The organism is Roseovarius sp. THAF27, from assembly GCF_009363655.1.
GTDB lineage: Bacteria > Pseudomonadota > Alphaproteobacteria > Rhodobacterales > Rhodobacteraceae > Roseovarius.
Genome location: NZ_CP045393.1, coordinates 2,362,469 through 2,469,911, shown reverse-complemented (window position 1 = coordinate 2,469,911; position 107,443 = coordinate 2,362,469). Strand labels below are relative to the sequence as shown.

The 107,443-nt window shown below is 65.1% G+C and carries 122 protein-coding genes and 1 riboswitch (2 of these 123 cut by a window edge); of the genes, 63 read left to right on the top strand and 59 right to left on the bottom strand.

The genetic code is table 11. The features are described 5' to 3' along the window. Together FIU89_RS12345 and msrB are read left to right on the top strand one after the other, a co-directional pair. Positions 1–184, top strand: the final stretch of a protein-coding gene (locus FIU89_RS12345) for a fasciclin domain-containing protein (RefSeq protein WP_152492874.1). The gene continues 371 nt to the left of window position 1, outside the view; the window shows 184 of its 555 coding nt (coding positions 372–555); its start codon lies off the left edge, out of view; the stop codon is at positions 182–184. A 72-nt stretch (positions 185–256) separates the two neighbouring features. Next, the gene (gene msrB / locus FIU89_RS12340; RefSeq protein ID WP_152492873.1) at positions 257–727 is read left to right on the top strand and encodes a peptide-methionine (R)-S-oxide reductase MsrB; all 471 of its coding nucleotides are present in this window, start codon (positions 257–259) and stop codon (positions 725–727) included. 79 nt (positions 728–806) lie between these two features. Here the strand turns inward: msrB and FIU89_RS12335 are convergent, their stop codons facing one another. The 5 genes from FIU89_RS12335 to moaA form a co-directional block, all read right to left on the bottom strand. Further along, positions 807–1,430 (bottom strand): DnaJ domain-containing protein, encoded by a 624-nt coding sequence (locus FIU89_RS12335; protein WP_152492872.1) that lies wholly within the window; start codon positions 1,428–1,430, stop codon positions 807–809. 106 nt (positions 1,431–1,536) lie between these two features. Further along, positions 1,537–1,950 (bottom strand): DUF4177 domain-containing protein, encoded by a 414-nt coding sequence (locus FIU89_RS12330; protein WP_254701664.1) that lies wholly within the window; start codon positions 1,948–1,950, stop codon positions 1,537–1,539. A 79-nt stretch (positions 1,951–2,029) separates the two neighbouring features. After that, positions 2,030–3,070, bottom strand: a complete 1,041-nt coding sequence (locus tag FIU89_RS12325) for a glycosyltransferase family 4 protein (RefSeq protein WP_152492871.1) — start codon at positions 3,068–3,070, stop codon at positions 2,030–2,032. A gap of 34 nt (positions 3,071–3,104) precedes the next feature. After that, positions 3,105–4,391 (bottom strand): 3-deoxy-D-manno-octulosonic acid transferase, encoded by a 1,287-nt coding sequence (locus tag FIU89_RS12320; RefSeq protein ID WP_152492870.1) that lies wholly within the window; start codon positions 4,389–4,391, stop codon positions 3,105–3,107. Further along, positions 4,391–5,398, bottom strand: coding sequence for a GTP 3',8-cyclase MoaA (gene moaA, locus FIU89_RS12315; protein ID WP_152492869.1), 1,008 nt, complete (start codon positions 5,396–5,398; stop codon positions 4,391–4,393). The genes FIU89_RS12320 and moaA overlap by 1 nt, the downstream gene beginning before the upstream one ends. Positions 5,399–5,484: 86 nt before the next feature. Here moaA and FIU89_RS12310 point away from each other — a divergent pair, with 86 nt between their 5' ends. Next, positions 5,485–5,982, top strand: a complete 498-nt coding sequence (locus FIU89_RS12310; protein WP_254701663.1) for a hypothetical protein — start codon at positions 5,485–5,487, stop codon at positions 5,980–5,982. 2 nt (positions 5,983–5,984) lie between these two features. Here FIU89_RS12310 and FIU89_RS12305 read toward each other — a convergent pair whose 3' ends face one another. The 3 genes from FIU89_RS12305 to glmU are packed head-to-tail and all read right to left on the bottom strand — an operon-like array spanning position 5,985 to position 9,834. Then, complete coding sequence (locus FIU89_RS12305) at positions 5,985–6,659, bottom strand: DNA alkylation repair protein (RefSeq protein ID WP_152492868.1); 675 nt, start codon at positions 6,657–6,659, stop codon at positions 5,985–5,987. Then, positions 6,656–8,479, bottom strand: a complete 1,824-nt coding sequence (glmS, locus tag FIU89_RS12300; protein WP_152492867.1) for a glutamine--fructose-6-phosphate transaminase (isomerizing) — start codon at positions 8,477–8,479, stop codon at positions 6,656–6,658. The genes FIU89_RS12305 and glmS overlap by 4 nt, the downstream gene beginning before the upstream one ends. Next, positions 8,479–9,834: a bifunctional UDP-N-acetylglucosamine diphosphorylase/glucosamine-1-phosphate N-acetyltransferase GlmU gene (gene glmU, locus FIU89_RS12295; RefSeq protein ID WP_152492866.1), complete on the bottom strand. Its 1,356-nt coding sequence runs from the start codon at positions 9,832–9,834 to the stop codon at positions 8,479–8,481. The genes glmS and glmU overlap by 1 nt, the downstream gene beginning before the upstream one ends. A 147-nt stretch (positions 9,835–9,981) precedes the next feature. Here glmU and FIU89_RS12290 point away from each other — a divergent pair, with 147 nt between their 5' ends. Beyond that, a complete protein-coding gene (locus tag FIU89_RS12290) occupies positions 9,982–10,659 on the top strand; it encodes an HAD-IA family hydrolase (RefSeq protein WP_152492865.1) in 678 nt (225 codons plus the stop codon). Positions 10,660–10,744: 85 nt separating this feature from the next. Next, on the top strand, positions 10,745–11,944 hold the full coding sequence (locus tag FIU89_RS12285; protein ID WP_152492864.1) for a DegT/DnrJ/EryC1/StrS aminotransferase family protein: 1,200 nt from the start codon (positions 10,745–10,747) through the stop codon (positions 11,942–11,944). Between the two features lie 169 nt (positions 11,945–12,113). On the opposite strand, the gene FIU89_RS12280 is transcribed toward FIU89_RS12285, so the two are convergent. Next, a complete protein-coding gene (locus FIU89_RS12280; protein ID WP_152492863.1) occupies positions 12,114–12,581 on the bottom strand; it encodes a CreA family protein in 468 nt (155 codons plus the stop codon). Then, on the bottom strand, positions 12,581–13,051 hold the full coding sequence (locus FIU89_RS12275; protein WP_152492862.1) for a pyridoxamine 5'-phosphate oxidase family protein: 471 nt from the start codon (positions 13,049–13,051) through the stop codon (positions 12,581–12,583). The genes FIU89_RS12280 and FIU89_RS12275 overlap by 1 nt, the downstream gene beginning before the upstream one ends. Before the next feature lie 147 nt (positions 13,052–13,198). On the opposite strand from FIU89_RS12275, the gene FIU89_RS12270 reads away from it, so the two are divergent. The 5 genes from FIU89_RS12270 to FIU89_RS12250 are packed head-to-tail and all read left to right on the top strand — an operon-like array spanning position 13,199 to position 17,338. Next, complete coding sequence (locus FIU89_RS12270; protein WP_152492861.1) at positions 13,199–14,362, top strand: isovaleryl-CoA dehydrogenase; 1,164 nt, start codon at positions 13,199–13,201, stop codon at positions 14,360–14,362. A 3-nt stretch (positions 14,363–14,365) separates the two neighbouring features. Then, positions 14,366–14,674: a hypothetical protein gene (locus tag FIU89_RS12265; RefSeq protein ID WP_152492860.1), complete on the top strand. Its 309-nt coding sequence runs from the start codon at positions 14,366–14,368 to the stop codon at positions 14,672–14,674. A 1-nt stretch (position 14,675) separates the two neighbouring features. Beyond that, positions 14,676–16,244 (top strand): AMP-binding protein, encoded by a 1,569-nt coding sequence (locus FIU89_RS12260; RefSeq protein WP_152492859.1) that lies wholly within the window; start codon positions 14,676–14,678, stop codon positions 16,242–16,244. After that, positions 16,241–16,729 carry a lysozyme inhibitor LprI family protein gene (locus FIU89_RS12255; RefSeq protein ID WP_152492858.1) on the top strand — a complete coding sequence of 163 codons (489 nt, stop codon included), beginning with the start codon at positions 16,241–16,243 and terminating at the stop codon, positions 16,727–16,729. The genes FIU89_RS12260 and FIU89_RS12255 overlap by 4 nt, the downstream gene beginning before the upstream one ends. 3 nt (positions 16,730–16,732) lie before the next feature. Next, positions 16,733–17,338, top strand: coding sequence for a hypothetical protein (locus FIU89_RS12250; RefSeq protein WP_152492857.1), 606 nt, complete (start codon positions 16,733–16,735; stop codon positions 17,336–17,338). An 80-nt stretch (positions 17,339–17,418) separates the two neighbouring features. Here the strand turns inward: FIU89_RS12250 and FIU89_RS12245 are convergent, their stop codons facing one another. Continuing rightward, the gene (locus tag FIU89_RS12245; protein WP_152492856.1) at positions 17,419–18,030 is read right to left on the bottom strand and encodes an OmpW family protein; all 612 of its coding nucleotides are present in this window, start codon (positions 18,028–18,030) and stop codon (positions 17,419–17,421) included. A gap of 158 nt (positions 18,031–18,188) precedes the next feature. Between FIU89_RS12245 and FIU89_RS12240 the strand changes: the two genes are divergently transcribed. The 31 genes from FIU89_RS12240 to nuoN all read left to right on the top strand — a co-directional run bounded on the left by FIU89_RS12240 (position 18,189) and on the right by nuoN (position 47,533). Continuing rightward, positions 18,189–19,808: a carboxyl transferase domain-containing protein gene (locus tag FIU89_RS12240; protein ID WP_152492855.1), complete on the top strand. Its 1,620-nt coding sequence runs from the start codon at positions 18,189–18,191 to the stop codon at positions 19,806–19,808. Between the two features lie 66 nt (positions 19,809–19,874). Continuing rightward, complete coding sequence (locus FIU89_RS12235) at positions 19,875–20,297, top strand: ASCH domain-containing protein (protein WP_152492854.1); 423 nt, start codon at positions 19,875–19,877, stop codon at positions 20,295–20,297. Beyond that, a complete protein-coding gene (locus FIU89_RS12230) occupies positions 20,290–22,239 on the top strand; it encodes a biotin carboxylase N-terminal domain-containing protein (RefSeq protein ID WP_152492853.1) in 1,950 nt (649 codons plus the stop codon). Before FIU89_RS12235 ends, FIU89_RS12230 begins: the two co-directional genes overlap by 8 nt. Next, positions 22,236–22,874, top strand: coding sequence for a glutathione S-transferase family protein (locus FIU89_RS12225; RefSeq protein WP_152492852.1), 639 nt, complete (start codon positions 22,236–22,238; stop codon positions 22,872–22,874). Before FIU89_RS12230 ends, FIU89_RS12225 begins: the two co-directional genes overlap by 4 nt. Before the next feature lie 11 nt (positions 22,875–22,885). After that, complete coding sequence (locus tag FIU89_RS12220) at positions 22,886–23,569, top strand: glutathione S-transferase family protein (protein WP_152492851.1); 684 nt, start codon at positions 22,886–22,888, stop codon at positions 23,567–23,569. After that, positions 23,562–24,416, top strand: coding sequence for a hydroxymethylglutaryl-CoA lyase (locus FIU89_RS12215; protein ID WP_152492850.1), 855 nt, complete (start codon positions 23,562–23,564; stop codon positions 24,414–24,416). Before FIU89_RS12220 ends, FIU89_RS12215 begins: the two co-directional genes overlap by 8 nt. Before the next feature lie 63 nt (positions 24,417–24,479). Then, entirely contained in the window at positions 24,480–25,268 is a 789-nt protein-coding gene (locus FIU89_RS12210; RefSeq protein WP_152492849.1) for a crotonase/enoyl-CoA hydratase family protein, read from the top strand. 71 nt (positions 25,269–25,339) lie between these two features. After that, positions 25,340–26,602: a hypothetical protein gene (locus FIU89_RS12205; protein WP_152492848.1), complete on the top strand. Its 1,263-nt coding sequence runs from the start codon at positions 25,340–25,342 to the stop codon at positions 26,600–26,602. Between the two features lie 1,548 nt (positions 26,603–28,150). Continuing rightward, positions 28,151–28,516, top strand: coding sequence for an NADH-quinone oxidoreductase subunit A (locus FIU89_RS12200; RefSeq protein ID WP_152492847.1), 366 nt, complete (start codon positions 28,151–28,153; stop codon positions 28,514–28,516). After that, the gene (locus FIU89_RS12195; protein ID WP_254701662.1) at positions 28,507–29,142 is read left to right on the top strand and encodes an NADH-quinone oxidoreductase subunit B family protein; all 636 of its coding nucleotides are present in this window, start codon (positions 28,507–28,509) and stop codon (positions 29,140–29,142) included. Before FIU89_RS12200 ends, FIU89_RS12195 begins: the two co-directional genes overlap by 10 nt. A 21-nt stretch (positions 29,143–29,163) precedes the next feature. Next, complete coding sequence (locus FIU89_RS12190; RefSeq protein ID WP_152492846.1) at positions 29,164–29,775, top strand: NADH-quinone oxidoreductase subunit C; 612 nt, start codon at positions 29,164–29,166, stop codon at positions 29,773–29,775. Positions 29,776–29,803: 28 nt separating this feature from the next. After that, positions 29,804–29,971, top strand: a complete 168-nt coding sequence (locus FIU89_RS22300; protein ID WP_172978100.1) for a hypothetical protein — start codon at positions 29,804–29,806, stop codon at positions 29,969–29,971. An 11-nt stretch (positions 29,972–29,982) separates the two neighbouring features. Continuing rightward, positions 29,983–31,221 (top strand): NADH-quinone oxidoreductase subunit D, encoded by a 1,239-nt coding sequence (locus FIU89_RS12185; RefSeq protein WP_152492845.1) that lies wholly within the window; start codon positions 29,983–29,985, stop codon positions 31,219–31,221. Positions 31,222–31,295: 74 nt separating this feature from the next. Further along, positions 31,296–31,586, top strand: coding sequence for a hypothetical protein (locus tag FIU89_RS12180; protein ID WP_254701661.1), 291 nt, complete (start codon positions 31,296–31,298; stop codon positions 31,584–31,586). Then, complete coding sequence (locus FIU89_RS12175) at positions 31,586–32,821, top strand: NADH-quinone oxidoreductase subunit E (protein ID WP_152492844.1); 1,236 nt, start codon at positions 31,586–31,588, stop codon at positions 32,819–32,821. Before FIU89_RS12180 ends, FIU89_RS12175 begins: the two co-directional genes overlap by 1 nt. A 29-nt stretch (positions 32,822–32,850) precedes the next feature. Next, positions 32,851–33,816: a hypothetical protein gene (locus tag FIU89_RS22610; protein WP_254701660.1), complete on the top strand. Its 966-nt coding sequence runs from the start codon at positions 32,851–32,853 to the stop codon at positions 33,814–33,816. Positions 33,817–33,829: 13 nt separating this feature from the next. Then, positions 33,830–34,042: a DUF5337 domain-containing protein gene (locus FIU89_RS12165; protein ID WP_057789890.1), complete on the top strand. Its 213-nt coding sequence runs from the start codon at positions 33,830–33,832 to the stop codon at positions 34,040–34,042. 10 nt (positions 34,043–34,052) lie between these two features. Beyond that, positions 34,053–35,348: an NADH-quinone oxidoreductase subunit NuoF gene (gene nuoF / locus FIU89_RS12160; protein ID WP_152492843.1), complete on the top strand. Its 1,296-nt coding sequence runs from the start codon at positions 34,053–34,055 to the stop codon at positions 35,346–35,348. A 7-nt stretch (positions 35,349–35,355) separates the two neighbouring features. Then, a complete protein-coding gene (locus tag FIU89_RS12155; RefSeq protein ID WP_152492842.1) occupies positions 35,356–35,853 on the top strand; it encodes a DUF3291 domain-containing protein in 498 nt (165 codons plus the stop codon). Between the two features lie 31 nt (positions 35,854–35,884). Then, positions 35,885–36,244, top strand: coding sequence for a hypothetical protein (locus FIU89_RS12150; protein ID WP_172978099.1), 360 nt, complete (start codon positions 35,885–35,887; stop codon positions 36,242–36,244). A 121-nt stretch (positions 36,245–36,365) separates the two neighbouring features. Next, positions 36,366–36,779, top strand: a complete 414-nt coding sequence (locus FIU89_RS12145; protein ID WP_152492840.1) for a DUF5333 domain-containing protein — start codon at positions 36,366–36,368, stop codon at positions 36,777–36,779. 6 nt (positions 36,780–36,785) lie between these two features. Continuing rightward, positions 36,786–38,795: an NADH-quinone oxidoreductase subunit NuoG gene (gene nuoG, locus FIU89_RS12140; protein ID WP_152492839.1), complete on the top strand. Its 2,010-nt coding sequence runs from the start codon at positions 36,786–36,788 to the stop codon at positions 38,793–38,795. A gap of 35 nt (positions 38,796–38,830) precedes the next feature. Further along, positions 38,831–39,199, top strand: a complete 369-nt coding sequence (locus FIU89_RS12135) for a hypothetical protein (RefSeq protein WP_172978195.1) — start codon at positions 38,831–38,833, stop codon at positions 39,197–39,199. Between the two features lie 7 nt (positions 39,200–39,206). Then, a complete protein-coding gene (gene nuoH, locus FIU89_RS12130; RefSeq protein WP_152492837.1) occupies positions 39,207–40,244 on the top strand; it encodes an NADH-quinone oxidoreductase subunit NuoH in 1,038 nt (345 codons plus the stop codon). Between the two features lie 5 nt (positions 40,245–40,249). Next, positions 40,250–40,744 (top strand): NADH-quinone oxidoreductase subunit NuoI, encoded by a 495-nt coding sequence (nuoI, locus tag FIU89_RS12125; RefSeq protein ID WP_103761514.1) that lies wholly within the window; start codon positions 40,250–40,252, stop codon positions 40,742–40,744. Beyond that, complete coding sequence (locus FIU89_RS12120; RefSeq protein WP_152492836.1) at positions 40,741–41,154, top strand: carboxymuconolactone decarboxylase family protein; 414 nt, start codon at positions 40,741–40,743, stop codon at positions 41,152–41,154. Before nuoI ends, FIU89_RS12120 begins: the two co-directional genes overlap by 4 nt. Further along, the gene (locus tag FIU89_RS12115) at positions 41,151–41,759 is read left to right on the top strand and encodes an NADH-quinone oxidoreductase subunit J (RefSeq protein WP_152492835.1); all 609 of its coding nucleotides are present in this window, start codon (positions 41,151–41,153) and stop codon (positions 41,757–41,759) included. Before FIU89_RS12120 ends, FIU89_RS12115 begins: the two co-directional genes overlap by 4 nt. Positions 41,760–41,893: 134 nt before the next feature. Next, positions 41,894–42,199, top strand: a complete 306-nt coding sequence (gene nuoK / locus FIU89_RS12110) for an NADH-quinone oxidoreductase subunit NuoK (RefSeq protein WP_057789867.1) — start codon at positions 41,894–41,896, stop codon at positions 42,197–42,199. Between the two features lie 216 nt (positions 42,200–42,415). Then, positions 42,416–44,548 (top strand): NADH-quinone oxidoreductase subunit L, encoded by a 2,133-nt coding sequence (nuoL, locus tag FIU89_RS12100; protein ID WP_152492833.1) that lies wholly within the window; start codon positions 42,416–42,418, stop codon positions 44,546–44,548. After that, complete coding sequence (locus FIU89_RS12095; RefSeq protein WP_152492832.1) at positions 44,548–46,095, top strand: NADH-quinone oxidoreductase subunit M; 1,548 nt, start codon at positions 44,548–44,550, stop codon at positions 46,093–46,095. The genes nuoL and FIU89_RS12095 overlap by 1 nt, the downstream gene beginning before the upstream one ends. A 4-nt stretch (positions 46,096–46,099) precedes the next feature. Continuing rightward, a complete protein-coding gene (gene nuoN / locus FIU89_RS12090; RefSeq protein WP_152492831.1) occupies positions 46,100–47,533 on the top strand; it encodes an NADH-quinone oxidoreductase subunit NuoN in 1,434 nt (477 codons plus the stop codon). 165 nt (positions 47,534–47,698) lie between these two features. On the opposite strand, the gene FIU89_RS12085 is transcribed toward nuoN, so the two are convergent. The 5 genes from FIU89_RS12085 to phnD are packed head-to-tail and all read right to left on the bottom strand — an operon-like array spanning position 47,699 to position 52,009. Further along, positions 47,699–48,601 (bottom strand): TIGR01459 family HAD-type hydrolase, encoded by a 903-nt coding sequence (locus FIU89_RS12085; protein ID WP_152492830.1) that lies wholly within the window; start codon positions 48,599–48,601, stop codon positions 47,699–47,701. Then, positions 48,598–49,407, bottom strand: coding sequence for a phosphonate ABC transporter, permease protein PhnE (gene phnE, locus FIU89_RS12080; RefSeq protein ID WP_152492829.1), 810 nt, complete (start codon positions 49,405–49,407; stop codon positions 48,598–48,600). Before phnE (FIU89_RS12080) ends, FIU89_RS12085 begins: the two co-directional genes overlap by 4 nt. Then, positions 49,404–50,198: a phosphonate ABC transporter, permease protein PhnE gene (gene phnE, locus FIU89_RS12075; RefSeq protein WP_152492828.1), complete on the bottom strand. Its 795-nt coding sequence runs from the start codon at positions 50,196–50,198 to the stop codon at positions 49,404–49,406. Before phnE (FIU89_RS12075) ends, phnE (FIU89_RS12080) begins: the two co-directional genes overlap by 4 nt. Next, a complete protein-coding gene (gene phnC / locus FIU89_RS12070) occupies positions 50,195–50,971 on the bottom strand; it encodes a phosphonate ABC transporter ATP-binding protein (protein ID WP_152492827.1) in 777 nt (258 codons plus the stop codon). The genes phnE (FIU89_RS12075) and phnC overlap by 4 nt, the downstream gene beginning before the upstream one ends. A gap of 60 nt (positions 50,972–51,031) precedes the next feature. After that, a complete protein-coding gene (gene phnD, locus FIU89_RS12065) occupies positions 51,032–52,009 on the bottom strand; it encodes a phosphate/phosphite/phosphonate ABC transporter substrate-binding protein (RefSeq protein ID WP_172978098.1) in 978 nt (325 codons plus the stop codon). Positions 52,010–52,290: 281 nt separating this feature from the next. Here phnD and FIU89_RS12060 point away from each other — a divergent pair, with 281 nt between their 5' ends. Next, positions 52,291–53,037 (top strand): phosphatase PAP2 family protein, encoded by a 747-nt coding sequence (locus tag FIU89_RS12060; protein ID WP_254701659.1) that lies wholly within the window; start codon positions 52,291–52,293, stop codon positions 53,035–53,037. Positions 53,038–53,048: 11 nt separating this feature from the next. Here FIU89_RS12060 and FIU89_RS12055 read toward each other — a convergent pair whose 3' ends face one another. From FIU89_RS12055 to FIU89_RS12015, 9 genes are read right to left on the bottom strand one after another with little or no spacing between them, the layout of a single operon-like run. Beyond that, positions 53,049–53,717 carry an NnrU family protein gene (locus tag FIU89_RS12055; RefSeq protein WP_152492824.1) on the bottom strand — a complete coding sequence of 223 codons (669 nt, stop codon included), beginning with the start codon at positions 53,715–53,717 and terminating at the stop codon, positions 53,049–53,051. A gap of 1 nt (position 53,718) precedes the next feature. Next, the gene (locus FIU89_RS12050) at positions 53,719–54,906 is read right to left on the bottom strand and encodes an NnrS family protein (RefSeq protein WP_152492823.1); all 1,188 of its coding nucleotides are present in this window, start codon (positions 54,904–54,906) and stop codon (positions 53,719–53,721) included. Continuing rightward, a complete protein-coding gene (locus FIU89_RS12045; RefSeq protein ID WP_152492822.1) occupies positions 54,906–55,160 on the bottom strand; it encodes a DUF6522 family protein in 255 nt (84 codons plus the stop codon). Before FIU89_RS12045 ends, FIU89_RS12050 begins: the two co-directional genes overlap by 1 nt. Further along, positions 55,157–55,396 (bottom strand): NnrT protein, encoded by a 240-nt coding sequence (locus tag FIU89_RS12040; RefSeq protein WP_152492821.1) that lies wholly within the window; start codon positions 55,394–55,396, stop codon positions 55,157–55,159. The genes FIU89_RS12045 and FIU89_RS12040 overlap by 4 nt, the downstream gene beginning before the upstream one ends. Beyond that, positions 55,393–55,569 carry a protein NnrT gene (locus FIU89_RS12035; protein WP_152492820.1) on the bottom strand — a complete coding sequence of 59 codons (177 nt, stop codon included), beginning with the start codon at positions 55,567–55,569 and terminating at the stop codon, positions 55,393–55,395. The genes FIU89_RS12040 and FIU89_RS12035 overlap by 4 nt, the downstream gene beginning before the upstream one ends. Position 55,570: 1 nt before the next feature. Then, a complete protein-coding gene (locus FIU89_RS12030; protein WP_152492819.1) occupies positions 55,571–57,454 on the bottom strand; it encodes a nitric oxide reductase activation protein NorD in 1,884 nt (627 codons plus the stop codon). A 5-nt stretch (positions 57,455–57,459) separates the two neighbouring features. Then, positions 57,460–58,254 carry a CbbQ/NirQ/NorQ/GpvN family protein gene (locus FIU89_RS12025; protein WP_152492818.1) on the bottom strand — a complete coding sequence of 265 codons (795 nt, stop codon included), beginning with the start codon at positions 58,252–58,254 and terminating at the stop codon, positions 57,460–57,462. 3 nt (positions 58,255–58,257) lie between these two features. Continuing rightward, positions 58,258–59,607 carry a cbb3-type cytochrome c oxidase subunit I gene (locus FIU89_RS12020; RefSeq protein WP_152492817.1) on the bottom strand — a complete coding sequence of 450 codons (1,350 nt, stop codon included), beginning with the start codon at positions 59,605–59,607 and terminating at the stop codon, positions 58,258–58,260. Between the two features lie 12 nt (positions 59,608–59,619). Beyond that, a complete protein-coding gene (locus tag FIU89_RS12015; protein WP_152492816.1) occupies positions 59,620–60,072 on the bottom strand; it encodes a cytochrome c in 453 nt (150 codons plus the stop codon). 121 nt (positions 60,073–60,193) lie between these two features. Here FIU89_RS12015 and FIU89_RS12010 point away from each other — a divergent pair, with 121 nt between their 5' ends. Then, on the top strand, positions 60,194–60,406 hold the full coding sequence (locus tag FIU89_RS12010; RefSeq protein ID WP_152492815.1) for a DUF1858 domain-containing protein: 213 nt from the start codon (positions 60,194–60,196) through the stop codon (positions 60,404–60,406). A gap of 6 nt (positions 60,407–60,412) precedes the next feature. On the opposite strand, the gene FIU89_RS12005 is transcribed toward FIU89_RS12010, so the two are convergent. Continuing rightward, positions 60,413–61,129 carry a Crp/Fnr family transcriptional regulator gene (locus tag FIU89_RS12005; protein WP_254701658.1) on the bottom strand — a complete coding sequence of 239 codons (717 nt, stop codon included), beginning with the start codon at positions 61,127–61,129 and terminating at the stop codon, positions 60,413–60,415. Between the two features lie 147 nt (positions 61,130–61,276). Here FIU89_RS12005 and FIU89_RS12000 point away from each other — a divergent pair, with 147 nt between their 5' ends. The 4 genes from FIU89_RS12000 to FIU89_RS22830 are packed head-to-tail and all read left to right on the top strand — an operon-like array spanning position 61,277 to position 63,914. Beyond that, positions 61,277–61,708 (top strand): pseudoazurin, encoded by a 432-nt coding sequence (locus FIU89_RS12000; protein WP_152492814.1) that lies wholly within the window; start codon positions 61,277–61,279, stop codon positions 61,706–61,708. Positions 61,709–61,760: 52 nt separating this feature from the next. Then, on the top strand, positions 61,761–62,978 hold the full coding sequence (gene nirK, locus FIU89_RS11995) for a copper-containing nitrite reductase (RefSeq protein WP_152492813.1): 1,218 nt from the start codon (positions 61,761–61,763) through the stop codon (positions 62,976–62,978). Positions 62,979–62,995: 17 nt separating this feature from the next. Beyond that, the gene (locus FIU89_RS11990; protein ID WP_152492812.1) at positions 62,996–63,769 is read left to right on the top strand and encodes an SUMF1/EgtB/PvdO family nonheme iron enzyme; all 774 of its coding nucleotides are present in this window, start codon (positions 62,996–62,998) and stop codon (positions 63,767–63,769) included. Between the two features lie 19 nt (positions 63,770–63,788). Then, complete coding sequence (locus tag FIU89_RS22830; RefSeq protein ID WP_302848992.1) at positions 63,789–63,914, top strand: hypothetical protein; 126 nt, start codon at positions 63,789–63,791, stop codon at positions 63,912–63,914. Positions 63,915–64,043: 129 nt separating this feature from the next. Here the strand turns inward: FIU89_RS22830 and FIU89_RS11985 are convergent, their stop codons facing one another. Continuing rightward, positions 64,044–65,498 carry an aldehyde dehydrogenase family protein gene (locus FIU89_RS11985; protein ID WP_152492811.1) on the bottom strand — a complete coding sequence of 485 codons (1,455 nt, stop codon included), beginning with the start codon at positions 65,496–65,498 and terminating at the stop codon, positions 64,044–64,046. A 173-nt stretch (positions 65,499–65,671) separates the two neighbouring features. Here FIU89_RS11985 and FIU89_RS11980 point away from each other — a divergent pair, with 173 nt between their 5' ends. Beyond that, positions 65,672–66,742 (top strand): substrate-binding domain-containing protein, encoded by a 1,071-nt coding sequence (locus FIU89_RS11980; RefSeq protein ID WP_152492810.1) that lies wholly within the window; start codon positions 65,672–65,674, stop codon positions 66,740–66,742. Between the two features lie 246 nt (positions 66,743–66,988). Here the strand turns inward: FIU89_RS11980 and FIU89_RS11975 are convergent, their stop codons facing one another. Beyond that, positions 66,989–67,882 (bottom strand): LysR substrate-binding domain-containing protein, encoded by an 894-nt coding sequence (locus FIU89_RS11975; RefSeq protein WP_152492809.1) that lies wholly within the window; start codon positions 67,880–67,882, stop codon positions 66,989–66,991. Between the two features lie 69 nt (positions 67,883–67,951). Here FIU89_RS11975 and FIU89_RS11970 point away from each other — a divergent pair, with 69 nt between their 5' ends. The 3 genes from FIU89_RS11970 to FIU89_RS11960 are packed head-to-tail and all read left to right on the top strand — an operon-like array spanning position 67,952 to position 70,000. Further along, complete coding sequence (locus tag FIU89_RS11970; RefSeq protein WP_152492808.1) at positions 67,952–68,902, top strand: DMT family transporter; 951 nt, start codon at positions 67,952–67,954, stop codon at positions 68,900–68,902. Positions 68,903–68,904: 2 nt separating this feature from the next. Then, positions 68,905–69,525 (top strand): LysE family translocator, encoded by a 621-nt coding sequence (locus tag FIU89_RS11965; RefSeq protein ID WP_152492807.1) that lies wholly within the window; start codon positions 68,905–68,907, stop codon positions 69,523–69,525. A 52-nt stretch (positions 69,526–69,577) separates the two neighbouring features. Continuing rightward, complete coding sequence (locus FIU89_RS11960) at positions 69,578–70,000, top strand: ester cyclase (protein WP_152492806.1); 423 nt, start codon at positions 69,578–69,580, stop codon at positions 69,998–70,000. A 121-nt stretch (positions 70,001–70,121) separates the two neighbouring features. On the opposite strand, the gene FIU89_RS11955 is transcribed toward FIU89_RS11960, so the two are convergent. Then, a complete protein-coding gene (locus tag FIU89_RS11955; protein WP_254701657.1) occupies positions 70,122–70,679 on the bottom strand; it encodes an FMN-binding negative transcriptional regulator in 558 nt (185 codons plus the stop codon). A gap of 146 nt (positions 70,680–70,825) precedes the next feature. Beyond that, positions 70,826–71,719 carry an NAD(P)-dependent oxidoreductase gene (locus tag FIU89_RS11950; protein ID WP_152492805.1) on the bottom strand — a complete coding sequence of 298 codons (894 nt, stop codon included), beginning with the start codon at positions 71,717–71,719 and terminating at the stop codon, positions 70,826–70,828. A 183-nt stretch (positions 71,720–71,902) separates the two neighbouring features. Here FIU89_RS11950 and FIU89_RS22475 point away from each other — a divergent pair, with 183 nt between their 5' ends. Then, on the top strand, positions 71,903–72,079 hold the full coding sequence (locus FIU89_RS22475; protein WP_216647019.1) for a hypothetical protein: 177 nt from the start codon (positions 71,903–71,905) through the stop codon (positions 72,077–72,079). Here the strand turns inward: FIU89_RS22475 and thiD are convergent. The 3 genes from thiD to FIU89_RS11930 all read right to left on the bottom strand — a co-directional run bounded on the left by thiD (position 72,076) and on the right by FIU89_RS11930 (position 74,397). Next, a complete protein-coding gene (gene thiD / locus FIU89_RS11940; protein ID WP_152492804.1) occupies positions 72,076–72,882 on the bottom strand; it encodes a bifunctional hydroxymethylpyrimidine kinase/phosphomethylpyrimidine kinase in 807 nt (268 codons plus the stop codon). The two genes, FIU89_RS22475 and thiD, sit on opposite strands and share 4 nt — an antisense overlap. After that, positions 72,879–73,328 carry an NUDIX hydrolase gene (locus tag FIU89_RS11935; protein ID WP_152492803.1) on the bottom strand — a complete coding sequence of 150 codons (450 nt, stop codon included), beginning with the start codon at positions 73,326–73,328 and terminating at the stop codon, positions 72,879–72,881. The genes thiD and FIU89_RS11935 overlap by 4 nt, the downstream gene beginning before the upstream one ends. A 34-nt stretch (positions 73,329–73,362) precedes the next feature. Continuing rightward, positions 73,363–73,497, bottom strand: a riboswitch (TPP riboswitch). After that, a complete protein-coding gene (locus FIU89_RS11930) occupies positions 73,486–74,397 on the bottom strand; it encodes a LysR substrate-binding domain-containing protein (RefSeq protein ID WP_152492802.1) in 912 nt (303 codons plus the stop codon). It overlaps the preceding riboswitch by 12 nt. Positions 74,398–74,556: 159 nt before the next feature. Between FIU89_RS11930 and FIU89_RS11925 the strand changes: the two genes are divergently transcribed. After that, the gene (locus FIU89_RS11925; protein ID WP_152492801.1) at positions 74,557–75,171 is read left to right on the top strand and encodes a LysE family translocator; all 615 of its coding nucleotides are present in this window, start codon (positions 74,557–74,559) and stop codon (positions 75,169–75,171) included. 210 nt (positions 75,172–75,381) lie between these two features. On the opposite strand, the gene FIU89_RS22935 is transcribed toward FIU89_RS11925, so the two are convergent. Next, the gene (locus FIU89_RS22935) at positions 75,382–75,531 is read right to left on the bottom strand and encodes an Arm DNA-binding domain-containing protein (protein ID WP_368373306.1); all 150 of its coding nucleotides are present in this window, start codon (positions 75,529–75,531) and stop codon (positions 75,382–75,384) included. Between the two features lie 212 nt (positions 75,532–75,743). Between FIU89_RS22935 and FIU89_RS11915 the strand changes: the two genes are divergently transcribed. Genes FIU89_RS11915 through FIU89_RS11905 form a run of 3 tightly spaced genes read left to right on the top strand, consistent with a single transcriptional unit; the run spans position 75,744 to position 78,961 of the window. Next, the gene (locus FIU89_RS11915) at positions 75,744–76,496 is read left to right on the top strand and encodes a biotin--[acetyl-CoA-carboxylase] ligase (RefSeq protein WP_152492800.1); all 753 of its coding nucleotides are present in this window, start codon (positions 75,744–75,746) and stop codon (positions 76,494–76,496) included. 20 nt (positions 76,497–76,516) lie between these two features. Continuing rightward, entirely contained in the window at positions 76,517–77,287 is a 771-nt protein-coding gene (locus FIU89_RS11910) for a type III pantothenate kinase (protein ID WP_152492799.1), read from the top strand. Between the two features lie 6 nt (positions 77,288–77,293). Then, a complete protein-coding gene (locus FIU89_RS11905) occupies positions 77,294–78,961 on the top strand; it encodes a ribonuclease J (RefSeq protein ID WP_152492798.1) in 1,668 nt (555 codons plus the stop codon). Between the two features lie 143 nt (positions 78,962–79,104). Here FIU89_RS11905 and FIU89_RS11900 read toward each other — a convergent pair whose 3' ends face one another. The 5 genes from FIU89_RS11900 to FIU89_RS11880 form a co-directional block, all read right to left on the bottom strand. After that, on the bottom strand, positions 79,105–80,562 hold the full coding sequence (locus tag FIU89_RS11900; protein WP_152492797.1) for a DEAD/DEAH box helicase: 1,458 nt from the start codon (positions 80,560–80,562) through the stop codon (positions 79,105–79,107). Between the two features lie 181 nt (positions 80,563–80,743). Next, positions 80,744–81,715: a glycosyltransferase family 2 protein gene (locus FIU89_RS11895; protein WP_152492796.1), complete on the bottom strand. Its 972-nt coding sequence runs from the start codon at positions 81,713–81,715 to the stop codon at positions 80,744–80,746. A 78-nt stretch (positions 81,716–81,793) separates the two neighbouring features. Beyond that, positions 81,794–82,411: a hypothetical protein gene (locus FIU89_RS11890; protein WP_152492795.1), complete on the bottom strand. Its 618-nt coding sequence runs from the start codon at positions 82,409–82,411 to the stop codon at positions 81,794–81,796. Continuing rightward, positions 82,408–83,160 carry a hypothetical protein gene (locus FIU89_RS11885; protein ID WP_152492794.1) on the bottom strand — a complete coding sequence of 251 codons (753 nt, stop codon included), beginning with the start codon at positions 83,158–83,160 and terminating at the stop codon, positions 82,408–82,410. The genes FIU89_RS11890 and FIU89_RS11885 overlap by 4 nt, the downstream gene beginning before the upstream one ends. A 27-nt stretch (positions 83,161–83,187) precedes the next feature. After that, positions 83,188–84,795, bottom strand: a complete 1,608-nt coding sequence (locus FIU89_RS11880; protein WP_152492793.1) for a peptide chain release factor 3 — start codon at positions 84,793–84,795, stop codon at positions 83,188–83,190. 222 nt (positions 84,796–85,017) lie between these two features. On the opposite strand from FIU89_RS11880, the gene FIU89_RS11875 reads away from it, so the two are divergent. Further along, positions 85,018–85,392 (top strand): nuclear transport factor 2 family protein, encoded by a 375-nt coding sequence (locus tag FIU89_RS11875; protein ID WP_152492792.1) that lies wholly within the window; start codon positions 85,018–85,020, stop codon positions 85,390–85,392. 6 nt (positions 85,393–85,398) lie between these two features. Here FIU89_RS11875 and FIU89_RS11870 read toward each other — a convergent pair whose 3' ends face one another. Beyond that, positions 85,399–86,415: a Hint domain-containing protein gene (locus FIU89_RS11870; protein ID WP_152492791.1), complete on the bottom strand. Its 1,017-nt coding sequence runs from the start codon at positions 86,413–86,415 to the stop codon at positions 85,399–85,401. A gap of 172 nt (positions 86,416–86,587) precedes the next feature. On the opposite strand from FIU89_RS11870, the gene FIU89_RS11865 reads away from it, so the two are divergent. The 5 genes from FIU89_RS11865 (at position 86,588) to FIU89_RS11845 (ending at position 90,225) form a co-directional block, all read left to right on the top strand. Then, positions 86,588–87,367: an SDR family oxidoreductase gene (locus FIU89_RS11865; protein ID WP_152492790.1), complete on the top strand. Its 780-nt coding sequence runs from the start codon at positions 86,588–86,590 to the stop codon at positions 87,365–87,367. Positions 87,368–87,546: 179 nt separating this feature from the next. Then, positions 87,547–87,777, top strand: coding sequence for a twin-arginine translocase TatA/TatE family subunit (locus FIU89_RS11860; RefSeq protein WP_152492789.1), 231 nt, complete (start codon positions 87,547–87,549; stop codon positions 87,775–87,777). A gap of 8 nt (positions 87,778–87,785) precedes the next feature. Continuing rightward, positions 87,786–88,373, top strand: coding sequence for a Sec-independent protein translocase protein TatB (gene tatB, locus FIU89_RS11855; protein ID WP_152492788.1), 588 nt, complete (start codon positions 87,786–87,788; stop codon positions 88,371–88,373). Beyond that, positions 88,370–89,389, top strand: a complete 1,020-nt coding sequence (locus FIU89_RS11850; RefSeq protein ID WP_152492787.1) for a twin-arginine translocase subunit TatC — start codon at positions 88,370–88,372, stop codon at positions 89,387–89,389. Before tatB ends, FIU89_RS11850 begins: the two co-directional genes overlap by 4 nt. Continuing rightward, positions 89,386–90,225 carry an ATP-binding protein gene (locus tag FIU89_RS11845; RefSeq protein WP_152492786.1) on the top strand — a complete coding sequence of 280 codons (840 nt, stop codon included), beginning with the start codon at positions 89,386–89,388 and terminating at the stop codon, positions 90,223–90,225. The genes FIU89_RS11850 and FIU89_RS11845 overlap by 4 nt, the downstream gene beginning before the upstream one ends. Positions 90,226–90,527: 302 nt before the next feature. Here the strand turns inward: FIU89_RS11845 and FIU89_RS11840 are convergent, their stop codons facing one another. From FIU89_RS11840 to FIU89_RS11825, 5 genes are all read right to left on the bottom strand, one after another. Further along, entirely contained in the window at positions 90,528–91,670 is a 1,143-nt protein-coding gene (locus FIU89_RS11840; RefSeq protein ID WP_254701656.1) for a peptidoglycan DD-metalloendopeptidase family protein, read from the bottom strand. A 111-nt stretch (positions 91,671–91,781) separates the two neighbouring features. Continuing rightward, positions 91,782–92,435 carry a protein-L-isoaspartate(D-aspartate) O-methyltransferase gene (locus tag FIU89_RS11835; protein ID WP_057790311.1) on the bottom strand — a complete coding sequence of 218 codons (654 nt, stop codon included), beginning with the start codon at positions 92,433–92,435 and terminating at the stop codon, positions 91,782–91,784. A 5-nt stretch (positions 92,436–92,440) separates the two neighbouring features. After that, the gene (surE, locus tag FIU89_RS11830) at positions 92,441–93,223 is read right to left on the bottom strand and encodes a 5'/3'-nucleotidase SurE (RefSeq protein WP_152492784.1); all 783 of its coding nucleotides are present in this window, start codon (positions 93,221–93,223) and stop codon (positions 92,441–92,443) included. A 348-nt stretch (positions 93,224–93,571) separates the two neighbouring features. Then, the gene (locus tag FIU89_RS22825; protein WP_302848991.1) at positions 93,572–93,697 is read right to left on the bottom strand and encodes a hypothetical protein; all 126 of its coding nucleotides are present in this window, start codon (positions 93,695–93,697) and stop codon (positions 93,572–93,574) included. Between the two features lie 250 nt (positions 93,698–93,947). Then, the gene (locus FIU89_RS11825) at positions 93,948–94,601 is read right to left on the bottom strand and encodes an SDR family oxidoreductase (RefSeq protein WP_152492783.1); all 654 of its coding nucleotides are present in this window, start codon (positions 94,599–94,601) and stop codon (positions 93,948–93,950) included. Positions 94,602–94,710: 109 nt separating this feature from the next. On the opposite strand from FIU89_RS11825, the gene FIU89_RS11820 reads away from it, so the two are divergent. Continuing rightward, on the top strand, positions 94,711–95,280 hold the full coding sequence (locus FIU89_RS11820) for a biotin transporter BioY (RefSeq protein WP_152492782.1): 570 nt from the start codon (positions 94,711–94,713) through the stop codon (positions 95,278–95,280). A gap of 136 nt (positions 95,281–95,416) precedes the next feature. On the opposite strand, the gene FIU89_RS11815 is transcribed toward FIU89_RS11820, so the two are convergent. The 14 genes from FIU89_RS11815 to pyrC all read right to left on the bottom strand — a co-directional run. Then, the gene (locus FIU89_RS11815) at positions 95,417–95,839 is read right to left on the bottom strand and encodes a DUF1284 domain-containing protein (protein WP_152492781.1); all 423 of its coding nucleotides are present in this window, start codon (positions 95,837–95,839) and stop codon (positions 95,417–95,419) included. Between the two features lie 39 nt (positions 95,840–95,878). Continuing rightward, on the bottom strand, positions 95,879–96,142 hold the full coding sequence (locus FIU89_RS11810) for a hypothetical protein (RefSeq protein ID WP_152492780.1): 264 nt from the start codon (positions 96,140–96,142) through the stop codon (positions 95,879–95,881). 171 nt (positions 96,143–96,313) lie between these two features. Next, positions 96,314–97,792 carry an amidophosphoribosyltransferase gene (gene purF, locus FIU89_RS11805; RefSeq protein ID WP_152494501.1) on the bottom strand — a complete coding sequence of 493 codons (1,479 nt, stop codon included), beginning with the start codon at positions 97,790–97,792 and terminating at the stop codon, positions 96,314–96,316. A 155-nt stretch (positions 97,793–97,947) separates the two neighbouring features. Continuing rightward, positions 97,948–98,394 carry a DMT family transporter gene (locus FIU89_RS11800; protein WP_254701655.1) on the bottom strand — a complete coding sequence of 149 codons (447 nt, stop codon included), beginning with the start codon at positions 98,392–98,394 and terminating at the stop codon, positions 97,948–97,950. Between the two features lie 10 nt (positions 98,395–98,404). Beyond that, positions 98,405–99,004 carry a CvpA family protein gene (locus FIU89_RS11795; protein ID WP_152492779.1) on the bottom strand — a complete coding sequence of 200 codons (600 nt, stop codon included), beginning with the start codon at positions 99,002–99,004 and terminating at the stop codon, positions 98,405–98,407. Positions 99,005–99,037: 33 nt separating this feature from the next. Then, entirely contained in the window at positions 99,038–100,402 is a 1,365-nt protein-coding gene (radA, locus tag FIU89_RS11790) for a DNA repair protein RadA (protein ID WP_152492778.1), read from the bottom strand. 66 nt (positions 100,403–100,468) lie between these two features. Beyond that, entirely contained in the window at positions 100,469–101,233 is a 765-nt protein-coding gene (locus FIU89_RS11785; protein WP_152492777.1) for a DNA repair protein, read from the bottom strand. Positions 101,234–101,371: 138 nt separating this feature from the next. Further along, a complete protein-coding gene (locus FIU89_RS11780; RefSeq protein WP_152492776.1) occupies positions 101,372–101,812 on the bottom strand; it encodes a paraquat-inducible protein A in 441 nt (146 codons plus the stop codon). 148 nt (positions 101,813–101,960) lie between these two features. Continuing rightward, positions 101,961–102,707, bottom strand: a complete 747-nt coding sequence (locus FIU89_RS11775; RefSeq protein WP_152492775.1) for an ABC transporter ATP-binding protein — start codon at positions 102,705–102,707, stop codon at positions 101,961–101,963. After that, complete coding sequence (locus FIU89_RS11770) at positions 102,704–103,489, bottom strand: ABC transporter permease (protein ID WP_152492774.1); 786 nt, start codon at positions 103,487–103,489, stop codon at positions 102,704–102,706. Before FIU89_RS11770 ends, FIU89_RS11775 begins: the two co-directional genes overlap by 4 nt. Beyond that, positions 103,486–104,526 carry an alanine racemase gene (gene alr / locus FIU89_RS11765; RefSeq protein ID WP_152492773.1) on the bottom strand — a complete coding sequence of 347 codons (1,041 nt, stop codon included), beginning with the start codon at positions 104,524–104,526 and terminating at the stop codon, positions 103,486–103,488. The genes FIU89_RS11770 and alr overlap by 4 nt, the downstream gene beginning before the upstream one ends. Positions 104,527–104,587: 61 nt before the next feature. Beyond that, on the bottom strand, positions 104,588–106,090 hold the full coding sequence (locus FIU89_RS11760; protein ID WP_152492772.1) for a replicative DNA helicase: 1,503 nt from the start codon (positions 106,088–106,090) through the stop codon (positions 104,588–104,590). A gap of 292 nt (positions 106,091–106,382) precedes the next feature. Further along, a complete protein-coding gene (locus tag FIU89_RS11755; RefSeq protein WP_152492771.1) occupies positions 106,383–107,057 on the bottom strand; it encodes an orotate phosphoribosyltransferase in 675 nt (224 codons plus the stop codon). Between the two features lie 64 nt (positions 107,058–107,121). Then, a protein-coding gene (gene pyrC, locus FIU89_RS11750; RefSeq protein ID WP_152492770.1) for a dihydroorotase crosses the window boundary here: on the bottom strand, positions 107,122–107,443 show its end. Its footprint extends 716 nt past the window's final position; only the last 322 of its 1,038 coding nucleotides appear in the window; the start codon falls outside the window, past its right edge; its stop codon occupies positions 107,122–107,124.

Sequence of the window (107,443 nt, the reverse complement as noted above, 5' to 3'; positions counted from 1 at the left end):
TGACGGCGGCGCGCACATGGTGCCGACCGTGGGCGGCTGTATGCTGAAAGCCACCTACCAGGGTAACAAGATCATGCTGGAAGACGAGCGCGGCCGCGTGGCCAACGTGACCATCGCCGATGTCGAGCAGTCGAACGGCGTGATCCACGTGATCGACACCGTGATGCTGCCGGCCAAGCAGTAACATCCCCGATAGCTGCGGAACGGGGGGCAAGCGCCCCCCGTTTCACCCCGAGACGAAATGCAGGAGGTCAACATGCAGAGACGCGATTTCATTCTCTCCGCCTTGTCGGGTGGCACCATCCTGACCGCGATGCCGGGTCTTGCCGCGTCGGGATCGTTCGAGGTGACGCGCACAGAGGCGGAATGGCGCGAGATGCTCACGGACCTGGAATACGAGGTCATGCGCGAAGAGGCGACCGAACGGGCCTTTACCAGCCCCCTGCACAAGCTTTACGAGCCGGGCATCTACCACTGCCGCGGCTGCGACCTGCCGCTTTATTCGTCCGAGACCAAGTACGACAGCAAGACCGGCTGGCCCAGTTTCTGGAAGGCGATGGACAATGCCATCGGCACCAAGCCGGATCATTCGCTGTTCGCGACGCGGACCGAGTGCCATTGCCGCCGCTGTGGCAGCCATCTGGGGCACATCTTCGATGACGGGCCACAGCCCACGGGCAAACGCCATTGCCTGAACGGCGTCAGCCTGACATTCCGCGCCGCCTGAATTCCGGGTCCGATCGCGCACCGGGTGGTTTCAGGGCCCGGAACGGTACGAGTGACCCGGTGCGCTCTTTCTTTCAGACCTACTTGAAGTTGCGGCTCTGCTTGATCTGGTCCCAGGCCCAGACAACCTGTTGCAGCTGTTCTTCCTGGCTGCGGTCACCACCGTTGATATCGGGGTGCAGCACCTTGATCAGGGCCTTGTAGGCCTTGCGGATCTCGGCCTTGGAGGCGTGTTCGTTCGCCTCGAGGATCTCGATCGCGCGGCGTTCGGTGGGCGGCAGCTTGCGCTGGCCGCCGCGGTTCTTGCCGGGGTTCTGCGTGGCGTTGCCGCCCAGCACCTGGTGCGGGTCCTCGATGCCCAGCCGCGCCCAGGCGCGGGCCTCGGGGTCGTTGAACGCCTTGGTCTTACGCTCCCACACCTTGTCCGAGGACATCTGGGCGTTCATCTCGGCCTCGGTGGTGCCGTCGAAGAAGTTCCACTTGGTGTTGTACTCGCGCACGTGCTCCTGGCAGAACCAATAGTAATCGTCGAGCACATCCGGCGCCTTGGGCGCGCGGTAGACGCCCGGCTTGTCGCACCCCTCCTTGTCGCAGATGCGGGTCGAGGTTTCGGATGCCCCGGACATGCCCCGCCGACCGCGCGGGTTCTTCTTTTTCGCCGACGAAACGGACATGTCGAAACCAAACGGATCGGATTTAGCCATTGGCATTCCCTTTGCGACTCGAGGCCAAGAGTTTATGTGATTACGCGGCAAATTGAAGAGGAAAGATCGGGAAAAAACCGCGCGGTCCCGAACTTCTTTTCACGCGTCAGTCCCGGGGCGGCAGATCGGGGCGCGGCGTGTCGTCGCCGTCCGCGTCATCCGCGTCGTCATCCGGGGTATCGTCCTGATTATCCTCGATTTCGTCAGTCTCGGCGGCGGTTTCCAGCTCTTCCGCCTCGTGGTCGTCCCACGGCAGCGGCGGCGGGCTGTCGACGCCCTCCAGTTCCAACGGACGGCGGAAGACCAGCATGGAGCGATAGACCGTCTGCGACGATGTCAGGCCCTGGCGTTCCTCGCTGGGCAGGATGTCGGCGCGCAGGTATTCCCAGCCCTCGAGCGCCAGTTCGTTGATCGCGGTTTCCAGCCCGTGGGCGAACCGGCCTTCGGCGCCCTTGATGCCCGGGCCCTTGCGGCCCTTGGCGGGGGCGGGGATGACCTTGTACTCGTATTTCTGGATCACGGGGTGCACCTCTCAAAATTGGCAGGACATCGTAACGTCCTGAGGCTCGGGTGCAACATCAAACCGAAGCGGCAAGCGGTCACGCGCCGGACCACAGTTCCTCGTAGACGCGGGCGATTGCTTCGGCTTCTCGTGTGACGCTGAAATGGGCGCAGGCGATATCGCGGGCGGCGCGGGACATGGTGGCGTGGCGGTCGGGGTCCGACAGGATGGACGCGAGCGCATCGGCGGCCTGATCCGGGTCGTCGGGGACGATAAGGCCGGTTTCGTCCTGGCTGGAGAAGCTGCGGTAGTAGCCGGTGTCGGTGGCGACGAAAGGCACGCCCGAGGCCATGCCCTCGAGCGGGGTCATGCCGTAGCCTTCGTATCGGGGCAGTTGCACCACGGCAGAGAGGGACCGTGTGAGGGCGGGCAGGGCGTCTGGTGTGACCTCGCCCGGGAAGAGGATGCGGTCGGTGAGGCCGGCGGCGGAGATCTGCGCCTTGAGATTGTCGAGGAAAGGCTGGTCGGACTTAGCGGCGCGGCCGATGACGAGGGCGGTCAGGCCGGGGTGGTCGGGCAGAAGGCGCAGCATGGCGGCGACGAAACGGTCGGTGCCTTTCTCGGGGCGGATGCGGCCGATGGTGGCGACGCCCTGGGTGCCGGGATAGCCGGTGGCGGCCCAGGCCGCGGCCCGGTCGGGGGCGGGCGTGAAACGGTCGGTGTCGACGCCGTGGGGGGCGACGGCGCGGACATGCGGGACGAAACCCGCGGCGGCCTCGGTCGTGGCGATGACGGCATCCATGCGCGAGATCAGCCAGCGCGGAAAGGCCGAGTGCCGACGGATCGCGGCAGAGGTGAAGACAATGCGGATGGGGCGGCGCAGGACGTCGCGGACCCAGAGGGCGGTGCGCATTTCGGGGTTGCGGCGGACGTGCCAGATGGTGAAGGGGCGGCCCGGTGGTGGCGTCCTGGACAGGGTGGCGGCCTGCGCTTTGGTAATGGGTGCGGGGCAGCCGGGCAGGGGGTGGCCTGCAAGCGCGAGGTCGTATTGGTCGACCTGGCAGCGCACCACGCTGGCGGCGGTGGACGACACGCCGGTGAAGTTGCGGTTGAAATTGGTGACGATGAGGTCCGGCACGCGGGTCGGCTTTCCTTGGGGCTCGGGGACGGTGCTAGCGCAGGCCGAGCGCGTTGGAAAGAGTGGCGGCGAAGTCTTCGAGGACACCGGCCTGGCTGGCAGCGAAGGCGCGGGTGCGGTCGCGCAGGGCGTCGAGCGCGGCGGGATCGTCGAGATACGTGGTGAGCTTGGCGCTCAGGTCATCCGCATCGGCCACCTCGATGCAGGCGTTCTCGGCCTGCATCTGGGCGTAGGCCTCGGCGAAGTTGGCATAGCGGGGCCCGTGCAGCACGGCGGAGCCGGCATGGGCGGGCTCGAACGGGTTGTGGCCTCCGACGTCGGAAAAACTGCCGCAGACGCAGGTGAGCGGGCTGAGCGCGTACCAGAGGCCCATCTCGCCCAGCGTGTCGGCAAGGTAGACGCGGGTCTGCCCGGTGATGGTCATGCCGGTGGAGCGGCGCGCGCCCTCGAAGCGGTGCTCGGCGATCAGGCGTTCGATATCGTGAGCGCGTTCGGGGTGGCGCGGCACGAGGATCAGGAGCGCGTCGGCATCGCCCCCGGTCATGGCGCGGTGGGCGTTTAGCACCACCTCGTCCTCGCCCGGATGGGTGGAGGCGGCGAGCCAGACCGGGCGGCCGGCGATGAGGGCCTGCATCCGGTGCAACTCGTCCCGGTCGAAGGGGAGCGGGCCGGCGACGGACTTGAGGTTGAGGCCCGGTTCGGCCTGCGCAAGGCCGAGGTCGCGGAGGTGGTGCGCGGTGCGGTCGTCCTGACAATGGATCAGGCGGAAATGGTCCATCAGGTGCCGCGCGGTGCGGGGGAAGCGTTTCCAGTTGCGGGCCGATCTGTCGGAGATGCGGGCGTTGACCAGTGCCAGCGGGACGCCCGCGGCATGGGTCAGGCGCAGCATCTGGGGCCACAGCTCACTTTCCACGAAGACCGCCGCAGAGGGGCGCCAATGGTCGAGAAAGCGGGTGACCACGCGGCTCGAATCCAGCGGTGCGAACTGGTGCGTGGTGCGCGGCGGCAGGCGCTTGCCGACGATCTGGGCCGAGGTGGCGGTGCCGGAGGTTATGAGGAACGAGAGGTGGGGATGCGTCTGGCCCAGATGCTCGATCAGGCGCAGGACCGAGAGGCTTTCGCCCACCGAGGCGGCGTGAAACCACAAGAGCTCGCCATGCGGGCGCGGCGCGGTGGCGTGGCCCTGCCGCTCGGGCAGGCGGTTTGCGGGAATACCCTGGCGCGAGAGGTTTTCCGAGACGCGTTTATACGCCAGCCGCTCAAGCAGATTTGCCGCCACGCCGTAGAGGCGCACGGGCAGGGGCGCGGCAGTGTGGGGCATCAGCCGCCGGTGTGGCTCATGTGGCGGGACATGCGCCCGTCCACGGTCTGACGGGAATAGTCGAAATCGTGACCCTTGGGCTTGCGGGTGATGGCCTCGCGGATGGCGGCCTCCAGCGGGGCGTCATCATTCGGCGAATTGCGCAGGGGTGCGCGCAGGTCGGCCATGTCTTCCTGGCCAAGGCACATGTAAAGCTCGCCGGTGCAGGTCAGGCGCACGCGGTTGCAGCTTTCGCAGAAATTATGGGTCAGCGGCGTGATGAAGCCGATCTTCTGTCCGGTTTCTTCCAGCCGCACGTACCTAGCGGGGCCGCCCGTGCGTTCGGAAAGTTCGGTCAGGGTGTATTGCCCTGCCAGCGTCCGGCGCAGGTCGGAGAGTTTCCAGTACTGGTCCAGCCGGTCCTCGTTGCCGATATCGCCCATCGGCATGACCTCGATGAAGGTGAGGTCCATGTCGCGGGATTTGCACCATGCGACGATGTCGAAAAGCTCGTCCTCGTTGAAGCCCTTGAGGGCGACGACGTTGATCTTGATGCGCAGGCCGGCGGCTTGCGCGGCGTCGATCCCCTTGAGCACCTGCGGCAGGCGGCCCCAGCGGGTGATGTCGGCGAATTTCTTCTCGTCGAGCGTGTCGAGCGACACGTTCACCCGGCGTACGCCCGCGGCATAGAGGTCTTCGCTGAACCGGGCGAGCTGCGAGCCGTTGGTGGTGAGCGTAAGTTCCTTGAGGTCGCCGCTGTCGAGATGCCGCTTCATGCCGTGGAAGAAATGCATGATGTTGCGCCGTACCAGCGGTTCGCCGCCGGTGATCCGCAGCTTTTCCACGCCCAGGCGCACGAAGGTCGAGCACATGCGGTCCAGCTCTTCCAGCGTCAGAAGTTCTTTCTTGGGCAGGAAGGTCATGTTCTCCGACATGCAGTAGACGCAGCGGAAATCGCAGCGGTCGGTGACGGAGACGCGCAGGTAGGAGATCGCGCGCTGGAACGGGTCTATCAAAGGTGCGGTCATGGGGCAGAACGTATGCAAACCGCCGATGAACGGCAAGGGGCATCTTGGGAATTGATGCTCGGGCGCGGGGGTCATAAGGTGAGCGTATGAAACGTTTTGTAAGCCTTTTTGTCTTCGCCGCCGGCCTGTCGGGCTGTGATATGTTGCCCACCATGCAGCGTCAGGCACCGCCGTCCGAGCCTGCGCCCGAGAGCGCCGAGGCCGAGGCGGAGGCGCAGACCGCGGGCATAGCACCGCCGGCCAATGCGCGGACGGTCGACGAGTTCGACACCACCACCGAGGAAGAGCGGACCGCGGCGGTCGAAGCGGCCCAGAACGGCGGTGGCGACCGCGACCTCGGGATCACCGTCGCGTCGCTGGGTGCGGCATCGGATCCGGGTATCTGGATGAAGACGCCGCTGGTTTCAGCCCCTGGGAAGGGGCGGGTGGAGTACCCTGCGAAGGGCACGACCGTGGCGGTGGACCTTATTCCGCTCGACGCGGAGCCGGGATCGGGCAGCCAGTTGTCGCTCGCGGCGATGCGTCTGCTGGAGGCGGATCTGACGGGTTTGCCCGAGGTGCGGGTTTTCGCGACAGGCGGCTGATTCTACAGAAGTTTTTCGGCTTCCTTGCGGGCGAACGGCTTCATGTGGCGACCGTTCTCGGCCATGAAAGCGCGCACGCGGTCCGGGTCATGTTTCGACAGGTCGCGCAGCCACCAGGCGACGGATTTTTGGATGAACCACTCGGTGTCCTGCACGTAACCGGCGGCCCAGCCCAGCACGCGTTCGCGCGCTTCGGCCTCAGCCGGTTTGAGGTTGTTGATCTTGGCCAGAGGCAGGGTCACGACCATCGCGGCGCGGCGGATCCAGTGGCTTTCGAACCTTGTCCAGATCTCGACCTCGTCCATGCGGGAAAGATCGGCCATCAGCCGCTTTTGTCCGGCCATCATGGCGTGATCGGCGATGGCCCAGCTGTCGAGATCGGGCAGCCAGGAGGTGATCAGCGTCCAGACTGCATCGTCAGGCGTGATCCGGGCCTGGGTCAGCAGCTTGGCGGCGGCGAGGCGGGCCTCGAAGATGTTCGTGCGCCAGAGCGCATCGGCCAGCGCGACACGGTCCTCGACGCTAAGCGCGCGGCGCCATTCGGCCGTCAGGTCGTTGATCGCCGGGTTGGGCACACCGAGATAGTCGCGCGGCACCTTGTGATAGTTCGCCATGCCTTCGGCCCGGCCGGGTTCGGCGTGGGCGCGAAGCTGATCGAGGGCGTCGTCCAGCGTCATTCCACGGTCACGGACTTGGCGAGGTTGCGGGGCTGGTCCACGTCGGTGCCCTTGGCGACGGCGGTGTGGTAGGCCAGAAGCTGCGCCGGGACGGCATAGAGGATGGGCGACAGGACAGGGTCGACCTGAGGCAGGACCAGCGTCATCCAGGTGTCGTCGGAGGCGGCGGCGGCGCCGGGGGCATCGGTGATCAGCATCACCTTGCCGCCGCGGGCCATGACCTCCTGCATGTTGGATACGGTCTTGTCGAAAAGGGCGTCGCGCGGGGCCATGACGATGACTGGCATCTTTTCGTCGATGAGCGCGATGGGGCCGTGCTTCAATTCGCCCGATGCATAGGCCTCGGCGTGAATATAGCTGATTTCCTTGAGCTTCAGCGCGCCTTCGAGGGCCAGCGGGTACATCATGCCGCGCCCCAGGAAAAGCGCGTTCTCGGCGCTCGACAGCCGGTTCGCGGCCTTGCGGAAATCCTCGTTCAGTTCCAGCGTGTTGTTGATGGTCGAGGGCAGGCCGCGCAGGTGCGACAGCAGGTCCGAGATGCGCGCAGGGCCGAGCGTTTCGCGGTCGGAGGCGGCCTTGAGAGCCATCAGCAGAAGCACGGTCAACTGGCAGGTGAAGGCCTTGGTGGAAGCCACGCCGATCTCGACGCCGGCATGGATCGGAAGGGCGAGGTCGCTTTCGCGGGCGATGGAACTTTCAGGGACGTTGATGATCGACAGGATCTTCGCCGCGCGTCCTTCGCAGTAGCGCAAGGCGGCGAGCGTGTCGGCGGTTTCGCCCGACTGGCTGACGAAGATTGCGGCGGTCCTGGCGGGCACGGGGGGTTCGCGGTAGCGGAACTCGGACGCGATATCGACGTCGACCGGCAGGCCGGCCAGTTGCTCGAACCAGTATTTCGCGGTCAGGCAGGCGTAATAGGCCGTGCCGCAGGCGACCAGCGTCAGGCGGTCATACTGGGTGAAGTCCAGTTCCGGCTGGGGCAGCGTCAGGCCGCTTCCGGCTTCGGACAGGTAGTGGCGCAGAGTGTCGCCGATGACGGCGGGCTGCTCGGCGATTTCCTTGGCCATGAAGTGCTTGTGCCCGCCCTTCTCGACATGGGTGCTGTCGATGGCGATGGTGCGGACGGCGCGGTTGGCGCGGTTGCCGTGGGCGTCGATGATGTCGAGCGTGGTGCGGGTGACGACGGCGATGTCGCCTTCCTCCAGGTACGTGATCCGGTCGGTGAGCGGGGCGAGCGCGATGGCGTCGGAGCCCACGTACATCTCTCCGTCGCCGTGGCCGATGGCCAGCGGGCTGCCCTTGCGGGCGGCGACGATCAGGTCGTCCTCGCCATCGAAGAGAAAGCCGAGCGCATAGGCGCCTTCCAGCCGGGCGATGGCGGATTTGGCGGCCTCGACAGGGGTCTGGCCCTGCTGCATCAGGTGATGGACCAGCATCGCCACGGTCTCGGTGTCGGTGTCGGTCTCGTGCGCCAGCCCTGCGGCGGCCAGTTCGCTGCGCAGCTCGCGGAAATTCTCGATGATGCCGTTATGCACCACGGCCACGGGCCCCGCTTTGTGCGGGTGGGCGTTGACGGTGTTGGGCGCGCCGTGGGTGGCCCAGCGGGTGTGGCCGATGCCGGACTTGCCGCGCAGGGGCTCGTGCACCAGAAGGTCCGACAGGTTCACCAGCTTGCCGACGGCGCGGCGGCGGTCGAGCTGCTTGCCGTTGATCGTGGCGATCCCGGCGCTGTCATAGCCGCGATATTCGAGCCGTTTGAGTGCCTCGACGAGGATGGGCGCGGCTTCGTGCTTGCCGAGGACCCCTACAATTCCACACATTATCCTGCCTCTTTCGCTTGCTTGGCCCGTCTGGACTTTAGCATTTCGAACAGTTTGCGCGCCATGCCCGGTTTGTTGGTCTGCGGGCTGCGGGCGATGGCGAGAGCGCCTTCGGGCACGTCGCTGGTGATGACCGAGCCGGAGCCGGTCATCGACTCGTCGCCCAGCCTGACCGGGGCCACCAGCATGGTGTTGGAGCCCACGAAGACCCGCGCGCCGATCTCGGTGCGGTGTTTCATCACGCCGTCGTAGTTGCAGGTGATGGTGCCCGCGCCGATGTTGCTGGCCTCGCCCACCGAGGCGTCGCCGATATAGCTGAGGTGATTGACCTTGGCGCCTTCGCCGATGAGGGCGTTCTTGACCTCGACGAAATTGCCGATGCGGGTGTCCTCGGCCAGTTCCGCGCCGGGGCGCAGGCGGGCATAGGGGCCGACCACCGCGCCGCGCGAGACGTGGCAGCCTTCGAGATGCGAGAACGCCTTGATATGCGCGCCGGATTCGACGGTGACGCCGGGGCCGAAGACGACGTTGGGCTCCACGATGGTGTCGCGGCCCAGCACGGTGTCATAGGCGAAATGGACGGTCTCGGGGGCCGTCAGAGTGATGCCGTCGTCAAGCGCCGTAGCGCGGGCGCGGGCCTGGAAGGCGGCCTCGGCCGCGGCCAGTTCGGCGCGGGAGTTGATGCCCATCGTCTCGGCCTCGGGGCAGGCGATGGCGGTGGCGGAAAGGCCCCGGTCACGGGCGATGGCGACGATGTCGGTCAGGTAGTATTCGCCCGCCGCGTTGTCGTTGGTGACGGCGCGGATGAGGTCGAAGAGGACGGGCGCCGAGGCGGCGATGACGCCGGAATTGCAGAAGGTGATGGCGCGGGTCGTCTCGTCCGCATCCTTGAATTCGACAATCTTTTCAAGGGTGTCGCCGGACATGACCAGACGGCCATAGCGGCCGGGATCGGCGGGTTCGAAGCCCAGCACGACGACGTCATGCTGCGCCCGGGCCTCGACCATGCGGCCGAGCGTGTCCTCGGAGATGAAGGGGGTATCGGCGTAGAGCACGATGGCGTCGCCCTCGTAGCCTGCAAGCGCGGGTTCGGCCTGGGCCACGGCGTGGCCGGTGCCGTCCTGCGTGGCCTGGTGGACGGTCTGGATGTCGGGATCATGGTCCTGCGCCGCCGCCGCGACAGCCTTGGACCCGTGGCCGGTGACCACCACCGTGCGGTCGGGCGAGAGCGCCGCGCCGGCCCGCAGGGCATGGACCAGCATCGGCGCGCCGGCGATCTGGTGCAACACCTTGGGCAGGTCCGAATTCATGCGGGTGCCCTGGCCCGCGGCCAGAACGATCAGGCTTATGCTCATAGGGTTTCTCTTTCCTTCCTGACGCGCCCGTTTTATCCGGTTGCGCAAGCCGTGCAAGGCTGGGCCGTATCAAAGATGATTGCGGGATGTGACAGGCACGGGCGGAAATGTGCTGAGCGTTGCACAATGACAAGAGGGGAATGCGGAATGGGTGATCGGCCTGGCACGGTGGTCTTCGATCTGGACGGGACGCTGGCGGATACGAGCGGAGATCTTATCGCCGCCGCCAATGCCTGTTTCCGGGGGATGGGCGAGGGCGATCTGCTGGACCCGGTGGCGGATGCGGGCACGGCGCTGCGCGGCGGGCGGGCGATGCTGACGCTTGGCATGACGCGGCTGGGGCGGGCGGATGACGTGGCCGAGATCGACCGGCAATATCCAATCCTTCTAAAGGCTTACGGCGAGGCGATCGACACGCACACGGTGTTCTATCCAGGCGCGATGGACGCGGTGGAGAATCTGCGGCTGGCCGGGCACCCGGTGGCGATCTGCACCAACAAGCCCGAAAAGCTGGCGCTGCAGCTGATGACCTCGCTGGGCGTGCTGGACAGGTTCGGCGCGTTGGTGGGGGCCGATACGCTGGCGGTGCGCAAGCCCGACGCCGAGCCGCTGCGCGAGGTTGTGCGGCGGGTGGGGGGCGATCCTGGCCGCTGCCTGCTGGTGGGGGACACGGTGACGGACCGCGAGACGTCGCGGGCGGCGGGGGTGCCGTCGGTGCTGGTGACGTTCGGGCCCGGGGGCGACGATGTGCGGGTGCTGGAGCCCGACGCGACGATCGACCATTTCGACGAGTTGCAGGGCGTAGTGCAGAGGCTTTTCGGCTGAAACCCGGTTTCGGGAAAGCGAAATGCCGCTTTTCGACAGGCGCTTCGAGATTGACCTGCGTTGCGCGAGGCCGCAATAAAAGCCCATGACCGAGGTTTTCACACGCAGTTTCACCCAGCAGGAGCCGATCCCCGAGGAGGGGATTCGCGCCGCGATGGAGGTGATGCAGAGCGGGCGGCTGCATCGCTATAACCTGTCGCCCGGAGAGGTGGGCGAAGTGGGCCTGCTGGAGCAGGAATTCGCGGCCTATACGGGCGCGAAATACGCGCTGGCCGTCGCCTCGGGCGGCTATGCGATGGCCACGGCATTGCGGGCGCTGGACGTGCAGCCTGGCGAAAAAGTGTTAACGAATGCTTTCACCCTCGCGCCGGTGCCCGGGGCGATTGCCAGTGTCGGCGCGGTGCCGGTTTTCGTCGGCGTGACCGAGAATCTGACCATCGACCTTGAAGATCTGGTTAACAAGGCGGGTCAGGCACGCATCCTGATGCTGAGCCACATGCGCGGGCACCTGTGCGACATGGACCGGCTGGTGGAGATCGCGAGCGACCACGGGCTGACCATAATCGAGGATTGCGCCCACACGATGGGGGCGGCTTGGAACGGGGTGCCGTCGGGGCGGCATGGGCTCATTGGCTGCTATTCGACGCAGACCTACAAGCACATGAATTCGGGCGAGGGCGGCCTGCTGGTGACGGACGACCCAAGCGTCATGGCGAAGGCGGCGATGCTGTCGGGGTCCTACATGCTCTATGGCCGGCACGGGACGGTGCCGCCGGAAGAGGAATTCGAGAAGATCAAGTACCAGACGCCCAATGTCTCGGGGCGGATGGACCACCTGCGCGCGGCGATTTTACGCCCGCAACTCAAGGCGTTGGACGCGCAATGTGCCAAGTGGAACGCGCGCTACCGGGTGGTCGAGGAGGGCCTGCGCGGCACGCCCGGCCTGAAGGTGGTGGAACGGTCGGAGGCGGAAACATACGTGGGGTCGTCGATCCAGTTCCTGCTGCTGGACTGGAGCAACGGGGCCATCGCGGAGGTGGTGGCGCGGTGCGTGAAACGCGGCGTCGAGCTGAAGTGGTTCGGGGGCGCCGAGCCGGTGGGGTTCACCAGCCGCTACGACAGCTGGCGCTATGCGCCGAGCGCGCCGATGCCCGAAAGCGACCGGGTGCTGAAAGGCATCCTGGACATGCGCCTGCCGCTGACCTTTACGCTGGAGGATTGTGCGCTGATCGCGCGGATCATCCGGGCGGAAGTGGGCGCGGTGCAGCAGGCCGGATCGACCTGAGACACCGGGTTAACGGCGACTCAGGAGCCGAAATGGCACGTCGGTATCGCGTCGGTATTTGGGTGGTCCGCCGACGGTGCGGTTTTCCGCGACCTGCCCGGTTAATGGAGCGTGCGGCGGTTAACGGACCGCACGCTGAGTGCCTCGCGGGCTGACGCGTTTCGGCGGGTCAGTCGTTGGGCGTTTCGTCGGGAATCGGGACGGAGGAGATCGAGACCTTGGCCGAGCCTTGCGACAGTTCGCGCCCGTGCGAGATGTAGACCAGCGTGTTGCGGTCGGCGTCATAGATGCGTTTCACGCGCAGCGTCTTGAAGATGATCGAGCGGCTGGCGCGAAACACATCCTCGCCATCCTCGGAGCGGTCGATGTCGCCCAGGGTGATCGGGCCGGTCTGCTGGCATTCGATGGCGCTGTTCGAGGGGTCCTCGAACCAGTTGCCATTGGCCAGCCGGTCGATGAAGCCGCGCTCGAAATAGGCAAGGTGGCAGGTGACGCCCTGCACCTCGGGATCCTCGATCGCCTCGACGATGATGTCGTTGCCGGCCCAGTCGACGCCGATCTCGCCCACCTGCTCGGCGCAGGCGGGCGAGACCATGAGGGCCGCCAGCGCGGCGGCCCCGAAACCTGCGCGGCGCATCAGAACGTGACCGTGCCGTGCTCGCCCACGTCGGGCGTGTCGTTGCTGATCGAGGCGCGGGCGAACTCGAAAAGCGACTTGGCGTCGCCATCGGTGGCCCAGACGGCCGCCTTCTTGGGGCGCATCGACACGAGCACGATGTCGTCGTCCTGGCGGCCCTCGTCGAACCAGACGGCGGCCATGGGCGACCAGATCTCGTCGAGCTTGGCCTCGCTGGTCTCGACCGACAGCGCGCCGTCAATATCGGCGTAGAGATGCGCGCTGGGACAGGCCGCGATGAACTTGCAGGTCTCGCCCTTGGCCGCCGCATCGGCGATGTCGGTGCCCTTGGCGGTGATGAACCAGATGGCGGTGTCGTCATCCGTGATGGTGGGCGCCATGGGGCGCGGCGGGGCGCTGGCGGTGGACAACATGCCGGCCTGCAGCTTGTCGAGGCGCTTCCACAGGGTTTCTCTCAGATCATCGGACATTGGATGACTCCTTTGTTATGCTGATGGTGTCTGGGGGCCAACCCGTGGTGCGCGGAATCGGTTCCGGCGCCGGGCGCGGGATTGACGGGGTGGCAGGGCAGGCCTATAAATGAACAAGCGTTCAATAAATGCCGGGAGGGGTGAGGAATGTTCGACGCGGTGATGAAGTTCGACCTGGGCGAGGACGTGCACGCCCTGCGCGAGATGGTGCATCGCTGGGCGCAGGAGCGGGTCAAGCCGCTGGCCGCCGAGATCGACCGGACGAATGAATTTCCCTCCGAGCTGTGGACCGAGATGGGCGAGCTGGGCCTGTTGGGAATCACCGTGCCCGAAGAGCATGGCGGCGTGGGCATGGGGTACCTTGCGCATGTGGTCGCGGTGGAGGAGGTGGCGCGGGCCTCGGCCAGCGTGTCGCTGAGCTATGGCGCGCATTCCAACCTGTGCGTGAACCAGATCAAGCTGAACGGGTCGGACGCGCAGAGGGCGAAATACCTGCCGGGGCTGATTTCGGGCGCGCATGTGGGCGCGCTTGCCATGTCAGAGGCGGGCGCGGGCAGCGACGTGGTGTCGATGAGCCTGCGGGCGGAAAAGCGCAACGATCACTATCGCCTCAATGGCAACAAGTATTGGATCACCAACGGGCCGGATGCCGATACGCTGTTGGTCTATGCCAAGACCGAGCCGGAAGCCGGCGCCAAGGGAATCACCGCGTTCCTGATCGAGAAGGCGATGACCGGCTTTTCGACCAGCGCGCATTTCGACAAGCTGGGGATGCGCGGGTCGAACACCGCGGAGCTGATCTTCGAGGACGTGGAAGTGCCGTTCGAAAACGTGCTGGGCGAGGAAGGCAAGGGCGTGAAGGTGCTGATGTCGGGCCTGGATTACGAGCGCGTAGTGCTGGCCGGGATCGGCCTGGGGATCATGGCGGCCTGCCTGGACGAGATCATGCCCTACATGGCCGAGCGCAAGCAGTTCGGGCAGCCCATCGGGAATTTCCAGCTGATGCAGGGCAAGATCGCGGACATGTACACGGCGATGAACTCGGCCCGGGCCTATGTCTACGAGGTGGCCAAGGCCTGCGATCGGGGCGAGGTGACGCGGCAGGATGCGGCGGCCTGTTGCCTCTATGCGTCCGAGCAGGCGATGGTGCAGGCGCACCAGGCGGTGCAGGCGATGGGCGGGGCCGGGTTCCTGAACGATGCCGCCGTCGCGCGGATCTTCCGGGATGCCAAGCTGATGGAGATCGGGGCGGGCACGTCCGAGATCCGGCGGATGCTGATCGGGCGCGAGCTGATGGGGGCGATGGCATAGGCCATGCGGTTAGGGCGCGCTCCGTGGTTTTTCATCCCGCTGCTGGCGCTCGTGTGCCTGGGCGCGGTCATTGCGCTGTTGCTGGGCGGGCGGTCGGTGACCACGACCGAGACGGCGGTGATCGAGGCGGTGGCGGAGCGCTACGTGGCCGAGACCGGGGCCGCGCGGACCGATTGCCACGCGACGCCGGCGCAGTCGGCGGGGCTGTGGCTGGTGGTGACATGTGCGGGCGCGCAGGGCGGCCGGGTGGACTATTTCGTCGACCGATTCGGCGAGGTGGCACACCGGGAAGAGGTGAAGGAAGGCGTTTAAGATGCTGGAACAAAAAGACTACGAGGCATTGAAGGGTGCATTTTCCTGGGACCTTCCGGCGCGGCTGAACATGGCGGCGCAGGCCTGCGACGACTGGGCGGCGCGGGCGCCGGACCGCGTGGCGATCAAGGATCTGGCCGAGATGCACCGCGATCTGAGCTATGGCGACCTGCGCGACATGGCGGACCGACTGGCGCATGTGCTGGTGGCGAAAGGCGTGGCGCGGGGCGACCGGGTGGGCGTGCTGCGCAGCCAGGGCGGCTGGTGCGCCGCGGCGCATATCGCGATCTGGAAGATCGGGGCGGTGTCGATCCCTCTGTTCAAGCTGTTTCGCGAGGAGGCGCTGACCAGCCGGGTGCGGGACGCGGGCGCGAATATCGTCGTCACCGACGCCGAAGGTGTTGATATGCTTGCGCCTTTGGCGGAAGTGGAGGCGTTTGTGCCCGAGGATGCGGACCTGCCGGAGCAGAGCCTGTTCGAGCCGGCGGAGACCGCACCGGACGACCCCGCCGTGCTGATCTATACCAGCGGGACGACCGGCAGCCCGAAAGGCGCGCTGCACGGGCACCGGGTGCTGACCGGGCACCTGCCGGGGGTCGAGATGCCGCATGATTTCCTGGGCCAGCACGAGGGGGATTGCCTGTGGACGCCGGCCGACTGGGCCTGGATTGGTGGCCTCTTCAACATCCTGATGCCGGGGCTGGCGCTGGGCGTGCCGGTGGTGGCGGCAAGATTGCCGAAGTTCAGCGTCGAGGAGTGCGTGAAGATCATCCGGCAGGGCGCTGTTCGAAATATCTTTTTCCCGCCTACGGCGTTGCGGATGCTCAAGGCCGCCGACGAGCGCATCGAGGGCCTGCGCACGGTGGCCAGCGGTGGCGAGCCGCTGGGGGCCGAGATGCTGGACTGGGGCCGCAAGGCGTTCGGGCTGACGATCAACGAGTTTTACGGGCAGACCGAGTGCAACCTTGTGGCCTGTTCGTGCCAGAGCCTGTTTGACCCGAAACCGGGCTGTATCGGCAAGGTGGTGCCTGGGCACGAGGTGGCGGTGCTGGACCGCGACGGACAGCCGACGGACGACGAGGGCGATGTCGCCGTAAAACGCGGCTCGGCCAGCATGATGCTGGAATACTGGAACCGGCCCGAGCAGACGGCGGAGAAGTTCCGGGGCGACTGGATGCTGACCGGCGACAGGGGTGTTTGGGACGGGGAGTTCCTGCGCTTTGTGGGGCGCGAGGATGACGTGATCACCAGTTCCGGTTACCGGATCGGGCCGGCGGAGATCGAGGATTGCCTGCTCACGCATGACGCGGTGGCGACGGTGGGCGTGGTGGGCAAGCCCGACGCCCTGCGCACCGAGATCGTGAAGGCCTATGTGGTGGTGCGGGACGGTGTGACGGCGGATGAGGCCTTGGCCGAAGCGTTGAAAACCCATGTGAAAGAACGGCTTGCGGGGTATTCTTATCCGAGGGAGGTGACCTTTCTGAAGGCCTTGCCGATGACGGTCACCGGCAAGGTGATCCGCAAGGAGCTGAAGGCACGGGCCGTGGCGGAAACGGAGGATGAGGTATGATTATGAGGGGGGTGGCGATAGTGGCAATTGCCGTGGCGGGCCTGTCGGGTGCGGCACGGGCGCAGGAGGCAAGCGTGAACGAGGGCACGGTCGCGGCCTGTTTCGACGCGGCCCCGCGCGATGCCGGTGTGCCGAGCTGCGTGGGAGATGCAGCGAACCAGTGCCAGACGCAGCCGGGCGGCGGCTCGACCATCGGGATCGTGGCATGCGTGCAGGCCGAGACGGCGGTTTGGGACAGGTTCCTGAACCGCGAATACAAGGCGACGCGGGCGCAGCTGGACCAGGTCGATACAGGGCAACCGCCTGTTTCGGAAGCGCTTTTGACGGCGCAGCGGACCTGGATCTCCTATCGCGATGCCGAGTGTGCGCTGGCCTTCGAGCGCAACCGGGGCGGCACGATCCGGTCGGTTGCGGCGGCGTTCTGCCTGATGCGGATGACGGCGCAACGGTCGCTGGAACTGCGCGACATGCGCGGAGGGATGTGAGGAATGGCGCGGCGGCGCGACCTGAGCCTGACGCTGGCGCAGGCGGCCCTGTGGCCTGTCGCGGCACTGGCCGAGGACGCCGCGCTGCCGGATTTCGCCACCTGCCTGCGGGGCGAGATCCTGCGCTATGAACAGGCGGTGACCGCCTTTGCACCGACCCCGGCGGAGAAGGCGGGCTATCCGCTGGCCAATGTCGCCGGCGTGGAATTCTGCGGCACCGTGGGGATCGTGATCTGCGATCGGTCCGAGGAACCTCTGGGCTGTCAGAAGGCGCTAGCGGTGGAGCAGGATATCTGGCGGGCGCGGGTTCTGACGGAGTTGCCGGAGCCGGAAGACGCGGAAGGCGCGGAGGTGGAAAAGCCTTTTGCGGACATACTTTACAAGCAACTCTTCGACTTGGCGCACGGGATGTCGGCGGGGCGCGATTGCGCCGGGCACAGCCCCCGGATGGAGATGTGGTGCCGGGCGCGCGAGGCCAACGGGCGGCTGCGCGCGGCGGTGATCGCGTGGCAGGTGGCGCGGCACGAGGGCAAGGTGGCGCCCGCCTTCGAGGCGGGCTGGATCGCCGCGCCGGACCCGGTGCGCCCGCGTGCGAGGCTAGACGAATGATGCAAACGCCGCGTGTCGCATATGGAAACGGGGCCGGCCCGAAGGCCCGCCCCGCCTGCTTCCCCGTCCCCCGGGAAGGATCAGAAGGTGTGGACGTAGGACACGCCGAAGACCCACGGGTTGATCTTGGCCTTGCCGATGTCCACGCCGTTCAGCTTGACGTCGCTTTCGATGTTCATCCAGCGGATGTCGGTCCGCAGCGCGCCCTTGTCGGAGACCCTGTAATCGAGGCCCGCGTGCAGGGCGAGGCCCCAGCTGTCGTCGAGGTCGAGGTCGTTGCCCGCGAGCGGGCCGACGGCCTTGGATTCGGTGAAGGTGGTGTAGTTGATACCGGCGCCGATGAAGGGCGTGATGTTGCCCTTGTTGGTGAAGTGGTATTGCAGCGAGAGGGTCGGCGGCAGGTGCTTGACCTCGCCGATCTTCACGCCGCCGGTGTCGACGTCATGGGCAAAGGGCCAGGCGGCCAGAAGCTCGACGCCGAGGTTGTTGGCGATGAAGTATTCGCCGGTCAGCTGCAGCGAGTAGCCGTTATCGACGCTGATGGGCGTGGGGCCGGCGAGCACGCCGTTGCCGCTTTCGGGGATGACGCCGGCGAGGCCGATGCCGAGCGAGACGTCGCCGCGCTCCTGCGCGAGGGCCGGAGCCGCGCCGGCGACGAGTGCTGCGAGTGCGAGGGCGGTGAGATGTTTCATGGTCTTTCCACTTCTGTCTTGTGTGGCGCCATTATGCGCGCGGACTCACTAAGCCGCCTTGATGCAAGTCAAAATCGTGAGGCAAAGTTGACGAGGCGCGGAAGGGTGCCGGCCTGCTGCACTGCGGCGGCGGAGACCAATTTGAAAGGAGGGGGCGCATGAAGATTGCCTCGAAGATCCTGACCGGATCGGCGGAGTTCCAGGCCAACCGGGAGGCGCATCTGGACGCGCTGGCGGTGGTCGAGGAGGCCGCGCGCGCCGCGGCCGAGGGCGGCGGCGAGGCTGCACGGGAGCGCCACAAGAGCCGGGGCAAGATGCCGCCCCGCGAGCGTGTGGCGAACCTGCTGGACCCGGGCAGTCCTTTTCTTGAGGTGGGCGCGGTGGCGGCGCATGGGTTGTATGATGGCGCCGCGCCTTGTGCCGGGGTGATCGCGGGTGTGGGGCGCGTGCAGGGGCGCGACTGCATGGTTGTGTGCAATGACGCCACGGTGAAGGGTGGCACGTATTATCCGATGACCGTGAAAAAGCATCTGCGGGCGCAGGAGATCGCCGAGGAATGCCGCTTGCCCTGCATCTACCTGGTGGATTCGGGCGGCGCGAACCTGCCCAATCAGGACGAGGTGTTCCCGGATCGGGACCATTTCGGGCGGATTTTCTACAATCAGGCGCGGATGAGTGCGAAGGGGATCGCTCAGATCGCCGTGGTGATGGGCTCGTGCACCGCCGGGGGCGCGTATGTGCCCGCGATGAGCGACGTGACCATCATCGTGCGGGACCAGGGGACTATATTCTTGGCCGGACCGCCGCTGGCGAAGGCGGCGACGGGCGAGGATGTGACGGCCGAGGACCTGGGCGGCGGGGATGTTCATACGCGGCTGAGCGGCGTGGCGGATTACCTGGCCGAGGATGATGCGCACGCGCTGGCCTTGGCGCGGCGGGCTGTGGGGAACCTTGGAACGGAGGCCGGGGTGGCCGGGGTGAACCCCGGCCTACGGATGGAGGCACCGGAGGCGCCCGCCTATGACACCGAGGAGATATTGGGTGTGGTGCCGGGGGACCTGCGCACGCCTTATGACATCCGCGAGGTGATCGCGCGGCTGGTGGATGGCAGCCGGTTCGACGAGTTCAAGGCGCGGTTCGGAGAAACGCTGGTGACGGGGTTTGCCCATGTGGAGGGCTGCCCGGTGGGGATTGTCGCCAATAACGGTGTCTTGTTCAGCGAGGCGGCCCAGAAAGGCGCGCATTTCGTGGAGTTGTGCAGCCAGCGCAAGGTGCCGCTGGTGTTCTTGCAGAACATCACCGGGTTCATGGTGGGGCGCCGGTACGAGAACGAGGGGATCGCGCGGCATGGGGCCAAGATGGTGACGGCGGTGGCGACGACGAGCGTGCCCAAGGTGACGATGCTGGTGGGCGGCTCTTTCGGGGCCGGGAATTACGGCATGGCGGGGCGGGCGTATCAGCCGCGGTTCCTGTGGACCTGGCCGAATTCCCGCATTTCCGTGATGGGCGGCGCGCAGGCGGCGGGCGTGCTGGCGACGGTGAAGCGCGACGCGATCGAGCGCAAGGGCGGGACATGGAGCGCCGACGAGGAGGCGGCGTTCAAGCAGCCGACAGTTGATATGTTCGAGGAGCAGAGCCATCCGCTTTATGCCAGTGCGCGGTTGTGGGATGACGGGATCATCGACCCGCGGAAATCCCGGGCGGTGTTGTCGCTGTCGTTGCGGGCGGCGCTGAATGCGCCGGTGGAGGAGACGCGGTTTGGTCTCTTTCGGATGTGAGGCCGGGCGCGCGCCTCTGGGCCGCGCGGGACGGCGTATGGAAAAAGGTGAAAGAGGGTCGTGACGATGCAATTGCAAGCGGTTCAAGAACGGTACCCGGGGGCGCAGGCCTATGTGTTCGGCGACAGCGCCCGGATGTCTGCGGAATTGATCGGGCTGGTGCGCGCGGGCCCCAAGCGGGCGACCTGCCTGTCCATGGCCGAGGTGGCGCGCGGCGAGGCAGTGCCGCAGATCGCGCGTTGCGACGTGGCCACGACCTTTGACGGTCGGCCCGCCCTAGTAACCCGGACGATGGAACTGCGGCTGGTGCGGTTCTGCGACATGCCCGAGGCGCTTGCCCTGGCCGAAGGAGAGGATGAGACGCTGGCCGGGTGGAAAGAGGGTCACGAGGGGTATTACCGGCGGATCGGGGTTTTCGATCCTGAGATGGAACTGATCTGGGAGCGGTTCGAGGTCATCGAGGATCTGGGGGCCGTGGACGATGTTTGACACGATCCTGATTGCCAACCGGGGCGAGATTGCCTGCCGGGTGATGGAGACGGCGCGGGCCATGGGGGTGCGCTGTGTCGCCGTCTATTCCGATGCCGACCGGGCGGCGCGGCATGTGGCGCTGGCGGATGCGGCTGTGCATATCGGGGGGGCGGCACCGGCGGAGAGCTATCTTGACGGGGCGAAGATCATCGCGGCGGCGCAGGAGAGCGGCGCGCAGGCGATCCATCCGGGATACGGGTTTCTGAGCGAGAACCCGGATTTCGTGGAGGCGGTGGAGGCGGCGGGGCTGACCTTTATAGGACCGTCGGCCAAGGCGATCCGGGCGATGGGGCTGAAGGATGCGGCCAAGGCGCTGATGCAGGACGCAGGCGTGCCGGTGGTGCCGGGCTATCATGGCGAGGAGCAGGACGCGGGATTCCTGGCCGAAAAGGCCGGGGAGATCGGCTATCCGGTGCTGATCAAGGCCGTGGCAGGCGGCGGCGGCAAGGGGATGCGGCTGGTCGAGGCGGCGAAGGGCTTTGCCGAGGCGCTGGAGAGTGCGAAGGCGGAGGCGAAGACCGCCTTCGGCAATGAGGCGGTGCTGATCGAGAAGTATATCCAGCAGCCGCGGCATATCGAGGTGCAGGTCTTTGGCGACGGGCAGAGCGCCGTGCATCTTTTCGAGCGGGATTGCTCGTTGCAGCGGCGGCATCAGAAGGTGATCGAGGAAGCGCCGGCGCCGGGGATGACGCCGGAGGTGCGCGCGGCCATGGGGGCTGCGGCGGTGCGCGCGGCGGAGGCCATCGGATATGCCGGGGCGGGGACGGTGGAGTTCATCGTGGACGGCTCGGAAGGGCTGCGCTCGGATGGGTTCTGGTTCATGGAGATGAACACGCGGTTGCAGGTGGAACATCCTGTGACGGAAGAGATCACCGGGGTTGACCTGGTGGAGTGGCAGTTGCGGGTGGCCGCGGGGGAAGGCTTGCCGAAGCGGCAGGAGGATCTGTCGATCAATGGCCATGCTTTCGAGGCGAGGCTTTACGCCGAGGATGTGCCGAAGGGTTTCCTGCCGGCGACGGGGCGGCTGCGGCACCTGGAGTTTCCCGAGGGGGCGCGGGCGGATACCGGCGTGCGGGCGGGAGACGAGATTTCCCCGCATTACGATCCGATGATCGCCAAGCTGACAACGCGCGGGCCGACGCGTGCGGTGGCGCTGCAACGGCTGGGTGCGGCGCTGGAAGCGACGCAGGTGGCGGGGACGGTGACGAACCTGGCCTTTCTGGGGGCGCTGGCGCGGCATGAGGGCTTTGGCCGGGGCGAGGTGGATACCGGGCTGATCGCGCGGGACCTGGAGGCGTTGAGCGCGCCGCCTGATGTGAGCGACGCCACGGTGGCGCTGGCGGCGTTGGCGAGCCTTGGATTGCTGGACGAAAGCGGGCCGGAGACGGGCTTTGCCCTGTGGCAGCCTTTGCGGCGGAGCGTGGTTCTGCGGCGCGAAGGCGAGGAGGTGCAGGCAAAAGTGCAAAGCCTGTCGGCGGGTGCGCATGACGTGGAGGTCGGTGACGCGCTGGTCGCGGCCCGGCGCGTGGGCGGGCGCTGGCAGATGGACGGCCAGCTGGCGCCGGAGGTGGCGGTGACGGGCGACCTGGTGACGGTCTTTGCTGGCTACGGAATCGGGTTCGACATCCTCGATCCGCTGGAACGGGGCGAGTTTGCCGCCGGCGACGCCAGCGTGATCGAGGCGCCGATGCCGGGGATGGTCAAGGCGGTCTTTGCCGAAGCCGGGCAGGAGGTGGCGAAGGGCGACCGGCTGGCCGTGTTGGAAGCGATGAAGATGGAGCACAGCCTGCTGGCCCCGCGCGACGGGGTGGTGGCCGAGGTGCTGGCCGGGGCGGGCAGCCAGGTGGAGGCCGGCGCGGCGCTGATCCGGTTGGAGGAGGACGCGGAGGCGGCGGCGTGACGGAGGGGCTGCGGCTGACCGGCTATCGCTTCAGCGTCTATACGCGCAGCGTGCGGATGGTGCTGGCGGCGAAGGGGTTGGAGTATGACTATGTGGAGTGTGATCCGTTCGGGGAGGATGCGGAGGCGCTGACACGGCTGCATCCGTTTAGACGGGTGCCGGTGCTGGAAGCCGGAGACTTTCGGCTGTGGGAGACGCAGGCGATACTCGACTACCTGGAGGCCATCGCGCCGGAGCCGCTGATGGTGCCGGGCGCGCCGGAGGGGGTGGCGCGGATGCGGCAGGCGATGGGGATCGCGGACAGCTATGCCTATTGGCCGCTGGTGCGGCAGGCCTTTTCCAACGGCGTCTTCGCGGCGCTGGAAGGCGAGGCGGGCGATGCCGGTGCTTTGGCGGACGGTTTGGCGAACGCGCCGCGCGTGCTGGACGCGCTGGAGGAGATCGCCGCTAAAGGGCAGGTGCTGCGGCCCGGGAGCCTGGACCTGGCGGGCTGTCACCTGTGGCCGATGCTGGACTATTTTGGAATGCTGCCAGCCGGGGAGGAGATGATCGCCGCACGGCCCGCGCTGGCGGCGTGGTGCGGCTGGATGCGAACCTGCTCCGCGGCGCACGCGACGCGTCCGGTGCTGACCTAGGAGGCGATGGCGTGATTGTCCTGCACCATGTGCCGCAAAGCCGCTCGATGCGGGTGCTGTGGCTGTTGAACGAGCTGGAAGGCGTGGAATTTCGCGTGGTGACCCATGCGTTCGACAAGAGCCTGCGGCAGCCGGAATTTCTGAGCCTGTCGCCGGCGGGGCGTGTGCCCGCGTTGGAGATCGAAGGCGAGCGGATGTTCGAATCGGGCGCGATGATGGAATACCTGTGCGAGAAGTTCCCCGAGCGGGGGATGGGCCGGATGCCGGGCGACATGGACCGGATGGCCTATCTTGTGTGGTTGCATTTCGCCGAGACAGTCAGCCAGCACGTCGCGATCCTGACCCAGCAGCATATCATGCTGCGCGAGGATCACATGCGCAGCCCGACGGTGATGCGGCTGGAGGCGGCGCGCCTGCGCAAGTGCTATGGCGCGATCGAGGCGCGGCTGAGCACGCCGGTGGAGAACCGCGATTACCTGCTGACCGGGGGGTATTCGGCCTGTGATATCGCCGTGGGTCAGGCGGTTTACATGGCGCGGCATTTCGCGACGCTGGACGGGTTTCCCGAGACGGCGAAATGGTACGACCGGCTGACCGAGCGGGCGGCGTACCAGGCGGCCTTGCCCGAGGAGAGCGGCGCGCGAATCTACGAGCAGGCGTTCTATGCGGCGCCGGAGGAGGATGCGGATGGCTGAACGGGTCGAGATCTTCGAGGTGGGCCCGCGCGACGGGTTGCAGAACGAAAAGCGAGAGATCCCGGTGGCCGAGAAGGTGGCGCTGATCGACTGCCTGAGCGGGGCGGGGTTTGCCCGCATCGAGGTGGCGAGTTTTGTCAGCCCCAAATGGGTGCCGCAGATGTCCGGCTCGGCCGAGGTGCTGGCGGGCATCACCCGCGCGCCGGGGGTGAGCTATGCGGCGCTGACACCCAACATGCGCGGGTTCCAGGACGCGATGGCGGCGGCGGCGAACGAGGTGGCGATTTTCGGCTCGGCCTCGGAAGGGTTTTCCAAGGCCAATATCAACGCCACGATAGAGGAGAGCCTGCAACGCTTCGCGCCGGTGGCGGAGGCGGCGCGCGAGGTGGGCGTGCCCTTGCGCGGCTATGTGTCCTGCGTGACGGACTGTCCTTATGACGGGAGGGTTTCGCCGGACCGGGTGGCCGAGGTGGCAGGGCGGCTTTACGAGATGGGCTGTTACGAGATCAGCCTGGGCGACACGATCGGGCAGGGCACGCCGGAGAGCATCGACGCCATGCTGCGCGCGGTGACGGGGGCGGTGCCGGCGGAGAAGCTGGCGGGGCATTACCACGACACCGGGGGCCGGGCGCTGGACAATATCGAGACGTCGCTGGCGCACGGGCTGCGGGTGTTCGACGCCGCTGTCGGGGGCCTGGGGGGCTGTCCCTATGCGCCGGGCGCGAAGGGCAACGTGGCGACTGAGAAGGTGCATGACCGGCTGGAGGCGCTGGGCTGCGCCACGGGGCTGGACCGCGACGTGCTGGGCCGGGCGGCGGAGATGGCGCGCGCGATGCGGGTCGGGTGACAAGAATTTTACGAAAATTCTTGTCAAAATTCTTGGAAGAATTTTGGCGCGGGGAGAGAGCGGATGTATGAAACGGTGAGGATCGAGCGGGATGCGCGGGGCGTGGCGACGCTGTGGCTGGACCGGGCGGAAAAGCACAACGCGTTGTCGGCGCGGATGATCGCGGAGCTGCACGAGGCCGCGCGGGAGCTGGGCGCGGACAAGAGCGTGCGCGTGGTGATCCTGGCCGCCGAGGGCCGGACATTCTGCGCGGGCGGCGACCTTGGCTGGATGCGTGAGCAGTTCGAGGCCGATCCCGAGACGCGGGCGAAAGAGGCGGGCAAGCTGGCCTATATGCTGCAGGCGCTGAACACGCTGCCCAAGCCGCTGATCGCGCGGGTGCATGGCAACGCGTTCGGCGGCGGGCTGGGCCTGATCTCGGTCTGTGACGTGGCAGTGGGCGCCGAGGCTGTGCAGATGGCGTTGACCGAGACGCGACTGGGGCTGATTCCGGCCACGATCGGGCCTTACGTGGCCGCGCGGATGGGCGAGGCCAAGGCGCGGCGGGTGTTCATGTCGGGACGGCGGTTCGATGCCGCCGAAGCGGTGCGGCTGGATCTTTTGGCCCGCGCTGTGCCGCAGGATGCGCTGGACCAGGCCATCGAGGACGAGGTTGCGCCCTACCTGGACTGTGCGCCCGAGGCCGTGGTGCAGGCCAAGAACCTGTTGCGGCGGCTGGGTCCGAGGATCGACGCGGAGGTGATCGAGGACACGATCGAGGCGCTCAGCGCCTGTTGGGCGGGCGAAGAGGCGCAGGCCGGTATCGCGGCGTTTTTCGAAAAGCGCACGCCGCCCTGGAAAGGCGACAGGTAATCCGGTTAATTTAACGAAGATTAAATCTTTTTCTCGTTTTTTGGGCCAGGCATTGAATCAAGGTGACAGGAATGACGCGTGTTCTTCAGGGGATCGGGGTGATCGAGGGCGCTGTGATGGCGCTTGGGCTTTTGTGGCTGACCGCGTCGCCGGCGTTCGCGCAGGACGGGGTCTATACCTCGGGCGATGGCAGCCTTCGTACAGATCTGCGCTATTCCGAACGGATTTTCGACCGCCAGAACGACGTGACGACCAAGGTGGCGCAGATCCTGCGGGCGCGGGCCACGGGGCAGGTGCCGGAGGGGTCGCTGACCTTTGGCGGGCGGCTGATCGCGACGCAGATCTCGGAGCGCACGAACACGCCGGGCAAGTTTCCGATTCTGTCGCGGCTGCCGCCGACGCACACGCGGGGCAGGTCGGACAGTTATGGCGTGATCAACGAGATCTCGCTGAACGCGACGCTGGCGCTGCCGTGGGTCACCGGCTTTGTCCAGGGGGAGTTCACCGAGGTCGAGTATCCCGGCCAGGACGACGTGCAGCTGCGCAAGTACGTGCTGATCCTGGGAGACCTGAAGCGCTCGCCCTTCTACCTGGCGGTCGGTCGCAAGACATTGAATTTCGGGAATTTCGCCAGCTACGCGCCGTTCACGCACACCCATTCCAGCCACTATTTCTGGGCCCAGAGCGAGGATCCCGTGATCGAGCTGGGATATGTCACCGAGCGCACGGAGCTGGCCTTTACCCTGATCCCGGCGCATCGCGGCAACCGGGTTCTGAGCAGTCCCAGGAACAATGGCGAGCTGACGAATTTCGCGTTGAACGGCGCGCATCGGTTCGGAATCGCGCCGGGCCATGATCTGACGGTCGGGGCCGGGTACCTGCGCGGGTCGATCTATGACAGCACCATCGCGCACCACCCGCCGGGGCGGGGGATCAATCGGTTCTGGAACGAGCTGTGGGACGTCAACCTGACCTGGAGCGGGCCGCGTTTCGACGTGCAGGCGGAGTTCACCCGGTCGATGCACGACTGGCCCTCCACGGGGCATCACGTGCAGGCCACGACGCTGCAGGCCCGGTGGCACCGGACCCTGGCCGGCAAGCCGATCACCTATTCGGTGTCCGCCAGCCGGGGCGTGCAAGGCACGAATGGCAGCGAGTGGGAACGGATGGAGCAGGTCATCCTCGGGGTCGAGTACGAGGCCGCACGGCATGTCACGCTGGGTGCGGAGTACATGTACAACGCCGGGTTCGTTCCGCTGATCCTGCCGACCTTTACCGGCGACAGGTCGGTGGAGTCGCATACGCTGATCGCGGGTGTGAAAATGACGTTCTGAGACCGGGCGCGCGGGCTGAGACGGGGCTGAGAGTGGGCCGAGACGGGGCAAGCCGAGTCTTGACGCCGGGGGCACCGGACGCGGAACCGGGTCGTGCCAGGGCAGAGACCGGGCTGGCCTGGAGGAAAGCCGGGGTCAGGCAGGGCCGGGCGTAAAGCCTGCCCGCCGCAGAGAGCGACCAGGCCGGGGCGTGGTGCATATGCTTGCGTCCTACAGGGCATGGACAGGACAGGTGCGGCGTCGGTCACATTGGATGCAACGCCGGGCCGTACGAAGCGCGACAGCCACCGGATACGGAGAGGCGGCGCGCCGGACGCGAAGGTCGATCATACCGGGTGCAGGGATCGGGCGCGCCGCTCGGACAGACAAAGGTTTTCGGTGCGCAGGCGGCGCGTGCCGGGGTGCGGGGACAAGAGGTGCCGGGCACTTATTCGCGGCACGCCGGAGCGGGAGACAGCGTAGTAGGGGCGGAGATGGGTCAACGCAGTGTGAGGGCAATGCGTGTAGCTTGTGCCAAGCGCCCAGACTTGGCGCGGCGTCAGTCCCTGCTGGGTGCAGGGATCGTGGGAGCCTCTGTGCCGCGCGAGCGAACAAGGTGCGACTGCACGGTGCGGTGGTGCGCGGAGGTGCCGGATGCAAACACGCGGCACGCCCGAGGCTGAGACAGCGAACGAGGGGCGCAGCGTTGGGGCAGGAACTGTGTGAGGGCCTTGCGTCCAGGTTGCGAAAAGGCCGCTGACCTGGCGCGGCACCAGTCCTTGCGGAGTGCAGGGGCTGTGGCAAGCTTTGTGCCGCGCGAGCGGACAAGGCGAGATTGCACGGATCGGAAGGCCAGGGAGGAGCATGGCACAAATATTCGCGGCAAAACCGAAGGTGGAGGCCGCACGAATGGGGCGCAGGGATGATATAGGCGTGGCGTGAGGATACTGACTTGCGAAAAGGCTGCGGACCTGGCGCGGCGCCAGTCCCTGCCGGGTGCAGGGGCCGTGGCAGCCTCTGTGCCGCGCGAGGGGACAAGGCGCGACTACACGGTGCGGCGGGGACAAGAGGTGTCGGGCGCATATTTACGCGGCACGCCCGAGGTGGGGACAGCACGAAAAACGGGTGCAGCGTTGGCACAGGACGTGCGTGAGGACGGTGCGTCCAGGTTGCGAGAAGAATGCGAACTGACGCGGTGTCAGTCCCTGCCGGGTCCAGAGGCTGTGGCGGCCTCTAATCCGCGCGACAACAAAGCGCGCGACGGCACGGCGCAGGGCGCGCGGAGGCGCTGGGCCGGTCGTCCTGCGTGGGGCTGGAGCCGGGGCCGCGCCGGTCCGGAGGGGCGCATTTGTGGTGCGCCCGGAACTCGCGTCAATTTGCCCAAGGCGGTCCGGGGCCCCCAAATTCGATATACCACGGTATTCAAGGGGTTCGCCCTGCGCCGGGCGCCTTGAATTCACGTCCCGCTTGGTTGACCCTGCTCCGGGGCAGGGGTAAACCCTGACGAGTACTACACGCCAATCTTATGCCCGGCCCGTGCGACGGCCCGGCGCATGAAAGGAGCCACACGTGGAAGAGATGCTGAGGGAGTACCTCCCTGTTCTCGTTCTTCTGGGTATCGCCATCGGTCTTGGACTGGTCCTGATCCTCGCCGCGGTCGTGCTGGCCGTGCGCCACCCCGACCCCGAAAAGGTCAGCGCCTACGAATGCGGCTTCAACGCCTTCGACGACGCACGGATGAAGTTCGATGTCCGGTTTTACCTTGTCTCGATCCTGTTCATCATCTTCGATCTGGAGATCGCGATGCTGTTTCCCTGGGCGGTGGCGTTCCAGGACCTGAGCATGACGGCGTTCTGGTCGATGATGGTCTTCCTGGGCGTGCTGACGGCCGGGTTTGCCTATGAATGGCGGAAAGGGGCGATGGAATGGCAGTAGAGGACAAGACCGCGCACACCACCGATGACGAGATGGTCACCGAGGTGCAAAGCGAGGGCTATCAGTCTCCGCGGATCAAGACCGGACCGTCGAGCCAGGTGCCGCTGGAGGCCTATGCCGACGATTACCAGCGCGACACCGCCACGCAGGCGCTGAACCGCGAGTTGCAGGACAAGGGGTTCCTGGTGACCTCGACAGAGGACATCATCAACTGGGCCCGCACCGGCAGCCTGCACTGGATGACGTTTGGTCTGGCCTGCTGTGCCGTCGAGATGATGCACACCTCGATGCCACGCTATGACCTGGAACGGTTCGGCACCGCTCCGCGCGCCAGCCCGCGCCAGTCGGACCTGATGATCGTGGCCGGCACGCTGACCAACAAGATGGCGCCGGCGCTGCGCAAGGTCTACGACCAGATGCCCGAGCCGCGCTACGTGATCAGCATGGGCTCCTGCGCCAATGGCGGCGGATACTACCACTACAGCTATTCGGTGGTGCGCGGCTGTGACCGGATCGTGCCGGTGGATGTGTATGTGCCCGGCTGCCCGCCCACGGCGGAGGCGCTGGTGTACGGGATCATGCAGCTGCAACGGAAAATCCGGCGCACAGGGACGATCGTGCGCTGAGGCGCCTTTGGGGGATGCAAGATGAGTGACGCGCTAACCGAACTTGGGCACCATATCGAGGGCCGCCGGCCCGATTGCGTGTCCGGCTGGTCGGTCGATCATGGCGAGCTGAACGTGACCGTGACCCTGTCGAGCCTGAAAGGCCTGGTGGAGTTCCTGAAAAACGATCCGAACTGCCGTTTTTCGACGCTGGTGGACATCACCGGCGTGGATTACCCGGACCGGCCCAAGCGGTTCGACGTGGTCTATCATTTCCTCAGCATGTACCAGAACCACCGCATTCGGCTGCGCGTAGCGGTGCGCGAGGAGGACATGGTGCCGTCGATCACGGATGTGCATCCTTCGGCCAACTGGTTCGAGCGCGAGGTGTTCGACATGTTCGGCATCCTGTTCAGCGGCCACCCGGACCTGCGGCGCATCCTGACCGATTACGGCTTTCGCGGCTTTCCGTTGCGCAAGGATTTCCCGACCACGGGCTATACCGAGGTGCGCTATGACGAGGTGCAGAAGCGCGTGGTCTACGAGCCGGTGAAGCTGGTGCAGGAATACCGGCAGTTCGATTTCATGAGTCCGTGGGAGGGTGCCGATTACATCCTGCCGGGCGACGAGAAAACCGACGAGAAGGCCAAGTGAACCGGGGCGCGAAAGGGACGACACGGACATGCTTTGGGTGATACTCTTCATGGCGGCGTTCGTGGTTCCCTTCTGGAAGCTTCTGCCGGGCTACGGCATCGCCAGCGCATGGGCGCTGGTGGCGATCTTTCCGCTGGGCGCGCTGGCGCTCTTGTACCTGATGGCGTTCGGCCCCCGCGCGGACGATAGAGGATAAGGAGACCAAGGATGATGGACGGCTCCAACACGTTGACGAAGGGCTTTGCCGATACCGAGACCGGCGAGCAGAAGATCCGCAACTTCAACATCAACTTCGGGCCGCAGCACCCGGCGGCGCACGGCGTGCTGCGCCTTGTGCTGGAGCTGGACGGCGAGATCGTGGAGCGGTGCGACCCGCATATCGGCCTGTTGCACCGTGGCACCGAGAAGCTGATGGAAAGCCGGACCTACCTGCAGAACCTGCCTTATTTCGACCGGCTAGATTACGTGGCGCCGATGAATCAGGAACATGCCTGGTGCCTGGCCATCGAGAAGTTGACCGGCGTCGAGGTGCCGCGCCGCGCGAGCCTCATTCGGGTGCTCTACTCGGAAATCGGGCGGGTGCTGAACCACCTGCTGAACGTCACCACGCAGGCGATGGACGTGGGCGCGCTGACCCCGCCGCTGTGGGGGTTCGAGGAACGCGAGAAGCTGATGGTGTTCTACGAACGGGCCTGTGGCGCGCGGCTGCACGCGGCCTATTTCCGGCCGGGCGGCGTGCACCAGGACCTGCCGCCGGAACTCCTGGACGATATCGAGATCTGGGCGCGGGACGAGTTTCCGAAGTTCATGGAGGATATCGACGGGTTGCTGACGGAGAACCGCATCTTCAAGCAGCGCAACGCCGATATCGGCGTGGTCAGCCAGCAGGAGGCGCTGGACTGGGGCTTTTCGGGCGTGATGGTGCGCGGCAGCGGCATGGCGTGGGACCTGCGCCGGGCGCAGCCCTATGAGTGCTACGACGAGTTCGAGTTCAAGATCCCGGTGGGCAAGAACGGCGACTGCTATGACCGTTACCTGTGCCGGATGGAGGAGATGCGCCAGTCGGTGTCGATCATCCTGCAAGCCATCGAGAAGCTGCGCGCGCCCGAGGGACAGGGCGATATCCTGTCGCGGGGCAAGATCACGCCGCCGAAGCGGGGCGAGATGAAGACCTCGATGGAGGCGCTGATCCATCACTTCAAGCTGTATACCGAAGGGTTCCACGTGCCCGAGGGCGAGGTCTATTGCGCCGTCGAGGCGCCCAAGGGCGAGTTCGGCGTCTACCTGGTGTCGGACGGCACCAACAAGCCGTATCGCGCCAAGCTGCGCGCGCCGGGCTTTTTGCACCTGCAGGCGATGGATCATGTCGCGGGCGGGCACCAGCTGGCCGATGTGGCGGCGATCATCGGGACGATGGACGTGGTCTTTGGGGAGATCGACCGCTAGGCGGGACAACAGCACTTTTCCCCGTAGAAAAACAAGGCCGGACAGGGGCGGCGACGGTTTGGAGAGACGAGACGATGAAGACAAGACTGGGTTTGATGGGCGCCGCTGCGGCGATGGGGATCGTCGCAGGCTGCACCGCGCCGCCCGAGGGAACGGGCGAGCAGGACGTGGCCAAGTTCCAGGTCGCGGTGGCCAGCATCGGCTGCACCCTGAAGACCGAGGCGGATTACCTGCCGGTCGAATTGCAGACCGGCCTGACCCGCGAGCAATCGACCCAGATGGCCGCCTACATGGTGACAACCGAACGCGCCGTGCGCCTTGAGGGCGGCGGGATCAGAATGACGACAGGAGCGTGCGCAGCCTGATGCTGAGACGTCTACACAGAGAACAGCCCGAGAGCTTTGCCTTCACGCCCGACAACCAGGCGTGGGCCGAGGCGCAGATCTCGAAATACCCGCAGGGGCGCCAGGCGAGTGCCATCATCCCGCTTTTGTGGCGTGCGCAGGAGCAGGAGGGCTGGTTGACCCGTCCGGCGATCGAGCATATCGCCGAGATGCTGGAAATGGCGCATATCCGGGCGCTGGAAGTGGCCAGCTTCTACTTCATGTTCCAGCTGTCTCCGGTGGGCAGCGTGGCGCATTTCCAGATTTGCGGCACCACGTCCTGCATGATCTGCGGGGCCGAGGACCTGATCGGGGTCTGCCGCGAGAAGATTGCCGACAAGCCGCATACCGTCAGCGCGGACGGCAAGTTCAGCTGGGAAGAGGTCGAGTGCCTGGGCGCCTGCGCCAATGCACCAATGGCGCAGATCGGCAAGGATTACTACGAGGACCTGACCGCCGAGCGGTTCGCCGAGATGATCGACGAGTTCGCCGCCGGCACGGTGCCGGTGCCGGGGCCGCAGAACGGGCGCTATGCGTCGGAACCCAAGGCGGGACTGACGACGCTGAAGGAATTCGATTCGGGCCACACGAAATACAATGGCTCGGTGCAGCGCGCGGTGGACCTGGGCGACACGATCAAGCGGATCGACGGCAGCGAGGTGCCTCTGGTGGCGCCGTGGCGCGAACATGGCGCCAACCATCAGCCCGCGCCGCCGAAGGTGAAGCTGAACGAGTCGCCGGCCAATCCGGGGCTGAAGGCGCCGAAGCCCGACCGCTCGGAAGGCAGGCCGGCCGACGATACCGGCGCGACCAAGGCCGAGGCACCGGCCAAGAGCAAGGCCAACCCGGTGTCCAAGGACGAACCGGCTGGCGAGGACAAGAGCGACAAGGCCAAGCCGGCCAAACCCGCAGCGGCGGACGTCGATGAGGGCACCAAGCCCGAGACGCTTGTCGCTGCCCGCGAGGGCGGGCCGGATGACCTGAAGCTGATCAAGGGCGTGGGGCCGAAGCTGGAGCAGCTTCTGCATTCCATGGGCTTTTACCATTTCGACCAGATCGCCGCATGGGGGCCACGGGAGGTGGCCTGGGTGGATCAGAACCTGGAAGGCTTCAAGGGCCGGGTCAGCCGGGACGACTGGGTCGCCCAGGCGCGGACGCTGGCCGATGGCGGGACGACGGAATTTTCTAAGAAAGTCAAAAAGGGGGACGTCTACTAGACGATCTTCACGCCAAAGGGAGTTGAGCCATGTTCGATGATATACTGAAGTCACAGTGCAAGCTGGTATGCTTGGGCGTCGGTGTCGGGGCGGGGATCATCGCGATCTACGCCGCCACCGGCAAGGTCGGGATCTTCGCGGCGCTTCTGCTGGGGCTGGCGATGGGCGTGTTCATGGCGCTGGTGCTGTTGCAGGTCTTCTGCACCGGCGAAAACGCGGATCTGGGGCAGATGGAGGAGATGCCCGAGGGAAGCGCGGCGGCAGTGGCATCGGGTGGCGGCAAGCCCTCTGGCCCGCCCAAGGCGAATGCACCGAAGGACCGCGGCACGCCTGCGCCGAAAGCGCCCGTGCCCAACCCGCCCAAGCCCAACCCGCCGATGGGGACCGAGCCCGAGCCGATCCTGCCGAACAAGGCCGATCCGCTGAACGCGCGCACCGGTATGGGCACCACTGCCGCGGCGGCAAGCACAAGTGCGGCAGCGGCGGGCAGCGACAAGGTTGCGATGCGGGCCGAGACGCATTCGGGCGGCAACGATGCGGCCACGGCGCAGGACCCGACCTTTACCTCGGCCACCACGGATGCCGAAGCGGGCGCCAAGGTGGACGCGGCGCCGAAGGCCGCGCCCAAACCGGCGAAAAAGACCAAGGCGAAGACGGCGGCGGCCAAGCCGAAGGCCAAGGCCGCGGACACGGGCGAAGAGAACGTGGGCACCAAGCCCGCCACCTTGGACGGACCGCGCGGCGGCAGCGCCGACAACCTGAAGGAAATCAAGGGCGTCGGGCCCAAGCTGGAAGGCGTGCTGCACGACATGGGGTTCTACCATTTCGACCAGATCGCCAACTGGACGGACCAGGAGGTGGCCTGGGTCGATGCGAACCTGATCGGTTTCAAGGGCCGGGTCAGCCGGGACAACTGGATCGACCAGGCGAAAACCCTGGCCGCGGGCGGCGAGACCGAGTTCTCGAAGCGCGTGGACAAGGGCAACGTGTACTGAATGAGCGAGGCGCATGAGCAACCGCGACCAAGTGCCGAAAAAGGGCCGACGCGCCGGGCTGGTGATTGCCGGAACGGGCGTGTTCTGGGTGCTCGTCACCCTGATCGGCGAGAAGGAGGGGTTCAGCACCGAGCTGCGCCTCGCCTTCGACCTTGTGGCGCTGGCGGGGTTTTTGTTCGCCTTCTGGCTCATCTATCAAATCTGGCGCGACAGCCGGGGAAACTAGGGGTTATCTGATGCTGGACGATCAGGATCGTATCTTTACCAATCTCTACGGGATGCACGACCGCAGCCTGAAGGGCGCGCAGGCGCGTGGCCATTGGGACGGCACCAGGACCATCCTGCAGAACGGGCGCGAGTGGATCGTCGAACAGATGAAGGCCAGCGGGCTGCGCGGCCGGGGCGGCGCGGGCTTTCCGACCGGTCTGAAGTGGTCCTTCATGCCCAAGGAAAGCGACGGGCGGCCCGCCTACCTTGTGGTCAATGCCGACGAATCCGAGCCCGGCACCTGCAAGGACCGCGAGATCATGCGGCACGATCCGCACACGCTGGTCGAGGGCTGCCTGATTGCCAGCTACGCGATGCAGGCCCACGCCTGTTACATCTACATCCGCGGTGAATATATCCGCGAGAAAGAGGCGTTGCAGGCGGCCATCGACGAAGCCTACGAGGCCGGTCTGATCGGCAAGAACGCCTGCAAGTCGGGCTATGATTTCGATCTTTACCTGGCGCATGGCGCGGGGGCCTATATCTGCGGCGAGGAAACCGCGCTGCTGGAGAGCCTCGAAGGCAAGAAGGGGATGCCCCGGATGAAGCCGCCGTTTCCGGCGGGTGCGGGGCTTTATGGCTGCCCCACGACTGTGAACAACGTCGAGAGCATCGCGGTGGTGCCGACGATCCTGCGGCGCGGCGCGGACTGGTTCGCAAGCTTCGGGCGGCCCAACAACGCGGGCACCAAGATCTTTGCCGTGTCGGGCCATGTGAACCACCCGTGCGTGGTCGAGGACGCGATGTCGATCAGCTTTGAAGAGTTGATCGACAAGCATTGCGGCGGCATCAGAGGCGGCTGGGACAACCTGAAGGCGGTCATTCCCGGCGGCTCGTCCGTGCCGTGCGTGCGCGGCGAGAACATGAAGGACGCGATCATGGATTTCGACGCACTGCGCGAGGTCGGATCGAGCCTGGGCACCGCAGCGGTGATCGTGATGGACCAGAGCACCGACATCATCAAGGCGATCTGGCGGCTGTCGAAATTCTACAAGCACGAAAGCTGTGGGCAATGCACGCCCTGCCGCGAGGGCACCGGCTGGATGATGCGGGTGATGGACCGGCTGGTGAAAGGCGAGGCGGAGGTCGAGGAGATCGACATGCTGTTCGACGTCACCAAACAGGTCGAGGGGCACACGATCTGTGCCCTGGGCGATGCGGCGGCCTGGCCGATCCAGGGCCTCATTCGCAATTTCCGCGACGAGATCGAGGACCGCATCAAGGCGCAGAAGACGGGCCGCGTGTCCGCCGTGGCGGCGGAGTAGGGTGCCGATGGATGGAACATACCAATTAGCCCAGCTGAATGTCGGTCGCCTTGTCGCGTCCACCGATGACCCGCGCGTGGCGGAGTTCATGGGCGCGCTCGACCGGATCAACGGCATGGGCAAGCGGATGCCGGGATTCGTGTGGATGATGGAAGGCTCGGGCGAACCGGGCACGGGCAACACCGGGAATGCCATCGGCGGCGATCCGCGGTTCGTGGCCAACCTGACCGTCTGGGAGGACGTGGAGAGCCTGGAGAATTTCGTCTGGAACACCGTGCACCGGCAGTTCTATGAACGCCGGGCCGAGTGGTTCGAGGTGATGGGCGACATGCATTTCGTCATGTGGTGGGTGCCGCAGGGGCATCGGCCGACGCTGGGCGAGGCGCTGGAACGGCTGGACCACCTGAAGGCGCAGGGCGACAGCGACCATGCCTTTGGCTGGTCGTACCTGGAAGAGGCCAGGCTGTGGCGGACCCGCGGCTGCGCCCCGGTGGCGGCGGAATGACAAGAACGAAAGGCCTAAGAGCGTGAAGACGATGACACATATCCTGAGCGGGCGGGGGGCGCGGACCCTCGTGATGGCGCTGATGGCGGGTGCGATGCTGGCGGGATGCGCCCGCAACGCCGATCGCGTCACGTTCAACGGCGTCTTCTACAAGCAGAAGTCCAAGGCCGCCTCGAAGGACAACCGCGAGCTGTTCGTGGTCACGGTGCCGCGGGTCAATCGCGGCTATGACGGCGCGCTGGCGGCGGGGGCCTACGAGGGCAAGCGGTACTGCGTGCAGAATTTCGGCACCTCCGAAATCGAATGGTACCGCAGCCCGCTGGCGCCGCGCGGCACGGTGCAGCCCGACGGCAACAAGCTGACCTTCACCGGGAAATGCGTTCTGTGGTAAATTCACCTTTCATATCAAGGGCATGGGTCGGCTGTTATTGCATAACAGCGGGATGCGCGTCCATCTGCGCAGCAGATGGCGCGGCGGATGGTCCGGGCGCCCTTCGTGAAAGGAAGAAGATATGAAACGTGTATCGAGCAAGATCGTGGGCCTGGCCCTGGGCGCGGCCCTGACGGCGGCGGCACTGCCCGCGCAGGCGGGATTGAAGGACGAGGCCGGGATCAACCAGGGGCTGCTTCACCTTGCGGCCGCCGACAAGATCCGCCGCGAATGCGGCAGCATCGGCGGGCGCTTGTTCCGGGCGCAATCCTATGCCAATGCGCTGAAGAAAGCGGCGGCCGAGCGCGGCTACAGCGAGGCCGAGATCGACGCGTATATCAACAACGACGCCAACAAGGCGGCCATGCGCGAGCGGCGCAACGCGTATTTCAAATCGAAAGGGGCCAGCAATCTTGACCCCGCAAGCCTGTGTGTTCTGGGCCAAGCCGAAATGGCGAGCGGCAGCCAGATCGGGCAGCTTCTGAGAGCAAAGTGAGAATTCATGTCTGACCTTCGCAAAATCATCATCGACGATCAGGAAGTGGAAGTGGACGGGGCGATGACCCTGATCCAGGCCTGCGAGCAGGTGGGGATCGAGATCCCGCGCTTTTGCTACCACGAGCGGCTGTCGATCGCGGGCAATTGCCGGATGTGTCTTGTGGAGGTGGTCGGCGGGCCGCCGAAACCGGCGGCCAGCTGCGCCATGCAGGTGCGCGACTTGCGGCCCGGTCCCGAGGGCCAGCCGCCGGTCGTGCGCACGAACAGCCCGATGGTCAAGAAGGCGCGTGAAGGCGTGATGGAGTTCCTGCTGATCAACCACCCGCTGGACTGCCCGATCTGCGACCAGGGCGGCGAGTGTGATTTGCAAGACCAGGCAATGGCTTACGGCGTGGACTTCAGCCGTTATCGCGAGCCCAAACGCGCGACCGAGGACCTGAATCTTGGCCCGTTGGTGGAAACCCACATGACGCGCTGCATTTCCTGCACCCGCTGCGTGCGCTTCACCACCGAGGTGGCGGGGATCAACCAGATGGGCCAGACCGGCCGGGGCGAGGATGCCGAGATCACCGCCTATCTGGGCGAGACGCTGGACAGCAACATGCAGGGCAACATCATCGACCTGTGCCCCGTTGGGGCGCTGGTTTCCAAGCCTTACGCCTTCACGGCCCGTCCGTGGGAGCTGACCAAGACGGAAACCATCGACGTGATGGATGCGCTGGGGTCCAACATTCGGGTGGACACGAAAGGGCGCGAAGTGATGCGCATCCTGCCGCGCAACCATGACGGCGTGAACGAGGAATGGATTTCCGACAAGACGCGGTTCGTCTGGGACGGGCTGCGCCGGCAACGGCTGGACAGGCCATACATCCGCGAGAACGGCAAGCTGCGCCCGGCCACCTGGCCCGAGGCGTTGGGCAAGGCCGCCGAGGCGATGAAAGGCAAGACCGTGGCGGGCCTGGTGGGCGATCTGGTTCCGATGGAGGCGGCGTTCGCGCTGAAACAACTGGTCGAAGGCCAGGGCGGGCGCGTGGAATGCCGTACGGACGGCGCGCATCTGGTGGCGGGCAACCGCTCGGCCTATGTGGGCACGGCGCGCATCGAGGATATCGACACGGCCAAGAAGATCGTGCTGATCGGCACCGACCCGGGCAACGAGTCGCCGGTGCTGAACGCGCGCATTCGCAAGGCGTGGCTGCGCGGCGCGGAGGTGACCCATGCCGGGCAACCGGCGGAATTGACCTATGAGGCGACCGAGCTGGGCGCGCGCAACCGGGTGTTGCCGCAACTGCTGTCCGACGCCAAGGAGACCGAGGACGCGATCGTGATCGTCGGGCAGGGCGCGCTGATCGGCGATGGCGGGCCTGCGGCGCTGAGCACGGCGATGCAGCTGACCGAGAAGCTGGGCGGCAGGATGCTGGTGCTGCACACCGCCGCGTCGCGCGTGGGCGCGATGGATGCGGGCTGTGTGACCGAGGGCGGCGTGACGGCGGCGCTGGACGGGGCCGACGTGATCTATAACCTTGGCGCCGACGAGATCGAGATCGCGGAGGGGCCGCTGGTCATCTACCAGGGCAGCCATGGCGACCGGGGCGCGCATCGCGCCGACATCATCCTGCCTGCCGCCGCCTATACCGAGGAACAGGGTGTCTTCGTGAACACCGAAGGCCGTCCGCAGCTGGCGCTACGCGCGGGTCATCCGCCGGGCGAGGCCAAGGAGAACTGGGCGATTCTGCGGGCGCTGTCGGGCGAGATGGGCGCGGTGCTGCCCTTTGACAGCCTGGCGCAGCTGCGCCGCGCGCTGATAGAGGCGGTGCCGCATGTCGCGCAGATCGACGCGGTGCCCGAGAACGACTGGACCATGGTGGAAAAGGTCGAGCCGTCGGCGGGATCCATCGGGGCGGCCTTGGGCGATCACTACCTGACCAACCCGATTGCCCGCGCCAGCGCGCTGATGGCCGAGCTGAGCGCCAACGCCAAGGACCGCCGCGAAGCGCCGGTGGCCGCGGAATGACGCAAGCCGCGTTCGGCATATGGGCGCTGTCGGTCATGGCCTTTGCGGGCCTGGCCGCCTGTGCCGCGCCGGGTGCGGACCCGGAGGAGGCGTTCACCCCCGAGTACCGGGGAATCGAGACGCGCCTGCTGGACGGCGACCTGGTGAATTTCCGGGTGGAGATGGCCGGGGCGCGGGACGCCGAGGACGTGAGCCAATACGCCGAATGCGCGGCGGCCGAGTACACGCTGATCCGGGGATACGGATTTGCGCGCCATGTGCGCACGAATGTGGACGAACGGGGTGGCATCTGGACCGCAGATGCGGTTTACACCATCTCGCCGTCGCTGCCCGGCGGCATCATAAGGATCGACGCGGAAGTCGTGGCCGCCAACTGTGCGGAGAACGGGATACCGACGGTATGAGGGACGAATGGCTGAATTTCTGACAACCTCGTTTGGGACCTTTGTCCTGATCATGGCGCAGTGCCTTGCGGTGGTGGGCTTCGTGATGATCTCGCTGCTGTTCCTGGTGTACGGCGACCGCAAGATCTGGGCCGCGGTGCAGATGCGGCGGGGGCCGAACGTGGTGGGTGTCTATGGCCTGTTGCAGACGGTGGCCGACGCGCTGAAATACGTGGTCAAGGAAGTGGTGGTGCCGGCGGGCGCGGACCGCACGGTGTTCATGATGGCGCCGATGGCCAGTTTCGTGCTGGCGGTGCTGGCCTGGGCGGTGATTCCGCTGAATGACGGCTGGGTCCTGTCGGATATCAACGTGGCGGTCCTCTTTGTCTTTGCCGTGTCTTCGCTGGAAGTCTACGGCGTGATCATGGGCGGCTGGGCCTCGAACTCGAAATACCCGTTCCTGGGCTCGCTGCGCTCGGCGGCGCAGATGATTTCCTACGAGGTCAGCATCGGCCTCATTATCATCGGGGTGATCATCTCGACCGGGTCGCTGAACTTCGGGTCGATCGTGGCGGCGCAGGATACGAATTACGGATTCTTCGGCTGGTACTGGCTGCCGCACCTGCCGATGGTGTTCCTGTTCTTCATCTCGTGCCTGGCGGAAACCAACCGCCCGCCCTTCGACCTGCCGGAAGCGGAATCGGAGCTGGTGGCGGGCTATCAGGTGGAATATTCCTCGACGCCTTTCCTGCTGTTCATGGCGGGCGAGTATATCGCGATCTTCCTGATGTGTGCGCTGACCAGCCTGCTGTTCTTCGGCGGGTGGCTGTCGCCGATTCCGGGCATCCCGGACGGGGTGTTCTGGATGGTGGCGAAGATGGCGTTCTTCTTCTTCCTCTTCGCCATGGTGAAGGCGATCACGCCGCGCTACCGCTATGATCAGCTGATGCGGCTGGGGTGGAAGGTGTTCCTGCCGCTGAGCCTCGCCTGGGTGGTCATCGTGTCCTTCCTGGCGAAATTCGAAGTCTTCGGGTCGTTCTGGGCCCGCTACGCAATGGGAGGCTGACGACCATGACGCAGATCGATTACGGACGCGCGGCGGGGTACTTCCTGCTGAAGGATGTCTTCAACGGCTTCAAGCTGGGGTTCAAATACTTCTTTGCCCCCAAGGCGACGCTGAACTACCCGCACGAGAAGGGCCCGCTGAGCCCGCGGTTCCGGGGCGAGCACGCGCTGCGGCGCTATCCCAATGGCGAGGAGCGGTGCATTGCCTGCAAGCTGTGCGAGGCGATTTGCCCCGCGCAGGCGATCACCATCGACGCCGAGCCGCGCGACGACGGCAGCCGCCGCACGACGCGGTACGACATCGACATGACCAAGTGCATCTATTGCGGGTTCTGCCAGGAGGCCTGCCCGGTGGATGCCATTGTGGAGGGGCCGAATTTCGAGTTCGCCACCGAGACCCGCGAAGAGCTGTTCTATGACAAGCAGAAACTGCTGGAGAACGGCGAGCGGTGGGAAGCCGAGATCGCCCGTAACCTGGAAATGGACGCGCCTTACAGATGAGCAACCCCACGAACCCGTTCGAGGCCATGATGGCGCAGGCGCAGGAGATGGTGAAAACCATGAATCCGGCGCTGGAGTCGTTCTCGCCCAAGGGGTTCGAGGCGATGTGGCCGACCATGCCGAAGGAATTCATGGAGATGATGTTCGGCAAGGGGATCAGCAAGGACGGGCTGGACGCCAAGACGCGCCTGCTGATCACGCTTGCGGGGTTGACCATGCTGGGCGCGCAAAGCGATACGCAGATCAGGATGACCGTGCGCCACGCGCTGGAGGCGGGCGCCACGAAAGACGAGATTGCCGAGACCATCGCGATGATGGCGATGTTCGCCGGTATCCCGTCCATGAACCGGGCGATGGATTTCGCGCGCGAGGTCATGGACGAGGCCAAAGACGAGGACAGTGAGACATGACCATCGCCGCGTTTTCATTCTATCTCTTTGCGGTCTCGCTGCTGGCCGGCGGGTTGTTCACGGTGGTGAGCCGGAACCCGGTGCACTCGGTTCTGTGGCTGATCCTGGCGTTTTTGTCGGCTGCCGGTCTTTTCGTTCTTCTGGGCGCGGAGTTCGTGGCGATGCTCTTGATCATCGTCTACGTGGGCGCGGTGGCCGTGCTGTTCCTATTCGTGGTGATGATGCTGGACGTGGATTTCGCCGAGCTGAAGGCGGAGATGGCGAAATACATGCCGCTGGCCCTGCTGATCGGGATCATCCTGCTGATGCAGTTCGGCATTGCCTTCGGCAACTGGCAGATGGCCACGGATGCCGAGGGCGCGCGCGCCGCCGTCACGCCCACGGACCTGGAGAACACCAAGGCGCTGGGGATGCTGCTTTATGACAAGTATTTCCTGCTGTTCCAGCTTGCGGGTCTGATCCTGCTGGTGGCGATGATGGGCGCGATCGTGCTGACCCTGCGCCACCGCTCGGACGTCAAGCGGCAGGACGTGCTGGCGCAGATGTACCGCGATCCGGCCAAGGCGATGGAACTGAAAGACGTGAAACCGGGGCAGGGGTTGTAATGCCGCTGCCCGCGCCCCGGACCTGATCCGGGGCCTCCCGGGCCAGGGCGTCCGGGCAAGAGACAAAGAGGTCCCGGGTCAGGCCCGGGACGGGATGAAAAGACAAACGAACGGGCACGGCCCGGAGGGACGACATGATTGGACTGGAGCATTACCTGACGGTGGCGGCGGCGCTGTTCGTCATCGGGATTTTCGGGCTTTTCCTGAACAGGAAGAACGTGATCATCCTGCTGATGTCGATCGAGCTGATGCTGTTGTCGGTGAACGTGAACCTCGTGGCATTCTCCAGCTTCCTGGGCGACATGGTGGGGCAGGTCTTTACCCTGTTCGTGCTGACCGTGGCCGCCGCAGAGGCCGCTATCGGGTTGGCCATTTTGGTCTGCTTCTTCCGCAACCGCGGCACGATCGCCGTGGAAGACGTCAACGTGATGAAGGGATAATTCAATGTCCCTTGGTACGACTGATATCGGCTACGTCAACAAGCATAATCAAGCTGTTCGAAGCGAAACCGATTTGCGCAGCAATCACCACAACCAAAAGGTTTTTCTGTTGGAGTGCGGGAATTGCGGCGAAACCTATGGAGCCAACGGGTGCGATATTCACATCCGGCGGTGTCCAAACTGTCAGGGCGGAGCTGCAAGCTCTGAGGTGAAGTAATGGAACAGATCATTCTCTTCGGCCCGCTTCTGGGCGCCATCATCGCGGGCTTCGGCTGGCGCATCATCGGGGATGCGGGCGCGCAGTGGGTGACCACGGGGCTTCTGTTCCTGTCGGCGCTGCTAAGCTGGATCGTGTTCTTCAGCTTTGACGGGACGACGCAGTACATCCACATCCTCGACTGGATCCAGTCGGGCGATCTGGACGTGGCATGGTCGATCCGGCTGGACCGGCTGACGGCGATCATGCTGATCGTGATCACCACGGTCTCGGCTTTGGTGCACCTGTATTCCATGGGCTACATGGCCCATGACGAGAATTTCCGCGACGACGAGAGCTATCGCCCGCGCTTCTTTGCCTATCTGAGCCTGTTCACCTTTGCCATGCTGATGCTGGTGACGGCGGACAACCTGGCGCAGATGTTCTTTGGCTGGGAGGGCGTGGGCCTGGCGTCGTACCTGCTGATCGGGTTCTATTTCCGCAAGCCAAGCGCCAATGCCGCGGCCATCAAGGCCTTCGTGGTGAACCGGGTGGGCGATTTCGGTTTTGCGCTGGGGATCTTTGCGCTGTTCTTCCTGACCGGGTCGATCAATTTCGACGACGTGTTCGCCGCGGCGCCTGAGCTGGCGAATACGCAGCTGACATTCCTGTGGACAGAGTGGAACGCGGCGAACCTGATCGCCTTCCTGCTGTTCGTCGGCGCGATGGGGAAATCGGCGCAGCTCTTCCTGCACACCTGGTTGCCGGACGCGATGGAAGGCCCGACGCCGGTGTCGGCGCTCATTCACGCGGCGACGATGGTGACGGCGGGCGTGTTCCTTGTTTGCCGGATGTCGCCGCTGATGGAATTCGCGCCGGGCGCGCTGGCCTTCGTGACGGTGCTGGGGGGCATGACGGCGTTTTTTGCAGCGACCGTGGGGCTGGTGCAGAACGACATCAAGCGCGTCATCGCCTATTCGACCTGTTCGCAGCTGGGCTACATGTTCGTGGCGGCGGGCGTGGGCGCGTATTCAGTTGCGATGTTCCACCTGTTCACCCATGCGTTCTTCAAGGCGATGCTGTTCCTTGGCGCGGGCTCGGTCATCCACGGGATGCATCACGAGCAGGACATGCGGAACTATGGCGGGCTGCGCAAGAAACTGCCCTACACGTTCTGGGCCATGCTGATCGGGACGCTCGCGATCACTGGCGTGGGCATTCCGCTGACCACGATCGGCTTTGCCGGGTTCCTGTCGAAGGACGCGATCATCGAGAGCGCCTACGCGGGCACCGCCGGGGGCTTTGCCTTCTGGGCACTCGTCATCGCGGCGCTCTTCACCAGTTTCTACAGCTGGCGGCTGATGTTCCTGACCTTCTGGGGCGAGCCGCGGGGCGACAAACACACGCACGAGCACGCGCATGAAAGCCCGATGGTGATGGTGGCGCCGCTGGGCGTGCTGGCGCTTGGGTCGATCTTTGCGGGCATGATCTGGTACAACAGCTTCTTCGGGCATACCGACCAAGTGGCGAAGTTCTTTGGCGTCCCTTACGCCGAGGAGCAGCACCATGAGGAAGGGGCCGAGGACCACGGTGAAGAGAGTGCGGTAGCCGACGAGAGCCATGCCGAGGAGGGTGAAGCCCATGCCGAGGCCGAGGGCGGTTACGGCGAGGAGCATCACTATGTCTTCACCGGCGAGCCGGGCGAGGGCGCGATCTATGCCGCCGAAGGCAACACGATCCTGAACGACGCTCACGCGGTGCCGAAATGGGTCAAGGTCAGCCCCTTCGTGGCGATGATCATCGGGTTCCTGACGGCGCTGTGGTTCTACATCCTGAACCCGTCGATCCCCGGACGGCTGGCCGAGAACCAGCGCCCGCTGTACCTGTTCCTGCTGAACAAGTGGTATTTCGACGAGATCTACGACTTCGTCTTCGTGCGGCCGGCGAAACGGCTGGGCGGTTTCCTGTGGAAGAAGGGTGACGGCAACGTTATCGACGGCACCATCAACGGGGTCGCCATGGGGATCATCCCGTTCTTCACCCGCCTCGCCGGCAGGGCGCAGTCGGGATACATCTTTACCTATGCGTTCGCCATGGTCATCGGGATCGCGGTGCTTGTGACGTGGATGAGCCTGAGCGGGGGAGCGAACTAATGGAAAACCTGCTTTCCATCACCACTTTCATCCCCGCCATCGCGGCCTTCATCCTGGCCGTGTTCCTGCGCGGCGAGGACGAGGCGGCGCAGCGCAACGCCAAGTGGGTGGCGCTGATCGCCACGGGCCTGACCTTTCTGGTGTCGCTGTTCATCCTGTTTGATTTCGATCCCAACAACACCGGTTTCCAGTTCGTGGAAGAGCGCGAGTGGCTGCTGGGTCTGCAATACAAGATGGGCGTGGACGGGATCAGCGTTCTGTTCGTGATGCTGACCACGTTCATGATGCCGATCACCATCGCCGCGTCGTGGAACGTGACGCACCGGGTGAAGGAATACATGATCGCCTTCCTTCTGCTGGAAACGCTGATGCTGGGCGTGTTCATGGCGCTGGACCTAGTGCTGTTCTACCTGTTCTTCGAGGCGGGGCTGATCCCGATGTTCCTGATCATCGGGATCTGGGGCGGCAAGGAGCGGATCTACGCGTCGTTCAAGTTCTTCCTCTACACCTTCCTGGGCTCGGTCCTGATGCTGGTGGCGATGGTCGCCATGTTCGCCGAGGCGGGCACGACGGATATTCCCACTCTGATGACCCATGCCTTCGGGTCCGAGGATTTCTTTGTTCTTGGCGTGCAGATCGTGGGCGGGATGCAGACGCTGCTGTTCATCGCGTTCTTCGCCAGCTTTGCCGTCAAGATGCCGATGTGGCCGGTGCATACCTGGCTGCCGGACGCGCACGTGCAGGCGCCCACCGCCGGCTCGGTCGTGCTGGCGGCGATCCTGCTGAAGATGGGCGGCTATGGCTTCCTGCGGTTCAGCCTGCCGATGTTCCCGGTGGGCTCCGAGGTGCTGACGCCGCTGGTGTTGTGGATGTCGGCCATCGCCATCGTCTATACCTCGCTGGTTGCCCTGGCGCAGGAGGACATGAAGAAGCTGATTGCCTATTCGTCCGTGGCGCACATGGGCTACGTCACCATGGGGATCTTTGCCGCGAACCAGCAGGGGATCGACGGCGCGATATTCCAGATGCTGAGCCACGGCTTCATCTCGGGCGCGCTCTTCCTCTGCGTGGGCGTGATCTATGACCGGATGCACACGCGCGAGATCGACGCCTATGGCGGCCTGGTGAACCGGATGCCGGCCTATGCGCTGATCTTCATGCTGTTCACCATGGCCAATGTCGGCCTGCCGGGCACCTCCGGGTTCATCGGGGAATTCCTGACGCTGATGGGGATCTTCAAGGTCAACACCTGGGTCGCGCTGGTGGCCACGTCGGGCGTGATCCTGTCGGCGGCCTATGCGCTGTGGCTTTATCGCCGGGTGGTGCTGGGCGACCTGATCAAGGAAAGCCTGAAATCGATCAAGGACATGACGCAGCGCGAGAAGGCGATCTTTGCCCCGCTGGTGGTGATGACCCTGCTTTTGGGTGTCTATCCCAGCCTTGTGACCGACATCATCGGCCCCTCGGTCGAGGCGCTGATTTCCAACTATGAAACGGCCCTGGTCGACGCGGAGAGCGCGACCAAGCTGGCCGCTGCAACGGAGTAGTCCCATGCAGGCAGACCTGAATGTAATCCTGCCGGAGATCCTGATCTCGGTATACGCGATGGCGGCGCTTCTGGGCGTGGCCTATACCGGCAAGGACCGCTTTGCGCCGCTGCTGGTGTGGATCACGGCGGCGGTCTTCGTGGTGATGGCGGCCTGGATCGGGTTTTCCGGCGAGGGCACGCGCACGGCCTTTGGCGGCATGTTCAACGATGACGGGTTCGCGCGGTTCGCCAAGGTGGCGGTGCTGCTGTCTGCGGCGGCGGTGCTGCTGATGGGGCAGGACTACATGGCGCGGCGCGACATGCTGCGGTTCGAGTATCCGCTGCTGGTGGCGCTGGCGGCCGTGGGCATGATGATGATGGTCAGCGCGGGCGACCTGATGGCGCTTTACATGGGGCTGGAGTTGCAGTCGCTGGCGCTCTACGTCGTGGCCTCGCTGCGGCGGGACAGCGTGAAGTCGACCGAGGCGGGGCTGAAGTATTTCGTGCTGGGTGCGCTTAGCTCGGGCATTCTGTTGTACGGGGCCTCGCTAGTTTACGGCTATACCGGCACGACGCTGTTTTCCGGGATCATCGCGTCGGCCGAGGGACAGGCGCCCATTGGCCTGTTGATCGGGCTGGTGTTCGTGCTGGCGGGGCTCGCGTTCAAGGTCTCTGCCGTGCCGTTCCACATGTGGACGCCGGATGTCTACGAAGGGTCCCCCACGCCGATCACGGCCTTCTTCGCCACGGCGCCCAAGATGGCGGCGATGGCGCTTTTCGCCCGCGTGGCGCATGATGCGTTCGGCGGCGTGGTGGGCGACTGGCAGCAGGTGATCGCGGTGCTGTCGCTGCTGTCGATGTTCCTGGGCGGGATCGCCGCCATCGGACAGAGGGATATCAAGCGGCTGATGGCCTATTCGTCGATCGCGCATATGGGATACGCCCTGATGGGGCTGGCCGCGGGCACGGCGTTCGGCGTGCAGGCGATGCTGGTCTACATGGCGATCTACGTGACGATGAACGTGGGCACCTTCGCCTTTATCCTGTCGATGGAGCGCGACGGGCGGCCGGTGACGGATATCGCCAGCCTGAACCTTTACAGCCGCGCCCATCCGGGCCGGGCGCTGGCGATGCTGATCCTGATGTTCAGCCTTGCGGGCGTGCCGCCTTTCCTGGGGTTCTTCGGCAAGCTCTACGTGCTGCGGGCCGCGTATGACGGCGGGCTTGCCTGGCTGGCGGTGGCCGGTGTGATCGCCTCGGTGATCGGGGCGTTCTATTACCTGCGCATCGTCTTTTTCATGTATTTCGGCGAAGAGGGCGAACCGCTGGAGGCCGGCAAGTCGCCGGTTCTGTGGGGCTTCCTGATGGTATCGGCGGCGATCATGGTCGTGGGGATGCTGAACATGTTCGGTGTCGAGGCCATGGCGCAGGCGGCGGCGGCGACGCTGGTCGACTGAACCGGATCGCAGCCTGGAAAAAGGGGACGCGCCGATGGCGCGTCGCTTTGTTTTTCGGGCGCCTCCGTCGGGCGTAATTTTCGAACGGTATTACCTAATTACATCGGGAGTCTGAGGCTTGAGGGCGTGTCGCTATCCCTCGTGCTGACCAGGGAAACGTCACTGTCATATCTGATCGACAATGATGTTCGGAACAATGCCGGATCGCGTGATGGCATCGCCTTCGTTTATCCCGACCAGTGACCCGAAGCCGGTTACCAGGGCAGTGCCAAATCCCATGTGCCGTCCGCCCAGAATGTCGGTGTGCAGGGTGTCGCCGACCATGAGGACACGCGATGGCGGGGGCCTCACCGGCAGGCGCGACAGGGCGATGTCGTATATGCTGGCAAAGGGCTTGCCCAGAAAATCGAGACTGCCCAGCCCGAGGTCGGCGAGCCGGTGCGCGTAGTAGCCGGGCTCCAGCGACAGGGTGAGCTCGCGCGGGGCCACGATGTCGGGATTGCCGACGACGACGGGGCGGGGCCGCTTGACCAGCGCGTCTTCCAGAAGGCGCTGGCGGTCTTCCGTCCAGCCGTCCGAGCCGATCAAGAGGACTCCCTCCACGGCGTCGTAAGCATCGGCGTCGTCTTTCAGAAACGTCGTGCGGATGCTGTCGAATTCCTCGGTCCCGTAGGTGTCCGAGAGCATGAGGCCCCAGTGTCTTGGCGGGGCATCGGCAAGATACGCCAACAGAGTGTCACGACTGGTCACGACCTCCTCGGGCGCGAAATCAAACCCGAGACGGGCGTAGCGTTCCACCATCAGGCGTTTGGGATAGCCCGCGGAGTTCGAGACGACCATCACCGTCTTGCCCGCCATACGCAGCGCCGCGATGCGCTCGGCCGCGCCCGGAATGGGCGCCTCGCCCACGTTCAGGACGCCATAGGCATCGAGCAGGATCACGTCATAGGGGTCTGCCACATCCGCAAGCGTCTGCGCACGGACCGGCGTGCCGGAAAACTCCGCCGACGGCAGGCGGTGTCGGATGTCGAGGTAGACTTCGAACGCCTCGGCGGTGCCCCGGATCACAGGATACGGCGGCGCAGGAAGGCCGAGACAACCTCTCCGACGATCACCAGCACCAGGATCGCGATCAGCACGGTTGCGGCCTCGGGCCAGTTGAACGTGTCGATTGCGCCCTGCAGGATGATGCCGATGCCGCCTGCGCCGACAAGTCCCAGCACGGTGGATTCGCGCAGGTTGATGTCCCAGCGCAGGATCGACACGGCCCAGAACGTGGGCATGACCTGCGGTATGATGGCGTAGACGATGACCTTGAACCGCGACGCGCCCGTGGCTTCCAGCGCCTCGACCGGGCGCCTGTCGATCTCTTCGATGGCCTCGCCCAGCAACTTGCCTATGAATCCGATGGAGCGGAACATGATCGCTACGATCCCGGCCAGGACGCCGGGCCCGAAGATCGCCACGAAGAGCAGCGCCCAGATGATGGTGTTGACCGACCGCGACGTGACCAGGATGAGCCGCCCCAGCCAGAGCGTCGCGCGATTGGGGGTCGTGTTCTGCGCGGCGATATAGGCGACCGGCAGCGACATGAAGACGGCTATGATTGTGGCGATGGTTGCGATGTTGACCGTCTCGACCAGGACCCGCAGGATCGTCCAGAGATTGGTCGCGTCGGGCGGATACATGCGCCCGAAAAGGTCGCCCATCTGTTGGGGCGAATCCCAGACCCAGGCCCAGACGACCTCGATCGAGGTCAGCGCCCAGGCGATGGCCGCGGCGCAGACGGCGAAAATGCCGAACCGCCGGGCCTTCTGCCTTGGCGTGTAGCGCGACCAGTCCTCGCGGCCGAACTGCTCGGATATGCTGTTCATCCCACTCGCTTCCTGATGTAGCCCGAGACGCCTTCCGACACGAGGATCACCGCGACGATGACGATGGTGATCGCGAAGGCGAAGTCATAGTCGTAGCGCCCGAAGGCATTGGCGAGGGTTGCGCCGATGCCGCCCGCCCCGACGATGCCCACCACGGCGGAGGCGCGGAGGTTCGAATCCAGCTGGTAGATCGTCAGGCCGATCTGGCGCGGCATGATTTGCGGGAAGATTGCGTAGAACAGGGTCGAGAGATATGGCGCACCGGCGGCGCGGGTCGCCTCGACCTGGCCCATGTCGATTTCCTCGATCCGCTCGGCCAGCAACTTGGCGACGAAACCGATGGAATAGACCACCAGCGTCAGGACCCCTGCAAACGGTCCAAAACCCACGGCCTTGACGAAGATGATGGCGACGATCACCGGGTGGAAACTGCGTGCCACGATGATGATGAAGCGCCCCAGGTAGAAGATGGGCAAAGGGGCCACGTTGCGCGCGGCCATGAAGGCGATCGGGATGGACAGGATGACGCCGCCCGCTGTCGCGAGAATGGCGATCTTGATGCTTTCGAGAAAGCCGTCGATCAGCAATCCGCTGCGTTCGAAGCTTGGGGGGATCGCTCCGCCGAAGATGCGTCCGGCGCGGTCCACGCCTTCGACGACGCGTTGCCAGTCGATGGGGATCGTGGCGATCACCCAGACCACGTAGACCAGCGCCCCGATATAGACGGCCCAGCGAAGCCACCGATTGGCGATGAAGGGGGGGCGGCGCCATGTGTCGGGATGGTTGCTCATTGCGCGACCACCGGATCCGTGCTGCGATCCGCGTGCGGGCTGCCGGAATAGATCTGGTCCATGGCCTCCTGATCCAGCCGGGCCGGGACGTCGTCGAATATGATCCTTCCGTACCGCATCCCGACGATGCGGTCCGTGTATTCCTTGGCCTCGGCCACGTTGTGGATGTTGATCACCACCGGCAGCTTCAACTCGCCCGCGAGGTCACGCAGAAGGCCCATGATCTGTTCGGACGTCTTGGGGTCGAGCGAGGCCGTCGGCTCGTCCGCAAGCAGGATATCGGGATCTTGCATGAGGGCGCGCACGACGCCGACGCGCTGTCGTTCGCCGCCCGAAAGTTGATCGGCGCGCTTGTTTGCGTAATGCGCGATGCCGACCCGATCCATCAATTCGTAGGCGCGGCGAACGTCCGCCTTGGGATAACGCCGCAGGATCGCGGCCCATGTCGGGATATAGCCCAGCCGACCCGACTGGACGTTCTCCATCACCGTCAGCCGGTCCACGAGGTTGAAGCCCTGGAACACCATCCCGATCTTGCGCCGCGCCGCGCGCAGCTTGGCACCCCGGAGATGTGTCAGTTCGGTCCCGTTGAGATTGATACTTCCCGACGTCGGTTCGACCAGCCGGTTGATGCAGCGCAGGAGTGTCGACTTGCCCGCGCCCGACGAGCCGATGATCGACACGACGGTCTGCCCCTCGATCGTCAGATCGAGATCCTTGAGGACCGGGTCACCGCCATCGTAGCGCTTGACCAGGTCGGTAATCTTCAGCATTCGCGTGTTCCTCCGGACAAGGACCGGCACGCGGCGCGCCGGTCCTGTCGATGTGGCGCATTATTCCGCAGCGAGCCCCTGCGGCGTATACTCGACGCCGTTGGCCTTCTGGATCTGGCGGATGACGCGCCATTGATCCTTGTAGGTGATCGGAATGAATTTCGACACGCCGGTGAACTCTTCGCCCAGTGCGGTGCCTTCGAAGTCGAAGCTGAAGAACGCGTCTTCGATGCTCTTCTTCAGCTCGGGCGTCAGGTCATGCGCGTAGGCGTAGGAGGTGGTCGGGAACGGATCGCTTTCCCAGACGATGCGAACGTCCTCGGGATCGTAAAGGCCGCGCTCGGCCATCCGGTCGACCACCTCGGACGCGACGGGTGCGGCGTCATAGTCGCCTGCCACTACGCCCAGCATCGACTGATCGTGGCTGCCGGAATAGGTCACCTGATAGTCCTGGTCCGGGACGACACCGAGGTCGGGGAACAGGGCCCTTGGCGCCTGGTTGCCCGAGTTGGATGTCGGAGAGGTGTGTGCGATGCGCTTGCCGGCCATGTCGGCCACTTCCTTGATGTCGCTGTCGGCCTGCGTGTAGATCTGCAGCTTGTAGCCGAACTGACCGTCATCGGCCCCCATGATCGCGAAGGGAACGGCCCCTGCGAGGTTCACCGCGAAAGGCGTCGGGCCGGTCGAGAAGCCCGCGATATGCAGGCGTCCCGAGCGCATGGCCTCGACCTCGGCAGAGTTCGACTGAACCGCAAAGAACTGCACGTCCTTGCCGGTCTTTTCCTCCAGATGCTCGATGAAGGGCGTCCAGATATCCTCGTAGATCGCCGGGTCCTCCACCGGCGTGTAGGCAAAGATCAGCGTGTCGGGGTCGCGCAGGGCGCCTTCATCCTCGGGCGCGTCGGCAACGAGGTCGCCGTCCGCGTCGGTGTACTGGCTGTCGAGCTGGGCGGTCTCTTCTTCCTGCGCGAACGCCGCGCCGGCGGACAGCGCGATCACGGCAGATAGCGTCGCCCCGTAGGTCAAGATCCTGTTCATCATGTATCCTCCCATTTGGTATTTTGTCTGCAAAGGTTTCCCGGATGCAATTCTGTGAGCACATCACTATTATCGAAAACTTGCAATGTTTGTCTGGGGATGCCGCCTTTGCCGGACCCGCGGGAAATTGCGAGCGGATTGAATTTTCGGTCAGCAGGAATACGGTATTGCGGTCGGCGATGCCGCGTTCCATTTGCCCTTGGTGACGCGACGAAAGACCTGTGAGGAAAGACCTGTGAGGAAAGACCTTTGAGTACATGAAAATCAGCCAGTTCTCAGGATTGCTTCGCCAGGCACGCCACAATGTCGAGATGACCTTTGTCGTCATTCTGAGCGTCATCGTTGCGGCGACCTGGGCGCTGTCCGAACTTGTCGACGAAGTTGTCGAAGGCGCGACCAGCGATATCGACCGCGACATCCTGCTGATGTTGCGGAGCACCGACGATCTTTCGGATCCGATTGGCCCCTGGTGGCTCGAAGAGATGGGGCGCGATTTCACCGCGTTGGGGGGAGTCGCGGCACTGACGCTCATGACGCTGGTCGTGTCGGTCTTTTTCCTGCTGCTGAGGCGATGGACGACGACGATCTATATCCTGGTCTCCGTGGGTGGTGGCATTCTGATCAGCAGTTTTGCGAAGGAATTCTTCGACCGCTCACGGCCCGACCTCGTGCCGCACGGGTCGCTCGTGCATAGTGCCAGTTTCCCCTCGGGCCATTCGATGATGGCGGCGGTCGCATACCTGACGATGGGGGTTCTGATCGCCCGCGTGCAGCCGCGTTTCCATCTCAAGGTTTATGTCATGAGCGTCGCGGTCCTGCTGACGGTACTGGTCGGCGTCAGCCGGGTCTATCTGGGTGTGCACTGGCCGACCGACGTTGCCGCTGGCTGGCTGGCGGGTGGGGCCTGGGCAATGGTCTGCCTGATCTTTGCACGCAACCTTTCGGATGGTGGACATCCGACGCGGCATCCGGTCGGCGGCGCGCCGGCCAGCACGGATGCGCGGTTGGACATGTCGCCCGACGAGTGACCGTGACAGCGTCAGAGTGCGGACACGCCGATCACGTGCGGATGGGCCAGCAATAGCGCGGCGAAGGCCGCAAGGCCCGCGAGCAGCCGGATGAACAGGCCGGGCCAGGAGTGCGGCGCATGAAGCAGTGGCCCGGCCTTGCGTGCGGTGTCCAGCCTGGCCCAGAGGGATGTTCCGAGCACCCGTCGTTTGCGCCGGTCGAGCACGGCGCGACCGGCGAGAGCGAAGCCGCCCAGCATGCCGAACAGAATAACATGCGCAAGGTCTCCGTTGGGCAGAAGGTGGACACCAGCCCACAGCGCCAGCGCCAGCAGGACAGGGTGCCGTGTCCAGCCTACGATGCCGGGACGGGATGCGTCGAAACACGCGTTCCGCGCGCCGCCGAAGGAAAATGGATTCGGTCGCCCGATGCTCAGTGCGAGGACGAGGCAGACAGACAGCATCCCCAGATGTGCGGCATGGCGGTGCCATTCCATCTGCGGCCAGAGCTGAACGTAGGGTGCCTCGCCGGCGGACCAGATCAGCAGCGCCAGCATCCCGGTCGAAAGGGCGGAGTAGGCCATCCCGAAGCCGCGCGTGCCGATTTTCCCCGCAATCCGGGACTTGATTGCGGGGCGCACGGGGATCGAGTGCGTCAGGAAGAAGGCCGCGAAGACGGCCGCAAATCCGATCCATCCCATGTTACTTCTCCGGTTTCGGGCGCAGGAGCGACGGGCCGTAGCCGATTGCGAACCCCACGAAGGCCGCCAGCCAGAGCGCCCCTGACACATGCATGAGTCCCAGATGGATCGAGGCGCCGAACCGGGCGAGGACCGAGCCGAAGTGACAGAGATAGATCGCAACGGTCGCCCGGTTCGCGGTGAGGCTCTGCCCGGTGTGGCCCAGGCTGGCGCGGGTCATCACGGCGAGGGTCATCGCGCCGATGGCCCCGGCCATCCAGAGGTGCTGCGCACCGGCGGTGCCCGGATGGCCCAGGATCTGGTCGAGCCCGAGCGCGAAGGCACCCAGCGGGATGAACAGGTAGGCGGCGTGCAGCACCCACAAGAGGGGTTCGCGCAGGGTATGATGTGGCTGCCAGCGGGCCTGCCGGGCAAGGTGCAGCCCGCCTAGAACGATCAGCGCCGCGCCGGTTTGTGTTGCGAACGGCCGGACGACCCAATGCGTCAGGATCACCATGCTGGCCAGCAGTACGATCTTGTCGAAGCGTTGCATCGGCGGGGCGGGCCGCGCCGGATCGTCGTGCTGCGCCAGCCAGTTGCGGGTGAAGGACGGGATGATCCGCCCGCCGATCACGGCGATCATCATGATGCCGGTCGCAAGGCCGAGGCGCAGGCCGAAGCCTTGGGCTGCGTAAGCCCCCGTAAGGGCCTCGATATGGAAAATCCCGTTGGCCAGCGTGAAGACGGCCAGAAGGCCCAGCACGACCAGGTTGCGCCAGTTTCGGCCCGCCACGATCTCGCGCAGGATCAGGCCGCCCAGCACCAGCGGAAAGGCCAGGTCGATGACCGGCGCGACTGCCGAGGGCAGGTGGCCCGAGACCAGCACCGCCACACGCCCTGCAGCCCAGAGCGCGAAGAGCGCCGCCAACCGCCAGCCCACCATCGGCAAGCGGCCGGTCCAGTTGGGCACTGCCGTCAGCAGGAAGCCTGCCAGGACTGCGCCGAGATAGCCGAACAGAAATTCATGCGCATGCCACGACACCGGGTCGAAGCGCGTCGGCAGCGTGATCGTCCCCGAGAGGGCGGGCAGCCACAAGAGCATCGCCAGCGCGACCCAAAGCGCCCCGAACAGGAAGAAGGGCCGGAAGCCGAAGCTGAAGAGCGCCGGCCCCTGCCACGCCCGCATCTGTTCTGCCGATGTCTTTGCCATCATCGCTGTCCCGTTCTGGTGCGCAGGGTCTTGAGCACCGTTCCGTCCTCGGAACAGGTCAGGCGCACGCGCATGTCATCGTGAAAAAAACTGAGCCGCATCTTCCCGGCGTCGTCGTCCGCGCCGGTTTCCAGCCGGGTCGTGATCCGGCCGCCGCGCATCCTGTCGCGCACCTCGTCCGGGGTCAGGTCCAGCAGCCCGGCGAGGTCGGCCGCGTCGATCACGGGCTCGCCGGTCTGCATGTCGATCTTCATGACGCCTCCTTTCCTTCCGCGACATCCATCAGGTGACGGATATGCCGCGCGAAATACCACGTCGCGGGCGCCCCGATACCACAGCCCAGTCCCAGCGACCACGCCGTCGAGGCGACCGGCGCACCGAGCCAGCTGAAGATCAGCGAGGCGAAGAAGACGTTGACCGCCGCCGCGCCCGCGCCGAACGGGTAGAGCGCCAGCGCGATGCGCCGGGTGGACCACCCCTGCCGGGTCATCTGCGCGACACCAGTCTGTGCACCGCGATCATCGATGCGAGGAGCGCGATGCAGGCCATCGCGTACCAGAACTCGGCGGTGGCCGACTGGGCTTGCGGGATGGGCCGGTCGAAGCTCTCGGCAATCGCGGGCGAAGCGAAGAGCGTGGCGAAGGGAAGGATCAGTCTGCGCATGTCAGGTCTCCTGCGTCAGGGTGCGGTAGATGTCGGGCAGGGCCCGGGTCAGGCGTTCGGGATCGGGCAACAGGGTAAAGCCGCCGCGCCCGAAGATACGGGCGAACCAATCCTGGCCGTCCTCGTCGATGATGATGCCATGGAGGCTTTGCCCGGCATTGCGGGCCTCGCGCACGGCCATGTGGCTGTCCTCGATGCCGTGTTGCCCCTCGTAATGGTCAAGGTCGTTGGGCTTGCCGTCGGTCAGCACGATCAGCAGCTTGCGGGCGCTTGGCTGGTCGGCCAGTTGGGCGCTGACATGGCGGATCGCGACGCCGAGGCGGGTGTAGTGGCCGGGGCTGAGCGAGCCGATATTAGCGGTGACGTCCGGCGACATGGGGGCGTCAAAATCCTTGCAGCGTGTCAGGAAGACGCGGTCGCGGCGCAGGGACGAGAACCCCCAGATGCCCAGGCGGTCGCCCGCCGCGTCGATGCCCCCGGCAAGTGCCGCCATCGCCTCGCGCGCAACATCGATCACCGAGGTGTCGCCGATGGCGGCCTCGGTCGAGCGGGAGGTGTCGATCAGGAATGCCACGGAGAGGTCCCGCTCGGTCTGGCGGGCAGATTGCCAGATGCGGTCCGAGCCGCGCCCGGTGGCGGCCAGGTCGGCGCGGGCGGTCAGCAGGGCGTCGAGGTCAAGTTCGGAGCCGTCCACCTGGCGCGGTTGCAGGATCCGGCGCGGGCGCAGCGCCTCGAACTGGCGGCGGACCTCGCGCATGCGGCGGGCATCGGGCACGAATGGCGCACCGCCGGGGCGGGCGGGCGCGTCGAGCACACGGCAATGGCCGGGCATGTAGCTGCGGCTGCGGTGGTTCCATTCGGCATAGGTGTATTCCCCGGCCAGCGCCTCGTGGTCGGCATCGGCTGGCGACAGATCGAGATGCAGGCGCAGGCGGGTCGCGGCCTTTCGATCCTGTTTCGACAGGGTGATCCGGTCCTGGTCGTCGGCGGCCTTCTGGGCGTTCTCGTCGTCGTCATCGTCGACGCTGCGGTTGATATTCATCGACTCGACCCATGACAGAATCGACTCGAAACGGTGGATGATGAAGCTGTCCTTGCGGTTCTGCTGATCCTGGTCCTTGCGCTCTCCCGGTTTGCGGGAGGTATGGGCGGCGTCTGGCGGGGGTGCTGCCGGATCGGCCTCTTCGTCGCCCGCCGGGGCGCCGGAGCCGGGGTCGGCGAAACGCAGCCAGATCGGCACGGGTGCCGCGGGCATGTAGCCGCGCGGGGCCGGGGTGGGCGCAAGCGCCGGTCTCGCCCCGAAAAGCTGATCGAGAATGGCGGCTTCCATGGCCGCCTCCTGCGCCGGGCGGAGGACGTTCGGACGTGTCTCGGCGCAGAACAAGGCCATCTGCGCATAGCTTTGCCGCAGGCCGGGGCAGGTGGCATAGGCCGCGTCAGCCGCCGCAATGTTGGCCCGGATCTGGGCGCAGTCGAGGGCGGGGCCGCCTGCGGCGAAGTCGAAGGCGCCGATGTCGGAGCAGGCCGCCAGTGCAGTCAGCCAGAAATAGGCCGCACGGTTGAGGGCGGGGTCCGGAAAGGCGGCGATGAAGGGCGGCAGGGCCAGCCGCTCGCCGTCGAACCGGGCGACCCATTCGTGATCGCGCTCGGCCCCCAGCTTGCGCCGCAGGGGTCGACGGTGGCGCACCAGCGACGCGGCGACCTCGGACAGTTCGACCCCCGGCGCGCCGCCCAGCGAGCGGAACAGAACGGCAAGGCTGGGCCGGACCGAGGCGAGCGTGACGCTCGCCTGCGGGTAGCTGACCTCGGCCCCGATCCGGCTGGCCATGTCATGCCAGAGGTTGCCGACGGTCTCTTCCGGTTCCATGAGATCGAGAAGGTGCATCGCGCTTACCCGTAGATTGTCTCGACGAGGTCGCGCAGCGCCTGCTGCACGTCCGGCTCGTCGCTGAGGGGCTCGATAACAGCGGCCTCGAGCGCCTGAACGACTCCCATGCCGCCTGCCATGAGCGTCGCGGCATAGATCAGCAGGCGGGTCGAAACGCCTTCCTCCAGGTCCATGCCCGAGAGCCGCCTTATATGCCCGGCGAGCCGCACCAGCGGTGCGACGCGTCCCGGCTCCAGCCGGCTTTCGGCGGCGACGACGGCGATCTCGGTTTCCGGATCGGGAAAGTCGAAGGAGATCGACAGGAAGCGCTGCCGGGTGGAGGGTTTCAACCGTTTGAGCACGTTCTGATAGCCCGGGTTGTAGGAGGCCAACAGCATGAAGCCCGCAGGCGCCACCAGTTCCTCGCCGGTGCGGTCGATCATCAGGGTGCGGCGGGTGTCGGTCAGCGGGTGCAGGACCACGGTGACGTCCTTGCGCGCCTCGACGACCTCGTCAAGGTAACAGATCCCGCCCTCGCGCACGGCGCGGGTCAGGGGGCCGTCGACCCAGACCGTTTCACCACCCTTGAGCAGGTAGCGCCCGATCAGGTCTGCCGCCGAGAGGTCGTCATGGCAGGCCACGGTGTAGAGCGGCTTGCCCAGACGCGCCGCCATATGCTCGACGAAGCGGGTCTTGCCGCAGCCGGTCGGCCCCTTCAGAAGAAGGGGCAAACCGTTGTCATGGGCCGTCTCGAACAGGTCGCATTCGCGGCCCGTGGGCTGATAGAACGGCAGGGTAGGTTTGTTTTCCATGTTCATCGCTCATTCTCCCGGAACAGGGTTGGCGGGGCCGGGGGTGATGACCTCTTTCCGGCGCACGACCAGCATCGAGTAGATGAAGAGAAGCGCGCCGATCACCACGGCCGCCCCGGCGCCGAAGCGCATCAGGTAGAAGACCGACAGGCTGTCCTGCACGTCCATGTAATAGTCGCCCACGACGCGCTGCATATGCGTCTGGATGGTGCCCGCGAAGGTCAGCACGAAGGTCATGAAGGCCATCCCCCCGGTCATCAGCCAGAAGCTGGCCATGTTGAGCACCTGGTTGTAGGGCTCGCGCTGGCGCAGCATCGGCATGGCATAGCTGAAGAACGCCAGGTTGAGGGCCACGTAGGCGCCGTAGAACGCAAGGTGGCCGTGCGCCGCGGTGATCTGCGTGCCGTGGCTGTAGAAATTCACCCCGTGCAACGTGTGCAGGAAGCCCCAGACACCCGCGCCGAAGAACGCGACGGTGGAGGACCCCAGCGACCACAGAAGGGCAGCCTTGTTCGGGTGGTTCTTGCGGCCTTTCCAGACCATGACGAAGGCGAACGACATCATCAGGAAGAACGGGATCACCTCGAAGGTCGAGAAGATCGAGCCGACCCACTGCCAGTAGCCGGGCAGGCCGATCCAGTAGAAGTGGTGCCCGGTGCCGAGGATGCCCGAGAAGAGTGCGGTGGCGACGATGACGTAGAGCCATTTCTCCACCACCTCACGGTCAACGCCGGTCAGTTTCAGCAGCAGGAAGGCCAGGATCGCGGCCATCACCAGTTCCCAGGTCGCTTCGACCCAGAGGTGGACGACGAACCACCAGTACATCTTGTCGAGGCTCAGGTTGTCGGGGTTGATGAAGGCGAAGATCCACAGAAGCGACAGGAGCCACAGACCCATGAGCAGCACGTTGGTGATGGCCGTCCTCTTGCCGGACAGCACGGTCATCGAGATGTTCACCAGGAAGATTACCGCGGCGACAAAAATGCCGAACTTGACCCAGAGGGGCTGTTCGAGGAATTCGCGCCCGCCATGAATGCCGACGAGGTAGGAGCCCACCGCACCCAGCGTGCCCACGAGCAGGATGATGAGTTGCAGATAGGCCAGTTTCGGCGACCAGATCTCGCGTTCCGATTCTTCGGGCACGAGGAAATAGGCCGCACCGAAGAAGCCCAGCAGAAGCCAGACGATCAGCGCGTTGGTGTGGATCATCCGGATCACGTTGAAGGGCAGCAGTTCGGACAGGAAATTGGGCGAGACGTAGATCCAGCCCGCCAAAAGCCCGCCCGCCACCTGGATTCCGAAAAGGGCCAGCGAGGCGAGGATGTACCAGTACGCCACTTTCTGAGATTCGTATTTCATGGGTTCGCCTCCTTATCCGGCGTCGTTGGGCGGCCAGCCCTGGGTGTCTGTCTGATCGGTCCAGCGCAGGAATTCCGACAGGCCGCGAAGGTCCTCGTCGGTCAGTTCGTAGCGTGGCATCTGGCGGCGTCCTTCGATGCCGCTGGGTTGGCTTTCGATCCAGCCCTTGAGCATCTCGAAGGCGTCGTCGGGACTGTCCAGCACGCCCCAGCGGGTCATGACGTTGCCAAGCTCGGGTGCGAAATAGGCCCCTTCGCCGTGCAGGCTGTGACAGTTGATGCAGGAATGCTCCTCCCACACATGTTTGCCGTGGCGCACCTCTTGGGTGAGAGGCATTCCGGCGGTCGAGGTCTGCACCACATAGCGGTGCGAGTGGACGGTCATCGCCACGAAGACCGCGACGAAAAAGATCGAGCCCCCATAGAAGATGTTTCGCGCCCGGGATTTCGTGAGAATTTCAGCCATGTTCGGGCCTCCTTGAAAGCGGGATGCCCATTCGTAGCCGCGCCTCCGGGGCCGAAGTTTGTGCCAGCGCAAAGTTCGGCGCGATTGGCCGGGTAGGCTGAGAGGGGAAAGGAGAAAGCCCATGGCCCGCGCCCGCCTGGACGACCCCGATCTGCCCTTGGCCGACCTGATGACGGCGTGGCCGCAGACGATCCCGGTCTTCGTGCGACACGGGATGCTGTGCGTCGGGTGCCTTGTCAGCCCGTTTCACACCGTGACCGACGCCTGTGCCGAGTATCACCTGGACGAGGAGGACTTCCTGGCGGAACTCAGGCAGGCGGCAGAGCGGAGTTGACCGCGGTTATTTCTGGCTGAGAACCACCAGCGCATGCGGATCGCGCACGACAATGCGCTTGCGGCGGCTTTCGACCAATCCCTGCTTTTCCCAGCCGCTGAGCAGGCGGCTGACGGTGTGCAGGGTGGTCGCGGTCAGTTCGGACAGGTCCTGTCGCGTGATCGGGAAATCGATCTCGATCCCGTTTTCCACCTTGCGGCCCGTCTGGTTGACCAGACGCAGCAGCGCGTTGGCGACCCGCTGTTCGACCTGCTGGGTGGCCATTTCCACGATCTTGTTCTGAACTTCGCCGAGCCGCTGGCCCAGTGTCTTGTAGGTTTCGGTGGCAAAGCCGTCGTAGTCCGCGACGAAGCTGTCCCACAGGTGCATCGGCCAACTGAGCGCAAGCGATTCCGACGCGGTCATCGCCGTCGCCGGATAGGTATCGCGTCCGATGGCGCTGGCGATGCCGATCAGTTGGCCCGGCGGGATGTGCAGGGCGGTGACCTGTTCGCCGGTGGGCGTGATGCGCACGACCCGGACATAACCGTCGAGCAGCATGAAGAAACGCTCCGCAGGGTGCCCTTCCTGAAAGATCGCCACGCCCTCGTCGTAGCGCCGTGACGATGCCTGATCCAGGACCGTACGGATCTGCCGTTTCTCGAGTCGCGAGAACGGCGGCAGGTGCGTCAGCAGGCTCTCGTCGAGTCGCGGCAGTGTCTTGCGCGAAGGGGAAGGCTCCATGCCCGGGGTTCTGCCACATTCCGGGGCGTCGGACCAACACGCATTTTCCACGTCAACGCGCAGAAGTTTGTGCCAGAGCAAAAAGCGCTCGGCGGGGACGCGGTATGTTTCAGTCAACCGAAACAGAGATCCGAAAGGAAGAGACCGATGATCCGCACACTGGCAACCGGCCTGGCACTCGCGGCCCTGATGGGGGGCGCTGCCTTCGCCGAAACGTTCGAAGTCAAGATGCTGAACAAGGGCGCGGATGGCGAGCGCATGGTTTTCGAGCCGGCCTTCGTGCAGGCCGCGCCCGGCGACACGATCAAGTTCGTCGCCGCCGACAAGGGCCACAACGCCGAGACCGCGAAGGACATGATCCCGGACGGCGCCGAGGGCTTCAAGGGCAAGATCAACGAGGAGATCGAGGTCACGTTGGACACCGAGGGTGTCTATGCCGTGATCTGCAAGCCGCACTACGCCATGGGCATGGTGATGACCATCGCCGTTGGCGATGTCGAGGCGCCCGAGGGCTTCCTTGAGGGGCGCGTGCCGAAGAAGGCCAAGGCCCGTTTCGAAGAGCAACTGAGCAACATGTGATGCAGCGGTGCGCGCGGGGTTGTCCGCCGCACCCATTTCCCAGGAGGATAGAATGACCAAGTTCATCAACCCAGGCCTGACAAAAACCAGTCGCCGCAACGTGCTGCGCGGATCGATCCTGGCCGGCGCCGCCGCCATGACCGGCGCCAGCGCAATGGCGGCCCGCCGCCCGCAGCAACCGTTGAAGGCCGATGCGGTATCGCGCAACCTTCACAAGGCGGCCGCAGACGGTGCGTCTGCCAGCACCGCGAAACCGGCCGACCTGTCAGGCTATACCCGCGTCAAGCAGGAGCTTGTGGCGCCGCCTTTCGCGCCGGAACACGAACAGGTCGCCACCGGCGGACCCAAGATCATCGAGATCACCATGGTCACCGAAGAGCGCCTGATGGTTGTCGACGAAGACACCGGGGCCAGCGTCTGGGCCTTGACCTATAACGGCTCGGTGCCCGGCCCGCTGATCATCTGCCACGAGGGCGACATGGTCGAATTGACCCTGCGCAACCCCGCGGATTCGATGATGGAGCACAATATCGACTTCCACGCCTCCACGGGTGCGCTGGGCGGCGGTGGCCTGACCCATGTCTATCCCGGCGAGGAATGCGTGCTGCGCTGGAAGGCGACCAAACCGGGATGCTTTACCTATCACTGCGCCCCGGGTGGCGCGATGATCCCGTATCACGTCGCGCATGGCATGAACGGCGCCATCATGGTGCTGCCGCGAGACGGGCTGAAGGATGGGCAGGGCAATCCGCTGCGCTATGACAGCATCGCCTATATCGGCGAGCAGGATTATTACCTACCGATGGACGAGAACGGCGATTACAAGAGCTATGACGCCGCCGGGGATGACTATGCCGACAGCCTCGAGGCGATGCGCACGCTCGTGCCCACGCACCAGGTGTTCAACGGCGCGGTCGGTGCGCTGACCGGCGAACACGCGCTGAAGGCGAAGGTCGGGGAGACGGTCCTGATGGTGCACAACTCGTGCAACGTGGACAGCCGTCCGCACCTGATCGGCGGGCATGGCAACTATGTCTGGGAAAGCTCGTTCACCGATCCGCCGCTCACGGGCATGGAGACGTGGTTCGTCCGTGGCGGCAGTGCGGCGGCGGCGATGTACACGTTCGAGCAGCCGGGCGTCTATGCCTACGTGAACCACAACCTGATCATCGGCGCCATGCTGGGCGGGACCGCGCACTTCGTCGTCGAGGGGGCGTGGGACAACACCCTGATGGAACAGGTCGTGGAGCCGCGACCGTTCGAAAGCTGAGCGAAAGGAGCGGGAACATGACCGCCGCGATGACATGCAAGCCCGGCCTGAAGGTGTCCCTTCTTCTGGTTGCGCTGCTGATCATCGCGGCGGTTCTTTTCGGCACCGCGCTGACCCGGCGCGGTGCCGGATACGATCCGGCGCTGCTGCCGGAAATGGCGGCAACCCCCGTCACGCTGTCTACCGGAGCAAAGCTCTACGTCCAGAAGTACGAGGTCAGCGTGGCCGAATGGAACATTTGCCACGATCAGGGCGCCTGCGCCCTGCATCTGCGGGTCCGGCCGGACCAGGACGCCAGGCTGACGCCCGCGACGGGCCTGAGCTATGTCGATGTCGGTGAATATCTTGAGTGGATCAATAACGCGACAGGCGTGACTTTCCGACTGCCCACCGCAGGCGAGTGGACCGAGATGGCGGCATCCGTTCTGCCGGATGAAGCCGATCCGATCTTCACCGATCCTTCGCTCACATGGGCCTCGACCTACTTGGTCGAAGGCTTGGCGCCGCGTGCGCTGAAGCCGCGGGGGAGTTTTTCGACCTCTCCCGAGGGTGTTGCCGATCTTGACGGAAGCGTATGGGAGTGGACGCAGGAATGTTTCTCGGGCGCATCGGGCGACGCCGATCCATCACGCTGTCCTGCGTTCTACGTCGGCGGCGAACATGTCACCGCGATGTCCTACCTTATCCGCGACCCGGCCCGCGGCGGATGCGCCGTGGGATCGCCGCCGGCCCATCTGGGGATGCGCCTGGTCAGCGACACGGAGATCGGGACGCCTCATCGGGGCAGCTGAGATCCATGCAGGCTGGCCGATGACAGAGGCCGACGGGCTTTGTCGGGCATTGCTGACATCAGTTCCCGCCTGGGTGCTCATCCGCGAGGAGCGCGATTTCGACGTGATCGCCCCGATCCTCGAGCAGGTTCGCGCAGTCCGATGAAGGAACGGCCGGACTGACGGGGCGACAGCAGAACGGCCCGCCGGGAGGGGGCGGGCCGTTGCGCTTGCGGGGTCATGCCGACCGGGAGGATGGGAGGACGACACGGCCCCGCGATGACGGGATCAGGCATCATGCACCATGCGCGATCCAGATCGATTTCGGTTCGGTGAAGTTTTCCAGTGCGATCTCGCCATGCTCGCGGCCAAAGCCGGAATCCCGAGTGCCGCCCCAGGGCAACCGCACGTCGGTCGGCCCGAAGGTGTTGGCCCAGACGGTGCCTGCCTTCAGGTCGCGCAGGAAACGGTGCATCCGGCGCATGTCGTTGGTCCAGATGCCCGCCGCGAGACTGAAGCTGGTGCCGTTGGCGATGGCGAGCGCCTCGTCCTCGTCCTCGAAGCCGATCACCGAGGCGACAGGGCCGAAAATCTCCTCCTGCGAGATGCGCATCTCGGGGCGGACATCGTCGAACACCGTCGGGGCGACAAAATACCCGCGCTCCATGGCGCGGGCGCCGCCTGTCACGAGCCGTGCGCCCTCTTCTTCGCCGATACGGATATAGTCGAGAATCCGGTCCATCTGTTTCTCGGAAACGACCGGCCCCATCTGCGTGCCGCCATCGGACGGATCGCCGGTTCGGATCTTCTCGGCCCGCGCCACGAGCCGTTCCACGACCTCCTCGCGGATCGAGTTGTGGACGACGATCCGGGAGCCGGCCGAGCAGACCTGCCCGCTGTTGAAGAAAATACCGGACGCGGCGGCCTTGGCCGCGGTTTCAATGTCGGCATCGGGGAAGATGACGTTTGCCGATTTGCCGCCGAGTTCCAGAGTGACGCGCTTGAGGTTGCCCGCGGAGCCTTGCAGGATCTGCCGGCCGACCCCCGGAGAGCCGGTGAAGGTCACCTTGTCCACGTCCGGGTGATCGACCAGTGCCTGCCCGGCGATGGCGCCGAAGCCCGGCACGACGTTGAGCACGCCGGCGGGAAGGCCAGCCTCGAGCGCAAGTTCGCCCAGTTTCAGCGCGGTCAGCGGTGTGAGTTCCGCCGGTTTCAGGACCACGGTGCAGCCACAGGCTAGGGCCGGGGCGATCTTCCACATGCCGATCATCATCGGGAAGTTCCAGGGCACGATGGCCCCGACCACGCCGACCGGCTCGCGCACGGTGTAGGTCAGTGCGTCCTGCCGGGCGGGAATGACCTGTCCGTTGATCTTGTCGGCGAAGCCCGCGTAGTAGGTCAGCGTGTCCAGCACCGCCGGCATGTCCTGCCGCCGGATGGTCGAGACCGGCTTGCCGGAATCGAGGCTTTCCAGTTCGATCAGTTCGTCCTGGTCGCGGCGGATGAGGTCGGCGAAGCGCAGCAGGATCTGGCCGCGATCGGCGGCGCGCATCCGGCCCCAGTCGCCGGTCAGCGCCTTTCGGGCGGAGGCGACCGCGTCGTTCACATCCTCCACGCCCGCCTCGGCGACCTGTGCGAGCGGTTGCTCGGTGGCCGGATTGACTGTTTCAAAGCTGCGACCGGAGCGCGCGGGCACCCGTTCACCATGAATGATCAGGTCTGCACGGGTGGTCGAGATATCATAGGGCATGGCGTCTTCTCCTTATGCATATTATTTCATATTTCATCTTCGGCCTCTCGCATTCGAAGCCGCATGATTTCAACTTAATGGCCTTTTGTTTTTGAAAAATATGATATTTACTGCATATAGGTCGAAATGACCGTTCAAAGTTATGCACGGCAATGCATATTAAGGAGACTCGTATGCAGATCGAGATTGTCCCTGTCTGGCGGTTTCGCAAGTCCGAAGACGAGCCGCCGATGATGGTCATGCTGGATTTTCTCAACGAGATCCGCGCGACCGGCAAGATCACTCGCGCGGCCGAGCAGGCGCAGATTTCATATCGGCACGCGTGGAACCTGATCGAGAAATGGTCGGACTTCTTCGAGACGCCGCTGGTGGAGCGCAAACGCGGCAAGGGCACCAACCTGACGCCGTTCGGCGAACGGCTGGTCTGGGCGGGACAGCGGTTGCAAGCCCGGCTGATGCCGCAGCTCGCCAACCTGGTGCACGAGCTGGAGGCGGAACTGGCAGAGTTTCTGCCGCAGGCCACCACGGAGATCCGTGCCCATGCCAGCCACGGCTTCGCCGTGGAACAGTTGCAGCGCATTCTCGACAGCCAGGGCGACATGGTCTTCAACCTGCGCTACGTCAGCAACGAAACCTCGCTGATGGCACTGAAGCGAGGCGAATGCGACCTTGCCGGACTGCATCTGCCGCAGGGGCCGCTGCGTCGGCAGGCGATCGAGGCGAACCGGGACTTCCTGACGGGAGAGCGCTACAGCGTCATCAGCTTTGTGACCCGCGAAATGGGCTTGATGCTGGGGGCCGGCAATCCGCTGGGGATCCGGGGCGTCGAGGACCTGAAGACCCCCGACATCCGGTTTGTCGCGCGCGATCCGGTCTCGGGGACGGCGCATCTTTTCAAGCAGATCCTTGCGCAAGTCGGCATGACGCCGGATGACATTGGCGGCGGGCATCCGTCCTTCGAGTTCACACATGCCGCCGTCGCCGCCTATGTCGCGAGCGGCATGGCCGATGCGAGCTTTGGCGTGGAGGCCGCCGCGCGTCGGTTCAACCTGGAATTTCTGCCCTTGGTGACAGAGGACTACGTGTTCGTCTGTCGCGAGGCGCTGCTGGCGTCGGAAGCCATGAAGCGGGTCATCGCCGCCATGCAGAGCCGGGAGTTCACGAGCGCGATCAAGACCCTGCCGGGGTATCGTGCCGCCAATCCGGGGGGCGTGCAGCCCGCCGCAGAGGTCTTCGGAGAGTGATACTGGTCTTTTGCAAGCTGTGACGGAGAAGCCGAGCGCCGAACTGGATTGGCTTTGGTGTCAGGGTTTCACAGGGTGAGCTGGGCAATGTCATGGCGTGTCATTGCTGCATCTTCATGTGAGCGGGTCCTCTTGCGAAAACAGACGCGTAATGTCGTCTTCCAGCCGCTTGACGGGCTCGGCGTTGTAGGAATGAAAGTATTCCATATTGCTTGGGCCGATACCGTGTTGATCCGACTTCGAATGTCAGTTCAGTTCAGCTTTCAGCCATTCAATGAGGCGATCCACAGCGGCGTAATCCGAGCGCCGGGTGCCCCTGAAGACGGAAATCTCGTTTGGCCTGTCGACGTACAGATCGCAAGCGGGTCGTAATTTGCCGTCCTCTATCATGTCACTGACCGTTCTTTTCCATCCCAAGGCAACCCCCTGGCCGGTGACCGCCGCCTGCAGCACGAGGGGATAACTGTCGAATGAAACCATTCGCAAGCGGGACGGACGGGCAATGCCGGTGGCGGCGAACCATTCCGGCCAGTCAAACCAGTCCTGCGGCGTGACACGATGCGACAGGAGAGGCAGGCCGCTCAGGGTTTCCGGCGAGATCGGAGCGGTTTTATCCGCGAGCAGGGAGGGCGCGCAGACCGGAAAGATACTGTCCGCGGCGGTAAAGAGCAGCCGGGCCGAGCCCGAGGCGCGGCCGGTGGTCTGCAGGGCGATGTCGAAGGGTTCGGTGGCCTCCGTAAGCGGGGCAAGCGCGCTGACCAGTTGCAACTGCACTTCGGGATGGCGGGCATGGAAATCCGAAAGACGCGGCATCAGCCAGTAGAAGGCCTCGCAGAGCTGGCAGCGCAGCACGACTGTGTCGGGGTCGCGGCTGCCGCGAAGGGCGGCGACCTCGGCCCGGATCGCTGCCAGAGCGTCGCCAGCGACCTGTCCCAATCGGCGACCTTCCTTGGTCAGGAACACCGCGCGGTTCCTGCGTTCAAACAGGCGCAGGCCCAGCTCTGCCTCGAGCTGGCCGATCTGGCGGCTGACGGCAGTTTGCGTCAACCCGAGCTCTTCGGCGGCACGGGTGAAGCTTTCGAGCCGGGCCGCGGCCTCGAACGGGCGAAGCCGAGCAAGTTGGATGTCGTCTTTTTGCATGATCTGAACTTATGTATTTTTACCCTTTTATCATTTTTAATAGGGTTTTGCGAATGATTGCATGCACACATGACATCATTCAGTTCCATTTCGCAGAGGGTGCCGGGCCTTGGGTCGGGCATCGCCGCGATCACGGCCGGCGTCTTGCTGCTTTCGCTGTCCGACGCGCTGGTGAAACTCAACAACGAGGGTTTGTCACTCGGGCAGGTTCTGACAGTCCGATCCGGCATTGCCGTGCTGTGCCTCGGGGCGGTCTTGCGGCTCACCACACGCATGAACATCGGCCTGGTCCGTGTCACGGGCTGGGTGTGGTTGCGCAGTTTGTGCCTCGCCCTGATGTGGGGCTGCTATTACGCCGGGCTGCCCGAGTTGTCGTTCTCCATCGCGGCTGCCTGTTATTATACCTCGCCGATGTGGATGGCTTTCCTGTCGTCAACGCTGCTCGGAACGCGCATCGGGGGACGCGGGTGTGTTGCGATCCTTTTGGGTCTTGCGGGCGTGATGACAATCCTGCGTCCGGGCCTGGATGAGGTATCGCCGATGATCGGACTGCCGTTGCTTGCCGGGTTCTTCTACGCACTCGCGGCCGTGATCACACAGGGGCGTTGCCGTGCCGTGCCGGCGATGTCGATGGCGATGAACCTCAACCTTGTTCTGTTTCTGGCTGGCCTGGGGCTGGTCGCCGGCCTGTGGTGGAGCGGACAGGGGAACGACGCGGGCTTCCTTTTGTCGGTCTGGCCTTCACTGAAAGTGGCGGATCTGGGTCTGCTGGCCGGGTTGGGCGTGTTGCTCGCTGTCATCACCGCCCTGGTCGCCTATGCGTATCAGAGGGCTTCCGCACCGATCATCGGCTTGTTCGATAACGGGTATCTTGTCTTCGCCCTGTTCTGGAGCGTCTTGATCTTTGGCGATCGACCGGGCTTCATTGATCTTCTGGGCATTGTGCTGATCGGAAGCGGGGCACTTCTTGCCACCACTGCGTCGGCCAATCGCGGACCGGACCAGAGCCAAGGGAACTAACCATGTCGCTGGACACCTGGATTGCCTATACCATTGCCTGCGTTGTCCTGACGGTGATCCCCGGACCGAGCGTCCTGCTTGTGATCGCGCAGGCGCTGACCCGGGGCAGGGTGGCTGCGGCGATGTGCATTCTCGGCGACGTCGTAGGGAGTGTCGTGCTTGTCGGGCTGTCCTTCGCCGGGGTCGGAGCTATCCTCGCCGCCTCCGCGATCCTCTTCCAGATCGTGAAATGGGCCGGGGTCCTTTATCTGGCGTGGCTGGGCATCGGCCAGATCATGGAGGCGCGGCGCGATGCACCGGAGAGGGTCAGCCATGGAGGTGGCGCTTCTTCCTGGAGCAGCTTCTGGGCCGGAACAGTGACCGCCATTCTGAACCCCAAGGCGATCGTCTTCTACATGGCATTCCTTGCCCAGTTCATCGACCCGCAAGGCGATCTGCCCGTGCAGCTTGCGGTGCTGACGGTGACCTCCAGCCTCGTTGTCGTGGTGTTGCTGGCCGGGTATGCGCTGATCGCGGAGCGGGCGGGTCGGCTCTTTGACAGTCGGCGCGCGCGTCGCCGCATGGGCTACGCTGGCGGCGGGTTCATGATCGGCGGTAGCGCGGTCATGGCGGTGACGCGTTAGAGCTTGTCGGGAAGGTTGAACATTGGATTATTTCTGATCTTGGTCTGCAGAGATGACAGCGACATCAAACCAACTGGTCGAGAGTTTCTACAACGACGTGTGGAACAAGCGCGACTTCCGGGTGGCGCATGAGATAATTTCAACAGATTTCAGATTTCGTGGTTCGCTTGGACCTGAAAAGCTCGGCATCGGCGGCTTTCTTGAATACGTTGAAGCCGTCCACAAGGCGCTTGGAAACTATACTTGCATCATTAAGGACTTAGTCTGCATTGATGACAGGGCGGCTGCCCGTATGATTTTTCGAGGAACACATCAGTCTGACTTTTTCGGAGTCAGTTGTACCGGCAAAGACATTGAATGGGCGGGCGCCGCTTTTTTTGGAATATCGGACGGCAAGCTCTCCAAGCTTTGGGTGCTTGGCGACCTGGACGCTGTAAAGCAGCAATTGAGTGCGCCAACAGTCGGTCGGTTCTGACGTTCTATGTCTGCTTTGTCACGCTCTTTGCCAAGTCGCAGTCGTCACAGCGAAGTCATCCAAGCACGACTGCACCGGTGGCAGCATCTCGAACGCGGTTACCTGCTCGCCAATTGACGTTTCAGGTGTCCTCGTCCGTTTTCCGGGACCGTTCCGCCATCAGGTTTGCCATGGTGGGCTTCCCGGTAGCCCTGAGCCCGGCAACCGCGCCAAGATAATCTCGCTCTTCGCGGTTCTGGCTGATCTTCGATTTCGCGAGAGTCCGGCTTGCCGTTATTCGGAATGCGACGATGCTTTCAAGCATCCCCTGCATGTCGTCTTGTGGCGCATCTGCCATGCGCCAAGCATTCTCGCCGTTCAGCTTTCGCTCGTGCGTGCGCGTCAGAAGACCCACGGCTGCACGTTTGGCCTGTTCGTCGTGCTGGAACGAAATGGTCCCGCAGATATGTACCGCCTGATAGTTCCAGGTCGGAACGTGGCGGTGATGGTCGGCCTTGCTTGGAAAGAAGTTCGGTGAGATGTAGGCGTCTGGACCACGGAATATGGCCAGAACCTCTTGCTCCTCGGCGATCATCCGGTGCATGGCATTTGCCTGTGCGACATGGCCGACCAGTGATCCGTCCGGGGCCCGGAGCAACGGCATGTGGTTTGCCAACAATCCTTCTTCCTTCTGCGCCACGATCCAGGCCAGTGGCGCTGTATCGAGTATCTCACGGACCGCCGCAGGATCGGCTCTTCAAAATGCGATGGTGTGTACATTCCCGGCCCCTGTTGCGGTTGCAATATCGTGCCGCGCGGACGCAATGATGTCCCAACGCTTTTGTATCAGGAAGCGGACCGCCTGGTGCGTGCTTCGATAGCCTGGACCACCGCGATCATGTCATCCTCATCGCGGCCCATGGCCTCGGTTTCGGCATAGAGCGCCTCGCAGACGTTCATCAGGGGGGAGGCAGTGCCGGCGGCTCTTGCAGCTTCCAAGACCAGACGGCTGTTTTTCAGCACGTCCGAGATACCGGCCTGACGGCTGAAATCCTGGATGCGCAGCTTGTCGATCTTCACGCGGGAGACGTCGCTGGCCATCGGCCCGGCATTGAGGATGTCGGCGAAGCGGTCCATGTCGAGCCCGTGGCGCGCCGCGAAATGCGCGGCTTCGGCAAGGCCGGTGACCATGGTGATCAGGAAGGTATTGACCGCAAGTTTCATTTGCAGGGCGCCGGGTACGGTGCCGCAGTCGAAGAGCTGTTTGCAGATCGGCGAGAGCATGGGGCGCAGGCGTTCGACCTCCTCGGGAGGTCCGGCCAGCATGCCGACGAGTTGGCCTGCCTCCGCCGGCTTTCGAGAACCAGAGACCGGCGCCTCGACAAAGCGGCCGTCGGCGGCGGCGATATCCTGTGACAAGCCCTGGGAGTATTTCGCGGAGGTCGTGCCCATCGACACGATGCAATGCCCGGCGACACGATGCGTGAAAGCCTCGGTGTCGCGGCCCAGAACGGCATCGGTCGCGGCCTCGTTTTCCAGCATCAGAAGCACCGTGGTGCATTGGGCGAAGAGGTCGTCCACATCGGCTGCCACCTTGGCCCCGGCCTCTCTCAACGGGGCGGTTCGTTCCGCCGTCCGGTTCCAGACCATCAGGGACTGTCCGGCGCGGCGCAGGTTCAGCGCCATAGGTTCGCCCATGGTGCCCAGGCCGATGAAGCCGATTTGTTCTCCTGATGCCATGACTGTCTCCCGTTTCCGCGGGACCCAAGCTAGCCGAGCTCAATCATTCTGAATAACGAAATGAATGAAACCGTGGGTTTCAATATTCGGATATGTGAGTTTGCTGCAGAGGTTGAAGACTCTGCATTTCACCAGCAGCCTGCCGCCTCTCACCCGGGGGGCTCTGCGCCGGGGGCGATGGTGGTGCGCCTCCGCGACAGGGCGGCAGACACCGCCCGGATGATCGAGACGGCGCGCGCGCTGAAATCCGCGCTGGCCTTCAGCCCAGGCGCGCGGGGCGTCGCCGTGGTTTCGGCCATCTGCGGACAGCTGGACCCAGAGGCCGCCGCCTGCCGCTCAGGAACAGGATCGACACCCTAGGCGCCTGACGCCCAGAGCGCATGGAAGTGATGCACCGGCCCGTGACCGTGGCCCACGTTCAGCGTGTCGCTTTGGGCAAGCGCGGCGTGCAGATAGGCCTTGGCGCGGGCCACTGCCTCGGGCATGTCGTGATGCGGCAGAAGCGCGGCGATGGCCGAGGAGAGGGTGCAGCCGGTGCCATGGTCGTTGGTCGTTGTGATGCGCAGGGCCTTCAGTGCCCGGGTGCCCTCGGGTCCGGCCAGCAGGTCGGTGCTGTGCTCGCCCTTCAGATGCCCGCCCTTGAGCAGCACGTAATCGGAGCCAAGTGCCATGAGCTCGGGCAGGGCGGCTTGCATCGTCTCGGCGGTCCAGTCGTCTTCGCGGCCCAGTAACACGGCGGCTTCGGGCAGATTCGGGGTGATGACGCGGGCCAGCGGCACGAGCGCCTCGCGCACGGCCGAGACCGCTTCCGGGTCGAGCAGGGCATGGCCGCTCTTCGCGACCATCACCGGATCGAGCACGATGTTGTCTGCCCCGTGATGGCTCAGCCTGTCGGCCACGGCCTCGGCAATCCCGGCATTTGCGATCATCCCGATCTTCACCGCGTCGACGCGCACGTCGTCCAGTACCGCGTCGATCTGGGCGGCGACGAAATCGGGGTCCAGCGCCTGGAAGCAGCGAACACCTTGTGTGTTCTGCGCGACCACCGCGGTGATGGCGGAACAGGCATAGGCGCCAAGCGCGGACATGGCCTTGATATCGGCCTGGATGCCTGCGCCGCCTGAGGGGTCGGTGCCCGCGATGGTCAGGACATTGGCAATCATGACGGCACCTCTGACATCAACGCGGCGGCCTCATGCGCGACCTCGGCCACATCGAGGCTCAGGGCGAGGCTGGTTCCCTTGAGGGCTTTAAGATCGACCCAACGCGCCTCCAGCGCGTCGTCCCCTCCAACCGGCTCTCCCGCCGTCCATCGGAACAGCACGGCGATCAGGATGAAGTGCCGGCGCAGGGTGCCGGCGGGGCCGAGGTCAAACGCGTCAACTGCGGTGAACACGCGGAGCGGCTCGGCGGAAACGCCGGTTTCCTCCGACAGTTCTCTGGTTGCGGCCTCGAACAGCGTTTCGCCGTGGTCGATCTTTCCGCCCGGAAATCCCCATCGTCCCGCGTCGGGCGGATTTGCGCGGCGAACAAGAAGGACCTGGTTGTCGCGTATGACGGCGGCGATGGTCGCCGAAATCGGGCGGTGGACTGTCGATGGAGATGGCAAGGCGGCCTCGTCATGCTGAGGCCGGCAAGGGCAAGAGAGCGCTGCGATCCTGTCCCTTCGCCGGCATGATCCGGATCAGGTTCAAAGGGTCACCGCGATGCCCAACGATCCTGCGACCGAAGCGCCAGCGATATCTCAGCCCCTTGTCGGGACACCCCTAGGTGGTTCCGAGCCTATCAGGATGGTGCACGAAATCAACGCCTCCCGCGCTGTAAATTGCCGGGTCCAGATGCCTGAGGGTCTCTTCCCGCAGCACTTGCGCAAGTCTTTCGGCAAAACGCGACAGGTTTGGCGCCCGCAACAGGCGCACCTCGATATTCGGCAACTCCGGCAGGCCGAGCTCCGCGCCGACACAGGCGATATCCTCCGGCCTGCCGTGATCCGTGCGCACGGCTATGCCCAGACCACTGCGCAGGCCGGCCCAGACGGCGGGCAGGCTGGGCGTGGTGAGCGCGGCGCGCCAGCGCGTCCGGCTGTGGTCAAGCGTGGCAAGCGTTGCCTGCCGAAACAGGCAAGGGTGGTTGAACATGATGAGGGGGAGGGGGGCGGCAACGGCGACCTCCGGCAGATCGCGATGCGCCAGCCAGTGCATGGGGCATTCGCACAGGGTTTCGCCTTCGGTCGGGCTGCCGGGCCGGAAAAAGGCGATCGCGGCGTCGATGCGCCCGGCACGGACCTCTTCGGCGAGCCTGTGGTTTTCCCCGGCCTGCACGTCGACATGCACGTTTTCCACGTCCTGTCCGAACCTGCCGAGTGTCGCAGGCATCACGTCATCGAAGAAATCCTGCGGCAGGCCGAGCCGCACGGAGGCCTTGCCTGCCGCCGCGCCGACCGAGAGCGCGGCTTCGTCGTTCAGCGCGACGATACGCCGGGCATAGGCGATGAAAGCCTCGCCCGCTTCGGTCGGCACGAGGCCGCGTCCCTTGCGAACGAACAGAGTTGTGCCCGCCTGCTGTTCCAGCTTCTTGAGGTGCATGCTGACGGCGGATTGCGAGCGGCCGAGTTGCACGGCAGCGCGCGCGAAGCTTCCCAGATCCGAGCCAACGACGACCGTACGGAGCGCGTCCATGTCAAAGCTTGGCATTGGTTCCGATTCTCGAATTATAGGGTTTCGATCTATTTGATTTTCTTAAGTCATAGCCTTGGATACCCTACCGTTCAAGAGGATGCTCTCCGGCAGGACGCGATTTTGCGGCAGTCGAAGGAGAGCTTAAGGGCCAGAACCAAGATGATCGGAAATACCCTGATACTCATCGCGGCCGCCCTGCCGCTCATGGGCAGCCCGGGGCCGGCCACGATCAGCTTGGCGAGTCTGGGCGCTGCATTCGGGTTTTGGAACGCCCTGCCGTATCTCATGGGCATAATACTCGGAACCATCGTGGTGCTGGCGATCATCGCGACCGGCGTGACCGGGGTCATGTCTTCCGAGGCCTGGTTGCTGGTGGTCCTCCGCATTGCTGCGGTGGCCTATATTCTTTACCTGGCGTGGAAGATCGCGACGGCGCCTGTCGGGCAAGCGCCGACTGGCGCCGGTGGTCGTTCGGGCGTTGTCATAGGGTCGTTTCTACCGGGCCTCGGCCTTGCAGTGGCCAACCCCAAAGCCTACGCGGCGATCGGCGCCGTGTACGCCGGATACTCGATCACGCCCGAGCACCTCTTGCTTGACACGTTCTTGAAGTTCATCGCGTTGGCCTTCATGGCCGCGGTTGTGAATACTGCCTGGCTCGTATTCGGGAGCACATTCTCCCGCTTTCTGGAAGATCCGAGCGTGGGACGTGCAATCAATATCGCATTCGCTATCATGCTTGTTCTGTCGGTCGGCGTTGCGTTGCTCCTCGGTTGAACCTGCAGCGCTCGAGTTGGAGTTGCAGCAATCCACGATCAGTCGCGCCGTTCGAGAACTGGAAGGTTCTCTTGTTGCACCCTCTTGGTCTAACCGCGCCTGTGGATCAGGTCATCCAGTTCGCTTCCAATGCAATGCGCCCGAGGCGACCATCAGTAATATTCGATTGTTGGCGATTTCATTGGCGCTGCTTGATCGGGTCTACCTCCCTCAGTACTGTTGACGTGCGAGTTCGGCTTGCTTTCTTGCTTCGGCGAGACTGATGCTTGTATACGACCCAAGACCCATCTCGCGTTGGCGTCCCCAGAACTGAAAGCGAAAGATCCAAAGGGACCCGCCGTCAGGCGTTTGTAAAGCCACAGGCACAGCCCGTCGCAAAGCCCGCCTGATTTGATTTTGCCATGATGGTATCCTCCGTTTTATATACGTTCTAACGTGGGACTTCCCGGGTCATAAGGGGACCTGCGGAAACACTAAATTATTACGATGAAAGGAAAATCTATTCCAATGACACGCGGTGGGAACGTATGGCGCAACAAGCCTGCCTCTCCGGCGGGAGTATTTTTCGAACGATGAAAGAGCCGTGGCCAGAAGGATACGGGCGGCGGGTGCTGGACGAGGTGGACAGCACCAATGCCGAGGCGGCGCGGATTGCGCCCAACCTGCAAGGGCCGGAGTGGATATTGGCCCGCCACCAGACGGCGGCGCGGGGGCGGCGCGGGCGGCCCTGGGCCAACCCGGAGGGCAACTTCGCGGCGACGCTGGTGATGCGGCCCACAGAAAGCGCCGACCAGGTGGCCCTGCGGTCCTTCGTGGCGTCGCTGGCGCTGTACGACGCCTTTGTCGCGGCGACGGGACGGCCCCTGGGCTTTGCGCTGAAATGGCCCAATGACGTGCTGCTGAATGGCGGCAAGCTGGCCGGGATCCTCTTGGAAAGCGCGGGCGCGGGAAGCAGCCTCAGCCATTTTGCCATCGGGATCGGGGTAAACCTGAAGAGCGCGCCCGAGGCGGGCGCGGTCGAGCCGGGCGCGGTGCGGCCCGTGTCGCTGTTGTCGGAGACCGGGGCGAAGATCGACCCCGAGGAGTTCCTCGATCTACTGGCGCCGGCCTATGCGCGGCTCGAGGCGCAGTTCGTGACCTACGGGTTCGCCCCCATTCGCGCGGCCTGGATGGACCGGGCAGCGCGGCTGGGCGAGGTGATCACGGCGCGGACCGGGCGCGAGACCTTTACCGGCACGTTCGAGACGGTGGACGCGGGCGGCAATCTTGTTCTAACAGATGCCAAATCGCGCCACGTCATCCCGGCGGCGGACGTGTTTTTCTAAGGCGAAGAGAGGGCGGTGCCATGCTTCTGGCGATCGACTGCGGCAACACCAACACGGTTTTCGCGATCTGGGACGGGTCGGAGTTTCTGTGCACCCTGCGCACCTCGACCCACCATGCGCGGACGGCGGATGCCTATTTCACCTGGTTCTCGACACTAGTGAAGCATTACGAGATCGACCTGGACATCACCGACGTGATCATCTCGTCCACGGTGCCGCGTGTGGTGTTCAACCTGCGCGTCTTTGCCGACCGGTTCTTCGGCTGTCGGCCCATCGTGGTGGGCAAGCCGGAATGCGCCCTGCCGCGCCAGCCGCGGGTGGACGAGGGCACGCAGGTGGGGCCGGACCGGCTTGTTAATGCGGCCGGGGCCTATGACCTTTATGGCGGCAACCTGATCGTGGTGGATTTCGGCACCGCGACGACCTTCGACGTGGTGGCGGATGACGGGGCCTATGTGGGGGGCGTGATTTCCCCCGGCGTCAACCTGAGCCTAGAGGCCTTGCACATGGCGGCGGCGGCCTTACCTCATATCGACGTGACGAAGCCGCAGAAGGTGATCGGCACCAACACGGTGGACTGCATGCAGTCGGGCGTATTCTGGGGGTACGTGGGATTGGTCAACGGGGTGTGCGACCGCATCCGGGCCGAGTATGAGACGCCGATGAAGATAATCGGCACGGGCGGCCTTGCGCCGCTTTTCGCGCAGGGTGACCTGCTGTTCGACGAAATTAGAGAAGATCTGACGATGCATGGGCTGACCGTGATCCATGCCCATAACAAGGAAGGCTGATCGGGGATGAGCAGTGAGAGATTGACGTACCTTGCCCTTGGCGGGGCGGGGGAAATCGGCATGAACGCCTATGTCTACGGATACGGCGCGCCGGGCAAGGAGAGGTATATCCTTGTGGATCTGGGCGTGACCTTTCCGGACATGGACGGCACGCCGGGGGTGGACCTGATCTTCCCCGACATCGCGTGGCTGGAAGAGCGGCGCGACCAGTTGGAGGCGGTGTTCATCACGCACGCGCATGAAGACCACGTGGGGGCCGTGGCGCATTATTATGACCAGTTGGGCGCGCCCATCTATGCGCGGGCCTTCACCGCCAATATCGCGCGCCGCAAGATGGACGAGCATGGCCACCCCGAAAAGGCGGTGCAGACCGTGTCGCCCTGGCCCGAGACGACCGAAGCCGGGCCGTTCACGGTGGGGTTCGCGCCGATCTCGCATTCGATCCCGGAAAGTTCCGGCCTGGTGATCGACACACCCGCGGGCCGGATCGTGCATTCGGGCGATTTCAAGATCGACATGAGCCCCGTGGTCGGCGAGGCGTTCGACGAGGGAATGTGGGCCGAGATCGCCAGACCGGGGGTGAAGGCGCTGGTTTGCGATTCGACGAACGTGTTCAACGCCCATGAGGGGCGTAGCGAGAACACCGTGGGCCCCGAGATCGAGAAGCTGGTGGCGGGGTGCAAGGGCATGGTCGTGGCGACCACGTTTGCCAGCAACGTCGCCCGGGTGAAGACGCTGGCCGAGGCCGGCGAGCGGGCCGGGCGGTCGATCTGTCTGTTGGGCCGGGCGATGCGGCGAATGATCGAGGCGTCGGTCGAGACCGGCGTGCTGACGGATTTCCCGCGCACGATCAGCCCCGAGGAGGTGCGAGAGATCCCGCGCGAGAACGTGATGCTGATCGTCACCGGCAGCCAAGGCGAGCGCCGCGCGGCCAGCGCGCAGCTGGCGCAGGGTAAATATAACGGGATCGAGCTGAAGCCCGGGGATACGTTTCTGTTTTCGTCCAAGACCATTCCCGGCAACGAGCGCGGCGTCATTCGCATCATCAACCAGTTCAGCGAACAGGGCGTGGACGTGGTGGATGACAGCAGCGGGCTTTACCACGTGTCGGGCCACGCCAACCGGCCCGACCTGAAGAAGCTGCACCAGATCGTTCAGCCGCAATTCGTGGTGCCGATGCATGGTGAGCACCGGCATCTGCGCGAGCATGTGAAGCTGGCGGGCGAAAGCAAGCTGCACGGGGTTCTGGCGCCGAATGGCACGATGATCGACCTTTCGGGCAATCGTGCAGAAGTTGCCGAGTATGTTGAGACCGGGCGGACCTATCTGGATGGGTCGGTGAAGATCGGGGCGCTGGACGGCATCGTGCGGGATCGGATTCGCATGGCGCTGAACGGTCATGTCACGATCAACGTTATCCTGGACGAAAGCGACGAACCGCTGGGCGAGCCCTGGTGCGAGATCATGGGGCTGGCCGAGACGGGCGGCAGCCGTGCTCCGCTGGTCGATGTTCTGGAAGAGGATCTCAGCCAGTTCATGGGGCGCGCGAAGTCGAAAACCCTGAGCGATGACGATGCGCTGGAAGACGGGTTGCGCAAGGTGGCGCGGCAGAGCGCGCTTGGCGAGATCGGCAAGAAGCCCGAGGTGACGGTGATCATCAGCCGGCTGTCGTAACGCGCGGCTCAGGGCGCGCGTGGGCTTTCGCCCACCCTACGCGGGTGTTGAGGAGCGGCGCGTTGGGGTGGGTTGGAAACCCACCCTACGGGATCGGTTGGACGCGTGGGGAAGTGAATATTCACCCACCCTACGGGATCGGTTCAGGAGACCATCCGTTCGTCGAAGCTCTTGGCGATGAAGCTGGGCAGGTGGTCGCCCATGCCCACGGTCCTGGACTTGTCGTCGCCTTGCTTCTTGCCGGAGCTGCCGCGACCGCGCGAGGATTGCCTGCGGTCGTCCGCCGGGCTGGTCTCGGTTTTGGCATCGGTCGCGTCGTCGGGCGCCGGATCTGCCTTGGCCTCGTCGGTTTTCTGCGGATCGTCGTCGGGCTTGCGGCGGCTGCGCGAGCGGCGCGGTTTCTTCGGCGCCTCTTCGGACGTGGCGTCGGCCTCGGGCTCGGGCGCGGCATTGCCCAGCGGATTGTCGAGGCGCGGGATTTCTTTCTGGATCAGCTTTTCGACCGCGTCGAGGGCCTTTTCGTCGCGCGGGTTGCAGAGCGTGATCGCCTTGCCCTCGCGCCCGGCGCGGCCGGTGCGGCCGATGCGGTGCACGTAATCCTCGGGGTGGCCGGGGACGTCGAAGTTGAAGACGTGGCTGACCGATGGCACGTCAAGGCCGCGGGCGGCCACGTCGGAGGCCACCAGGATGCGCAGCGAGCCCGCGCGGAAGCCGTCAAGCGTGCGGGTGCGCTGGCTCTGGTCGAGGTCGCCGTGGATGGGCGCGGCGTCATAGCCGTATTTCTTGAGCGACTTGGCGACGATATCCACGTCCGTCTTGCGGTTGCAGAAGATGATCGCGTTGGTTAGCTTGTCGCCCTCGGCGTCGATGAGCGCGCGCAGAAGCTTGCGCTTTTCGCTGTCGGCACGGTCGCGGCGGGAGGGTTTGAACATCGCCACGCCCTGTTCGATCGTCTCGGACGCGGTGGCCTGACGGGCGACCTCGATGCGTTCGGGACTGGACAGGAAGGTGTTGGTGATCCGCTCGATCTCGGGCGCCATGGTGGCGGAGAAGAAAAGCGTCTGGCGGGTGAAGGGCGTAAGGCCGAAGATACGCTCGATATCGGGGATGAAGCCCATGTCGAGCATCCGGTCGGCCTCGTCCACGACCATCACCTTGACGTCGCTGAGGATCAGCTTGCCGCGCTCGAAATGGTCGAGCAGGCGGCCGGGGGTGGCGATCAGGACATCGACGCCCTTGTCGATGATCTGTTCCTGTTCCTTGAAGCTGACGCCGCCGATCAGGAGCGCCTTGGTCAGCTTGAGGTACTTGGAATAGGTGTCGAAATTCTCGGCCACCTGGGCGGCGAGTTCGCGCGTGGGGCAGAGCACCAAGCTGCGCGGCATCCGGGCGCGGGCGCGGCCCCGGGCCAGAAGCGACAGCATCGGCAGCGTGAAGCCCGCCGTCTTGCCGGTGCCGGTCTGGGCGATGCCCAGGACGTCGCGGCCTTCGAGCGCGGGAGGAATGGCGCCCGCCTGGATGGGGGTGGGGGTCTCGTAGCCGGCTTCTTCGACGGCTTTCAGAACCTTGGGGTTGAGGCTCAGGTCAGAAAATTTGGTCATGTATGTCCACAGTTTTGCGGACACGATTCTGGCCCGCCATCTCGAATTGGCCCATGCGTGCAGGGCCCTGCTCCACTCCCACTATCCCAAGGGCGAGCGTTGGTCAATGTGCGACGCCACGGGACGGACAGAGCGTGTATAACGTGTGAATTGTGTGCGTTTCGGCAACAATCAAGGGCGATCAGGCGAAATTCGGGAAGTGGCGGGCGCGTTTGGCGTCCAGGTCGAGGGAGACCGTGTGCAGGTGGCCGAGCGCGTCGAGCCGGCTGCGCAGGTCCGGCGTGGCCACGCAGACCTCGGTGAAGAAGGCGCGCAGGGCGTCTTCGCCGCCCTCGGACTCGAGCATCGAGAACAGCTGGTGCATCGTCAGGGCCGTTTCCGAGTGCCGGGCGTTGGCTTTGAGGTCGGGCCGGTAGGAGCCTTGGCTGAGCCGGTAGCGGAACCGCGCCTGCCAGTCGTCCCAGGTGGGGGCATGAAGATGCACGAGGCGACAGTCGTCGAGGTCGAAGAGGTTGGAATCGCGTGTCTTGCCGACGAAGGCATTGTGGATACGGATGCTGACATCGGGCTGCCCGGTGCGCACGAAGATCTTCCCGGCGACGTGGCTGAGAAAGCCGCCGTTCAGATGCTCGCCGTAGCGGGGGTACAGCCTGGTGGTCTGCTCGCGGCGGATCCGCAGCACGGGGTCGAAGCCCTTGCACCAGATCGTGCCGGGCGGCGGCGGGTCGGCGGGATCGGGCTGCATCGCCTCGACCGGGCGCACGCGGGCGGAGAGGATGCCGGGCGGGATCGCGGCCAGTTGGGCGGCGAGCGGCGAGAGAGGCTGCAGAAACTCATCGACGTCGACATGCAGGAGCCAGTCGACCTGCGGATCGCGTGTATAGCAATGGGTGGCGTTCAACGACTGGCGGTGCTGGTGCGCGTCCGGACGCCCCTTGTCGCGGCGGCGGCGTTTCCAGTAATCGGCATCCGTCAGGATCGCGCGGCACTTTGGGTGCCGCTTGAGCGCCGAGCGGGCCTCGGGGACGTCCTCGTCCAGATAAACGAAGACGCGGTGCGCGCCCAGGTCGAGATGGTGCGCGGCGAAATCCAGGATGTCCTGGGCGGGCGCCTTGATCGTGGCGACGAGGCCCCATGTGGGATCACTGCTCATGGCCAGAGCATGTGACAGGGGCGGGAGGCGCGCAAGAGGTCGATGCCTCCGGCGGGGATATTTGGAGCCAGGGGAAGGTCAGGTGTGGTTCTTTGTGGCCGAGGGGTGCGGAACGGGGCGATACCCGGCGGCCAGCGTGGCGACGATCGAGGCCGGGGTGAGCACGGTCGCGGGCCCCGTGCTGCGGGGCAAAGCGGCGGTGTATCCGCCGGGGGCGTAGCGCAGGAGACGTCCGCCCCAGACCAGGTGCGGCGCGTCTTCGTGCAGGATGAAGGCGCCGTCGGGCAGCGTTTCGAGGGCGCCCGTGTATCGGACCTGCTCGCGCCTGCGGGTGACGCGGTCACGGTGCATCAGGCGGTCGATCTCGGCCAGCGTCTCGGTGCCGTTGGCGGCGTGGAAAAGCGTAGCGAAGCGTCGAAACGCGGCGCGGCGGCATTCGCCGCAGGGGCGGTGACCGGCGGCAAATGCCGTGGGCTCGTCGAGAAAGAAAAGCTCGGTGTAGGCTCCGGGCTGCATGAGCTTGCGACGGCGGTTCTTGAAATCGAGCAGGCAGGTGACCCAGTGCGGGTGGCGCCAGCGGACCTTTCCCAACTGCAGATCGGCGTCATGCAGGATGCCGCGATTGCCCATGAGGGTGCCGCGTTCGGGCGTGGCCGCGATCTCACCAGTGGGCAGAATGCGGTTTTGCAGGGTCACGGTTGCTTCCTGGCGCGACGCTCTGCCCGTGCGGCCTTCATCCGCTGAACCCGGGAGAAGACGGTACGCGTGTCGGAGACGACCAGCCGCAGCATCGCGCGGGCAAGAGGTGCGATGGTCGCGTCGGCCTCGGACAGCAACCAGAGCCGGGCGAGCATGTTCTTGTCGAGGTCGCCCGACTTGAAGGAATAGCGGGTGACCGCAAAGGGCATGCTGTGGCGCTTTTCACCGGGTCGAAGGCTGAAGAGCTTTCGCCCGGAGAGCCCGCTGTAGCTGCGTTCGCTCTCGTAGAGCTTGATCGTGTCGAAGAGCACCGACAGCCCCATTCCGCAGGCGCGTTGGTCGCCGGTCCGGCCATGATCTGCAAAGGTGGTGGCGGAGGACACCATCCAACGCACGGGCATGTCCTTGACCAGGCGTGCGCCGTGCTCGGACCACAGGCGGAAAAACAGGCTCAGGGCCTCATCCGGCGGATCACGCCGGCGCAGCACCGCGATGAGGATCGCGTTCAGCACATGCGCCTCGCTGTAGCCGGCCAGTTGAGCGCTGAAATCCTCGTGCTTTTCATGGATGTCGCGCGTTTTCCGGCGCGGTGGCACGGGGCCGGGGGAAACCGTCGCCTGGAAGTAAGGCGAAAGATCCGCATCGACTGGCGGCAGCAGGTCTTGCCAATTGGTGAATTGGGTGCGCTTGCTCTCGAACCGTCTTACGAGAGAGGCAAATCCGCCGGGGTATACCTGGTCATCCATTGCGCCAGGATGATGCGAAGAGGCCCGTCACACCATCATTTCCTTTGTCGCCGACAGCTTGATCTCGGGGTAGTCCCGCTCGACGCGGTCGATGTCCCATTGCAGGCGGGTAAGGTAGACCGTGTCGCCGTCGTTATCGAGCGCGATGTGCTGCTTGTTGACATTGGTGAATTTCTCGACCGCTTCTTTCGGCCCGTGGACCCAGCGGGCGGAGGTGAATTGCGACGGCTCGAAGCGGACGGGCAGGCCGTATTCCAGCTCGATCCGGGAGCCCAGAACCTCGAATTGCAGCTGGCCCACGACGCCGACGATGAAGCCCGCGCCCATGGTGGGCTTGAAGACCTTGGCAGCCCCTTCCTCGGCGAATTGCATCAGGGCCTTTTCCAGGTGCTTGGCCTTCATAGGGTCGCCCGCGCGGCAGTTTTGCAGAAGTTCCGGCGCAAAGGAGGGGATGCCGGTGACGCGCAGGGCCTCGCCCTCGGTCAGGGTGTCGCCGATGCGCAGCTGGCCGTGGTTGGGGATGCCTATGATGTCGCCGGCCCAGGCCTCTTCGGCCAGTTCGCGGTCGGAGGCGAGAAAGAGGACGGGGGCGGAGACGGTCATGGGTTTCTTGGAGCGCACGTGGGTCAGTTTCATGCCGCGCTTGAAATGGCCCGATGCCATGCGCACGAAGGCGACGCGGTCGCGGTGCTTGGGGTCCATGTTGGCCTGCACCTTGAAGACGAATCCGGAAACCTTTGATTCTTCCGGTGAAATCTGGCGCGGCTCGGCCGATTGGGGCTGCGGTTCGGGACCATAGGTGCCGATGCCGTCCATCAGTTCCTTGACGCCGAAAGAGTTGATTGCGGAGCCGAACCAGATCGGCGTCATGTGCCCCTCGAGCACCGATTGCGGGTTCAGGTCGGGCAGCAATTCGCGGGCCATCTCGACGTCTTCGCGCAACTTTTCGACCAGGTGCGCAGGCACGTGATCGGCCAGTTTGGGATCGTCCAAGCCGTTGATTCCAACAGATTCCGCGACCTTGTTGCGGTCGGCGCGGTCCATCAGTTCAAGCCGGTCATTGAGCATGTCGTAGCAGCCGATGAAATCGCGCCCGACGCCGATGGGCCAGGAGGCCGGGGTCACGTCGATCGCCAGCATCTCCTGAATTTCATCAATGATTTCAAATGTATCGCGGCTTTCGCGGTCCATCTTGTTGCAGAAGGTCAGGATCGGCAGGTCGCGCAGGCGGCAGACCTCGAAGAGTTTCTGCGTCTGGCTTTCCACGCCCTTCGCGCCGTCGATCACCATCACGGCGGCATCGACGGCGGTGAGGGTGCGATAGGTGTCTTCGGAGAAGTCCGAGTGGCCGGGCGTGTCGACAAGGTTGAAGCGGAAGTCATTGAAATCGAAAGACATTGCGGAGGCCGAGACGGAAATGCCCCGGTCCTTTTCCATCTGCATGTAGTCCGAGCGCGTGCGCCGCGCCTCGCCCTTGGCGCGGACCTGTCCGGCCATCTGGATGGCGCCGCCGTAAAGCAGGAACTTCTCGGTCAGGGTGGTCTTGCCGGCATCGGGATGGCTGATGATGGCAAAGGTGCGCCGCCGGGCAATTTCGGCCGGCAGATCGGGGCGATTTGGGACGGTATCCAACATGAGCGACGCTATAGAGGCGGCGCGGGGCGGGTGCAAGATTCGCGCGTCGGTATCGCATCGGTATCCGGGTGGCATCGCGTCGGTGTCATCTTGGTGTGTGAGGATCATGCTGTCAGGATGTGGCCAGAAGCGGCGTCGGGCACGACGATGCCGATGGATCCGACAGGTTCGGTGTGGCACCGTTGGAACATAGGATGAACATCAACATAGGAGTTTCGACAGATGGACATGATGGAGATTGCGGAGGAACTGGTGGCCGGATGCCGCGAGGGCCGGGCAAAGGAGAACCTGGAACGGCTTTACGCCGCCGACGCGGTGTCGGTGGAGGCCGTCGACATGGGGCAGGGCCGCGAGACCCACGGGCTGGACGGGATCCGGGCCAAGCACGAGTGGTGGGAAGGCGCGATGGAGATGCTGGAGGCCGAGGTGACCGGGCCGATGTGGCATGGCGACGACCGCTTCGCGGTGATCTTCCGCTCGAAGGTCAAGGAGAGGGAGACCGGCAAGGTGTCGGACATGGAAGAGGTCGGCGTCTACACTGTTGCGGGCGGCAAGATCGTGCGCGAGGAGTTCTTCTACACCTATTCGGAGGTGTGAGGCAGCCTAGCGCGTCGAGGCGGCCTTGAGCAGCTTGGCCATGTCGGGCCGGACCTCGCCTTCGTTCACCTCGAATTCGAGGTGGGTCCGCCTGGCATGGCCGCCGCCGGGCAGGGCGCGGGCCAGTTCGTCGTTGAGCTCCTGCGGAAGGACGGCGCGGGTGCGCGTGTCGACCAGCAGGGTCTCGGCGGCGATGCCTTCGGCGTAGATGATCTGGTGGGTGTCGAAGAGAAGCTGGTAATAGTCGACGAAGCCGCCATCCTCCTGCACCACGGTATCGCCGTTCACAAGGTGGCGGGCGCGGATCAGAACCTCGGACCGGCCGGCGCCGAGCGCATCGGAGCGTTGATAGACGAACAATCGGTGATCGGGGCTGACCAGCAGGTCGCCGGTGTTGTTCATGACGCCCGCGCGGATGCGGATGGGCGAAAACTCTCCCACGGCGCGCACGGTGGATTGGCCGATCCAGCGTACCGGCTGGGGCCCGTCGTCGCGGGTGAGCACGCGGTCGCCGACCTTGAGATCCTCGATCGGGGTCTGGGCGCCGGAGGCCATGGTGATATGCGTGCCCTTGGAGAAGGAAACGCAGGCCACCTCGGCGAATTTCTGGCGCGCGTTAACGGTATCGATGCCGACAAGGCTGTAGCCGGTGCGGGGCTTCAATTGCGCCAGCGGGTGGGCATAGACCTGCGCCACGTCGCCGGCGGCGTCGACCTCGACCAGGATCAGGATCTCGGAGGTCTGGCCGTTGGCGGACATCACCGTCAGGCAGCTGTCGAGATGCACGGTGGCGCCGGGCGTGCCGAGGCGGGAGCCGTCCACGACGGTGAGGGCGTTGCCGTCGCCGGGAGCCAGCGACAGGCGGTGCAGGCGGGCGCCGACGCGCAGGTCGTAAGTGTCGTCGAGATCCAGCTCGTCGGCGAAGGATATGGAGTCGCCAAGGTTGGCACCGTTGATGACCGTGAAATCCGCCGCCCGGAGGACGGGGATGGCATAGGCCGGACGGTCTGGGCCCTTGGTCATGATCTTCCTTTGTCCTGTTACGGTCCGTTTGCGGACCTGCGCTGCCCTGATGTGACGGCATAGACTAGGATTATGGCGTCATGTGGTCAACATGGCGACGCGCGCGGGGGTTTCGCTGGTCCCGGCAGGGGCGGGAATGCTAACTGAGGGCAAACCATCGGGAGAGACTATCATGGACCTTGGAATAAAAGGTAAACGCGCGCTGGTCTGCGCATCGTCGAAAGGGCTCGGGCTGGGCTGTGCCCGGGCGCTGGCGGAGGCGGGCGTGGACCTGGTGTTGAACGCGCGGGGGGAAGAGGCACTGGAGGCCTCGGCCGAGGCCATTCGCGGCGACTTTGGCGTGGAGGTGATCACCGCGGCCTGCGACGTGACCACGCCGGACGGGCAAAAGAAGGTGATAAGTGCCGCGGAAGGTGTTGATATCCTTGTGACAAACGCGGGCGGCCCACCGCCGGGCAAGTGGACGGACTGGGACCGCGAGGATTTCATCAAGGCGCTGGATGCCAACATGCTGACGCCCATCGCCTTCATCAAGGCGCTGGTGCCGGGCATGATGGAGCGGGGCTGGGGCCGGGTGGTCAACATCACCTCGCAAAGCGTGAAGGCGCCGATCCCGGTGCTGGGGCTGAGCAATTCGGCCCGTGCGGGCCTGACCGGATATGTTGCCGGCACGGCCCGGCAGGTGGCGGGAAAAGGCGTTACGATCAACAACCTGCTGCCTGGCATTCATGCGACCGACCGGGCCGATTCGCTGGACAAGGGCGTCAGCGAGGCGCAGTCGATCAGCCTTGACGAGGCGCGGGCGCGACGGGCGGCGACGATCCCCGCGGGGCGCTATGGCACGGCCGAGGATTTCGGCGCGACCTGCGCGTTCCTGTGCAGTCGGCACGCGGGGTTCATCGTGGGGCAGAACATCCTTCTGGACGGCGGCGCGATCAACGCCACGCTTTAGGGGGGGGCAATTTTTGCGCAAAAATTGGGCCGGAAAATTCGAATTTTCCGGCTGCGCCCCTGAAAAACCCGGGATCTGCGGCGGATTGGTTCTTCCAACCGGCGGCGCAAGGGCATAGATACGGTTGACGTACATCCTGCGGGACCCCAGAAACGGGGCCGGGATAAGGGAGACATATCATGCTGAACAACATCGGCCTTCCGGGGCTTTTGCTGATCGCGGTGGTCGTGCTGGTTCTTTTCGGACGCGGCAAGATCTCTTCGCTGATGGGCGAAGTGGGCAAGGGCATCACCTCGTTCAAGAAGGGCGTCGCGGAAGGAAACAAGGAAGTCGAGGACGCCAGCAACGACGCGGCGGATTCGGCCCGGGACGTCACGCCCGAAGAAGACAAAGAAAAAGACAAGGCGTAACCCCTTAAATGTTCGACCTGGGCTGGACCGAGCTCATGGTGATTGGCATCGTCGCGCTGATCGTCGTGGGGCCGAAGGATTTGCCGGGCATGTTCCGCACCGTGGGACGGTTCGTGGGCAAGGCCAAGCAGATGGCGCGCGAATTCAGCCGGGCGATGAACGACGCGGCTGACGAGGCAGGCGTCAGCGAGGTGTCCAAGTCGTTGAAATCGGCCACAAACCCGGTGGGCGCGGCGATGGACGAGGTCAAGAAATCGACCGACAGTTTCACTGCCAAGACCATGGCCGGGCCTGCGCCCAAGCGGGCCGAGTTCGACGACGACCGCAAGGCGATGGTCGACAAAATCTCGAAACGCTCGGCCGAGATGGCCGAGGAGCGCAAGACGGCGGAAGAGGCGGTGAAGGCCAAGGCGGCGGAGGCCGACGCGCCGAAGCCTGCTGCGGAGAAGGCCGACAGCACGGCCAAACCGGCACCGGCCAAGAAGATGCCGGCCAAGAAGCCGGCAGCGAAATCCACGCCCAAGAAGGCGGCGCCGAAGAAGAGCGCGGCGAAGAAACTTGCGACCAAGAAGTCCGCCTCGGATAAACCTGCATGAGCGCCACCGACGACGACGACATCGAGATGAGCTCGGCCCCGCTGATCGAGCATCTGGCGGAGTTGCGCACGCGGCTGATCCGGTCGGTGCTGGCATTTCTGGTGGGGATCGTTCTGGCCTTTGTCGTGGCCGAGCCGATCCTGCAATTCCTGCTGGGGCCGATCGAGGCGACGCTGCGGACGCTGGGCGATCCGTCGCCGACGCTGCAATATACCAGTCCGCAGGAATACCTGTTTACGCTGTTCCGAATCTCGATGGTCTTTGGCTTCATGCTGGCCTTTCCGGTGATCGCGGCGCAGATGTGGCGGTTCGTGGCGCCGGGGCTTTACCGCAACGAGAAGGCGGCGTTCCTGCCGTTCATCGTCGCGTCGCCGATCATGTTCCTCCTGGGGGCGGCGTTCGCGCATTTCGTGGTGACGCCGCTGGCGATGAACTTTTTCCTGGGGTTCGCGGATGTGAGCTCGATCTTCGCCAACCTGCTGACCGGCGCGATCGGCGAGGTCGAGACGGTGGCGGACCCGAACCTGCCGGTGGTGCCCGACAACCTGGGCGCGGTGGTGCCGGAGACCGACGAGGGCATTCGCATCACCTTTTTCGGGAAGGTGAACGAAAGCCTGGATATCACGCTGAAATTCATCATGGCCTTCGGTATCTGTTTCCAGTTGCCGGTGCTGCTGACGCTGATGGGCAAGGCCGGGCTGGTCAGCGCCGAGGGGTTGGGCGGCGTGCGGAAATACGCCATGGTGGGCATCCTGGTGTTGGCCGCCCTGGTGACGCCGCCGGACGTGGTGACGCAGCTGATCCTCTTCACGGTGGTGTACGGGCTTTACGAGATTTCCATCTTCCTCGTGCGGCGGGTCGAGAAGACGCGCGAGCAGAAACTGCGCGCCGAGGGCGTGTGGTTCGAGGATGACGACGCCGACGAGGTGGACCCGATGGAGGCCGAGTTCGACGCCGACGACGAGGATGACGGCGGCGACCTGGACGATCTGGGCGAAGACCGGAGCAAGACATGACCGCAGACCCGATGGAACGGATCGCCGCCGCGCTGGAGCGGATGAGCCCGGCGCCGTTGGAGGCCCCGGATTTCGACGCCGCCGATGCGTTCGTGTGGCATGTGGAGCCGGACCGGCTGCATCCCGTGCGCGACGTGAACCGGGTCGACATGGAGCTGCTGGTGGGGATCAACCGCTCGCGCGATACGCTGCTGGACAACACGCGGCATTTCGCCAAGGGGCTGCCGGCCAACAACGCGCTCTTGTGGGGTGCGCGGGGCATGGGAAAGTCGAGCCTGGTGAAGGCGGTGCATGCCGCCGTGCGGGCCGAGGGGCACGACCTGAAGATCGTGGAATTGCAGCGCGAGGACCTGCCGAGCGTGGGGCGGCTGCTGAACATCCTGCGGGGCAGCGACGCGCGGTTCATCCTGTTCTGCGACGACCTGAGCTTTGGCCATGACGACCAGCATTACAAGTCGCTGAAGGCGGTGCTGGATGGCGGGATCGAGGGGCGGCCCGAGAACGTGGTGTTCTATGCCACGTCGAACCGCCGCCACCTGATGCCGCGCGACATGATCGAGAACGAGCGGTCGAGCGCGATCAACCCCAGCGAGGCGACGGAAGAGAAGGTCTCGTTGTCCGACAGGTTCGGGCTGTGGCTGGGCTTTCATCCGTGCGACCAGGACGAGTACCTGTCGATGATCCGGGGCTATTGCGAGGCACACGGAATCGAGATCGACGACGCCACGCTGCGGGCCGAGGCCATCGAATGGCAGGCGACGCGCGGGTCCCGCTCGGGCCGGGTGGCGTGGCAGTATTTCACCGACCTTGCGGGGCGGCAGGGCGTGAGCCTCTGAGGGGTTTCCCGAGTATTTCCGGAACGAGGAGACGGGGCGGAGGCCGCGCCTGTTTTGATCTGGTTTGCGGCGGTGGGGTGGAACCCCACCCTACGATGACGCCGGCATTGTTGCTGCGGCAGCAATGGTATCGCCGAGTTCATTGCTGGCGCGGAATAAAGGCGCGGCAAGCTGTAAGGTGGCGGTGGCCGAGGCTGTCGGTAGGCGTGGTGGGGTGAAACCCCACCCTACGTTGTTGCGGTCAGAGCAATGATATCTTGGGAATTATTGTTTGGCCGGGTGCGCGACCTGCCGCAATGCGCCTATTGCAGATAGGGCAGGGGATCGACGCTGTCGAAGCCCTCGCGCACCTCGAAATGCAGCGCGGCGGTGCCTTCGCTGCGGATCGAGGCAAGCTGGCCGCCGCGGGCGATCTGCTCGCCCTTGGACACTCTGACCTTGTCGACATTGGAATAGACCGTCAGCAGGTTGTCGGCGTGCTTGACCACGATGATCGGCACGCCGTTGGTGTCCTTGGTGATGGCGGCGACGGTGCCGGCCTCGGCGGCGCGCACCGGCGTGCCAGCTGGGGCGGCGATGTCGATGCCGTCGTTGCGGCCCTTGGCATATTCGCGGATGATGTCGCCCTTGACCGGGTAGGCCATGCGCGCGTCGCTGTTGGCGGTCGCGGTGTTGGTGCCCAGATCGGGGGCGGCGGTGCTTTCCACGGGCTTGGCCGCGGGCACGGTTTCCTCTTGCGGCAGCGGTTGCGCCGCCGAGGGCGGGGTGGGCGTGGGCGAGCCCTGGCCCGGCACGGTGGTTTCCAGCGAGGTGGTCTGCACCTCGTCGGGCGCGGCGTCGGGCAGGGCCACGGGGATCAGCAGGTATTGCCCCTCGCGCACGGCGAAATCGGTGCCGAGGCCGTTCCAGTCAGCCAGGCTGCGCACCGACACGTCGTAAAGCCGTGCGATGGTGAAGGCGGTTTCGCCGCGCTGGACCTGGTGGCGGACAGGCTCGACGCCGGACTGGCCACGGTCGAGGCTGCGGTTGGTCGTGCTGGTGCGTCCCGCGCTGGCATTTTCGATGGCATTGCCGGCGACCGAGGCGATATCGACGCCCGGACGCGGCGTGAGAGGCCCGCCGGTGGGTTCGGCGACGCGGCCGGGCAGGGCGATGATCTCGCCGTCGCGCAGGGTGTCGCCCGGCTGAATGCCGTTGTAGCGCGAGAGTTCCCCCACATCCGCGCCGATGCGCCGTGCGAGGCTTTGCAGGGTGTCGCCGCGGCGGGCGACGGCGACCTGGTAATTGGGATAGGAGATGATGCCGCGGCTGTCGGGGGTGGGCCGGCTGGCGCTGGCGTTGCGCGCGGCCTCGGCGGTGCCCGGGCCACCGTCGCGCATGTCGATGTCGAAATTGTCGCATCCGGCCACGGCCAGCAGCGCCACGGCGCAAACGAGGGGTCGCATGGGGGTCTTGAAGTGGCTCATCTCGATCTTGTCCTCATCTCGGTCCCCTTGTTGGCCGGGGATCAAAGCGGTGACCGGGACGGTCCCGGCCGTTGGTTCTGTCCTGTCCTGTCAGTCCCGGCCCAAGCCTTCGAGCAGGGGCACGAAACGCACCGGGCGCAGTTCGTCATAGTCGAAGCCCGTCTCGGACCGGGTGACCCGGATCAGGCTTTGTACCGCGTCGGACTGCCCCACGGGTACCACCATGATACCCCCGATTTTCAACTGCGCCAAGAGCGGCCCGGGCGGATCCTCGGCCGCGGCCGTCACGAGGATGCGGTCGAACGGGGCCTGTTCGGGCAGGCCGAAGCTGCCATCCGCCGTGAGGGCGGTGATGTTGGTCAGGTCCAGCGCCTGAAATATGGCGCTGGCATCGGTGACCAGCGCCTTGTGCCGGTCGACGGTATAGACGCGGCGGGCAAGCTGGCTGAGGATCGCGGCCTGGTAGCCCGAGCCGGTGCCGACCTCGAGCACCTTGTCGCGGGGCGTGACGCGCAGGGCCTGCGTCATCAGGCCGACGACGGAGGGCTGCGATATGGTCTGGCCGCAGGTGATGGGCAGGGGCATGTCCTCGTAGGCGCGGGTGGCGAAGTGGCCGCGCACGAAGGCGCCGCGGTCGATCTTTTCCATTGCCGTCAGGACGCGCTTGTCGGTCACCCCGCGCGAGCGCAGCGCGAAGAGAAACTGCATCTTGCGTTCGGCGATATCGTCGGCGTCGTCGGTCATCAGCGTCATTCGATCGCCTTGAGCGCGTCGAGCGCGTCATGGGCGGTAAGATCGGCGCGCATGGGCGTGACGGAAATATAGCCCTTGAGGTTCCAGTCGGCATCGGTGCCGTCGGCGGTGGGCTCGCCCTGTGGCGCGCCGGTGACCCACAGGAAACGGCGGCCCGATGGCGAGGTCGTGGGCTGCACGCCGAAGCCCATGTCGCGGCGAAAACCCTGGCGGCAGGCGCGGATACCCTGCACCTCGGCGCCGGGGATGGGCGGGAAGTTGACGTTGTAGAAGATGCCGTAATCGTCCTGCGTCCAGACGCCCTTGTCCAGCAAGGTGCGCAGGGTGGCGAGGCCGTGCTGGCGGCTTGATTCGAACTTGTCGTCGAGATCTCGGTTGCGGGGGCCGTAATACTGGCTGAGGGCAACGGCTGGATAGCCCTGAAGCGCGGCTTCCATGGCGGCGCCGACGGTGCCGGAATAGACCGCGTTCTCGGCCGCGTTGTTGCCGCGGTTGACGCCCGAGAGGATCAGGTCGGGGGGCGTGTCCTTCATCACGTCGTGGATGGCGGCCAGCACGCAGTCGGCGGGAGAGCCTTGCGCGGCGAAGCGGCGCTCGTCCATCTGGCTGATCATCATCGGCGTCGTGTAGGAAATGCAGTGGCCGACGCCCGATTGCTCGAAGGCGGGGGCCACGGTCCAGACCTCGCCCGAGGGGCCGGCAAGGTCGGTTGCGATCTCTTCCAGAACGGCGAGGCCGGGGGCCGAGATGCCGTCGTCATTGGTGATGAGAATGCGCAAGGGGCTGCTCCTGCCTGCAAGGGAGATTGGCGGGGTTTCGCCTTGTGTAGCTGCGCGGCGGGCAGGGAGCAAGCGCTGCCCGGCACGACGGGAGAGGGCCGGTCCGAGGCGCGACCACAGGGCAACAGGAGGCGCGTGTCGCGTGGGGGGCAGGCGTCGGAGATGAGTATTGTTGGCAAGAAAAACCGGCGGCGGAGCGGATGCAACGGTCGATACAATGCGCCTGGCAAAGACCTGCAATCGCCGGGACGCCTCGCAGTCTGCCAAGCGTGTTGCGGGGCTTAACGGGACCGCGTCTTGTGTCTATGCCGTCGCCGCGTCAGGACTGTAAGAGGCAGGTCGCCGACCTCAGTAGCTAAGTTCTGCGGCGAAAAGGCTGGCGATTTCGTCGCGTGTGAGCCGCGACGGTGCTTCTTCGACCGGTGCTTCAGCCTGTTGGCCGCGATTTGTCAGAACACTGATAAGCATGCGCATCTGTGGTCCCCTGTCTTTTCTGCGCCCCCGCGACGGAAGAGACGGAACACGCTGGCGGAAAGTTTCAGAGAAATGCAGAAATTTCTGCAATGAACAGGCAAGGTATTGTTTTTACATATATTAATTTAGGGGTAATGGGGTCTGTCGCCCATACAACAGCGTTATCTGGCGTGTCTGCGCACTTGTTAACCAAGAAGACAGGCCCGTGTGCTGGCACTTGCCAGATGGGTGCAACCAAGCCTGTCGGGTGTTACAGGATCTCCGGCAACAGCCGTGCGGCGACGTCGGGCGCGGAGGGCAGTGCCTCGCGGTCCTCGCCCGGGAAAAACCGCGCGCGGGTCGCGGTGGCGATGGGGCCGGGGTCGAGCACCTGCACCTTGGGCCCGAGCTTGACGGTTTCAGCCTGCCAACTGCGGGCAAGGGCGATCTGGGCGGCCTTGGTGGCGCCGTAGGTGCCGAAGAATTTCTGCCCGGCGCGGGGGTCGTCGAAGAAGACGGCGCGGCCGGTTTCGCCCAGAAGCGGGCTGATGAAACCGATGAGGCGGGCGACCGCGTCGACATTGGTGTTGAGCGAGTTGCGCCAATCCTTGGCATCGATCTGATGCGTGGGGGTCATCGGGGCGGCGTGAACGGCGGTGTGCACCCAGAGGTCGAGCGCGCCCCAGCGGTCGTAGATCGAGCGGCAGAGCTGGGCCATGGCGGCCTCGGTGTTGATGTCCATGGGCGCCAGCGTCGCGTCGCCGCCCTGCGCCTTGATGCGGTCGTCAAGCTCTTCCAGCGCGCCGGTGGTGCGGGCGACGGCGACGATGTGATGCGTCGGCGCAAGGGCCTGGGCGAGCGCCGCGCCAAGACCACGCGAGGCGCCGGTCACGAGGGCGAGTTTGCGAGATGCTGCGTCATTCATGCCCTGCCAAATCTCATCCCGGCCCGCCAATATCAAGCGTAATCCGCTTGACACTTGGCCCGGCGCACCCAAAAAAGGCGGGTGAAACGAGACAGGAAAGGACAGTGCCATGGCGGATACCGTTTTGAGCAAGGCCGTGATCGGCCACGAAGGTTTGACGAAGAAACTGGGGCTGGTGATCGGCGGCTCGCTGTTCATTGCCATGGCGGCGCAGGTGAGCATCCCGTTCTTCCCGGTGCCGATGACGTTGCAGACGCTGGCGATCCTGATCGTCGGGTTGACCTTCGGCTCGCAGCTGGGGCTGGCGACGCTGGTCACCTACCTGGGCTATGGCGCGATGGGCCTGCCGGTGTTTGCCAACGGTGCCTCGGGCGCGGCGCTGATGGGGCCGACTGCCGGGTTCCTGTATGGCTTTGTCGCGATGGCGTTCCTGGCCGGTCTGGCCGTGGAAAAGGGGCTGGCACGGGGTGTCGTGTCGACCGCCGCGGTTGCCATGGCGATTTCGGCGCTGTTGTATGTCCCCGGGCTGGCCTGGCCGGCATTGGTGATGGGCACGACGATGCCCGACCTCTGGGCTGGCTGGATGGCGCCGTTCCTGCTGGGTGACGCGGTCAAGGCCGTGATCGCGGCGATGGTCGTCTGGGGCGGCTGGAAAGCGGTTCGGGCGCGCAAGGGCTGAGCCCCGATAGATAGCTTTTTGAAGCGCCGTCCCGGATCGGGGCGGCGTTTTTCGTTTGGGCGGGGTGGCAGAATTTGCGTAAATTCTGCGCCGGAAAATGCGTATTTTCCGGGGCGTTTTCTGCGCAGAAAACGGCTCAGGCGCTTTCGTGGAGGTCTTTCAGGGCGGCTTCGCAGAGGCCCAGCTCCAGCCATTGGCAGCCGGCGCAAAGCTGCGAGAGCGCGCCGGGCGGGAGGTTCGCCACGATACGGCTCTTGGCCTCGCCCCATGTCAGGCGGGTGCCGATGAAAAGACCGAGCGCTTTTGCGTGGCGGGTGTCGAGCGCGGTGATCTTGTCTTGCGATGTGCAGAGACTGCCGCGCCGCTTGGGGCAGGGGGCGCAGATATCGTCGGTGGCGCCGACGACTTCGATCATCGTGTCATCGCCGCCGGGCGCGCGCAGGCGACCCTCGACGATGCGGGCCATGTTGGCGGTGAACGCGTCTGAATAGCCCTTGCCCCGGAACCCCAGCGAGCAGAGGAAATGATGCGGGCGGTAGCGAAGGGGCGTTTCGGCCATGCAAGGCATGTGCCCTGACGGGCGGGGCGCCGTCAAGCCTCAGCCCTTGGGCATTTCCAGCGTCGTCGTGTTGGCGCCGCGTGCGATGACGAGCTTGCCTTCCTTGATCGCCACAACCTTGGCGTTGCCGATGGTTGCGCCCTTGGTGACGGTCGCGATCTTGCCCGAGGCCGTGCGGATCAGTGCGCGGTCGCCATCGGGTTTCAGGAAGGTTCCGAGCAGCGCGAGGCGCCCCGAGGGGAGCGCGTTCTTGTCGGTCGCCGTCTCGAGTGTTTCGCGGGGTGTGTCGGTCTCGGATGCCATTCTTTGCCTGTTCGCGTTGCGTGGGTGAACGCGCGGCATCTAAGGGCGACTCAGGGCAATGAAAACCCAAGTTTTCAAGTATCGGCGGATTGGCGCTGCGTTGCAGCATGGGATTGGCGGAGGGGCGCTTATCCGCCCTTGCGGGATGCTGAGCCGAGAGGCAAGGCCGGTTTATTCGGCGGCTTTGAGCTCGAATCCCTTTTCGATCTGGTCCGACGGCTCGACCGGGTAGTCGCCCGAGAAGCAGGCGTCGCAATATTGCGGACAGCCGGTGTCGCGGCCCTTGGCCTCGCCCACGGCGCGGTAGAGACCGTCGAGCGAGATGAACTTGAGGCTGTCCACGGCGAGGTGGTCGCGCATCTCGTCCTCGGACATGGTGGCGGCCAGCAGTTTCTCGCGGTTGGGCGTGTCGACGCCGTAGAAACAGGGCCAGGCGGTGGGGGGCGACGCGATGCGGAAATGCACCTCGGCGGCGCCGGCATCGAGGATCATTTCCTTGATCTTGCGCGAGGTGGTGCCGCGCACGACGCTGTCATCGACGAGGATCACGCGCTTGCCCTGGATGAGTGCGCGATTTACGTTGAGCTTGAGCCGGACGCCCATGTTGCGGATCTGCTCGGTCGGTTCGATGAAGGTGCGGCCCATGTACTGGTTGCGGATGATGCCCATGGCGTAGGGAATGCCGCTTTCCTGGCTGAAGCCGATGGCGGCGGGGGTCCCGGAATCGGGTACAGGGCAGACGAGATCGGCCTCGACCGGGCTTTCCTTGGCCAATTCCACGCCGATCTGGCGGCGCGTTTCATAGACCGAGCGGCCGCCGATGATGGAATCGGGGCGCGAGAAATAGACATGTTCGAAGATGCAGAAGCGCGAGCGGCGCGGGCGGAAGGGCCGGTGGCTTTCGACGCCCTCCTCGTTGATGACGACCATCTCGCCCGGTTCGATCTCGCGCACGAACTGGGCGCCGATGATGTCGAGCGCGCAGGTTTCCGAGCTGAGGACCCAGCCGTCGCCGACCTGGCCCAGCACCAACGGTCGCACGCCCAGCGGGTCGCGCACGCCAATGAGCTTGGTGCGGGTCATGGCGACGATGGAAAACGCGCCCTCGACCCGGCGCAGCGCGTCTTCCATGCGTTCGGGGATGTTGCGTTGCAGCGAGCGGGCCATCAGGTGGATGATGCACTCGGTGTCGGAATTCGACTGGAAGATCGAGCCGCGCTCGATCAACTCGCGGCGCAGGGCGTTGGCGTTGGTGATGTTGCCGTTATGGGCAATCGCCGCCCCGCCCATGGCGAATTCGCCGAAGAAGGGCTGCACGTCGCGGATCACCGGGTTCTTGCCGCCGGCGGTGGAATAGCGCACGTGGCCGATGGAGAGCGGGCCGGGCAGGGTTTCCATCAGCGACTGGCGGGTGAAGTTGTCGCGCACGTAGCCGAAGCGGCGGGCGGAGTTGAAGCCCTGTTCGGGGTCGTGGGAGACGATGCCGCCGGCCTCTTGCCCGCGATGTTGCAGGGCGTGCAGGCCGAGGGCCACGAAATTGGCGGCGTCGGTGACACCGATCACCCCGAAGACGCCGCATTCCTCGCGCAGTTTGTCCTCGTCGCCGGTGTCGCGCACCGCGTCGAAGTCGAAAGGATGGGCAGGGGGCATTTGCTTGTCGGACAAGGGGCAGCTCCGAATCCGTGGACGCTTGGGCACTAGATAGTGGGTCGGGGAGGATATGTCACGAAACTATCATGTGAAATTTTGCGTCGTGACGCGACGTGTCGAACGGGCGACGGTTATCCGGGTAAAAATGCGAGCCATCAATAGCGAGACAGGACCGCGCCCGCGGCAACCAGCATGGCGGCGAGCACGCGTTGCAGCGAGACATCGCGCGGCGTCAGGCCGAAAAACCCGAAATGGTCGATCAGCAGGGCGGCGATCATCTGGCCCAGGATCAGCACGGTGGTGGTGGTCAGTACGCCCAGGATCGGCACCGCCCAGAGCGCGGACCAGACATAGACCGCCCCGAGCGCGCCGCCGATCAGAAGATATTTCGGCACGAAGGGCGCGCGGGCCAGGGCCGGGCCGTCGCCGTGGACGATCGAGAGCGCCAGTAGGATGAAGAACCCGACGCCGAACGAGATCGTGGCGGCGGCCAGCGTGCTGTCGATGGAGCGCCCCAGGGCGGAGTTGATCGGGGCCTGCATGGCGATGAAGGACCCGCAGACCGCGATCAGGATCGCCGCGAAGAGGGGGGCGGAGGGCAAGACGCTGCGCCTATTGCTGCTGCGTTTCGGTGGGCTGGGGGTCGACGGGCTCTGCCGGGGCGTCGCAGGCGCTGACCAGGTCCTCGTATTTCTGGGTGATCCAGCCGAGCGCCTGTTCGGGGTTGCCGTCCTCGACCTTGGAGGTGAGCTGGGCAAAGACGCGGGCCGAGCGGCTGTCGTCGATCATCTGGATGTCCTGGCTGGTCACCACGGTCTCATAGACGAAATAGGCGATGGCCACCAAGAGGACGCCGCGCGCCACGCCGAAGAGAAAGCCCAGGCCCTGGTCGATGCCGCCCAAGGCGGAGCGCTGCACCACCGAGGAAAAGAGCGGGGTGATGAGCGAGGTCACGATGAGGGTGACGGCGAAAATCGCGGCGGCGGCGGCCAGCATCGAGAGCGCGCAGGTGTCGGCGAGGAAATCGCCCACCACGGGCACTTCCTTGACCAGCGGTTCTACCTGGGGCGCGAAGAGGAAGGCGAGAATGGCGGCCACGATCCAGCCGGCGATGGCCAGAAGCTCGCGCACGATGCCGCGCGAATAGGCCAGAAGTGCCGACAGCACGATGATCAGCGCGACGATACCGTCGATGATGGTGAAGCCTTCCATGAGCGCGTCCTGTTTTACCTTTGGTTTGGCGCGCTACCCGGCGCCGAAAATCTCACCTACGAAGCTGGTCAGGTCGCCCATGCGTTGCAGCGACAGACCGCCCGTGCCGCCGGTCTTGCCTCCGGCGGGAATGATTGCGGAGCTAAAACCAAGTTTTGCGGCTTCTTTCAACCTGTTTTCTGTCTGGGACACCGGGCGCAGGGCGCCCGACAGAGAGATTTCGCCGAAAAGGACACAGTCGGCGGGCAGGGCGGTGTCTTCGCGCGCACTGAGCAGGGCTGCGGCGACGGCAAGGTCGGCGGCGGGCTCGGAGATGCGGATGCCGCCGGCGACGTTGAGATAGACGTCGAGCCCGGCGAAGGGCACGGCGCAGCGGGCCTCGAGCACCGCGAGGATCATGGCGAGGCGCGCACCGTCCCAGCCCACCACGGCGCGGCGCGGCTGCGAATGCGGCGTGGGGGCGACGAGCGCCTGCATTTCCACCAGCACGGGGCGGGTGCCCTCGATGCCGGCGAAGACGACCGAGCCGGGCGAGGGGTCGCCGCGGCCCGACAAAAAGAGGGCAGAGGGGTTGGGCACCTCGGCCAGGCCCGCGCCCGTCATCTCGAACACGCCGATCTCGTCGGCGGGGCCGAAGCGGTTCTTGACCGCGCGCAGGATGCGGAACTGGTGGCCGCGCTCACCCTCGAAATAGAGCACCGAATCGACCATGTGCTCGACCACGCGGGGACCCGCGATCTGGCCTTCCTTGGTGACGTGGCCCACTAGGACGACCGAGCAGCCCTTGCGCTTGGCGAAGGTGACAAGCTCGTGCGCGGCGGCGCGGACCTGGGCCACGGAGCCGGGCGCGCTGTCGACATTGTCGGCCCACATGGTCTGGATCGAATCGATCATGACCAGCTGGGGCGTGTCGCGGTCGAGCGTGGTGATGATGTCGCGCAGGGCGGTGGCGGTGGCCAGTTTCACCGGCGCGTCGCCCAAGCCCAGCCGCTGGGCGCGCATCCGGACCTGGGCGCTGGCCTCCTCGCCCGAGACGTAGACGGTTTTGAGGCCGGCTTGGGCGAAGCGGGCGGCGGCTTGCAACAGCAGCGTGGACTTGCCGATGCCGGGATCGCCGCCCACCAGCGTGGCCGAACCGGGGACGAGGCCGCCGCCAAGGACGCGGTCAAGCTCTGCCATCCCCGACATGGTGCGCGGCGGGGGCGCTTCGGCGGTGGAGAGGTCGCTGAGCGCGATGGCGTTGCCACGCTTGGTGCCCAGCGATTTGGACGCGGGGCCGGCGGAGAGCGGGGCCTCCTCGACGATGGTGTTCCATTCGCCGCAGGCGTCGCAGCGGCCGGACCACTTGGAATGGACTGCGCCGCAGGCGGTGCAGGTGAAGGAGGCGGTTTTTCCCATATGCGGGTGATGCCCCAAGCGCGGGGCGCGGTCAAACGCTGATGCCGTTCGGCCGGGCGGGGCGTGCTATTCGGCGGCGCGGTTGGGCAGGCCGACCACGGTGCCGTCGAGATCCGAGACCTCCTCGTAGCCCAGTTCGGGCAGGATCGGACGCAGGTCGTCGCGCAGGCGTTCGAGCTGGCTGACCGCGACGCTTTCCTCCATCTCGACCTCCTGGGCCCATTGCTTGAGCCGGACGCCGACCGCCTTGGCGTGGTCCAGGCGCTTGTTGAACTGCTCGACCTCCTGCTGGCGCTGCTTGAGGAAGGCGCGGGCGCGGTCGACCTTGTCGTCGGAATAGACCTCGGCCAGTTCGCGGCTGATGTAGGACATCTGGGCCGCCACCTCCATGATCTGCGGCTCCAGCGATTCCAGGTCGGGATGTTCGCGCATGTAGGCGAGGCGTTCGCGCACGGCGTCGAACTCGGACTGGATCCGGAACATGCCGGCGCGGTCGGCGGCGTGGGCCGCGGCATAGGCCTGGGTGACGTCCTGCATGTTCATGTGAAACCGGCGGTGCGAGTTTTCTAGCGCCATGACGCGGGCATTGGTGGGCAGGTAAAAGCACAGAAGAACGGCGAGGACGGTCAGGCCGATCTGGGCGATTTGGCCCGCGTTTTCATACACCTGTCCGCCGAAGCCGACCTGGAATTCCAGCCAGGGCAGGACGCCGAACGCGGCGAGCGCCGTGGCGAGCGTAAGCCCGAGCGCGGCCAGGGCGAACACGGCCACGGCAAGGCGGTTCAGGAAATACTGCGCAATCACGACTACCGAACGGAAGGTCTCGGTCATCACTTCCCCCCAAAGAAAGTGCACCACACTCTGTATCGGCAAGTTTACGCCGAGAAAGTGAAATCACCTACAGTAAATTTAAGGCATTTTGGGAGGATCGAGGGACAATCCCCTTTGTTCGAGAGGAATTGTTTCCGTTTACGCGACGACGCGGCCGGGCTTTTCGGTGAAATGCCCGATGGCCAGGGAGGCGAGAATGCAGCCGGTGAAGAGGTAGAGCCCCCAGGCGGTCTCGATCCGGCCGACGCCGATGCCCTTGGAGAGGGTGATGTAGACCGCGATGAGAAAGATGTCGGCCATGGCGAGTTTTCCCAGGACGTGCAGGACCGGCAGGGTCTTACGCCGCAAGAGGCCGAAATGGATGAGCGCGAGGCCGATGGTCTTCACGTAAGGCGCGAAGAGGGCGAAGAAGGTGACAATGAGGGCGAGGAAGACGTCGCTGTCCCAGAGCGACTGAAGCCCGGTGATGACGGAGATTTCCGACAGGCCGAAGAGCGGCAGCAGACCGGCGCGCATCAGGGGGGCGAACCAGGCGACGGGGAAAAGGACCAGCAGGGTCAGGTTGAGGTATTTGAGCATGAAAGGCCTTGGGTTGTATGACCCAGAGGTAAGGGGTGCGAGAGGCCGGGGCAAGCGCAGGGGAAACAGGGCCTCGGGGAGCGATGCGTGGGGCAAAAGTCTTGAGAGGACTTTTGCCAAAACCTTTGAGAAAGGTTTTGGCGTGCGGTCAGCGGACGGATTCGATCGGGCCTTCGGCGGAGCCGGTGATGAACTGTTCGAGATAGGGATCGCCGGAATTGTCCATCCGGGCCACAGGGCCGGTCCAGCGGATCTTGCCGCCGTGGAGCATGGCGACGTTGTCGGCGATGGCGCGCACGGAAGTCATGTCGTGGGTGATGGTCATGGCGGTGGCGCCCATTTCCACCACGATCTCGCGGATGAGCTCGTTGATGACGCCGGACATGATGGGATCGAGGCCCGTCGTTGGCTCGTCGAAGAAGATGATCTCGGGCTCGGCGCAGATGGCGCGAGCCAGTCCGACGCGTTTCTGCATGCCACCCGACAGCTCGGCGGGGTACTTGTCGGCCTGTTCGGGGGTGAGGCCGACGCGGCGCAGTTTCTCGATAGCGATCTCGCGCGCCTCCGCCCAGGGGCGTTTCAGCGAGCCGCGCAGCAGGCGGAAGGCGACGTTCTGCCAGACGGGCAGCGAGTCGAAGAGGGCGCCGCCCTGGAACAGCATCCCGAAGCGGGCGAGGAAGGCGTCGCGGTCGCCCTTGGTGACGTCCTGGCCGTCGAGGGTGATCAGGCCGCTGTCATGCTGGATGAGGCCGAGGATGCATTTCAGGACCACGGATTTGCCGGTGCCCGAGCCGCCGATGATGACCATCGACGTGCCCTTGGGGATCGACAGGTTCACGCCGCGCAGGACGTGGTTGTCGCCGAAGGACTTATGCACATCCGAAAGCTCGATCATACCGAGAAAAACACCCCCGTCAGCAGGAAGTTGGCGGCGAGGATGAGGATGGCGGCGGCCTGGACCGAGCCCTTGGTGGCGCGGCCCACGCCCTGTGCGCCACGGCCCGAGTTCATGCCGTAATAGCAGCCCATGACGGCGGCGATGACGCCGAAGACCGCGCCCTTGACGAGGGACGAGATGACGTCGAGCGGTTCGAGAAAGTTGACGGTGTTCTGGATATAGGTGGCGGCGTTGAAGCCGAGGTTCTGCACGCCCACGGTGTAGCCGCCGAGGATGCCGATGATGTCGCCCACGCCGACCAGCAGCGGCACGGTAATGAGGGCGGCCAGCACGCGGGGGGCGACGAGGTATTTCATCGGGTGGGTCGAGAGGGTGACGAGCGCGTCGATCTGCTCGGTCACTTTCATGGTGGCGATCTCGGCGGCGATCGAAGACGTGACACGGGCGGCGATCATCAGGCCGACCAATACGGGGCCCAATTCGCGCACCATGCCGATGGCGACGATCTGGGGCACCACGGCCTCGGCGTTGAAGCGCGCGCCGCCGGAATAGATTTGCAAGGCAAGCGCGCCGCCGGTGAAGATCGCCGTGAGTCCCACCACGGGCAGTGAGAGCCAGCCCACCTGCATCAGCGCGTTGAACACCTCGCGCGGGTAGTAGGGCGGGCGCAGGATGTGGCTGAAGGTCGAGAGGGCGAAGAGCGTGATCCGCCCCAGCATCGCAAGTGCTGCCAGCGTGTTGCGCCCGAGCGCGGCGAGGGGTGACAGGATCAGGGTCATCCGCCGGTATAGAGCCGGTCGTAGCGGGCGCCCATCGCGGTCAGGATTTCGTAGCCGATGGTGCCGGCATTGTCGGCGAGGTCGTCCACGGTCTGATCTTCGCCCAGGATGCGCAGCCACTTGGGATCATGGCCCAGCTCCGTGATGTCGACCGAGATCGAATCCATCGAGATGCGGCCCGCCACCGGGCAGGGCGTGTCGTCGGCGTAGAGCACGGTCTTGGGGCCCATGAGGCGGTGGAGGCCGTCGCCGTAGCCGGAGGAGACGGTGGCGATGCGGGTTTCGCGCGTCGCGGTGAAGGTGTTGCCATAGCCGACGGTCCCGCCCGGTTCCAGGTGGCGCGTCTGGATCACCGGCAGGTCGAGCGTGACCACGGGGCGGGCCCCCTCGAAGGGCAGACCGCCGTAGAGACCGATGCCGGGGCGGCACATGTCGAAGTGATAGTCTTTTCCCAGGAGTATACCACCCGTCTGGGCGAAACAGCGCGGCACGCCGGTGCCGTCTGTCATTTCCCTGAAGCAGGCAAGCTGTTGCGCGTTCATCGGGTGGTCGGGCTCGTCGGCGCAGGCGAGGTGAGAGATCAGCAGCACGGGGTTCGCCGCCAGTACCGTGTCGCGCACGGCGGCCCATTCGGCGGGTTCCATCCCCAGACGGTTCATGCCGCTGTCAAGCTGGATGCCGAAGGGGTGGCCGGGCAGCGCCTCGAGGTGGCGGATCAGCTGATCGGTCGAGTTCAGCATCGGCGTGAGGTTCAGATCCGAAATCATGTCGGTGTCGCCGGCCATGTGGCCCGAGAAGACGTGGATGTCCGGCTTGGGGCCGAGCGCCTGGCGCAGCGCGACGCCTTCCTTGGGGACCGCCACGAAGAAGGTTCGGGCGCCGGCGCGGGCCAGCGCGCGGGCGATGCGATCCATGCCGAGGCCGTAGCCGTCGGCCTTGACCACTGCGGCGGTTTCCACCTCGGTCTGCGCGTCGAGCGCGCGCCAGTTGGCGACGAGCGCGTCGAGGTCGATGGTAAGCTTGCCGGTACTACTCATGGGCCGTGGTTTTGACCGGATGGGACGGGGGGTCAAGCCCAAAGGCGGGCATGACGCCGGCTCAGAACTCGCCGCCGTCCTGCTGCCACGGTTTGACGAGGTTGCCGAAGCGGGTGAACTGGCCTTCGAAGCTGAGCTCGACGGTGCCGATGGGACCGTGACGCTGCTTGCCGATGATGACCTCGGCGCGGCCGTGCAGGCGCTCCATGCGTTCCTGCCAGGCGGCGATCTCTTCCAACTTGTCGTCGGAGGGTTTTTCGCGCTCGGCGTAGTATTCCTCGCGGAAGACGAACATCACCACGTCGGCGTCCTGTTCGATCGAGCCGGATTCGCGCAGGTCGGAAAGCTGCGGGCGCTTGTCCTCGCGGCTTTCGACCTGGCGCGAGAGCTGCGACAGGGCGATGACGGGGATGTCGAGTTCCTTGGCGATGGCCTTGAGGCCTTGGGTGATCTCGGAGACCTCGTTGACGCGGCTGTCCTTCGCCGAAGCGGGGCGCACGAGCTGAAGGTAGTCGACGATCAGAACGTCCAGCCCGTGCGTCCGCTTCAGCCGACGGGCACGCGCGGCCAGCTGGGAGATGGGCAGGGCGGGCGTGTCGTCGATGTAAAGGGGGCAGGATTCGAGGGTCTTGGCGGCCTCGACGAAGCGGCGGAACTCGGTCTCGGTCATGTCGCCGCGGCGGATCTGCTCGGAGGGCACCTCGGCGGCCTCGGAGAGCACGCGGGCGGCGAGCTGCTCGGCGCTCATCTCGAGCGAATAAAAGCCGACGACGCCGCCTTCGACCGCGCCTTCGGAGCCGTCGGGCAGCGTGCCGCGATTGTAGGCCTTGGCGATGTTGAAGGCGATGTTGGTCGCCAGCGACGTCTTGCCCATCGAGGGGCGGCCGGCGAGGATGAGAAGGTCGGACTTGTGCAGGCCGCCCAGTTTCTTGTCCATGTCGATGAGGCCGGTGGAGATGCCGGCAAGGCCGCCGTCGCGCTGGTAGGCGGCGTTGGCCACATTAACAGCGTCGGTTACGGCCCTGAGAAAGCTCTGAAATCCGGTCTCGGACTGGCCCTGTTCGGACAATTTGTAGAGCTTCTGTTCGGCCTCGACGATCTGGTCGCGGGGTTCCAGGTCGACCTCGGCGCGCTGGGCCTTTCCGGCGATGTCGTGGCCAAGCCCGATCAGCTCGCGGCGGATCGCCATGTCATAGATCATCTGCGCGTAGTCGCGCGCGGCGAAGGCCGAGATCGCGGCGCCGGCGAGGCGGGCGAGATAGGCGGGACCGCCCAGCTCCTTCAGGCCCTCGTCGTCTTCAAGGAAGGTCTTGAGCGTCACCGGCGACGCCAGGTTGCCCTTGGCGATGCGGGCGGCGGCGGTCTCGTAGATGCGGGCGTGGACGGGGTCGTAGAAATGCTGCGGGCCGATCAGGTTGGCGACCCGGTCGTAGATGTCGTTGTTGGTCAGGATCGCGCCCAGAAGCTGCTGTTCGGCCTCGGTGGAATGCGGCAGGGCATCCGGTGCCGGCGCGTCCTGTACGGCCGGTGTGCCGGACGCGTTGATGGTCGCAACTTCGTTCATTTCTTCCCCCGTACTGCTCTGGTTCCGGGTTGCGGCGCGATGGCCCCGATCGCGCTCTGCCCCAGTAGGGCGGTTTCTTAGCGAGGCGGCCTGCGCGGTGGCAACTTGTATCTTTGTGTGGATACTCTGTGGATATCCTCAAGCTACAATATTTTGCATCCCAGAGGACCCCAACGTCAAGATTTCGTTGTCGTGCGATGCGAGAGGCACGCTAACGTTGCGTCATCACAACGTTAAAAAAATTTCACGAACGGGGTTGCCCGGGGGGACGCCGCCGGCGACTCGGGGTCGCCTAGCTGCGGGCGGCCTGCCAGGCGCGCGGATCGTCGAGAAACGATTCGACCCCGTCGAGGGTGGCGGCGTCGAAGCTGCCCTGGGCGCGGGCCTCTGCCAGCACGTCGCGCCAGGTGCAGAGGTAATGCAGTGCCACGCCGTGGTCGCCCAGGGTCTTCTCGGTCTCGGGGAAGATGCCGTAGTAGAAGATGACGGCGGTGTGCCCGCAACTGGCGCCGGTGTCGCGGATGGCGTCGACGAAGCTGAGCTTGGAGCCGCCATCGGTGGTCAGGTCCTCGACCAGCAGAACGCGGTCGCCCTCGGTCATGGCGCCCTCGATCCGGGCGTTGCGGCCATAGCCCTTGGGTTTCTTGCGCACGTAGGTCATCGGCAGGGCCATGCGTTCGGCGACCAGCGCGGCGAAGGGGATGCCCGCGGTCTCGCCGCCGGCGATGTTGGTGAAGGCCTCGAAGCCCGCGTTGCGCATCACGGTGACGGTCAGGAAGTCCATCAGCGTGGACCGGATGCGCGGGAAGGAGATGAGCTTGCGGCAGTCGATATAGGTCGGGCTGGGCAGGCCGGAGGCCAGCGTGAAGGGCTCGTCGGCGTTGAAATGCACCGCCTCTATTTCCAGCAGCATCCGGGCGGTGAGGCGGGCGATCTCGGCTTGGTCGGGGTAGGTCGAAGGGATCATGCGGGCGGTCCTTGGTGGCAGGTGTCGGAGCCTCCGGCGGGGATATTTGGGGCCAGAGGAAGAATCAGGTCACGCGCCAGTGCAGCGGCATCTGGGGATCGAAGACGGTGACGGGGCCGTCACCGGTGTCGATGCTTGGCGGATAGGCGACCGGGTCGCCCCTGGTGAGCGTGATCGTGTCGGTGCTGACGGGCAGGCCGTAGAAGGCGGGGCCATGTTCCGAGGCGAAGCCGGCGAGGCGGTCGAGGGCGCCTTCCTGCTCGAACACCTCGGCCAGGATCGAGAGCGTGTTGGTGGCGGTGAAGCAGCCCGCACAGCCACAGGCCGTTTCCTTGGCCGCGTCGACATGGGGAGCCGAGTCCGTGCCGAGAAAGAAGCGGGCGTCG

What these genes read in the sequence shown, in the direction of transcription:
- msrB (WP_152492873.1), top strand. Translation starts at nt 257, where the DNA reads ATGCAGAGACGCGATTTCATTCTCTCCGCCTTGTCGGGTGGCACCATC.
- FIU89_RS12335 (WP_152492872.1), bottom strand. Translation starts at nt 1,430, where the DNA reads ATGGCTAAATCCGATCCGTTTGGTTTCGACATGTCCGTTTCGTCGGCG.
- FIU89_RS12320 (WP_152492870.1), bottom strand. Translation starts at nt 4,391, where the DNA reads ATGCCCCACACTGCCGCGCCCCTGCCCGTGCGCCTCTACGGCGTGGCG.
- moaA (WP_152492869.1), bottom strand. Translation starts at nt 5,398, where the DNA reads ATGACCGCACCTTTGATAGACCCGTTCCAGCGCGCGATCTCCTACCTG.
- FIU89_RS12310 (WP_254701663.1), top strand. Translation starts at nt 5,485, where the DNA reads ATGAAACGTTTTGTAAGCCTTTTTGTCTTCGCCGCCGGCCTGTCGGGC.
- FIU89_RS12305 (WP_152492868.1), bottom strand. Translation starts at nt 6,659, where the DNA reads ATGACGCTGGACGACGCCCTCGATCAGCTTCGCGCCCACGCCGAACCC.
- glmS (WP_152492867.1), bottom strand. Translation starts at nt 8,479, where the DNA reads ATGTGTGGAATTGTAGGGGTCCTCGGCAAGCACGAAGCCGCGCCCATC.
- glmU (WP_152492866.1), bottom strand. Translation starts at nt 9,834, where the DNA reads ATGAGCATAAGCCTGATCGTTCTGGCCGCGGGCCAGGGCACCCGCATG.
- FIU89_RS12290 (WP_152492865.1), top strand. Translation starts at nt 9,982, where the DNA reads ATGGGTGATCGGCCTGGCACGGTGGTCTTCGATCTGGACGGGACGCTG.
- FIU89_RS12285 (WP_152492864.1), top strand. Translation starts at nt 10,745, where the DNA reads ATGACCGAGGTTTTCACACGCAGTTTCACCCAGCAGGAGCCGATCCCC.
- FIU89_RS12280 (WP_152492863.1), bottom strand. Translation starts at nt 12,581, where the DNA reads ATGCGCCGCGCAGGTTTCGGGGCCGCCGCGCTGGCGGCCCTCATGGTC.
- FIU89_RS12275 (WP_152492862.1), bottom strand. Translation starts at nt 13,051, where the DNA reads ATGTCCGATGATCTGAGAGAAACCCTGTGGAAGCGCCTCGACAAGCTG.
- FIU89_RS12270 (WP_152492861.1), top strand. Translation starts at nt 13,199, where the DNA reads ATGTTCGACGCGGTGATGAAGTTCGACCTGGGCGAGGACGTGCACGCC.
- FIU89_RS12265 (WP_152492860.1), top strand. Translation starts at nt 14,366, where the DNA reads ATGCGGTTAGGGCGCGCTCCGTGGTTTTTCATCCCGCTGCTGGCGCTC.
- FIU89_RS12260 (WP_152492859.1), top strand. Translation starts at nt 14,676, where the DNA reads ATGCTGGAACAAAAAGACTACGAGGCATTGAAGGGTGCATTTTCCTGG.
- FIU89_RS12255 (WP_152492858.1), top strand. Translation starts at nt 16,241, where the DNA reads ATGATTATGAGGGGGGTGGCGATAGTGGCAATTGCCGTGGCGGGCCTG.
- FIU89_RS12250 (WP_152492857.1), top strand. Translation starts at nt 16,733, where the DNA reads ATGGCGCGGCGGCGCGACCTGAGCCTGACGCTGGCGCAGGCGGCCCTG.
- FIU89_RS12245 (WP_152492856.1), bottom strand. Translation starts at nt 18,030, where the DNA reads ATGAAACATCTCACCGCCCTCGCACTCGCAGCACTCGTCGCCGGCGCG.
- FIU89_RS12240 (WP_152492855.1), top strand. Translation starts at nt 18,189, where the DNA reads ATGAAGATTGCCTCGAAGATCCTGACCGGATCGGCGGAGTTCCAGGCC.
- FIU89_RS12235 (WP_152492854.1), top strand. Translation starts at nt 19,875, where the DNA reads ATGCAATTGCAAGCGGTTCAAGAACGGTACCCGGGGGCGCAGGCCTAT.
- FIU89_RS12230 (WP_152492853.1), top strand. Translation starts at nt 20,290, where the DNA reads ATGTTTGACACGATCCTGATTGCCAACCGGGGCGAGATTGCCTGCCGG.
- FIU89_RS12215 (WP_152492850.1), top strand. Translation starts at nt 23,562, where the DNA reads ATGGCTGAACGGGTCGAGATCTTCGAGGTGGGCCCGCGCGACGGGTTG.
- FIU89_RS12210 (WP_152492849.1), top strand. Translation starts at nt 24,480, where the DNA reads ATGTATGAAACGGTGAGGATCGAGCGGGATGCGCGGGGCGTGGCGACG.
- FIU89_RS12205 (WP_152492848.1), top strand. Translation starts at nt 25,340, where the DNA reads ATGACGCGTGTTCTTCAGGGGATCGGGGTGATCGAGGGCGCTGTGATG.
- FIU89_RS12195 (WP_254701662.1), top strand. Translation starts at nt 28,507, where the DNA reads ATGGCAGTAGAGGACAAGACCGCGCACACCACCGATGACGAGATGGTC.
- FIU89_RS12190 (WP_152492846.1), top strand. Translation starts at nt 29,164, where the DNA reads ATGAGTGACGCGCTAACCGAACTTGGGCACCATATCGAGGGCCGCCGG.
- FIU89_RS22300 (WP_172978100.1), top strand. Translation starts at nt 29,804, where the DNA reads ATGCTTTGGGTGATACTCTTCATGGCGGCGTTCGTGGTTCCCTTCTGG.
- FIU89_RS12185 (WP_152492845.1), top strand. Translation starts at nt 29,983, where the DNA reads ATGATGGACGGCTCCAACACGTTGACGAAGGGCTTTGCCGATACCGAG.
- FIU89_RS12180 (WP_254701661.1), top strand. Translation starts at nt 31,296, where the DNA reads ATGAAGACAAGACTGGGTTTGATGGGCGCCGCTGCGGCGATGGGGATC.
- FIU89_RS12175 (WP_152492844.1), top strand. Translation starts at nt 31,586, where the DNA reads ATGCTGAGACGTCTACACAGAGAACAGCCCGAGAGCTTTGCCTTCACG.
- FIU89_RS22610 (WP_254701660.1), top strand. Translation starts at nt 32,851, where the DNA reads ATGTTCGATGATATACTGAAGTCACAGTGCAAGCTGGTATGCTTGGGC.
- FIU89_RS12165 (WP_057789890.1), top strand. Translation starts at nt 33,830, where the DNA reads ATGAGCAACCGCGACCAAGTGCCGAAAAAGGGCCGACGCGCCGGGCTG.
- nuoF (WP_152492843.1), top strand. Translation starts at nt 34,053, where the DNA reads ATGCTGGACGATCAGGATCGTATCTTTACCAATCTCTACGGGATGCAC.
- FIU89_RS12155 (WP_152492842.1), top strand. Translation starts at nt 35,356, where the DNA reads ATGGATGGAACATACCAATTAGCCCAGCTGAATGTCGGTCGCCTTGTC.
- FIU89_RS12150 (WP_172978099.1), top strand. Translation starts at nt 35,885, where the DNA reads ATGACACATATCCTGAGCGGGCGGGGGGCGCGGACCCTCGTGATGGCG.
- FIU89_RS12145 (WP_152492840.1), top strand. Translation starts at nt 36,366, where the DNA reads ATGAAACGTGTATCGAGCAAGATCGTGGGCCTGGCCCTGGGCGCGGCC.
- nuoG (WP_152492839.1), top strand. Translation starts at nt 36,786, where the DNA reads ATGTCTGACCTTCGCAAAATCATCATCGACGATCAGGAAGTGGAAGTG.
- FIU89_RS12135 (WP_172978195.1), top strand. Translation starts at nt 38,831, where the DNA reads ATGGCCTTTGCGGGCCTGGCCGCCTGTGCCGCGCCGGGTGCGGACCCG.
- nuoH (WP_152492837.1), top strand. Translation starts at nt 39,207, where the DNA reads ATGGCTGAATTTCTGACAACCTCGTTTGGGACCTTTGTCCTGATCATG.
- nuoI (WP_103761514.1), top strand. Translation starts at nt 40,250, where the DNA reads ATGACGCAGATCGATTACGGACGCGCGGCGGGGTACTTCCTGCTGAAG.
- FIU89_RS12120 (WP_152492836.1), top strand. Translation starts at nt 40,741, where the DNA reads ATGAGCAACCCCACGAACCCGTTCGAGGCCATGATGGCGCAGGCGCAG.
- FIU89_RS12115 (WP_152492835.1), top strand. Translation starts at nt 41,151, where the DNA reads ATGACCATCGCCGCGTTTTCATTCTATCTCTTTGCGGTCTCGCTGCTG.
- nuoK (WP_057789867.1), top strand. Translation starts at nt 41,894, where the DNA reads ATGATTGGACTGGAGCATTACCTGACGGTGGCGGCGGCGCTGTTCGTC.
- nuoL (WP_152492833.1), top strand. Translation starts at nt 42,416, where the DNA reads ATGGAACAGATCATTCTCTTCGGCCCGCTTCTGGGCGCCATCATCGCG.
- FIU89_RS12095 (WP_152492832.1), top strand. Translation starts at nt 44,548, where the DNA reads ATGGAAAACCTGCTTTCCATCACCACTTTCATCCCCGCCATCGCGGCC.
- nuoN (WP_152492831.1), top strand. Translation starts at nt 46,100, where the DNA reads ATGCAGGCAGACCTGAATGTAATCCTGCCGGAGATCCTGATCTCGGTA.
- phnE (WP_152492829.1), bottom strand. Translation starts at nt 49,407, where the DNA reads ATGAACAGCATATCCGAGCAGTTCGGCCGCGAGGACTGGTCGCGCTAC.
- phnE (WP_152492828.1), bottom strand. Translation starts at nt 50,198, where the DNA reads ATGAGCAACCATCCCGACACATGGCGCCGCCCCCCCTTCATCGCCAAT.
- phnC (WP_152492827.1), bottom strand. Translation starts at nt 50,971, where the DNA reads ATGCTGAAGATTACCGACCTGGTCAAGCGCTACGATGGCGGTGACCCG.
- phnD (WP_172978098.1), bottom strand. Translation starts at nt 52,009, where the DNA reads ATGAACAGGATCTTGACCTACGGGGCGACGCTATCTGCCGTGATCGCG.
- FIU89_RS12055 (WP_152492824.1), bottom strand. Translation starts at nt 53,717, where the DNA reads ATGGGATGGATCGGATTTGCGGCCGTCTTCGCGGCCTTCTTCCTGACG.
- FIU89_RS12050 (WP_152492823.1), bottom strand. Translation starts at nt 54,906, where the DNA reads ATGGCAAAGACATCGGCAGAACAGATGCGGGCGTGGCAGGGGCCGGCG.
- FIU89_RS12045 (WP_152492822.1), bottom strand. Translation starts at nt 55,160, where the DNA reads ATGAAGATCGACATGCAGACCGGCGAGCCCGTGATCGACGCGGCCGAC.
- FIU89_RS12040 (WP_152492821.1), bottom strand. Translation starts at nt 55,396, where the DNA reads ATGACCCGGCAGGGGTGGTCCACCCGGCGCATCGCGCTGGCGCTCTAC.
- FIU89_RS12035 (WP_152492820.1), bottom strand. Translation starts at nt 55,569, where the DNA reads ATGCGCAGACTGATCCTTCCCTTCGCCACGCTCTTCGCTTCGCCCGCG.
- FIU89_RS12030 (WP_152492819.1), bottom strand. Translation starts at nt 57,454, where the DNA reads ATGCACCTTCTCGATCTCATGGAACCGGAAGAGACCGTCGGCAACCTC.
- FIU89_RS12025 (WP_152492818.1), bottom strand. Translation starts at nt 58,254, where the DNA reads ATGAACATGGAAAACAAACCTACCCTGCCGTTCTATCAGCCCACGGGC.
- FIU89_RS12020 (WP_152492817.1), bottom strand. Translation starts at nt 59,607, where the DNA reads ATGAAATACGAATCTCAGAAAGTGGCGTACTGGTACATCCTCGCCTCG.
- FIU89_RS12015 (WP_152492816.1), bottom strand. Translation starts at nt 60,072, where the DNA reads ATGGCTGAAATTCTCACGAAATCCCGGGCGCGAAACATCTTCTATGGG.
- FIU89_RS12010 (WP_152492815.1), top strand. Translation starts at nt 60,194, where the DNA reads ATGGCCCGCGCCCGCCTGGACGACCCCGATCTGCCCTTGGCCGACCTG.
- FIU89_RS12005 (WP_254701658.1), bottom strand. Translation starts at nt 61,129, where the DNA reads ATGGAGCCTTCCCCTTCGCGCAAGACACTGCCGCGACTCGACGAGAGC.
- FIU89_RS12000 (WP_152492814.1), top strand. Translation starts at nt 61,277, where the DNA reads ATGATCCGCACACTGGCAACCGGCCTGGCACTCGCGGCCCTGATGGGG.
- nirK (WP_152492813.1), top strand. Translation starts at nt 61,761, where the DNA reads ATGACCAAGTTCATCAACCCAGGCCTGACAAAAACCAGTCGCCGCAAC.
- FIU89_RS11990 (WP_152492812.1), top strand. Translation starts at nt 62,996, where the DNA reads ATGACCGCCGCGATGACATGCAAGCCCGGCCTGAAGGTGTCCCTTCTT.
- FIU89_RS22830 (WP_302848992.1), top strand. Translation starts at nt 63,789, where the DNA reads ATGACAGAGGCCGACGGGCTTTGTCGGGCATTGCTGACATCAGTTCCC.
- FIU89_RS11985 (WP_152492811.1), bottom strand. Translation starts at nt 65,498, where the DNA reads ATGCCCTATGATATCTCGACCACCCGTGCAGACCTGATCATTCATGGT.
- FIU89_RS11980 (WP_152492810.1), top strand. Translation starts at nt 65,672, where the DNA reads ATGCAGATCGAGATTGTCCCTGTCTGGCGGTTTCGCAAGTCCGAAGAC.
- FIU89_RS11975 (WP_152492809.1), bottom strand. Translation starts at nt 67,882, where the DNA reads ATGCAAAAAGACGACATCCAACTTGCTCGGCTTCGCCCGTTCGAGGCC.
- FIU89_RS11970 (WP_152492808.1), top strand. Translation starts at nt 67,952, where the DNA reads ATGACATCATTCAGTTCCATTTCGCAGAGGGTGCCGGGCCTTGGGTCG.
- FIU89_RS11965 (WP_152492807.1), top strand. Translation starts at nt 68,905, where the DNA reads ATGTCGCTGGACACCTGGATTGCCTATACCATTGCCTGCGTTGTCCTG.
- FIU89_RS11960 (WP_152492806.1), top strand. Translation starts at nt 69,578, where the DNA reads ATGACAGCGACATCAAACCAACTGGTCGAGAGTTTCTACAACGACGTG.
- FIU89_RS11950 (WP_152492805.1), bottom strand. Translation starts at nt 71,719, where the DNA reads ATGGCATCAGGAGAACAAATCGGCTTCATCGGCCTGGGCACCATGGGC.
- thiD (WP_152492804.1), bottom strand. Translation starts at nt 72,882, where the DNA reads ATGATTGCCAATGTCCTGACCATCGCGGGCACCGACCCCTCAGGCGGC.
- FIU89_RS11930 (WP_152492802.1), bottom strand. Translation starts at nt 74,397, where the DNA reads ATGGACGCGCTCCGTACGGTCGTCGTTGGCTCGGATCTGGGAAGCTTC.
- FIU89_RS11925 (WP_152492801.1), top strand. Translation starts at nt 74,557, where the DNA reads ATGATCGGAAATACCCTGATACTCATCGCGGCCGCCCTGCCGCTCATG.
- FIU89_RS11915 (WP_152492800.1), top strand. Translation starts at nt 75,744, where the DNA reads ATGAAAGAGCCGTGGCCAGAAGGATACGGGCGGCGGGTGCTGGACGAG.
- FIU89_RS11910 (WP_152492799.1), top strand. Translation starts at nt 76,517, where the DNA reads ATGCTTCTGGCGATCGACTGCGGCAACACCAACACGGTTTTCGCGATC.
- FIU89_RS11905 (WP_152492798.1), top strand. Translation starts at nt 77,294, where the DNA reads ATGAGCAGTGAGAGATTGACGTACCTTGCCCTTGGCGGGGCGGGGGAA.
- FIU89_RS11900 (WP_152492797.1), bottom strand. Translation starts at nt 80,562, where the DNA reads ATGACCAAATTTTCTGACCTGAGCCTCAACCCCAAGGTTCTGAAAGCC.
- FIU89_RS11895 (WP_152492796.1), bottom strand. Translation starts at nt 81,715, where the DNA reads ATGAGCAGTGATCCCACATGGGGCCTCGTCGCCACGATCAAGGCGCCC.
- FIU89_RS11885 (WP_152492794.1), bottom strand. Translation starts at nt 83,160, where the DNA reads ATGGATGACCAGGTATACCCCGGCGGATTTGCCTCTCTCGTAAGACGG.
- FIU89_RS11880 (WP_152492793.1), bottom strand. Translation starts at nt 84,795, where the DNA reads ATGTTGGATACCGTCCCAAATCGCCCCGATCTGCCGGCCGAAATTGCC.
- FIU89_RS11875 (WP_152492792.1), top strand. Translation starts at nt 85,018, where the DNA reads ATGGACATGATGGAGATTGCGGAGGAACTGGTGGCCGGATGCCGCGAG.
- FIU89_RS11870 (WP_152492791.1), bottom strand. Translation starts at nt 86,415, where the DNA reads ATGACCAAGGGCCCAGACCGTCCGGCCTATGCCATCCCCGTCCTCCGG.
- FIU89_RS11865 (WP_152492790.1), top strand. Translation starts at nt 86,588, where the DNA reads ATGGACCTTGGAATAAAAGGTAAACGCGCGCTGGTCTGCGCATCGTCG.
- FIU89_RS11860 (WP_152492789.1), top strand. Translation starts at nt 87,547, where the DNA reads ATGCTGAACAACATCGGCCTTCCGGGGCTTTTGCTGATCGCGGTGGTC.
- tatB (WP_152492788.1), top strand. Translation starts at nt 87,786, where the DNA reads ATGTTCGACCTGGGCTGGACCGAGCTCATGGTGATTGGCATCGTCGCG.
- FIU89_RS11850 (WP_152492787.1), top strand. Translation starts at nt 88,370, where the DNA reads ATGAGCGCCACCGACGACGACGACATCGAGATGAGCTCGGCCCCGCTG.
- FIU89_RS11845 (WP_152492786.1), top strand. Translation starts at nt 89,386, where the DNA reads ATGACCGCAGACCCGATGGAACGGATCGCCGCCGCGCTGGAGCGGATG.
- FIU89_RS11840 (WP_254701656.1), bottom strand. Translation starts at nt 91,670, where the DNA reads ATGCGACCCCTCGTTTGCGCCGTGGCGCTGCTGGCCGTGGCCGGATGC.
- FIU89_RS11835 (WP_057790311.1), bottom strand. Translation starts at nt 92,435, where the DNA reads ATGACCGACGACGCCGACGATATCGCCGAACGCAAGATGCAGTTTCTC.
- FIU89_RS22825 (WP_302848991.1), bottom strand. Translation starts at nt 93,697, where the DNA reads ATGCGCATGCTTATCAGTGTTCTGACAAATCGCGGCCAACAGGCTGAA.
- FIU89_RS11825 (WP_152492783.1), bottom strand. Translation starts at nt 94,601, where the DNA reads ATGAATGACGCAGCATCTCGCAAACTCGCCCTCGTGACCGGCGCCTCG.
- FIU89_RS11820 (WP_152492782.1), top strand. Translation starts at nt 94,711, where the DNA reads ATGGCGGATACCGTTTTGAGCAAGGCCGTGATCGGCCACGAAGGTTTG.
- FIU89_RS11815 (WP_152492781.1), bottom strand. Translation starts at nt 95,839, where the DNA reads ATGGCCGAAACGCCCCTTCGCTACCGCCCGCATCATTTCCTCTGCTCG.
- FIU89_RS11810 (WP_152492780.1), bottom strand. Translation starts at nt 96,142, where the DNA reads ATGGCATCCGAGACCGACACACCCCGCGAAACACTCGAGACGGCGACC.
- purF (WP_152494501.1), bottom strand. Translation starts at nt 97,792, where the DNA reads ATGCCCCCTGCCCATCCTTTCGACTTCGACGCGGTGCGCGACACCGGC.
- FIU89_RS11795 (WP_152492779.1), bottom strand. Translation starts at nt 99,004, where the DNA reads ATGGAAGGCTTCACCATCATCGACGGTATCGTCGCGCTGATCATCGTG.
- radA (WP_152492778.1), bottom strand. Translation starts at nt 100,402, where the DNA reads ATGGGAAAAACCGCCTCCTTCACCTGCACCGCCTGCGGCGCAGTCCAT.
- FIU89_RS11785 (WP_152492777.1), bottom strand. Translation starts at nt 101,233, where the DNA reads ATGACCGAGACCTTCCGTTCGGTAGTCGTGATTGCGCAGTATTTCCTG.
- FIU89_RS11780 (WP_152492776.1), bottom strand. Translation starts at nt 101,812, where the DNA reads ATGCTCAAATACCTCAACCTGACCCTGCTGGTCCTTTTCCCCGTCGCC.
- FIU89_RS11775 (WP_152492775.1), bottom strand. Translation starts at nt 102,707, where the DNA reads ATGATCGAGCTTTCGGATGTGCATAAGTCCTTCGGCGACAACCACGTC.
- FIU89_RS11770 (WP_152492774.1), bottom strand. Translation starts at nt 103,489, where the DNA reads ATGACCCTGATCCTGTCACCCCTCGCCGCGCTCGGGCGCAACACGCTG.
- alr (WP_152492773.1), bottom strand. Translation starts at nt 104,526, where the DNA reads ATGAGTAGTACCGGCAAGCTTACCATCGACCTCGACGCGCTCGTCGCC.
- FIU89_RS11760 (WP_152492772.1), bottom strand. Translation starts at nt 106,090, where the DNA reads ATGAACGAAGTTGCGACCATCAACGCGTCCGGCACACCGGCCGTACAG.
- FIU89_RS11755 (WP_152492771.1), bottom strand. Translation starts at nt 107,057, where the DNA reads ATGATCCCTTCGACCTACCCCGACCAAGCCGAGATCGCCCGCCTCACC.